Source organism: Actinocorallia herbida (assembly GCF_003751225.1).
GTDB classification, from domain to species: Bacteria; Actinomycetota; Actinomycetes; order Streptosporangiales; family Streptosporangiaceae; genus Actinocorallia; species Actinocorallia herbida.
In genome coordinates this window covers 842,670-955,268 of sequence record NZ_RJKE01000001.1, presented here as the reverse complement: position 1 = coordinate 955,268, position 112,599 = coordinate 842,670, and the positions used below count along the sequence as shown (strand labels likewise).

The window sequence follows — 112,599 nt, the reverse complement described above, 5'->3', positions numbered from 1 at the left end:
TCGAGGTTCCCCCGGTGCCTTACCGGGACCCCGCCGAGGCCGTCCTGGAGAACCCGATGGTGGCCGAGCGGCGGCGCTTCTGCCGCTGCAGCGAACCCGTCGGGCGCGGCAAGGGGGGCAGGCCAGGCCGGACCGAGGGCTTCTGCCCCAGGTGCGGCGCGGCCTACTCGTTCCTGCCGAAGCTGCGGGCCGGCGAACTCGTCGGCGGCCAGTACGAGGTGCTCGGCTGCCTCGCGCACGGCGGGCTCGGCTGGGTCTACCTCGCCCGCGACCGCAACGTCAACGACCGCTGGGTCGTGCTCAAGGGGCTGCTGGACACCGACGACCCCGCCGCGGGCGCGGTGGCCGCGGCGGAGAAGGCGTTCCTCGCCGAGGTCGAGCACCCCAACATCGTCCGGATCTACAACTTCGTCCAGCATCCGGAACCGCGCACGTTCGCGCCCGTCGGCTACATCGTCATGGAGTACGTCGGAGGGCGGTCGCTCAAGGACGTCCTGCTGGAGCACCGCGACAAGCACGGCCAGGACACCGCGCTGCCTCTCGGACAGGCCATCGCCTACGCCCTCGAGGTCCTGCGGGCCATGGGCTACCTGCACGCGCTCGGCCTGCTGTACTGCGACCTCAAGCCCGACAACGCCATCCAGGCCGAGGAGCAGCTGAAGCTCATCGACCTCGGCGGCGTCCGCAGGATGGAGGACTTCACCTCCGCGATCTACGGCACCGTCGGCTACCAGGCGCCGGAGATCGCCGGGCTCGGCCCCTCGGTCTCCTCCGACCTGTTCACCGTCGGCCGGACCCTCGCCGTCCTCAGCTTCCCCTTCCGGCACTTCACGACCACCTACGTCGCCGACCTCCCGCCGCGCGACCAGATCGAGGTGCTGCGCGAGCACGAGTCCTACGACAGGTTCCTGCGCCGCGCCACCGCGCGCGACCCGTTCGCGAGGTTCACCGACGCGGGCGAGATGGCCGAGCAGCTCACCGGCGTCCTGCGCGAGGTCCTGTCGGCCGAGGACGGCGAGGCGAGGCCCGCCCCCTCCGCCCTGTTCGGGCCGGAGCGGCGGACCGTCACCGAGGAACTGACGCCCCGCCGGGCGGTGCGCGCCCTGCCCGTCCCCGTCCTCGCCCCGACCGGTGGCGGCGGGGTGCCCGCGCCCGCGCCCGGCGACGACGACCCGGTGGCCGTCCTCGCCGCGCTCGCCACCGCGGCGGGCCCCGACGCGCCGCCCGAACTGCTGCTGCGCAAGGCGGTCGCGCACATCGAGCTGAGCGGCCGCGACGAGGCCCGGCAGGTGCTCGCCGGGCTGCCGCCGGACGACTGGCGCGCCGACTGGTGCCACGCCATGGCCGCGCTGTCGGCGGGCGAGGCGGCCGAGGCACGGGTCAGGTTCGACGCCCTGTACTCGCGGTTCCCCGGCGAGCTCGGGCCCAAGCTGGCCCTGGCCTTCTGCTGCGAGCTCCTCGGCGACCTGCCCGCGGCCCAGCGCTACTACGAGGCGGTGTGGCGGACCGGCCGCTCCCACGTCAGCGCCGCCTTCGGCCTGTCGCGGGTGCGCCTGGCGGCCGATGACCGGCCCGGCGCCGTCGGCGCGCTCGACTCGGTCCCGCCGGTCTCCAGCCAGCGCCAGGCCGCCGGGATGTCGGCGGTCCGCGCGCTCGTCCTCGGCCGCTCGCCCGCCCACCTGGCCGAGGAGGACCTCCTCGACGCCGGGCGCCGCCTCGACCGGCTGCGGCTCGACGCCGAGCGGCACGGGCGGCTCGCCGCCGACGTCCTCGGCGCCGCGCTCGGCTGGATCCTCGCCGGGCGCTCCTCGACCTCCGTCCTGCTCGGCTACCCCCTCACCGAGCGCGGGCTGCGGAGCGGGCTGGAACGGACCTATCGGACCCTGGCCCGCCTCTGCGACGACACACCGGAACGCCACCGGCTGATCACCCGTGCCAACGCGGTACGACCCAGAACACTCCTGTGACCAGGAACCCTGACGTGACCAGCCCGCCAGCTCCCAGCGAACGGAACGACATGCACTGCCCGATCTGCTCCGCACCGGTCCTGCCGGGTGACGTGTTCTGTGAGGCCTGCGGCCACCGCCTGGACGGACTGGACGGCACCGAGGCCGGCGGGCCCTCCCGGCGCGTCCCGGCCGACCACGTGGAGATCGACCTGGGCCATGACGTGGCGGCGGTGAGCGACCGGGGGCTGCGGCACGCCACCAACCAGGACGGCATGGCGGTCGCCGTCACCCCCGCGGGCGTCCTCGCGGTGGTCGCCGACGGCGTGTCGGCCTCGCCGCGCCCCGAGGAGGCCTCGCGCGCCGCCGCGGACACCGGCCTCGCCGTCCTCGCCGCGGAACTCGAGGCGGGCGCCGACCCGCGCGACGCCACCCGCACCGCCGCGCTGGCCGCCGCGAAGGCCGTCGCCTCCCTCACCGACGACAAGACCTCGGCGCCCGCGTGCACCTACATCTCCGCCGTCGCCGGACGGTACGGCGACCGCGACGTCATCACCCTCGGCTGGATCGGCGACAGCCGCGCCTACTGGGTGGGCGCCACCGGCGACGAGCTGCTCACCGAGGACGACTCCTGGGCCGAATGGGTGGTCGCCCACGGGATGATGTCCGAGGAGGAGGCCTACGCCGACCGGCGCGCGCACATGCTCGTCGGCTGGATGGGCGCCGACGCCCGCGAGATCGACGTGCACGTGCGGGTCTACGAACCCGAGGTCCCCGGCGTCCTCATCGTCTGCACCGACGGCCTGTGGAACTACCTGGCCTCGCCCATCGCCATGGCCGCCGCGGTCGCCGACCCGCTCGCCGACCCCGTCTCCGGACCGCTGACCGGACCGCGCGGCAAGCGGCGCACCCCGCTCTCGGTCGCCCGCGAGCTCGTCAGGACCGCCCTGCACGCCGGCGGCCACGACAACATCACCGTCGCGGTCGTCCCCGTCGAGGCCGACGGGCTCGATCTGTGAACGCGCCGAAGACCGCGCCCAGCGCCGGAGGAGCACCCCCGTGACGGACACGACCGCCGCGCCCGCCGCCGCGCCCCGGCGCGCCAGGTCCGCCAGGTCCGCGGGACGCCGCAGGGCGCTTCCCCGGGGGCGCGGGCCGCTGCGCGCCCCCCGCACCGTCCCGGCCCGCCTGTACCTGTGGACGGCCGCCGTGGCCGTCGGGATCGCCGGACTGTTCGGCGCGGTCCACGCGGGCGTCGCCGAGGCCCGCGACGGCCTCCAGGTCGTCGGCCGGGCCGCGGGGCCCCAGGCCGTCAACACCGGCGGGCTGTACCTCGCGCTCAGCGGCATGGACGCCCAGCTCGCCGGGGTCCTGCTCATCGGCCGCGAGCACTCGCTCGGCCAGGGCCGCGACGTGTCCATGGCCATGTACGAGCAGCGCCGCAGCGAGGCGGGCCGGGCCATCCTGGAGACCTTCGACATCACCCGGCAGAACGAGCAGGGCAGGACCACCGTCCAGTCCGTGCTCGACGGGCTCGGGGAGTACGAACGGCTCGCCGCCCGCGCGATCGTGCTCGCCGAGCAGACCCGGTACAGCGCGGGCCCCCCGCCCCGCGAGGTCCTCGCGGTCTACCGGCGGGCCACCGACCTCATGCACACCGAGCTCCTGCCGCAGGCCTACAACCTGACGCTGGAGAGCGCCGCGATCGTCCGGCGCACCTACGTCTCGGAGACCGACCGGGCGACCAACGCCCTCATCCGGGTGGGCGTCGCCGCGGTGGTCCTGCTGGCCGTGCTCGCGGCGTTCCAGCTGGGCATCTCCCGCCGGTTCCGGCGGACCCTGAACCCGCCGCTCGCCCTGGCCACCCTCGCCGTCGTCGTGCTGTCCGGGCTCGCCCTCACCTCGCTGGCCCGCTCCTCGGCGCATCTGCGCGAGGCCAAGGAGGAGGGCTTCGACACCGCCCTCACCTACACCCGGGCGCGCGCGATCAGCAGCACCGCGGCGGCCGACCAGCTCCGCTGGCTGCTCGACCCCGACCGGGCCGAGACCTACGAGCAGGTCTACTTCGACACCTCCCAGACCATCGCCTACGTCCCCGCCGGCAACCTCGCCGACTACTACGCGGCCATCGCCCAGGCCCCGCTCAAGGGCGGCTTCCTCCAGGACGCGGACGCCGCCGACCCCGTCCTCGTGCGCTACCGCGCGTTCCAGAAGACCGACCGGAGCCTGCGCGAACTCGTCGGCGACGGCCGGACCAGGCAGGCGATCGTGCTGCGCACCGGCACCGCCGTCGGCACCTACGACGCCTACGACCTCGAGCTCTCCAAACTCGTCGGCGCGGGCAAGGCCGCCTTCAACGGCGGGATCGAGCAGGCCGAGACCGACCTCGAGGACTGGGACACCGGCCTGCCCGCCGGCGCGCTCGCCGTCCTCGCCCTCGTGCTGCTCGGCGTCCGGCCCCGCCTCGCGGAGTTCCGATGAGCACACCCCGCGAGACCGAGATCCGGCGCCGCCGGAAGAGAGGACGGACCATGGGGGGCGGGCTGCGCCGCCTGCTCGCGCCGGTGCTGGCGGGCGCTCTCGCGCTCGCGCTCGCGGGCTGCGCCGAGGAGGAGCCCAAGGGCATCGAGGGCAGGAAGACCCTGCGGATCGGGGTGAAGTTCGACCAGCCGGGCATCGGACAGCAGACCGAGGACGGTGAGTTCGAGGGCTTCGACGTGGACGTCGCCCGGTATGTCGCGGCGTATCTCGGCGCGGCGCCCGACTTCGTGTCGATCACCTCCGGCGACCGCGAGCGGCTGCTGCGCGAACGGAAGGTCGACCTCGTGGTGGCGTCGTACTCCATCACGCCCGACCGGCGCCTTCAGGTCAACTTCGCCGGGCCGTACATCATCGGCCACCAGGACATCATGGTCCGCGAGGACGACGCCGACATCCACAGCGTGCACGACCTGCGCGGCAAGCGGCTGTGCAAGGCGGGCGGCTCCATCTCCTGGAAGCGCGTCACCGTGGAGCTGGGGATCAGGGCGAAGCTCGTGCCCGCGACCACCTACGGCGAGTGCGTGGAGATGCTGGAGGCGGGGATGCTCGACGCGCTCACCACCGACGACGTCATCCTCGCCGGGTTCGCGCTGCGCAGGCCCGAGGCGTTCCGCCTGGTCAAGGCCAAGTTCACCGACGAGAAGTACGGCATCGGCCTGCACAAGGACGACATCGGCGGATGCGAGGCGGTCAACCGCGCCCTGATCGCGATGTACCAGGACGGGACCGCAGAAAAACTACTGGCCCGATGGTTCCAGCCTGCGGGGCTGGAGACCACCGGGCACGTGCCGCAGTTCGAAGGCTGCAGCTAGCGGGCCGCGCGCTGGCGCATCGCGTGCTGCACCAGCGTGATGAGGACCTCCTTGGAGGACTCCTTGGAGCGGGCGTCACAGAGCAGCACCGGGATCTCCGGCGGGATCTGGAGCGCCTGCCTGACGTCGGTCACCTCGTAGCGCTGCGCGCCCTCGAAGCAGTTCACCGCGACGATGAACGGGGTGCCGCGGCGCTCGAAGTAGTCGATCGCCGGGAAGCAGTCGGCGAGCCGCCGGGTGTCGGCCAGCACGACCGCGCCCAGCGCGCCGAGCGCGACCTCGTCCCACATGAACCAGAACCGCTCCTGTCCGGGGGTGCCGAACAGGTAGAGCACGAACTCCTCGCCGAAGGTGATCCGGCCGAAGTCCATCGCGACGGTCGTCGTCTTCTTGGTCTCGACGCCGTCCAGATGGTCGACGCCGACGCCGCGGTCGGTCAGGATCTCCTCGGTGCGCAGGGGCTTGGTCTCCGAGACCGTGCCGACGAGGGTCGTCTTGCCCGCGCCGAAGCCGCCCGCGACGAGGATCTTGATCGCGGTCGGCATCCGGCGGCGCGTACCCGGAGCGCTAGAGGGCGCGGAGGCCATCGATCACCGCCTGGTACATCCTGAGGTCCTGCATGTCGATCTCCGGTGTGGGTTCCTGGACGGTGACGTGACCCTTGTCGAGCAGGTCGCCCAGCAGCACCCGGACCGTTCCCGAAGGAAGGTCCAGGTGCGCGGTGAGCTCCGCCACCGACATCATCGTCTGAGCGAGGCGGAGGATCGCCAGATGCTCGGGGCCGAGCCCGATCACATGCGCCGGGACGGGTCCCGTCGCCTCCACCAGGGTGATCAGGTCGAAGGTGCCGCGGACGGGCTGAAGCCGTCCGCCGGTCATCACATACGGCCTGACGAGGGGACCGGCGCCATCATCGGTCCAGCGAGCGTCGGGATCCGGCTCCTGCGGCGGGTAGCTCACGCCGACTCCGTCACCCGCGCCGGGGTGGAGAGATGGTGGCCGAGCTTGGTGACCATCATCGCCATCTCGTAGGCGATGAGGCCGACGTCGGCGTCCTCCGTGCTCAGCACGGCAAGGCAGGCGCCCTGCCCAGCCACGGTGACGAGGAGGAACGCCGAGCGCATCTCGACGATGGTCTGGCGCACCGCGCCGCCGCCGAACCTCTCGCCCGCGCCTTTGGCCAGGCTCTGGATACCCGCCGAGACCGCCGAAAGATGCTCGGCGTCGTCCCGGCTGATCGCGTGCGACTGGGCCATCAGCAGGCCGTCGGCCGAAAGCACGATCGCGTGCTCGGCCTCGTTGACCCGCTTGACCAGGTCGTCCAACAGCCACGCCAGATCGGCGCCGGCTCCGGTCTTCTGCATCACTCGGTCTCACTCTCAACGGAGGCGGCCCTGCCGCGCAGTGTGCCGCTCTGGAAGGCGCCCACGATCCTGCGGATCTCCTCGGGCGAGCGGCCTGGATCGTCTTCGACAGGTGCCTCAAGGGGTTCCTCCCGCAGCTGGGAGGCGAGGCTTGCCTGCGGTACCCGTACCGGCAGACCCGACGGTGTCGTCGAGGACTGCGACGGATCATCGGCTGCCGACGGTGCGTTGACCGGCGGCGCCTCAGCGGGCGCGGGCGGGGGAACCAGGGCGGGGACGGTGAACAGCTCCCCGTTCCGGCTCGGCGAGTCGGTGCTCTCCGGCATGGACGCCCCGACGACCGTCAGAGGCTTCGACGGCGCGCCGGACTCTCCTTCCTCGATGAGTTCCCGCGGGATGATGACCACCGCGGTCGTGCCCTTGTAGGGCGAACGCTTGAGCATCACCTGGATGCCGTACCGCTCGGCGAGCTTGCCGACCACGTAGAGGCCGAGCTGGACCGAGCTGGAGAGGTTGAACTCCGGCGGGTCGGCGATGCGCTGGTTGATCAGCTCGAGGTTCTCGTCCGACATGCCGAGGCCGCGGTCCTCCACCTCGATCGCGTAGCCCGACGCCACCATGTGGCCGGAGATCTGCGCGTAGGTGTAGGGCGGCGAGAACGACACCGCGTTCTCGATGAGCTCGGCGAGGAGGTGCGCGATGTCGGCGACGGCCCGGCCGACGAGGTGGACCTCGTCGATCGGCATCACGGTGACGCGGGTGTAGTCCTCGACCTCGGACACCGCGGAGCGGACCACGTCGACCATCGGCACCGGACGGCGCCAACCGCGCGCGGGGGTCGCGCCGGACAGGATGATCAGGTTCTCCGCGTTGCGCCGCATACGGGTCGCGAGGTGGTCGATCTTGAAGAGGTCTTCGAGCTCTTCGGTGTCGATCTCGCGGCGCTCCATGACGTCCAGCAGGGTCAGCTGCCGGTGCACGAGGGCCTGGGTGCGGCGGGCCAGCGACAGGAGGATGTCGCGGATGCCGCGGCGCAGTTCGGCCTGCTCGACCGCGGTGCGGATCGCCGTCTCCTGGACCGCGTTGAACGCCTGGCCCACCTGGCCGATGTCGTCGTCACCGAACTCCAGCGGCGGCGCCTCGGTCTTGACGTCCAGGGTCTCGCCGTGGCCCAGCCGCTCGACCACGTTCGGCAGCCGGACGTCGGCCAGTTCGTTGGCCGCCTCCTTGAGCCGCTCGAGCTGCTGCACCAGGTGCCGCGCGGTGGTGACCGACAGCACGACGGACGCGACGACCGCGAAGAAGCCCAGACCACCGGCGAGGATCAGGCGGATGATGACACCCGTCGCGATCGGCACGGAGTCGTCGACGAGCGTGTCGCCGGAGTCGCGCATGATGTCGTAGGTGTCGTCGAACCACGCCTTGGACGCCGCGCTCCACTCCGGAAGGGTGATCACGCGGATCGGCTTCTTCGGGTTGGGCAGGTCGATCAGCATGTTCTCGAGGTTGGTGGCCTTCTCCCGCACCTCGTTCTTGTTGATCCGCGCGGCGGCCTCGGGGAACGACTCCTCCAGGTTCTGCGCGACCTCCTTGTAGGCGTGCTGCTGGGCGCCGACGAGCTGCATGAAGTCGTTGTAGGTCTCCGTGGAGAACCTGCCGTTCGCCAGCACGCCGGACACCAGGGCGTCCTCCTGGGAGAACAGCTCACGGGCCCGGTTGATGCTCACCAGCGTCCGGGTGTCGTTGGCGAACTTGTCGTCGTCGAGGGTCGCCATGCCGTCGTACACCCGGAACATCGCGGTGACGGCCTCGGTGTACATCGTGCTGGCGTGCTCGACGTACTGGGAGTTGGGGCTGTCGAACCAGGCACGGGCTTGATCCAGGTCGGTCAGCGCGCTGAACGAGGAGTCGATCCTGAGCTCGAGGGTGTCGTCGGCCGCCATCCGCACCGTGGTCGAGTCGGCGAGGCGCTTGTACTCGGCACTCGCCGCGTCGGTCTCCGCCCGCTTGTCGAGCAGGGCCTGGCGGTTCTCCGGCGATCGCTGGCCGGCGAGGATCATCGACAGCCTGCGCTCCTCCTGGAGCTTGATGACGAGCACGTCACCGGGCGTCGAGATCCGCTGGTCCATCTGCTGGACCCAGAGCAGGTTGACGCCCTCACGCAGGGTGACCCACGCGGCGAACACCCACAGCGCGGCGAGCGAGAGCAGGAGTGCCGTGATTTTGGTCCGCACCCGAGAATTGCGGAGGCGCATATTACAGCCGCTCCATCGCACATAGACGGGGGATCGTCGAGCTCGGCCCGGCGTCCCGTTAACAAAGTCGAATCACACGGCCCTGGAAGTGCGGTACCGATTCCGATCGACGGTCAGACACGATAGCAACCCCGGTCGGTGAGCATCGCAGTAAACGACAACATCACAGCATCTTCCAGATAAGTCTGAGAAATGCGTTCCGGAGTATGAGGATGCTTCTACGTGACCAACACGTCGTCCAGGCGTCGGCGGTGCCCCAGGGCGCCCTCGGTGAGGTGCAGCGCGGCGAGCACGGTCGCCTCGACGATCGCCGCGGGAAGGTACAGATCCTTGTCGTGCCAGAGGGCCGGGTGGTCGTTCCCCGCCCGCTTCAAGAAGGCGGCTCCGGCGCGCACGTCGGCGTCGGCGGGACCCGTCGCGGGGTCGGCGAGGAGCAGGACGTGCAGGGCCATCGCGGTCTCTTCCGCGGTCGCGCCCCAGATTCCCCAGCCTCCGTCGGCGCCGCGGGTCGCGCGGACCCAGGCGACGGCCCTGGAGACGGTCTGCGCGCTCTCCGGACCTCCGTACTCGGCGAGCGCGAGGGCCGCCGACATGGTCGCGTAATACGGCGAGACATGCCAGCGGTCGTCCCAGAACCCTTCGGGCCGCTGGGTGTCGCGCAGGAACGCGGCGGCCTTGGCGGCCGCCTCGGCGTACCGGGGGTCGGCGCGGCGCGCGAGCGCGTGGCCGAACGCCTCGAGCACGTGCGCGTTGGTCGTCACCGACCTGCCCTGCTCGTTGGGCCAGGTGCAGAAGTGCGTCTCGGTGGCGTAGCCGAGCAGCGGGTCCGGCGGGATCGCGCTGCCGACGAGGGCGAGCGCGTACAGCGCCCCGGAGGTCGTGTCGGCGTCCGTCGGGAGACCGGCGGCGCAGGCCGCGCCGTGCTCGCCCATCGGGTCGGCGAGGCTGAGCAGCAGCTCGGGATGGACCGCGAAGGACAGGCCCGCGCGGGCGAGCGCGACGAGCACCCAGCCGCGCTCGAAGACGGTGATGGGCAGCCCCGGCGCGACGGGCCCGCCGTACTGGCGGGCCGCGGTCTCCAGGAACCTGCGCGCCGGGTCGTGCGCGGGCGGCGCGACCGGGCCGAGCCAGGCCGCGGTCGCCGCGGGCGCGGCCCCGACGGTGCCGGTCTGCTCCACCGGGGCGGCGGCGAGCCCGACCGCGCCGGGGCCGAGGACCTCCAGCGCGTGCAGCAGCTTCACCGGCAGCGGGTCCCCGCTCGCGGCGAGGCCGCGCACGAGGTCGAGCGTCCCGTCGTCCAGCGCCGCCGGGGCGGGCAGCGCGCCCGGCCGCCGGTCGTTGACCGCGCGGATCAGCGACGCCGAGATCAGCTCGATCGCCGGCATGTCGGGCAGCGGCGGCAGATCGGTGAGCAGCCCGCGCGCGAACGCGAGACCCCGCTCGGCCGCCTCGGCCGAACGGGGGTCGGCGACGGACAGGAGCGCGTCCACGGCGCTGAGCGTCTGCACGATCCGGTAGCCGGGCCCTTGCGGCGGTCCCCATCCGCCGTCGGGCCGCTGGGCGTCCACGAGCCATCTGACGCGCGCCTCGTGCCCGATGAGCCAGGGGGTCAGCGCCACGAGCCTGCCGGTCTCGTAGACCGACGGGGACGACCGCCCCCACGGCTGGCCGAGCAGGCCGTCCACGATCTCCTGGGCGCGGGCGTCCAGGGGGCTCACAGCTCGGCTCCCCAGTAGTCGGTGATGCCGTAGAACCCGGAGCAGAACTCCATCTGGCGGCGCATGTAGCCGCCGTGCTCGGGCGGCAGCGGCGCGAGCAGCCGCCGCGCGTCGGCCATCAGCTCCTCGATGCGCGCCTCGACGGCGTCCTTGCCGGTGCCCGGCAGCAGGAGCGCGTTGAGGTCGCCCCACTTGAGGTCGCGCTCGTAGGTGCCGAGGTCGTTGAGCAGCCGGATGACGCGCTGGACGACCCGGCTCGCGTCGCGCAGCGCGGGGAGGTCCCCGGCGGCTCCGTTGGCGATCCAGTGCGCGAAGAAGACGAAGGAGAAGCCGAGGTTGTCGGCGTTGGCGAGGTAGCCGTCGAGGTCCGGACGGGGCCCCTCGGACTTCCACCGCCACTCCAGCGCCATCCCGTCGAGCATGACGCCCAGCTCGTCCCGCCAGAGGGCGCGCAGGGCCGGGTCCTGCGGGAGGTCCTCGCGCAGCTCGGCGAGGAACGCGGTCAGCTCGTCGTCGGGCTCGGCCTCGGCTGCGGCGACCGCCTTGACCCGCGCGATCAGCGCCGTGACCTCGTCCTCGGACTTGGCCTGGTAGTCCACCAGCCAGTCGAGGCCGAACGCCCACAGGCAGGTCTTGTTGGCCGCGTCGAGCTGGTCGGCGCCGTACCAGGGGCCGGCGAACGCGGCGGCCTGGGCGAGCGTGCCGTAGAGGGCAGGGTCGAATTCGGGCTTGTCGTACAGGCCCGGGTACTTCGCGGCCCAGCCGCGCATCCGCCGCTGGGCCTGGCCGGAGACCGCGGCGGCGATGCCGCAGGCCCGGGCGTCGAGCAGGTCGTTCACCGCACGTCCTCGTGCTTCGTGGCGCGTCCGCTGGTCAGCGGGCCGGCCTGACGGTCATCATCACGCGTTCCAACGGCCGAAGGGTCGCGCCGACCACCGGGGTCGGCTTCTCCGGCGTCACCGAGGTGAGCCGGAAGCGGCTGACGAACCCGGCGAGCAGCGCCAGCGCCTCCACGGCGAACAGGTGGTTGCCGATGCAGATGTGTGCTCCCCCGCCGAACGGGAAATAGGCGTACCGGTGCGGAATCGGGGCGCCGGGCGCGAACCGCTCGGGGTCGAACTCCTCGGGCCGGTCCCAGAACAGCGGGCTGCGGTGGGTGAGGTACGGGCTGATCAGGATGTCGGCGCCCTTGGGGATGCGGGTGCCGTCGATGACGTCCTCGCCGAGGGCGACCCGGCTGAACAGCCAGCCGACGGGCATGTACCGCAGCAGTTCGTCGATGACCTGCTTGGTGTAGACGAGCTTCGGCAGGTGCTCGGGCGAGACCGGGTCGGATCCGACGACCTCGTCCACCTCGGCGCACAGCTTGGCGTAGACCTCGGGGTTCTCCCACAGGATCGGCATCGCCCAGACCATGGCCGAGACCGTGGTCTCGCTGGCCGCGCCGTACACGCCGGAGAAGTTGTCGCGCAGCCACTTGGGCGAGGCGGGCAGGCCGTGCGGGTCGGGGGCGCCGAGCAGGAGGCTCAGGAGGTCGTCGTCGCCCTCTTGCGGGGTCGCCTCCGCGACGGCGTACATGTGCTTGTCGAACGTCTTGATCGCGTCATTGAACTCTTTGTCCTTCGGCCGCGGGATCCAGCGGGGAAGGAACGGGGTGACGACGCGCGGAATCATGGAAGGGATGATCGCGTTGGTGGCCTCGGCGAGGTCGTCGACCTGCTCGCGGGTGATCCGCTGGCCGAAGATCACGCCGACGATGGCCTTGGTGACGATCGACGCCATGAGGTCGAGGGTGTCTACGGGGGCGCCGGTGCGGGCCGCCTTCTCGACGGGGTCGAGTCCCTCGTTGATGAATCCCGTGATGTCGGACTGGATCTGCTTGATGTGCCGGGCGGCGAACATCGGCTGGATGATGCGGCGGCTGTGCATCCAGGCGTCCTCGTTCTGGCCGAGGATGCCGTCGCCGAAGAGGCGGTCCAGGGGCGCGTAGAACATGCCACCGCGGGCGTAGTTGCCCTGGTTGGCCCGCAGGATGTGCTGGAGGTGCTCGGGCTTGGTCACGAGGTAGGGACTGAGGACCTTGGCGTCCAGCCGGACGATGTCGCCGTCGGCCTGCCTGCCCAATTCCTCGAATGTACCCAGAGGGTCACGGAGAAAGCTCGGAATGTCGCGGTAGACGGGCAACTTCCGTGCGTCCCGCGCTGGTCTCACACCTGTGTCCAGAGCCATTTTGCGGTGCCTCTTTCCCGAGCGGCGGCCGACCCTCCCCGGAGCAGACCAGACCAGGATGAATCCGACAAGTCCGGAGTGTTTCATGATCCATTGGGCGGATCAAGCCACCTTCAACATGACAAGTCGGACATGTTCATGTGACCTCCCACACACATAAATACACCGCGTGAGGCATGATCAACTCTCTGCAACGAACATTTATAGAAATGACTCTCCGCGACCACCCGATCATCGAAAGATACTTACAACAATGAAACCGAGAAATGGTTTCATTCGATGATCCTTCTTTGGCACCCTTGAATATCGGCGCCATCGCAGTCGTGAGAGAGGGCCGCATGATGACCCAGCAGACACTGATTCCCGGAGTCGCCGGGATACTCGACGAAACCAGACGCTGGATGCGCCCGGCCATGCAGGACGCCGCCGATCGGCTGCACCCCGGACCACGTCAGATCTCCGGATTCACCTTCGGATGGCGCGAGGCCGACGGCACACCGCGTGACGGCGACGGCGGCAAGGGCGTGCGGCCCGCGCTCGCCGGGCTCGCCGCCGCGGCGGCGGGCGGCCGCCCCGAGGACGCCGCGCCCGGTGCCGTCGCGGTCGAGTTCGTGCACGCCTTCTCGCTCGTGCACGACGACATCATGGACGGCGACGAGCTGCGCAGGCACCGGCAGACCGCGTGGAAGGCCTACGGCATCGGGGCCGCCGTGCTCGCCGGGGACGGCCTCCTCGCGCTGGCCCTCGACACCCTCGCCCGGAGCGGCAACGCCGAAGCCGTCACTCGGCTCACCGGGGTCCTCGTCGAACTGGTCAACGGGCAGGCCGCCGACAGCGCCTTCGAGGACCGCGCCTGGTCAGGGCCCCAGGCCGTCACCGTCGACGAGTACATCGCGATGGCCGTCGGCAAGACCGCGTCCCTGCTCGGCTGCGCCGCCTCCGTCGGCTGGATCCTGGGCGGGGGCGACGCGGCGGGCGCCGGGCTGATGGACCGGATGGGCCGCCACCTGGGGCTGGCCTTCCAGGCGGTGGACGACGTGCTGGGCATCTGGGGCGACCCGGCCGTCACGGGCAAGGCCGTGCACAACGACCTGCGGCAGGGCAAGAAGAGCCTCCCGGTCGTCGCGGCACTGAGCGCGGGGACCGCGGGCCTCGCCGACCTGCTCGCGGGCCGGCCGGACGACCCGGCCAGGGCGCTGCGCGCCGCGGACCTCATCGAGAAGGCCGGCGGCCGCCGCTTCACCGCGGACCTCGCCGAGCAGGAGCTCGCCGCGGCACTGGCGATCATCGACGAGATCGGGGGCGGCGCGACGCCGGGGCTGCGGGCGGTCGCCGAGTACGTCGTGCGCCGCCTGGCCTGATCCCCGCCTGGCCTGATCCCGCCGGGAACCGGCCGGTCATAGCGCGCGCAGCCCGTCGAGGACGCTCTGCAGCAGTGCGCGGTCGGTGTGCGGCCGGACCGGACCGGGCCGCCGCGCCACCTCGAGGAGCCCGAGGTGGATGAGCTCCCCCGCGAGCACCTTCACCACGCCGAGCGGCAGACCGAGGTCGGAGGCCAGGTCCGCCAGTACCGAGGACGCCCGGCAGAGCCGGAGCAGCCGGGTGTCCTCCCGGGACAGCCGGGTGCCCCAGGGCGGCTCCCGCCCCGTCGCCCGCAGGAGGGTCACCACGTCCAGGGTCGCCCCCCGGGGCCGTGTGCGGCCCCGGGTGAACGCGTAGGACCGCACCACGGGCCCCGCGTCGTCGTCGACCCACCGTTCGTCAAACCTCGCCATCGCCCGCCTCCGGTCCGCCCTGGCCGAACCGCTTGCGGCGCACCCGCCGCGGCAGGTCACCCCCGCGCGACGGGCGGGGCGGCACGATGTGGCCGTTGGTCGTCGGCTCCGCGGGCGGCGGCTCGGGGAAGAGGCCGCGGCCGAACTCCTGCGCCCGCCCGGCGGACGCCTCGGGGGCCGCGGGGGGCGCGGGGCGCTGCGGCGGCACGCCCTCCGGGGTGAACTCGGCGGTGAACCTGCCCGGCGCGTACCTGCCGTTCGGGCCCGTGCGGGGCGCCTCACCAGGGGTCGCGGCCTGCTCCAGCGCGGGCATCTGGCCCGCGGGCAGCCGCTCGGAGATCTGCGACTCGGGCACCACGAGGCGGTGCGGGATGAGCACGATCGCGGTGACGCCCCCGTAGGCCGACGGCTGGAGCGTCACCCGGATCCCGTGCCGGGCGGCGAGCCGGGAGACGACGAACAGGCCGAGCCTGTCGCTGTCGGCGAGGTCGAAGTCGGGCACCTCGATCAGGCGCCGGTTGAGCTCGGCGAACTCCTCCGGGGACAGGCCGACGCCCCGGTCGACGATCTCCACGGCGAACCCGTTGCCGACCGCCTCGCCGTGCACGAACACCTCGGTGGGCGGCGGCGAGTAGGCGGTGCCGTTCTCGACGAGTTCGGCCAGCAGGTGGATGACGTCGGTGACCGCGGCCCCGGCGAGCGCGACCGGCGCGTTGCAGGAGACCTCGACGCGCGTGTAGTCCTCGACCTCGGCGACGGCGCCGCGCAGGACGTCGGCGAAGTGGACGGGACGGCTCCACGCCCGCGCGGGCGCGGCCCCGGACAGGATGATCAGTCCCTCGGCGTGCCGCCGCATGCGGGTGGTGAGGTGGTCGAGCTGGAACAGGTCGTTCAGGGTGTCGGGGTCGGGCGCGCGCCGCTCCAGCGCGTCGAGCATCCGCAGCTGGCGGTGCAGCAGGGACTGGCTGCGCCAGGCGAGGTTGAGGAAGACCCGGCTGATGCCGTCGCGCAGGTGGGCCTCGCCGATCGCGGCCTCCAGGGCGGTGCGGCGGACCATGCCGAGCGCGTCGCCGACCGCGGCGACCTCGGTCGTGCGGCTCTCGACGCCGGGCGGCGGCAGCTCGGCCGACAGGTCGACCTTCTCGCCGCGGCGCAGCCTGCTGACGACCCAGGGCAGCCGGTGCTCGGCGAGTTCGCGGGCGGCGGTCTGGAGGTCCTTGATGTCGCGGGCCAGGCCGCGGCTGAGCCAGGCGCTCAGCACGATCGACAGGATGACGGCGAGGAGTCCGAGGCCGCCTGCGAGCCACAGACGGAAGTAGACGTCCTCGGTGATCTCGTCGGCCTCCGCGCGCAGCTTGCCGGCCGCGGCCTCCATCTGCGGGTCCCAGACGGCCATCAGGGCGGTCACCGTGGGCTCCCAGCCCTCCAGGACCGCCTTGGGCAGCCTGGGGGCCCCGACGGACTTCTGGACGGTGATCTCGAGGCCCATGAGCTGCTTGAAGCTCGGGTCGTTCATGATGGCCATGCCGTGCGGCTGGAGGTCGGCGCCGAGCCTCCCGATGGACATCTGGGTCATCTGGGTGTGGCCCATGAACCAGATGCCGAACTGCTGGTACTGCGGCACCGTCATCCGGCCGGCCCCGCCCGCCGCGATCGGCGCGACCAGGGCGTCCTCGCGAAGGATGAACTCGCGCGCCCAGGAGAAGGAGACCAGCGCCTCGGACTTCTCGTAGACCCGCACGGTGTCGGAGATGAGGAGGTCGTTCACCGCGGTGAGGCCCGCGAGGATGATCGGGCTGATCCCGGCCACCGCGTCGGCGGGCTTGAGCGCGCCGGAGTCGACCCCCGCGCGCACCTCGGGCAGCGCGTCGAGCGCCTCGGTGAAGGCGGCGAGCAGCTTCTGGGCGTCGGCGTCGGAGGCGTCGGCGACGTCACCGGTGAGCGCCTTGGCGCGGAAGTCCTCCTCGGCGTCGTCGACCGCGGCGCGCGCGGCGTTCAGCCGCTGGAAGGACGGGCCTCCCATGCCCTGGCCGCCCGCGAGGTGCAGGCCGCTCTGGCGGCGCTCGTCCTGGAGCGCGGCGACGAGGGCCCTGCCAGGGTCTCCCACCCCGTCATAGACGGTCTGGAGGCGGTAGGTGTCGACCGCGTCGGACAGGGTGACCCGCGCGGTGAACGCCCAGAGCACGATGAGCGAGAGCACGGGAATGACCAGGAGCAGTGCGATCCTGCTGCGGACGCCGAACGTCCGGGGCTTGGGCTTGGGCGAAGCCATGACACCTACGCAATCTTTCGATAGCCGTCATCTCACCGCCCCCTTGGGAGATCATCGTGCCCGTGCACGTGCAGCCGGGTCAACATTGATTCCTGTTAACATTTGAGGCTCTTGTTAACTGTGATGGCCGATAGCGGCCCGCACCTTTCAGACTCGGACTTCACGCACGAAAACTCCGCGTCATCGCCCGACCGAAACTCGGTGGGCAGGGAAATGGAAGGCGCGAGCGCACCCGTCGCCCTCATCCCGCGCGCGCACCCGGGGCCCACCCGGCCGCCGGCCCGCGCGGAGCACTCTTAACGCATACCGGAACGCCCTCGCGGCGCGTCAGCGGCGCGTGTACATGTAACCCAGGCGGCGCACGGTGACGATCCGGTCGCGGTACGGGCCGAGCTTTCCGCGCAGCCGGTGGATGTGCACGTCGACCGTGCGCACCGAGCCGGCCTCGGAGTAACCCCACACCGCGCGCAGCAACTGGACCCGCGAGTGCACCCGGCCGGGACTGGCCGTGAGGTGCGCGAGCAGCTCGAACTCCTGGTAGGTGAGGGGGATCTTCCGACCGTCCACGTGGGCGGACCGGGAAACCTCGTCCACGGTCAGGCCGTCGTGCACGATCCTTGTGTCGTCGGGGAGAACGGGCGCTACGGACACTTCGCCCTCCCTGCTCAGAGGCACGATGTGACCGACTATGACGAGGGCGCTGTCGGTGCCCTCCATGGGGACCACCCCGAGCAGCTGACCCTGGTCGGCGGGGATGCCCTCCACTTTCGCGGCGGCTGTCATGGCGTCCATGAACCGATATTACACACTAACTTGGTCGAGTATATAGAGTTACAGCGGCTTTCCCATGTGGAATCCTGGACCCGTGGGCTTCAACGACGTGATGGTCGTACGCGACAAGTCAAGGTCCAGGACGATCCGGCACTACCTCATGGCCGACGAGGAGCAGGTCATCGCGGTGCGCCGGCACCCCGCGGCGCTGCTGCGGCCGGTGGCCGAGGTGTTCGGCGGGCTCATCCTCGCCGGGGTGCTCAGCCGCTACTTCGGCGGCGGCATCCTCACCCTCATCGTGTGGTTCGGCTGGCTCTACCTCGTGGGCAGGCTCATCTGGCGGGTGCTGACCTGGTCGGTGGAGTTCTTCATCGTCACCGAGCGGCGGCTGATGTACATCCAGGGGCTCATCGCCCGGCGGGTCGGCATGATCCCGCTCAAGAAGGTGACCGACATCAAACTGGAGCGCCCGATCCAGGGCCAGTTCCTCGACTACGGCACCTTCATCATGGAGAGCGCCGGAGACGACCAGGCCTTCCGCGAGGTCACCTTCATGCCCTACCCCGAGCAGCTGTACTTCGACATCTCCTCGATGATCTTCCCCTCGCTCGACGAGGCGGGCGACTGACCCCGCGGACCCCGGGGGCGCGCGGGCGCCCCTCTACCCGCGCCTTACCCCGGCGGTATCCCCCTTTACCTAGACTGGCGCGCGACCAGAGCCCCCGATCCCTGGAGTTCCGACGTGCTTCGCGCCCGCGCCCTCCTCCCCGTCCTCGCGCTGACCCTCGCCGCAGTCACCGCCTGCGGCGCCGAGACGGACCCCGCCCCCGCCGAGACCGCCCCTTCGGCCGTCTCCCCCTCCACCGCGGGCACCGCCACGCCGGACGCCACCGGAACCACGGCTCCCGCGTTCGACGGCGAGGAGATCACGGTCACCGTCACCGGGAGCAAGGTCGCGCCCCGCCCGGCCGTCCGCGAGGTGGCCAAGGGCACGAAGATCCGGCTCACGGTCACCTCCGACGCCGCCGACGAGCTGCACGTCCACGGCTTCGACAAGGAACTCGAGCTCAAGGCCGGAGAGCCCGGCGTGCTGGAGTTCACCGCGGACCTGACCGGCAGGTTCGAGGTCGAGACCCACGGTTCCCACCTGCTGCTGTTCACGCTCCAGGTGTCCTGATGGTCCTCGCCCACGGCATCGGCGGGCGGCAGGACCTCCCGATCCCGCTGGAGTTCCTCATGGTCGGCGCCGCCCTCGCCGTCCTGGTCTCCTTCGCCGCGCTCGGGCTCACCTGGCAGAGGTCGAAGTTCCGCCCCGAGGCCGGCCGCCCGGTGCCGGAACGGTTCCAGTCCTTCGCCGACGCCCGCGCCACCCGGGTCGTGCTGAGGCTGGTCGGCGTGGTCGGCGCGGCCGCCACCGCGATCGCCGCGGCGTTCGGACCGTCGGGCAACGCCAACCCGGCCCCCTGGACGATCTACGTGATCTTCTGGGTCGGCCTGATCCCGCTCTCGCTGGCCTTCGGCCCGGTGTGGAGGCTGCTGAACCCGCTGCGCGCCGTGCACACCGGGATCGCCCTGCTCAGCGGCGGCAGGCCGCTGGCGAAACTCCCCGCGTGGCTCGGCTACTGGCCCGCGGCCTTCGGCCTGCTCGCCTTCACCTGGCTGGAACTCGTCGCCCCCGACCGGGTCGAGGGCTGGGCGCTGCTCACCTGGTTCGCGGTCTACGCCTCGATCATGATCATCGGATCGACGGTGTTCGGCGCGGAGTTCTTCGACAGGTCCGACCCGTTCGAGGTGTACTCCGCCTTCCTCGGCCGGATGGCCCCCCTCGGCCGCCGCTCCGACGGACGGCTGGTGTTCCGCAACCCGTTCGACGGCCTGGCCGGGCTCACCGCCGCGCCCGGGATCGTCGCGGTGCTGTGCGTCATGCTCGGCTCGACCGCCTACGACGGGTTCACCCGCTCGCCCTGGTGGGTCGGACAGGTCCAGGACGGGCCGCTGCCGCCGACCCTGATGAGCTCCCTCGGCCTCGCGGGCCTGATCCTCATCGTCGCGGCGACGTACTGGCTGTGCACCCGCCCGATCGGCCCGGGAGCCCCCGGTGCCCTCGCCCACTCCCTGATCCCGATCGCCGTCGGCTACCTCATCGCGCACTACTTCTCGCTGCTGTTCTACAGCGGGCAGAGCGCGGTGCTGCTGTGGTCCGACCCCTTCGGGACCAACGCCGACTACCTCGGTGTCGGGGACTACGCGGTGGACTTCGAACTGCTGCCGGTCTGGCTGCTCGCGGTGATCCGCGCGGCCGGCGTCGTCCTCGGGCATGTCCTCGGCGTGTTCGCCGCGCACGACAAGGCCGTCGCGCTGCTTCCGACCCGCCGCGCGCTGACCGGGCAGCTCCCGCTGCTGCTGCTCATGGTCGTCTACACCGTCGGCGGACTCTTCCTCCTCTTCGCAGCGTGACTCTGGGGCCCAGGGGCCGGGCGCTCGAGAACCCGGCTTCGCCGGGGCGCCCGACCCCTGGGCCAGCGACTCTTGGGCCCAGGGGCCGGGCGCTCGAGAACCCGGCTCCGCCGGGGCGCCCGGCCCCTGGGCCCGTGGCCCTTCGGGTCAGGAGTCGAAGCCGAGACCGATCTTGTCCAGGGTGCGCAGCCAGAGGTTGCGCCTGCCCTGGTTGGCGTCGGCCCGCGCGATCGACCAGCGGGTGAGCTGGATCGCGCCGAACCGGAACGGCTCGGGCGGGAACGGGAGCGGCTTGCTGCGGACCATGTCCAGCCGCGTCCGCGCGGTCCGCTCCCCCGGTCGGAGGCCGACCCCGAGGTGGTCGAGGATCACGTCGGCGCCGAACCTGGTCGCGCCGACGCCGAGGCCGGTGTAGCCCGTCGCGTAAGCGAGGCGGCCGCCCATCGCGGTGCCGTAGAAGGCGCAGAAGCGGCTGCACGTGTCGATCACCCCGCCCCAGGCGTGGGTGAAGCCGATCCCCTCCAGCTGCGGGTAGGTGCGGAAGAAGTGCGACGACAGCCGCGCGAACGTCTCGGGCCGGGACTCGAGCTCGTGCCGCAGGCCGTTGCGGAAGTGGTAGATCGCGTCGTAGCCGCCCCACAGGATGCGGTTGTCCGCCGTCAGCCGGTAGTAGTGGAACTGGTTGGCCGAGTCGCCGATGCCCTGCCTGTTCCGCCAGCCGAGCGAGTCGAGCTGGGCGTCGGTCAGCGGCTCGGTCATCAGGGCGTAGTCGTAGACGGGGACGACGTAGTGCTTGAGCCGCTTGAGGAGCGGCGGGAAGACGCCGGTGCCGAGCGCGACCCTACCCGCGCGGATCGCGCCGTAGGGCGTCCGCAGCACGATGCCCTCGCGCGTCTCGGAGAGGGCGGTGACGGGGGTGCGCTCGTAGATCCGGACGCCGAGGGCCGCGCAGGCGTCCCGCAGACCCCAGGCGAGCTTCGCCGGGTGCAGCATCGCCGCGCCGTCGACGTCCCAGAGGCCGCCGAGGTAGGTGGGCGAGTCGATCTCCGCGCGGACCTCGTCCCGGTCGAGCAGCCGCAGGTCGTGGCCGAGGCGGGTGCCGTGCTCGGCCTCCTCGGCGAGGTCGGCGAGCTGCCATTCCTCGGTGGCGACGTGCAGTTCCCCGGTGAACTCGAAGTCGCAGTCGATGCCGTACCGGGTGACGGCGTCGGCGATGCCCTGGAGGTTCTCCTTGCCGAGCCGCTCCAGCTCGCCGATCTGGCCGGGCCAGCGCGCCATGCCGTTCCACAGGCCGTGGGTGAGGGACGCGGCGCAGAATCCGCCGTTGCGCCCTGAGGCCGCGCCGCCCACGAGTTCGGCCTCGACGAGGACCACGTCCAGGGACGGGTCGCGCTCCTTGGCCATGAGGGCGGTCCACAGTCCTGTGTATCCGCCGCCGATCACGGCGAGGTCGCAGGTGGTCGTCTCCACCAGCGACGGGAGGGGCTCGGGACGAGCCGGGTCTTCGAGCCAGTAGGAGGTCGGCTCGGCTTGCGCCAGTGCCTTCAGCGCATTCACATTTCCCTTCTCCTGTGTCCCCTGGGCCGCCGGCCGGGGCCCGCCCTCTTCAGGCGGGGCTTCCCCGGCGGCGACTAGGGTCACTTCTCAGGTTGTTCTGCGTCGACGTGCCGCGACGAGGTTGTAGAGCGCGACCAGCACGCCGACCGCGAAGATCAACGTGCCCATGACGTTGACCTGGGGCGGAGTCCCCGTTCTCGTGGAACTCCATACCCACAGCGGGAACGTTACCGTCGACCCGCTGGTGAAATTGGTGATCACGAAGTCGTCGACGGACAGGGCGAAGGCGAGCATCGCCCCGGCCATGACGCCCGGCATGATCATCGGGAGGGTCACCAGCCGGAACGTGGTCCAGCCGGAGGCCCCGAGGTCGGCCGCGGCCTCCTCCAGGGAGGGGTCGAGGCCGACGACCCGCGCCCGGACCGTCACCGCGACGAACGCGATGGAGAACATCACGTGAGCCAGCAGGATGGTGACGAACCCGCGGGGGGTGTTGAACTGCACGAACATCGCCAGGAGCGAGGAGCCCATGACGAGTTCGGGCGTCGAGATGGCGGCGAAGAGCACGAGGTTGGAAACGCCCTGGCCCTTGAACCTGAACCTGCCGAGCGCGAGCCCGGCCATGGTGCCGATCACCGTCGTGATCACCGTGCTGAGCAGCGCGATGAGCAGCGAGTTGACCAGTGCCTGGGTGAGGTCCTCCTTGTCGAACAGCTGGGCGTACCACTTGACCGTGAAGCCCTCCCAGACGAAGTTCTGCTTGGAGGTCGTGTCGTTGAAGCCGAACGCGATCATGACCGTGATGGGCAGGATCAGCCAGCCGACGAGCACCAGCGTGTAGAGGTGGAGGAAGCGTCCCTTGAGGAGTCTCATCGTCCCGCCGCCTCCAGGACGTCCTTGGTGCCGAGCAGCCGCGCGTACAGGAAGATCCCGACGAGCAGGGCTCCCATGAGGGTGAACGACAGCGCCGAGGCCATCGGGTAGTCGCTGTTGTTGAAGTACTCGAGGTAGATGACGTTGCCGATCATGACGTTGCCGCTGCCGCCCAGCACGTCGGCGTTGACGTAGTCGGCGGAGATCGGGATGAAGGTCATCACGACCCCGGCGAACACGCCGGGCAGCGACAGCGGCAGGACCACCCGCAGGAACGTCTGGACGCGCGAGGCGTACAGGTCCTGGGCCGCTTCGAGGAGCCGGTGGTCGATCTTCTCCAGCGCGACGTAGATCGGCAGCACCATGAACGGCAGGAAGTTGTAGGTCAGGCCGCAGATCACCGCGAACGTGGTGCCGAGGACGTGGAAGTCCTGCGCCAGCAGTCCCCAGTCCTTGAGCGTGCCGAGCACGATGCCGTTGTCGGCGAGCACGAACTTCCAGGAGACCGTGCGCAGGATGAACGACACGAAGAACGGCAGCAGCATGAGGAACAGGTACGTCGACTTGTTCCGGCCCGCCTTGAACGCGATCCAGTAGGCCGCCGGGTAGGCGAGCGCGATGCACGCCGCCGTCGCCAGCAGGCCGTACCAGAGCGACCTGGCGAACTTGTCGCCGTAGGTGGACAGCCCCTCGGTGTAGTTCTGCCAGTGGAACGTGAAGGCGAACCCGTCGATCAGGTTGCCCTCCATCAGGGAGAAGGAGAGCATCATGATGATCGGCACCGCGAAGAACACGGTGAGCCAGAGTCCTCCCGGCAGGATCAGGAGGTAGGGGGTAAGACGCCGCCGCACCTTACGAACCCTGCGGGATCGGGGTGAAGACGCTCTGGTACTGCTCCTTCTCCGCCTGGGTGAGGGTCCGGTAGCGGCGCAGCTTCGCCAGGTCGGCGTCGGTCGGGTACACCAGCGGGCTCTCGATGAGGGCCTCCAGCGTCTCCTTGTCCTCGCCGGACGCGGCGTCGGCGTCCTGCCGGATGAACTCCTTGGTGCCGGGCACCGGCGTGATGTAGTTGATGTACTCCGTCAGCGTGGCGTTGGCCCGCGGGTCGTACAGCCAGTTCATCAGCTCCAGCGCGTCCACCGGGCTCTCGGCGGTGGACGGGATGCACAGGTTGTCCGTCCAGATCGTGCCGCCCTCTTCGGGGATCACGAACTTCACCTCGGGACCGGCGAGGCTGTAGGCGTCACCGGACCAGGCCATGGTGATCCACACGTCACCCTTGGTGACGGCCTCGATGTAGTCCTGGGTGTAGTACTTGCGCACCAGCGGGCGCTGCTCGCGCAGCTTGGCGGCCGCCTTCGCCCAGTCGTCGGGGGTGGACTTCTCGGGGTCGACGCCGGTCAGGAACATGCCGACGTTGCCGAGCTCCTGGGAGTCGCCCATCATGCCGATCTTGCCCTCGTACTTGGGGTCGAGGAGGTCGGCCCACTTGGTGATGGGCTCCTTCACGTACTTGGTGTTGTACGCGATGCCCGTGATGCCCGAGGTGTAGGGGATCGTAAAGGTGTTGTCCGGGTCGTACGACGGGTTCTTGAACGAGGCGCCCGCGTTCGCCGCGAAGTTCGGCAGCTTGGCGTGGTCCAGGGGCACGAGGTAGCCGAGCTGGCGGCACTGCTCCAGCTGGATGCCGTTCGACATGACCATCAGGTCGAAGCCGATCGACTGCTTGGCGCGCAGCGGGGCGTCGATCTTGCCGAACCACTCGGCGTTCTCGTTGATGACCTCCTTGTAGGTCACCTCGATGCCGGTGGCCTTGGTGAACGCCTTGAGCGTCGCCCGGTCGTCCTCCATGTAGCCGACCCAGTTCGCCCAGTTGAGCTTGCCGGTCCTGGTCTTGCCGGCCCAGTACTTCTCGACCTCGGACCGGGTGACGTTCTGCTTGCCGCCCTGGCCCTCGACACCGCACGCGGCCGCGGCCATGCCGACGGCGCCGATGCCCATGAGGCGCAGGAAGTCGCGGCGGTGGGTCAGGCCGCGGCGCAGGAGGGGGTTGATCTCGTTCATGTGCTTCAGGCTCCGATCGCGTAGGAGTGCCGCGGTTCCCACGACAGCCAGACGCTGTCCCCCCGAACGGCGATGTCATCGGCGTCCGAGGCGTTCTGGGTGAACACCGTGATGGTGGTCCCGAGGGACGTCCGGACGTTGTAGTTGGTGCTGGTGCCGAGGTAGACGACCTCGGTGACGGTGCCGCGCAGCCTGCTGCGGTCGGCCCCCGGCTCTTCGACGCGCATGTCGATCTTCTCGGGCCGGACCGTCAGCTCCAGGTCCGCGCCCATCACGGCGTCCCCTGCGGGGACCACGATGCGCTCGGCGTCACCGAGCCCGATCACCGCGACGCCGTCGCGCAGCTCGGTGACGGTGCCGGACAACAGGTTGGAGGTGCCGATGAACCCTGCGACGAACTTCGACCCGGGGTGCTCGTAGATCTCGCGCGGGCTGCCGAGCTGCTCGACCCGCCCGTCGTTCATGACCGCGATCCGGTCCGACATCGTCAGCGCCTCGCCCTGGTCGTGGGTGACGAAGACGAAGGTGATGCCGACCTCGCGCTGGATGCGCTTCAGCTCGACCTGCATGCTCTGGCGCAGCTTGAGGTCGAGGGCGGCGAGCGGCTCGTCGAGCAGGAGCGCGCGCGGGTCGTTGACGAGCGCGCGGGCGAGCGCGACGCGCTGCTGCTGGCCGCCGGAAAGTTCGGCGGGGCGGCGCTTCTCCCGCCCGGCCAGGCCCACGATCTCCAGCATCTCGCCGACCCTGCCCGCGGCCTCGGCCTTGGCCACGCCCTTGCGGCGCAGCCCGAACGCGACGTTGTCGGCGACCGTCATGTGCGGGAAGAGGGCGTACGACTGGAACACCATGTTCACGTCGCGTTTGTTCGGCGGCACACCCGTCACGTCCTTGCCGTGCAGGCGCACCTCGCCCGACGTCGGCTCGTCGAAACCGGCGATCATCCGCATCGTCGTCGTCTTGCCGCAACCGGACGGCCCGAGAAGGGAGAAGAACTCCCCCTCCTCGATCCGCATGTCAACGCCCTTGACCGCCCGGACCGTCTCACCGTTGCCGGTGAACTCCTTGACGAGGCCGACCAGTTCGATGGCGGGGAGAACGGACTGGGTCTCCGTCATTACCACTTGTCCTTCGGGGGGTCGTGCGCGGGGAGGGGGCGCGGGGGCCCGCCGCCTCCGTGGTGCGGATCTTTCCTGGGGGACCGACCCGGGCTCGGGGGGAGCCCGGGGTGTCCGCGGCGCCGGGAGACGGCGCGGACGAATGGTTTTATATCCGACTTTTGTTACCGGCCGATGTAGTGCATGACGTGCTTGATCCGGGTGTAGTCCTCGAAGCCGTACATCGAGAGGTCCTTGCCGTACCCGGAGTGCTTGAAGCCGCCGTGCGGCATCTCGGAGACGAAGGGGATGTGGGTGTTCACCCAGACGACCCCGAAGTCGAGCCGCTTCGTCATCCGCATCGCCCTGCCGTGGTCCTTCGTCCACACGCTGGACGACAGGCCGTACTGGACGCCGTTGGCCCAGCGGACCGCCTCGTCCTCGTCGGAGAACGACTGCACGGTCATCACGGGGCCGAAGATCTCCTCCTGGACGTGCTCGTCGTCCTGGCGCAGGCCCGAGATGACCGTCGGGGCGAAGAAGTAACCGCGGTCGCCCACCTGGGCGCCACCGGTCTCGACCGTCGCGTGGCCGGGCACCCGGTCGAGGAAGCCCTGCACGCGCGCGAGCTGGCCGGCGTTGTTGACGGGGCCGAAATAGGCGTCCGGGTCGTCCGGGCCCGCAGTCTTGAGCGCCGCCGCGGCCTCGGCCAGCGCCGCGGTGAAGTCGGCGGCGATGCGCTCGGACACCAGGACGCGGGTGGCCGCGGTGCAGTCCTGGCCCGCGTTGAACAGGCCGGACCCGGCGATGCCCTCGGCCGCCGAGGCGATGTCGGCGTCGTCGAAGACCACGACCGGGGCCTTGCCGCCCAGCTCCAGGTGCACCCGCTTGAGGTCGCGCGCCGCCGAGGCGGCCACCTCCTTGCCCGCGCGGACCGAGCCGGTGATCGACACCATCTGCGGGGTCGGGTGCTCCACCAGCGCGCGGCCGGTCTCCCGGTCGCCGGTGACGACGTTGAGCACGCCCGGCGGCAGGAACTCGGCGGCGATCTCGGCGAGCAGCAGCGTGGAGACCGGCGTCGTGTCCGACGGCTTGAGCACCACCGTGTTGCCCGCCGCGATCGCCGGGGCGAACTTCCACACCGCCATCATCATCGGGTAGTTCCACGGGGCGACCTGCCCGACGACGCCGATCGGCTCGCGCCGGATCGAGGAGGTGTGGTCGGCCAGGTACTCCCCTGACGACCTGCCCTCCAGCACGCGGGCGGCGCCGGCGAAGAACCGGATGTTGTCGACCATCGGGCCGATCTCCTCGTCCACCGTCAGCTGGTAGGGCTTGCCGGTGTTCTTCACCTCCGCCCTGGCGATCTCCTCGCCGCGCGCCTCGACCGCGTCCGCGAACCTGAGGAGCGCGAGGCCGCGCTCCTTGGGAGTGGCGTCCCGCCAGCCCTCGAACGCCGTGGACGCCGCCGCGTAGGCCGCGTCGAGATCGGCCTTGCCGGAGACCGGCGCCTGGGCGTACACCTCACCCGTGCTCGGGTCGATGACGTCGGAGACCGCGCCACCCGCCGCCTCGACGTACTCGCCGTTCACGAAGTTGCGCAGTTGCGCCTTGCCGGTCATCTTCGACCTCCGCAGGTGGTCCCGTAATCGCTTGACTTTCGCAGAGCATAACGGCGGGGACAAGTGATTCCGTTGTTACAATCGCATTTCTCGACGGATTCAATCGGCAAGACCGCGATTCGTTGCCGTAATGTGCTGCCGCCTGCCCTGACATGGGAGGGCTTCCCTCCCGTCCGCACGGCCGCGCCGCGCACGTCACCCCTGGCCAGACGGGAGGATGGACCCATGAGCGAGCCCCCGCGCCCAGCCCGTGTCCAGCTCGACGCGATCTCCAAGCAGATCATCGAGCAGCTCCAGCAGGACGGGCGGCGCTCCTACGCGGCGATCGGCAAGGCCGTGGGCCTGTCCGAGGCCGCCGTCCGCCAGCGCGTCCAGCGACTGCTGGACACGGGCGTCATGCAGATCGTCGCGGTCACCGACCCGCTCATGCTCGGCTTCAGCCGGCAGGTGATGATCGGCGTGCGGTGCGAGGGCGACCTCACCCGGGTCGCCGACGACCTCGCGGCCATGCCCGAGATCGACTACGTCGTCATCACCGCGGGCTCCTTCGACCTCATGGTCGAACTCGTCGCCGAGACCGACGAGCAGCTCCTGGAGATCCTCGGCCGTATCCGCGCCGTGCCGTCCGTGGTCGGCACCGAGAGCTTCGTCTACCTCAAGCTCCGCAAGCAGACCTACAGCTGGGGCACCCGTTAACGGCCCTGAGCGGGCTCCAGGGCCTTGGCGAGGCGCCGGGCGTAGTCGGCCTGCTCGGCGTCGGACTCGTACCGCTGACGGGGCCAGAAGAAGCCGCGCAGGCCGTCCTTGCGGTTGCGGGGGACCACGTGCGCGTGCAGGTGGGGCACGCTCTGGCTGACGCGGTTGTTCATCGCCACGAACGTGCCCGCCGCGTCAAGGCCCGACTCGACGGCGCCGGCGATCCGCTGGACGACGGCGAAGAAGGGGCCGATCTCGGCGGGGGGCAGGTCGGTCAGGGTCTCGTGGTGGGCGCGCGGCACGACCAGCGTGTGGCCCTTGAACACCGGCCGGGCGTCGAGGAACGCCACGGCCTCCGGGACGTCGAGGACGACGTGCGCCGCGACCTCTCCGGCGATGATCCGGCAGAACACGCAGTCGCTCATGCCGCCCCACCCTAACCGGGAGGCCGCGTCCCGCCCCGGACCGGGCCTGGACGTCCGTCAGGACCGCGCGGAGCCGCCCTCGGCACCGCCGGCGCCCGCGAACACGTCGGGCTCTTCGGCGGGCTCCTCGTCGGCCACAGGCTCCGCGTCGGCTTCCGTGTCCGTGTCCGCGTTTGCGGTCTCTCCGTCGGCTTCCGCCGCGAGAGGGGACTCGCCGTCCGCGCCGTCCGCTCCTTCGCCGGGTGAAACCGTCTCGGCGGTCTCCCCCGCCGTCATGGAGTCGTCGCCTTCGGCGGACTCGGCCACGGGATGCTCGCCCGCCTCGCCCGGCCCGTCCGCGGGCGCGGCCCCGTCCCGGCCGTCGGGCCCCGCGGGGACCTGCTGAAGGTGGTCCAGTGCGGCGGCGAGCTCGTTGAGGAAGCGGTCGACCGCGGGCTCGGCGTAGCCCGCCCGCCAGAAGACCCCGCCGAAGACGGCCTCGCGCACCGCGCGGCCCGAGACCGCGGGCCCCTCGCCGCGCAGGCCCGCGAGGACCCGGTCGAGGAAGGCGTCGACGTCGCGCTCGCGGTAGGCGGCGCGGACCCTGGTGACCGGGAACTCCGCTTCGGACACCCACCGCACCAGCCACGGCACCTGGCCGGACACCGTCTCGGTGTAGGGGTCGGCGTCGCCGCGCTCGCGGTGCTCCAGCTGCCGCACGTACTCCAGCAGCGCGGCGTCCACCGCGAGCCGGTCGTAGCCGTGCAGGACCACGCCCAGCCTGGTCTCGCGCAGCTCGGCCGCGGTGATCGGCGGCACCGGCTCCTCGTGGACGCCCAGCGCCCCCTCGATCCGGACGATCAGCGCGTCGACCTCGCTGGCGAAGTAACCGCGCAGCGCGCGGGGAAACCTGGCCACCGGTGGAACTCCTTCGGACGTCAGCTCTGGGTCGCCGCGGCGAGCTGGCCACAGGCGCCGTCGATCTCCCGGCCACGGGTGTCGCGGACGGTCACGGCGACGCCGTGCGCCTCGAGGCGACGGACGAACTCACGCTCGTCCTCCGGCCGCGAAGCCGTCCACTTCGACCCGGGTGTCGGGTTCAACGGGATCAGATTGACGTGAACGAGCTTGCCTTTCAAGAGCTTCCCGAGCAGATCGGCCCGCCACGCGTGGTCGTTGACGTCCTTGATCAGGGCGTACTCGATCGACACCCTTCGTCCGGATTTCCTGGCGTATCCGAACGCGGCGTCCAGGACCTCGCGCACCTTGAACCGGGTGTTGATCGGGACCAGGGTGTCGCGCAGCTCGTCGTCGGGGGCGTGCAGCGAGACCGCCAGCCGCACCGAGAGGCCCTCTTCGGTGAGCTTGTGGATCGCGGGCACCAGGCCGACCGTCGAGACCGTCACGCCACGCTGGGAGATGCCCAGGCCCGACGGGGACGGCTCGGTGATCCGCCGCACGGCGCCGAGCACCGCCTTGTAGTTGGCCAGGGGCTCGCCCATGCCCATGAAGACGATGTTGCTCACGCGTCCGGGGCCGCCCGCGATGTCCCCGCGGTTCAGCGCCCGCTGGCCCCCCGCGACCTGCTCGACGATCTCCCCGGTCGACAGGTTGCGGGTCAGCCCGGCCTGCCCGGTGGCGCAGAACGGGCAGTTCATCCCGCATCCGGCCTGTGAGGAGACGCACATGGTCACCCGCTCGGGGTACCGCATGAGCACCGACTCGAACAGCACCCCGTCGAAGGCCTTCCAGACCGTCTTGTGGGTCTTGCCGCCGTCGCAGGCCAGATCGCGCACCGAGGTGAGCAGCCGGGGCAGCAGCTCGGGGCCGAGCTTGTCGCGCAGCTTCTGCGACAGGTCGGGCATCTCCGCGGGATCGCTGATCAGCCTCTCGAAGTAGTGCCGGGACAGCTGGTCGGCCCGGAAAGGCTTCTCCCCCAGGGCCGCGACCGCCTCGCGCCGCTCGGCGACCGTGAGGTCGGCGAGATGGCGCGGCGGCTTGGCGCGGCGCGGCCCCGCGAAGATCAGCTGACCGGGACGGCGCGGCGCCACGGCCTGGCGCTGCGCCTCCGGGTCGGTGTTCTCCGGCTGCTGCGGCTCCGCCTGCTCGGGCGCTACCTGGGAAGACATGCTTTCAGTGTCGCTCATCGCAGGAACGCCTCGAACAGGATCCAGGCCACCGGGACCGTGATCAGCAGCGAGTCGAGCCGGTCCATCACCCCGCCGTGGCCGGGCAGCAGCGTGCCGAGGTCCTTGATGCCCAGATCCCGCTTGATCATCGACTCGACGAGGTCGCCGAGCGTCGCCGTCAGCACCACGCAGGCGCCGAGGATCACGCCCTGCCACCACTGGCCGTCGAGCCGCCAGGTCAGCAGCCACGCGCCCACCGCCATGCAGGTGATCGCCGAGCCCGCGAAACCCTCCCAGGTCTTCTTCGGGCTGATCTTGGGGGCGATCTTGTGCTTGCCGAGGTAGGCGCCGACGAAGAAGCCGCCGATGTCGCTGGCCACGGTGACCGCGATGAACACGGTGATCCGGTCCGCGCCGTCGGGATGGGCCAGCATGAGCATGGCGAACCCGACGAGGAACGGCAGGTACACCACGGTGAAGACCGCCGCGGTGACATCGCGCACATAACCCGCCGCGCCGTCCTTCATCCGCCAGATCAGCGTGACGAGGACGGTCATCGCCAGGGTGACGGCCATGCCGCCGGTGCCCTGGTAGAACGCCGCCGGCAGCATCGCCGCGCTGCCCAGGGCGACCGGGAGCATCGGCACGGCGATGTCGCGCGTCGCGAAGGCGCCCGTGAGCTCGCGCAGCGCGACCGCGCCGAACACGAGCAGGACGACCATGAAGGATTCACGGACGGTGTAGAGCGAGACCAGCACGAGGGTGCCGAGCCCCGCTCCCACACCGACGGCCACCGGGACGTTGCGCCCCGGGTTGCGCTTGGTTGTGGGCTCCACTGCCTGCGTCATCAGACTTCGAGGAGTTCGGCCTTCTTGTGCTCAAGAAGGGCGTCGATCGAGGCCACGTACCGCTTCGTCGCCTCGTCCAGTTCCTTCTCCGCACGCCGGACCTCGTCCTCACCCGCCTCGCCGTCCTTGACGAGCTTGTTGAGCGTGTCGTTGGCCTTGCGGCGGATGTTGCGGATCGAGACCTTGGCGTCCTCGGCCTTGCCGCCCGCGATCTTGATGTACTCCCTGCGGCGCTCCTCCGAGAGCTCCGGGAAGACCACCCTGATGACCACGCCGTCGTTGCCCGGGTTCACCCCGAGGTCGCTGTTGCGGATCGCCTTCTCGATCGCCGACATGGAACCCTTGTCGAACGGCTGGATGACGACCATGCGGGGCTCGGGGAGATGGAAGGACGCGAGCTGGTTCACCGGGGTGAGGGCACCGTAGTACTCCACCAGGATCTTGTTGAACATCGCGGGGGTGACCCGGCCCGTGCGGATGCCGGCGAAGTCGTCCTTGGCGACCGAGACCGCCTTGTCCATCTTCTCCTCGGCTTCGAAGAGGATCTCGTCGATCACTGCGTTGGCTCCCGTCTTAGTTCTGTGCCGGGCTGACGAGGGTGCCGATCTTGTCACCCCGGACCGCCCGCACGATGTTGCCCTTGCCCATCAGGTCGAAGACCACGATGGGAAGGCCATTGTCCATGCACAGGCTGATCGCCGTCGCGTCCATCACCTTGAGACCCCGCTGGAGGACCTCGCCGTAATCAAGGCTGTCGAAGCGGACGGCGTCCGGGTTCGTCCGGGGATCGGCGTCGTAGACCCCGTCCACCTGCGTGCCCTTGAGGACGGCGTCGGCGCCGATCTCCAGCGCGCGCTGGGCGGCACAGGTGTCGGTGGAGAAGAAGGGCTGGCCGAGGCCCGCACCGAAGATGACCACGCGGCCCTTCTCCAGATGGCGGACGGCCCGGCGGGGGATGTAGGCCTCGGCGACCTGCGCCATGGTGATCGCCGTCTGGACCCGGGTCTCGACCCCGAGCCGCTCCAGGAAGTCCTGGAGGGCGAGGCAGTTGATCACGGTGGACAGCATGCCCATGTAGTCGCCGCGGTTGCGGTCCATGCCCCGGGCGGACAGTTCCGCGCCGCGGAACATGTTGCCGCCGCCGCAGACGATGGCCACCTCGATGCCGTCGTCGACCGTGGTCTTGATCGACTCGGCGATCGTCTGCACGACGGTGGCGTCGATGCCGAGCGGCTGGCCGCCCGCGAACGCCTCGCCGGACAGCTTCAGCAGCACCCTGCGGGTGCGGACATGCGGGGAGGCCGTCGCTGCGTCGGTCTCAGGGTTCTCGGGCACGGCGACGGCCTCCTAGGCATTGCTCACGTACTGTGTTCAGTTTCTCCCATTGACGGCCCGCACCCTCCGTTGGGGGGTGCGGACCGTCATGGGGGCGGTACCGCCGGTGGCGGGAGGATCAGGCCTGGCCGACCTTGAACCGCACGAAACGCTCGACCGTCACGCCGGCCTCTTCGAGGAGCTTGGCGACGGTCTTCTTGTTGTCCTTGACGAACGCCTGCTTGAGCAGGACGAAGTCCGCCAGGTAGGAGTTGACCCGACCCTCGACGATCTTGGCGATCGCGGCCTCGGGCTTGCCCTCCTCGCGGGTCTTGGTCTCAGCCAGGGCCCGCTCCTTCTCGATCACGTCGGCCGGGATCTCGTCGAAGGTGATGTACTTCGGCGACATGGCCGCGATCTGCTGCGCGATGTCCTTGGCCACGTCGGCGTTGGGGGCCGACAGCTGGACCAGCACACCGGTGGTCGGCGGGAGCTGCGGGTCCGACTTGTGCAGGTAGCTGGCCACGTACGCGCCGGTGAAGTGCGCGAAGCGGCGCAGCTCGAGCTTCTCGCCGATGGTGGCCGAGTTCTCCTCGATGAGGAGCTGCACGGTCTTGCCCGGCTCGATCTCCGCGCCCAGCAGGGCCGGGACGTCGACGGCGCCGGACTCGGCCGCGAACTTCGTGATCTTGTCGGCCAGGGCCACGAAGGACTCCAGCTTGGCCACGAAGTCGGTCTCGCAGTTGAGCTCCAGCAGGGTGCCGTCGCCGTCGCCCTTGAAATACTCGGCCACGAGGCCGTTGCCCGCGGTGCGCTCGGCGCGCTTGCCGACATCCTTGGCGCCCTTGAGGCGCAGGATCTCGACGGCCTTCTCGAAGTCGCCCTCGGCCTCGGTGAGCGCGTTCTTGCAGTCCATCATTCCGGAGCCGGTGAGCTCACGGAGCCGCTTGACGTCGGCGGCGGTGAAGTTCGCCATGGTTCGCGTTCTTTCTTCGTCGTCGGGGAGAAGGACTTACTCGGCGGCCGGAGCCTCGGGCGCGGCCTCGGCCTCGGGGGCCTCGACGGCCGGAGCCTCGGCGGCTTCCGGAGCGGCCTCGACGGCGGCTTCGGCGGCAGGGGCCTCGGGGGCCTCCGGAGCGGCCTCGGCGGCCGGCGCGGCGGCGGCGGACTCGTCGTCCTTCTTGCCCTCGAGCAGCTCGCGCTCCCACTCGGCCAGCGGCTCGACGACCTCGGCGGCCTTGTCGGAGCCACCGCCGGAGCGGGCCAGCAGGCCGTCGGCGGCGGCGTCGGCGACGACGCGGGTCAGGATGCTGACGGCGCGGATGGCGTCGTCGTTACCCGGGATCGGGTAGTCGACCTCGTCGGGGTCGCAGTTGGTGTCGAGGATCGCGACGACGGGGATGTTGAGCTTCTTCGCCTCGTTGATCGCGATGTGCTCCTTCTTGGTGTCCACGATCCACACGGCGGAGGGGACCTTCGCCATGTCGCGGATACCGCCAAGGGTCTTCTCGAGCTTCTCCTTCTCGCGCTTGAGACCGAGCAGCTCCTTCTTCGTCATGCCGGAGCCGGCCACGTCGTCGAAGTCGAGGAGCTCGAGCTCCTTGAGGCGCTGGAGGCGCTTGTGCACGGTGGAGAAGTTGGTGAGCATGCCGCCCAGCCAGCGCTGGTTCACGTAGGGCATGCCGACGCGGGTCGCCTGCTCGGCGATGGCCTCCTGGGCCTGCTTCTTGGTGCCGACGAACAGGATCGTGCCGCCGTGCGCGACGGTCGCCTTGATGAACTCGAAGGCGCGGTCGATGTGGGCGAGCGACTGCTGCAGGTCGATGATGTAGATGCCGTTGCGCTCCGTGAGGATGAAGCGCTTCATCTTCGGGTTCCACCGACGCGTCTGGTGGCCGAAGTGGACGCCGCTTTCCAGCAGCTGTCGCATCGTGACGACGGGAGCCATACCCGTACTCCTTCTTCGTTTCGGTTGCCTGTCACGCCCGGACGCGCCCCGCTACGACCCTGCCGGGTTGCAGACCTGGGAGACGCGCCCCGCCCAAAAGCGGCGAGCGGACGCTGAGAATTCGGCCGGGATCGCGCATGCGCAGGGCAGAGTTCACCCGTCCGTTCCCCCAGTTTAGGGGAACGAGCGCCCCTACTCGAATCGGAGCGGTCGGCGGAGGCCGGAACGGTCGTCCACAGAACGCGATTCGGTGCCCTTTCGGAGGGTGGATCGAGCGCAGAGTGGTCACATGATCACGCCGTCCGCCGTACTCGTCGCCGTCCTCAGCGCGGCGCCGCCCCTTCCGTCGCCCGCCGGGTGGCCGCTGGAACCGCCGTTCTCCGTGGTGCGGGGGTTCGATCCTCCGGCCCGGGACTGGCTGGCCGGGCATCGGGGGGTCGATCTCCTGGCCGGCGCCCCGGGCGGCGCCCCGGGCGGCGCCGTCCTGGCGGGGGCCGAGGGGATCGTCACCTTTGCCGGGCCCGTCTTCACCCGGGGAGTGGTCACGATCTCCCATGGGGCTTACCGGACCACCTATGAGCCTGTTCTTCCGCTGGTGAGGCCGGGCGCCCGGGTCGTCGCCGGGCAGCGGATCGGGACTCTCGCGGCCGGGCCGTCCCACTGCGCTCCCGCGACCTGCCTCCACTGGGGGCTCCGGCACGGGGCGGCCTACCTGGATCCGCTCGGCCTGCCCGCGCCGCCCCCGATCATCCTGCTTCCGCTCGGTCCCTGAGCGGCGGAGCGCCTGGCCACGGGCCCCGTTCCGCGGCCTCGAAAAAATCTCTAAGAAAAGTCGCGGGAGCCGTCTGTCCGGGGCCGGGCTCTTCGTAGCACTGGTACGGCCGGAGAGACCGTGCCGGGAAACGGAGGAGAAGCCATGGACACCACGATCGACACGGCCTGCACCGCCGAGAGCCGCGTCACCCGTTCCCTGCTGGGCTACGGCGTCATCGCCGGGCCCGTGTACGTCACGGTCTCGGTGGCGCAGGGGCTGACGAAGGAGGGCTTCGACTTCGGACGGCACGCGTGGAGCATGCTCGCCAACGGCCCCTACGGCTGGATCCAGTCGGCGAACCTGCTCCTCACCGGCCTCATGGCGGCGGCCTTCGCCGTCGGGCTCGCGCGCGGCGGCGCGGGCCGGGGCGCCACGGTCCTCGTCGGCCTGTTCGCGGCGGGCATGGCCGGGGCCGGTCTCTTCCCCGCGGACCCCGGCTTCGGATTCCCCGCCGGCACCCCTGACGGGCCGGGCGCCCCCACCCTGAACGGCGCCCTGCACCTGGCGCTCTCCGGTGCCGGCCTCCTGTGCCTGGCCGGCGCCGCCGCGTTCCCGCTCGCACGCCGGTTCGCGCCCGTCGCGAGCCGCGTCGCCGGGGGCGCCCTGGCCGTCGGGTTCTGCTGCGTCGCGGCGGGGGCGGGCGCGGTTTGGGCGAATCTCGCCTTCACCGCCGCCGTGGTCGGCATCATGGGGTGGATGAGCGCGCTGGCCCTCCACGAGTACCGGCGCTGACCCCCCGCGAGCTCAGGCAGGAGACCCGATGCGCTATCTCGTCACCTTGAAGAGCGGGCCGATGGACGCGCCCCCGCCGCAGGCCCTGATGGACGCCATCCTCGCGCTCGGCGCGGAGGCGACGGCCTCCGGCGCGCTGCTGGACACCGCCGGGCTGGCCCCCAGCGCCATGGGCGGCGCCCGGGTTGCGCTCGCCGACGGCGAGATCACCGTCACCGACGGACCGTTCGCCGAGACCAAAGAGATGATCAGCTACGCGCTCTACCAGGTGCGCGACCGGGCCGAAGCGGTCGAGTGGGCCGCCAGGTTCCTCCGGCTGCACCGCGACCTGTGGCCCGACTGGGAAGGGGAGGCGGACGTCCTCTCCGTGTTCACCGCGCCGTGACCGCGCCAGGATCGGCCGGCGGCCCGCCGGCCGATCCTTCGCGTGCCGTCGAGGCGGTGTGGCGGCTGGAGGCGGGCCGCATCATCGCCGGGCTCGTCCGCCTCACCGGGGACGTCGGCCTCGCGGAGGAACTCGCCCAGGACGCGCTCCTCGCCGCGCTCGAGCGCTGGCCCCGCGACGGCGTCCCGGCCAACCCCGGCGGCTGGCTCGCGCTCACCGCGCGCAACCGGGCCCTGGACCTGCTGCGCCGCCGCCGCGTCCACGAGCGCAAGGTCGCCGAGCTCGGCAGGGATCTCTCCGACGCCCCCGGACCCGACCTCGACGCCGCGCTCGACGACCCCGTCGGCGACGACCTCCTGCGGCTGATCTTCATCGCGTGCCATCCCGTCCTGCGGCCCGAGGGCAGGGCCGCGCTCACGCTCCGCCTCCTCGGCGGCCTGACCACCGAGGAGGTGGCCAGGGCGTTCCTGATCTCCGAGGCCGCCGCCTCCCAGCGCATCGTCCGGGCCAAGCGGACCCTCGCGGAGCGGGGCGTGCCCTACGAGCTCCCGACGGCCGCCGACCTCCCCGAGCGCCTCACCTCCGTCCTCGGCGTGGTCTACCTGATCTTCAACGAGGGCTACTCGGCGACCGCCGGGACCGACTGGACCCGTCCGTCCCTGTGCGAGGAGGCGATGCGCCTGGCGCGCCTGCTCGCCGGGCTGCTGCCCGACGAGCCGGAGACCCACGGCCTCCAGGCCCTCACCGAGCTGCACGGCTCCCGCCTGCCCGCCCGCGCCGCGCCCGACGGCTCCCCCGTCCTCCTCCCCGACCAGGACCGCCGCCGCTGGGACCGCCTCCTCATCCGCAGGGGCATGGCCGCCCTGGAGCGCGCCGCCGCGTCCGGCCCTCCCGGCCGCTACACCCTCCAGGCCGCCATCGCCGCCTGCCACGCGACCTCGCCCTCCTTCCCCGAAACCGACTGGCCCCGCATCACCGCCCTCTACGCCCAGCTCTCCGCCCGCTGGCCCTCCCCCGTGGTCACCCTGAACCACGCCATGGCCGTCTCCATGTCCGAAGGCCCGGAACAAGCCCTCGCCATGCTCGCCCCCCTCACCACGACCCTCCCCGACTCCCCCCATCTCTCCGCCGCCCGCGCCGACCTCCTGGCCCGTCTGGGCCGCACCTCCGAAGCCCGCACCGCCTACCTCCAAGCCGCCCGGAAGACCCAGAACCCCCAAGAGAAATCCCTCTACCTCCAAAAATCCCGATCCCCCTGACCCCCACCCCACCCGACCCCGGAGTTCCGCCTCCAACGGCACCCCACCCCGGCCCCAGGACCACGACCGTCCGGCCCACCGCCCCCGGCTTCGCGCTCACCCCTTCCCCGGAATCACGCGACCCTTCCCGGATCCGCGCGAAGGGCACAGCAGAGCAGGGCGGGACCGGAATCACGCGACCCTTCCCAGATCCGCGCGAAGGGCGCGGCAGAGCAGGGCGGGAAAGGCCGGGGGCCGGGCAGGTGCGGGTGGAGGTCAGAGGGGTGGGGTGTGGGGGGTGCGGAGGCGCCAGCCGGACCGGGTGCGGTCAATGAAGCCGGTGGCGGCCAGGAGGGCCAGGCGGCTTCGGGTGGTGGGGAGGTCGAGGGAGGCGGCGACGGCTATGGCGTGGGTGGGGGCGCCTCGGGAGCCTGCGGGGACCGCCTCCAGGACCGCCCTGGTGTCGGGGTCCAGGTGGTCGCGGGGGAGGACGGGGCGGCCGTCGGGGCGGTCCAGTCCCTCGCCGATGGGGCCGACCTCCTCCAGCACGTCGGCGGCGCAGGTGACGAGCCTGGTGTGCGGCGGGGTCGCGCGGAGCAGCTCGTGGCAGCCGCGGGACATCAGCGAGGTGACCGGCCCCGGATAGGCCATGAGGTGCCTGCCCAGCGAGCGGGCGTGGTGGGCCGTGTTGAGCGCGCCGCTGCGCAGGTCCGCCTCGACCACCACGGTCCCCTTGGTGAGCGCGGCGATGACCCGGTTGCGGACGAGGAACCTCGGCCGCGTCGGATGGACCGTCGGCGGCCACTCGCTCACCAGCAGCCCCGCCGCGGCGATCTCGCCGAACATCGCCTCGTGCCGGGGCGGGTAGGCCACGTCGACGCCGCTGGCCAGGACGGCGACCGTGGTGCCGTCGGCCGCGAGCACGCCCCGGTGGGCGGCCCCGTCGACGCCGAGGGCGCCGCCGCTCACCACGGTCCAGCCGCGGTCGGCGAGCTCGGCCCCGAGGTCCGCGGCGGCGCGCAGCCCGTAGGGGCTCGCCGCCCGCGCCCCGACGACCGCGACGGATCTCAGGCACACCGCCCGCAGGTCGACGGAGCCCCGCACCCACAGCAGCAGCGGCGCCGCCTCACCGAGCTGGTCGAGGGTGGAGGGCCACTCCGCGTCTCCCGGGCACACGACCCGCCCGCCGAACTGCGCGCAGATGAACAGCGCCCCTTCCAGATCGAACGCCCCCGCCCGCATCCCCCACCCCACCACCTTCTTCTCCGTGGCCCCGCTCCCCCGGGGCACCCTCCCCCGCTGAATCGCCGCGACGGCCTCCGCCGCCCCGACCTCCCGCACCAACCGCCACACGCTCGCGTCCCCCGGCTCGCACACCCCACTGAGCCAGACCCGCGCCACCCTCTCGTCCTCCATCACCTTCCCCCTCCCAAAACCCACCCAGAACCACACAAACCCCCCACCCACCTCACCCGCACCCACCAACCGACCGATCCGCCGTCACGCCTTCCTCCTCCGCCCCGCCACCGCGGCCCTGCCCGCCCGGCCGCATCGCACATGTCCCCGCCCCGCACCCCACGCTCCTCCCTCACCCGCAGGACACGCACGGACCCCGTCCCACCGAACCTCCGCTCATTTCCCGTCCGAGCACACCCGACCGGCACGCTCCCGCCCTCCGCCTCCTCCCCTCAGCCCGCCGGACACACGCCCCACCCCGCGGCCACCGTCCCCACGCCCGGCTCACCGCCCGTCCCACCTCCCTCCGTTGGACCCGCCGAACGCGTGCCCCGCCCCGCGGCCGCGCTCCCCGCGATCGTCTCGCCTCCTTCCCTTCGACCCGCTGAATGCGTGCCCCGCCCCGCGGCGACGCTTCGCGTGATCGGTTCGGGGTGGTCGTGCGTTCTTCGGCTGGTGCGGTCAGGAGGTGTGGCCCTGCCAGAAGGAGAGGGCTTCGGCGGTGTCCCAGGGGGCCGGGGTCTCGCGGCCGGCCAGGTCGGCGATGGTCCAGGCGGCGCGCAGGGCGCGGTCCATGCCTCGGGCGCTGAGCGAGCCGTCCTGGAGGGCCAGTTCCAGGGGGAGGAGGGCTTCGGGGGGTGGGGCGAAGCGGCGGCGGAGTTCGGGGCCGGGGACTTCGCTGTTGGTGCGCCAGGGCAGGCCCGCCATGCGTTTCAGGGCGCGTTCGCGGGCCTCCAGGACGCGTGCGGACACGGTCGCGCTGGACTCGGCGGCCTCCAGGTCGTAGCGGAGTTCGGCGCGGGTGGCCGGGCTCAGCTCCAGCTTGAGGTCGACGCGGTCCAGGAGCGGGCCGGAGATGCGGGACAGGTACCGGGAACGGATCGCGGGCGTGCAGCGGCATTGCAGGACCTTCGCGGCGGCGCAGGGACACGGGTTGGCGGCCATCACCAGCGTGAACAGGGCGGGGAAGCGGACGGTGAACGCGGTGCGGTCGATCCGCACCTCGCCCTGCTCCATCGGCTGGCGCATCGAATCGAGCACCCCGCCGGAGAACTCGGGAGCCTCGTCTATGAAGAGGACCCCCGCGTGGGCGAGGCTGATCGCGCCCGGACGGACGCGGCGGCCGGAGCCGCCGCCGATCATCGCCGTGCGGGACGCGGTGTGGTGCGGCGCCTGGAAGGGCGGATCGCCGATGAGCGGCTGCCCTGGCGGGAGCGTGCCGGCCACGGAGTGGATCGCGGTGACCTCCAGCGCGGTCTGCCGTTCCAGCGGGGGAAGCAGGCTGGGCAGCCGCTCGGCGAGCATGGTCTTGCCGCATCCGGGCGGCCCGAGCAGGAACAGGTGGTGCCCGCCCGCCGCGCTGATCTCCAGTGCCCGTCTGCCCGCGGCCTGGCCCCGCACGTCGGCGAGGTCGAGCATCCCGCGACGCGACGGGCGCGCCTCCAGCACGGAGTACGCCTCGGGCCCCTGGGGCTCGGGCTCTTCGGGAGGGGGATCGCCGCGCAGTTCGCACAGCAGCCCCCGCAGCGACGCCACGGCCAGGACCCGCAGGCCCGGGACGAGTTCCGCCTCCTCCCGGTTGGCCCGGGGCACCACCACGCTCCGGAACCCCGCCTCGGCCGCGGCCATGACGGCCGGGAGCGCCCCCTGGACGGGCCTGAGCCTGCCGTCCAGGCCGAGTTCCCCGATCATGACGGGCTCCGCGCAGGCCGTGAGGGGCAGTACCCCCGCCGCGGCGAGCACCGCCACCGCGATGGCCAGGTCGAATCCCGCGCCGCCCTTGGGCAGGTCGGCGGGGCCGAGCGCGACGGTCACATGCCGGCTCGGCCAGTCCTCCCCCGAGTGCAGGATCGCCGCCCGGACCCGGCCTCTGGCCTCGCTGAGCGCCGTGTCGGGCAGCCCGAACAGGTGCAGGCCCGGCGTCCCGTTGGTGATCGCGGCCTCGACGTCGACGAGGTGGCCGCGGACCCCGACCAGGCCGACGGACCGGGTGCGGGCGAGCGCCATCACGCCACCTCCCGCAGGTGCTCGACGGTGAAGCCCGCGGGCCCGCCGCCGATGAGGCCGATCAGGTCGATGCGGATTCCCGCGGCGCGCACCCCGTGTTCGCGGGACCAGCGCAGGGCGAGTCCTCTTAAACGACGGGCTTTCGCGGGGGTCACCGCTTCGGCGGGGTGGCCGAAGGCGAGGGTGCGGCGGGTCTTGACCTCGCAGAAGACGTGGGTGCGCCCTTCCAGGGCGACTATGTCGAGTTCACCCTCGGGGCAGCGCCAGTTGCGGTCCAGCACCCGCCAGCCGAGTTCGCGCAGGTAGGCGGCCGCGGCTTCCTCACCGCGCCGGCCGAGTTCGTGGTTGGCGTTCATCGCCGATCACCTCCACCCCCGACCCTGCATCCACCCGCCCGGACGAACCGGACCCGAATCGCATTCTGTGGATAACTTCTGCGGAGACGGCGTGAAAAACGGCCGACAAAGACCGACCGACCAGGCGATAACGGAGAAGAAGAAAATCGGCCTAGTTCGGCAGTTGAAGATCGGGCTTGGCCAGCTCCTCGACGTTCACATCATGGAACGTGACGACCCGCACATTCTTCACAAACCTCGCAGGACGGTACATATCCCAGACCCAGGCGTCCTGCATGGTGACCTCGAAGTACACCTCACCGCCCTCGAGTGCCCGCACCTGGAGATCGACCGTGTTGGTCAGGTAGAACCTGCGCTCGGTCTCCACCACATAGGTGAACAGGCCCACGACGTCACGGTATTCACGATAGAGCTGGAGCTCCATCTCGGTCTCGTACTTCTCCAGGTCCTCAGCGCTCATCTTCTCCTCCCATCTGCTCATTGTTCACCATGCCCGGGAGCGCGACCACTCCCGAGCCGTCCGCGACCCTCGCCCGGACGTTGACGAAGGAGAAACGGTGCTCCGGGCAGGGTCCGTGGCTCGCCAGGGCGGCCATGTGCTCCGGCGTGCTGTAACCCTTGTGCACGGCGAAACCGTACTGCGGATACACCCCGTGCAGGTCCGCCATGATCCGGTCCCTGGTGACCTTGGCGACCACCGAGGCCGCGGCGATGCAGGCCACCGCCCGGTCGCCCTTGATCACCCGGAGGCTGGGCACCTCCAGGCCCGGCACGCCGAACCCGTCCGTCAGCACGTAGGACGGCTCGACCGACAGCGTCCGCAGGACCCGCCGCATTCCCGTGACGTTGCTGGCGTGCAGCCCCACCCGGTCCAGTTCGGCGCTCGGCACCACGAGGACCGACCAGACGGCCCGCGCGGTGATCTCCGCGTACAGGGCCTCACGCCTGGCCGCGGTCAGCAGCTTGGAGTCGGCGAGGCCGGGCACCTTCAGGCCGTCGAGGATCACCGCGGCCACCACCAGCGGCCCCGCGCAGGCTCCGCGCCCCGCCTCGTCGACCCCTGCGACGCGGGCGAAGCCGCCGTGCGCCAGAGCGCGCTCATAGCCGTACATCCCGGCGTCCCGCCGCGGGGTGAACCGCACCGGGCGCCGTGTGCCTGTGATCACGGGAGGAGCCCGATCGAGCGGCTGTACATACCCGGAACTTTACGCCCACCGACGGACGACCACCCAATGCCCGACGAGATCCCCCGTCATGGACGGGTGTGGATCCGGTCACCGTCAATCGCGGCGCGCCAGGACCTGCGGGGCCGCCACGGCGCCACCCGGGGCGCTCCCCGCCCCGCCCGCCCCGAGGGACGGCTGCGAGAACGTCGCGGGGATGTCCAGGATCTGCCAGTGCCGAAGCGGCCACACCACCACGAACGCCCTCCCGATCACGCTGCCGACCGGGATGGTGCCGGCGCCGGGGTCGGCCTGGTGCCCCCGGGAGTCCCACGACACCTCGCGGTGGTCGCCCATGACCCACAGCCTTCCGGGCGGCACGACGACGTCGAACTTCTGGGTGGACGGCACGTTCTGCTTGCCGGTGATCGGATCGGTGTACAGGTAGGCGGTCTCGTCCAGCGGGACGTCGTTGACGGTGATCCTGCCGGTCGACGCCTCGCAGCAGACCACGTGGTCGCCGGGCACGCCCACGACCCGCTTGATGTAGTCCTTCTCCCCCGCGACGACCCCGAACGCCGTCCCCACGGCCCGCAGGACGCGCTGGACGGGATTGGTCGGCTCGGCCACGTCGACCTCGGGGTCCCAGCTCTCCAGCCCGCTGAAGACGACGACGTCGCCGCGCTCGATGTCCCGGATCTTGTAGACCAGCTTGTTGACCAGGACGCGGTCGCCGATCTGGAGCGTCTCCTCCATCGAGGAGGACGGGATGTAGAACGCCTGCACGACAAAGGTCTTGATCACCAGGGCCAGGACCAGCGCCACCGCGATCAGCAGGGGCAGTTCCTTCCAGAAGGAGCCCTGCTTCTTTCCGTCGGAAACCTCTTCCGGGCTTTCGGGGCCTTCTGGGCCCTCGGGGCCGTCTGTCCCCTCGCCCTCGTCGGCGCTGACGCCGTCGATGTCGGAACGCACCGGTCTCCGATCCTCCCCGGACGCGCTGGGCCCTGGTTCTTCGTCACTCATCAGAGAGCGAGCCTAGCGCTGCCCCGCCCGGCGCCCCCGCGGGCCAAGGCCATGCGGCGGCCAAGAACGCCGAACGCCCGGCCCCGTAAGAGGCCAGGCGTTCGGAAAGTCCCGTGGGGAGTGACGACTAGAAGTCGCGCTTCTCCTTGATGCGGGCGGCCTTGCCGCGCAGGTTGCGCAGGTAGTAGAGCTTGGCGCGGCGCACGTCACCGCGGATGGTGACCTCGAGCTTCTCGATGGCCGGGAGGTTGAGCGGGAAGGTCCGCTCGACGCCGTAGCCGCCCTTGCTGACCTTGCGGACGGTGAAGGTCTCGCGCGCGCCGCCGCCCTGACGGCGGATCACGACGCCCTCGAAGAGCTGGATACGGCTGACCTTGCCCTCGGTGATCCGCACGTGCACCTTGACGGTGTCACCGGGGCGGAAGCTCGGGAGGTCCGACCGCAGCGCGGCCTTCTCGATCTCCTGGATCAGGGTGTGCATGGAGTGTCCTTGCTTGCTGGCCCGGACCGGAGAGGCCCCAGAGTGGAGATGGGGGCGTCAGGTGCGGGGACGTATGAGCGCGCGCGAAAGCACGCGACGCTCTAGTTTGCCATACCTTCGGGGTGCTCCTCCAAATCGGAGCGCACTCACCCGATCACCGGCGGCCCGCGGGCGATCAGCCGTCCAGCGCGTGCCGGCCGGGCACCGCGAGGTCGCCCAGCCCGAGCTCCGCCAGGAGCCTGCGGTCGTGCTTGTCCAGCGCCTTGGGGTCCAGCCGCGCCAGGAGGTCGGGCCGCAGCGCGGCGGTCCGGCGGAACGCCTCGTCGCGCCGCCAGCGCGCGATCTTCCCGTGGTGGCCCGACTTCAGGACCGCGGGCACCTCCCGATCGCGCCAGACGGGCGGCTTGGTGTAGACGGGCCCTTCGACGAGGGTCTCCATCCGGCCGGGCGCGAAGGAGTCGTCGGAGACGGACTCGGCGTTGCCGAGGACGCCGGGCACGAGCCGGGAGACCGCCTCGACCATCACCAGGACCGCGACCTCTCCCCCGGCGAGCACGTAGTCGCCGATGCTGAGCTCGTGGACCTCTACGACGTCCCGGTAGTGCGCCATGACGCGCGAGTCGATGCCCTCGTAGCGCCCGCACGCGAAGACGAGGTGGGGCGCGGAGGCGAGTTCTCCCGCGACGGCCTGAGTGAACGGCCTGCCTGACGGGGTGGGGACGACGAGCCGGCTTTCCGGCGTCAGCACGTCGTCCAGGGCCTCACCCCAAGGGGCGGGCTTCATGACCATGCCGGGACCGCCGCCGTACGGCGTGTCGTCCACGGTGCGGTGCCTGTCGTAGGCCCAGTCGCGCAGGTCGTGCACGCCGAACGACAGAAGCCCCTTGTCGGCGGCCTTGCCCAGCAGGGAGGCCGACAGGGGCGAGAAGTACTCGGGGAAGATCGTGATGACGTCGAAGCGCACGTGAGGATCCGGGAGGGTCGCTAGTCGAAGAGCCCGCCGGGCGGATCGACGACCAGCCGGCCGCCTTCGAGGTCGACCTCCGGGACGATCGCCGCGACGAAAGGCACATAACGGTCACCGGCGGGGGTGTCCACCACGATGAGCTCCTGCGCGTGATGCAGGATCTCCGAGACCGTCCCGATCTCCTCGCCGGAAGTGGTGACGACCCTCAGCCCGATGAGCTGCTGGTCGTGGAACTCGTCCGGATCGGACGAGGGCAGGATCTCCGCGGAATCGATCACCAGCCAGATGCCGCGCAGCCCCTCGGCGCCGTTGCGATCGGCGACCCCCTCGAAGCGCACCACGAGACGCCCGCTGTGCCAGCGGGCCGACGCGACCGTCAGCGGACCGGCCGACACGGGATCCGTGGCGAGCGCCTCACCCGGTGCGAACCGGGTGTCGGCGTCGTCAGTACGGACGTCGACGGTGACGTCGCCACGGATACCGTGCGGTTTGCCGATGCGGCCCACTACCAATTGCACTGGTCAGCGGACCTCGTTGACGTCGAGCAGGTCCACACGGACATAACGGCCGCCCGAGAGGGCGCCCATGACCGTGCGGAGGGCCTTCGCGGTACGACCGCTCCGGCCGATGACCTTGCCGAGGTCCTCGGCGTGCACACGCACCTCGAGGACTCGGCCACCGCGGATCCGCTTGGCGTTGACCTGCACCTCGTCGGGGTGATCGACGATGCCACGGACCAGGTGCTCGAGCGCTTCTTCGAGCACTTAGGCCTCGCTCGGGGCTTCGGTCTCGGCGGACTCTTCCTTGGGCTCGGCCTTCTTCTTGGCCGCCTTCGGCGTGGTGGCGGCGCCACCGTCGAGGTTCGCGGCCTCCTTGGAGGCGGCGGCGAACAGCGCGCCCTTGTCGGCCTTGGGCTCGGCGGTCTTCAGCGTGCCCTCGGCGCCGGGAAGGCCCTTGAACTTCTGCCAGTCGCCGGTGATCTTGAGCAGCTTCTCGACGGACTCGGTCGGCTGCGCGCCGACGCCCAGCCAGTACTGCACCCGCTCGGACTCGACCTCGATCAGCGAGGGCTCCTCCTTCGGGTGGTACTTGCCGATCTCCTCGATCGCGCGACCGTCCCGCTTGGTGCGGGCGTCGGCGATGACGATGCGGTACTGGGCGCCGCGGATCTTACCGAGACGCTTGAGCTTGATCTTGACAGCCACGGGTGTGGTAACTCCGGTTTCAGTAACAGGAGAACGACGACCGCAAGGGTGGGGACCAGAGCGGAGCCGTTCAGATGGACTCCGGGCGCTAGGGCGATGAGAGGGCGCCTCACGTACCGGGTTTCCAGCATCCCATTCTGCCAGATCCGAGTGACTGCTCGCCCACGCCACTCCGAAACCGCCCCCGCACCCTGCGTTTCCCGCAGAGCGCCGGGGCGGTCGGGGTCAGTCCTTCTTGCCGAAGTCGCCCAGGTCGGGCATCTGGAAGCCCGGGGGGAGCTGCTGGGGCAGGCCGCCGCCGAAGGCCGGGGGCAGGCCGCCCTGCTGCTCCTCGGGCTTCGCACCGGGGCCCAGGGCCCGCTTGCGGGGGTCGCCGGACTGGCGCTTGCCCTTCTTGGGCTTGACCTGCTTGGCGGGCTTGCCACGGCGGGTGCCCGGCATTCCGGGGATCCCCATGCCGCCGGCCATGGCCTTCATCATCTTCTGGGCCTGGAAGAACCGGGTGACGAGCGAGCTGACCTCGCCGACCGTGGTGCCGGAGCCCTTGGCGATGCGGGCGCGGCGCGAGCCGTTGATCATCTTCGGTTCGGCGCGCTCGCCGGGCGTCATGGACCGGATGATCGCGGCGACCCGGTCGAGGTCGCGATCGTCGATCTGGTCGATCTGCTGCCGCATCTGGCCCATGCCGGGCAGCATGCCCAGCAGGTTCCCGATCGGGCCCATCTTCTGGATCATCATCATCTGCTGGAGGAAGTCGTCCAGCGTGAAGTCCTCGCCCGAGGCGAGCTTCCCGGCCATCTTGGCCGCCTCTTCCTCGTCGAACTGGCGCTGGGCCTGCTCGATGAGGGTGAGGATGTCGCCCATGTCCAGGATCCGGCCGGCCATCCGGTCGGGGTGGAAGACGTCGAAGTCCTCGAGCTTCTCGCCCGTGGAGGCGAACATGATCGGCCGGCCGGTGATCTGCCGGATGGACAGCGCCGCGCCGCCGCGGGCGTCGCCGTCGAGCTTGGTGAGCACGACGCCGTCGAAGCCGACGCCGTCCATGAACGCCTGGGCGGTGTTGACCGCGTCCTGGCCGACCATGGCGTCGACGACGAACAGGACCTCGTCCGGCTGGGTGCTCTGCCGGATGTCGATGGCCTGCTGCATCATCTCGGTGTCGATGCCGAGCCGGCCCGCGGTGTCGATGATCACCACGTCGTGCTGGGCGCGCTTGGCCTCGATGATCGACGACTGCGCGACCCGGACGGGGTCGCCGACGCCGTTGCCCGGCTCGGGCGCGAAGACCGGGACCCCGGCCCGCTCGCCCATCACCTGGAGCTGCTGGACGGCGTTGGGGCGCTGGAGGTCGCAGGCCACCAGGAGGGGCGTGTGGCCCTCCTCCTTGAGCCAGCGGGCCAGTTTGCCCGCCAGGGTGGTCTTACCGGCGCCCTGGAGGCCCGCGAGCATGATGACCGTCGGGGCGGTCTTGGCGAACCGGACGCGCCGGGTCTCACCGCCCAGGATCTCGATCAGCTCGTCGTTGACGATCTTGACGACCTGCTGCGCGGGGTTCAGCGCCTTGGAGACGTCGACGCCGCGCGCCCGCTCCTTGACGTTCTCGATGAACCCCTTGACCACCGGCAGCGCGACGTCCGCCTCGAGGAGCGCGACCCGGATCTCCCGCGCGGTGGCATTGATGTCGGACTCCGACAACCTGCCCTTGCTGCGCAGGTTGGTGAAGACCGAAGTCAGCCGATCGGAGAGATTCTCGAACACGACCCGTCCTAGCGTGACGCGGAAAATGGGAAACGCAGACAGCCTACCTATCCGAAGCGCCCGTTGACGTAGTCGGCGGTCCTGGGGTCGGCGGGATTGTCGAAGATCTCCGATGTGGGACCGGATTCCACGATACGGCCGGGGGTGTCCTGCTCGGCGAGGAAGAACGCGCAGGTGTCGGACACGCGGTGCGCCTGCTGCATGTTGTGGGTGACGATGACGATGGTCACCTCGGCGGCGAGCTCCCCTATCGTCTCCTCGATCCGCCTGGTCGAGGTGGGGTCGAGGGCCGAGCACGGCTCGTCCATGAGCAGCACCTCGGGCGAGACGGCCAGCGACCTCGCGATGCACAGGCGCTGCTGCTGCCCGCCCGACAGGGCGCCGCCGGGGGCGCGCAGCCGCTTCTCGACCTCGTTCCACAGCCCGGCGCGGCGCAGGCACTGCTCCACGAGCGCGTCCTTGTCGGGGGTCTTCAGGCCGGAGAGCTTCAGCCCGGAGGTGACGTTGTCGTAGATCGACATGGTGGGGAAGGGGTTGGGCTTCTGGAACACCATGCCGATGCGGCGGCGCACCTCGGTGATACGGCGTCCCGGCGCGTAGATGTCCTCGCCGTCGAGGGCCACCTCCCCCGCGAGCGACGCCGACGGGATCAGCTCGTGCATCCGGTTGAGGATCCGCAGGAAGGTCGACTTGCCGCAGCCCGACGGGCCGATCAGGGCGGTCACCCGGCCCGGCTCCATGGCCAGGCCCACCCGGTCGAGCACCTTGCGCTCGCCGAACCAGGCGGAGACGTCGGTGGCCACGAGACCACCTCCGGGGCGGCGCGTGAGACCGTCCAGGACGGCCGTCCGGTCGATCGGGGTCAGGTCGGTCAGGGTCTTGTCGTGCGAGGTCATGTCGGGCCCGTCTTGTCTCAGAGCGTGTTGGGGAGGAGCCGGGCGAGGCTCTCGTAGATGTTCCAGAGCACCGCCAGCAGGACGGGCGAGGAGACGACGTAGGTGGGCCACCTCGACCAGCGCAGGTAGGAGAAGGTCGTCAGCCCGGCGGCCAGGAGGAGCGCCTCCGCCCAGAGGAGCAGCGGGAGCAGCGCGCCGGGGTCGGCGCTGAGGCCGACCTCGGACCGGCCGATGCGCGGCGGCTCCGCGGAGTTCCCGGCCACCGGACGGCTCGTGAGCCTGGCCGTCACCAGCGCCTCGCCGTGCGGGGCGACACCGCTGTCGGCGGTCACCAGCACGAGGGTCGAGGAGCCCGACTCCGGCGGCAGGATCGACGGCCCGCCGCCGCTGACGGTGTAGGAGGCGAGTCCCTGGCCGGTGATCACCGTGATGACGTCACCCGTGTGCAGCTTGCCGAGCGCGCCGAACGGGCCGCCGTAGGTGCCCGCGCGTCCGAGGATCACGCTGATGCCCGGCTGCCCGGGCAGCGGGGTGTCGCGGCGGTGGCCGGGCCCGTGCACCAGTTCGGCGGACGTCGTCCCTTCCACGACGACCTCGCGCAGCCCGAGCCGGGGGATCTCCAGGACGGCCACCGATGCCCCGGCGGAGATCGGCGGGGCGACGGGCGCGACGCCCTCGGCGAGTTCCTTCCTGAAGTCGGCGTAGCGGACCTCCTGGTCCCGGTCGTGCTGGAGCGGGGAGAGCACCGCGAGGTAGGCGAGGAACCCGAGCACGAACACGCCGAGCAGCCCGAGGCTCACCCCTGCGATCCGCAGCGGCGGATCGGCGGAGCGCGGCCGCGCCGGCGGCTCGGGCGCTTCGGGCGCCTCCGCCCGCACGGGGAGTTCTTCGACGGCGGTCACGGCTTTCGCCTCCTTCCCACGCCCCGGAAGGAGCGCGGACTCACGCGCGGCAGCGGCGGGACGAACGTGCCGAACCTGCCCGCGCCGTAAAGGACGGTCCCGGCCAGCGCGGCCGCGAGGCCGGTGCCGAGCAGGGCGGGCAGCAGCCAGCCGAGCAGCGCCGCCGCGTCGGCCGACAGGCGCCCGCCCATGGGTGCGGGCGCGCCCGCGCCGATCGCCGGGAGCGAGACCGGCTGGGACGTCTCGACGGCCTCCGGCACGTCCGGCGCGGCGGCGCCGGGCGGCTCGGGGATCGTGCCCTTCTGGGCGATGACGTCCTTCGCCGCCTTCTTCGTCTGCGCCTTCATCGCGGCGGTCAGCGGCACATAGCCGACGGGCCGCGTGCCGGGCCGGACACCGGGTTTCTGCCCGGGGCCCGCCGCGTGCCGGAGGAACGCGGCGATCTTCTTCGCCTTGGCCGCGGCGACCCCGTTCGTGGGCACCTCGGCGTACTGGACGTGGGTCAGCGGGTAGGCCTTGGCGTCCTCGGCCGCGTAGTCGGGCAGCTGTGTCACGCCGTCGGCGTTGGTCTTCAGGTGCTTCAGCATCGCGGCCATGGACGCGTCGGTGGGCGCCACGTACTTGCCCGCCGCGTTGCGCAGCCGCGCCGAGGAGAACCGCAGCGCCTGCGCGTCGGAGGTGGCGACGATCGCGAACAGCCCGCGGTTGCCGACGGCGTACGGCGGGGTCTTCACGTAGTTGCCGTACTGGTCCTTGACGTAGTTCTCGCTGTTGTCCCGGTTCGTCACCAGGAAGCGGGCGACCTCGGAGAGCCCGAGCACCGGGATGAACCCGTGGATGAACCGCTTGTCCGGGTCCCGGGAGACGAACGCGCTCGCGGGGAACTCCGCGCCCTTGAAGTTCTTGTTCACCGTCATCCCGCCGGGGGCCTTGGCGCCGTTGAGGAAGGCCGCGGCGGTGGGGTCGGCGGCCAGCCAGCGGGTCAGCTCGTAGGTGAGGTCGTTGTCGCCGGACACGACGGTCGGCCAGCCCATGCTCGGCCAGGAGCGGTCCTCGCCGTTGAGCTTGAGGAACTCCGGGTCCTGGAAGATGTCCTGCGGGTTGTCCTCGGTCGCCTTGTTGCAGTCCTTCACACCGGGTCCGCACGCGGCGCTCATCGAGTAGGACTCGGTGAGGATCTTGGCGACGAGGCGGGGTGTCAGCTTGATGTCGGTGATCGGCTTGCCGGTGTCGGCGTCGTCGATCCGGTAGGCGATCGAGATGCCGGAGATGCCGACCGGCGCGTAGTCGAACGCGCGCGACGCGGCGGCGTCCTCGGGCCGGGTCGTCAGCGCGACGTCGGTGCCGTTGGTCTGGAAGCTGGAGCGGGCCAGCGGCTCGCCGAGCGAGGTGTAGTCGACGTCCACGTCCGCCTTGGACGTGCACAGCCCCGGCTGCCAGCGCTCGATGAGCCGCTTGGCCTGGGGTGATCCGCTGACGCGGAAGTCGGCGTCCTCCAGCGCGCAGGTGGCCGCCGACGGCGAGAAGCCGATCGGCACGACGACCCGGTTGGCCCAGGCCCAGGCGGAGTCGAGGTACGCCTGGGTGGCGAGCTGGCCGTCCAGGGCGGGCCTGGCCGGGTCGCCGTCGTTGGGGATCACCGCGATCGAGCAGTCGCCGGCGGTGTCGCACCCGAGGCTCGCCGACTCGGCGATGGTGCGCACCTCGACGTCGGCGTAGCCCTTGCCGTTCTTCGCGGTCAGGGCGGTGACGGCGTTGGTCGGCCCGTCGGGCAGCACGCCGCCGTCCTTGGGCTTGTCGGGGTAGGTGAAGGAGCCCGAGCCGTAGCAGTCGGCGATGGACTCGGGTTCCTGACCGCGGCACTGGTAGACCCGGACGACGTGGGTGGTGCTGTCGCTGAGGAACGCGTCGGAGCTCGGTTCGAACCCTTGCCAGCTCACCCGGATGACCTGGTTGACCAGGTCGGTGGACTGGTCGAGCGTCACCTTGCCCTTGGTGTTCGCCGGGTACTCGGGGTCGTCGGTCGCGGGCGTGCTCGGGCTCGGGTCGACCGTCGGGGTCTCTCCCGGGGTCTCGCTCGCGGTGGCCTCGGGCGTCGCCGACGGGGTGGTGGGGGGCTGCGGCGAGGCGGCCGCCGCGGTGCAGAACGCCACGGCGACGGCGGTGACGGCGGCCCAGATCGTGCGACGGGTCATCGCTGTCCTCCCGCGCGGCGGCGGCGGGTGTAGGCGGTGAGGACCGGGGGCAGCACGAGCGCCCCCAGCAGCACCGCGGCGGAGACCGCCCCGGCGACCAGCCCCACCCCGCTCTGCGCCGCGACCTCGACCGGCTCGGCGAAGGCGGTGCTGTCCGCCGCGACCACCGGCCCGTCCGCGGCGACGGCCGCCGTGGTGGCGCCCGCGGTCGGCGCGGCGCTCGCGTCCGGCGCGTCGCCGGTGGCGGTGGTGCCCGCGCCGGGCTCGCCGCAGGGGATCTTGCCCTCCTGGTCGCACGCCTCGGGTTGCGGGGCGGTCTTGAGCAGCACGTTCTCGCCGCCCTCGAAGGTGGGGTTGTGGCAGGTGGACAGGTCCGCCCCCGCCGAGATGTGACCGGGTATCCGGTTCATCTGCGTGTAGGCGGCCTCGACCAGGTTCTTCGGCAGCGGCGAGTAGCCGAGTTCCGGCGCCTTCTGCTGGCCGGAGCACAGGAAGTAGTCGATGAACGTCGAGAGCGTCTGGCCCTTCTCCTTGGTGAAGGGCGCCTGCGTGGACGTCGGGATGATCATGTACGAATAGCTCGACAGCGGATAAGCGCGCTTGTCGGCGCTGTCGTAGACGCCCTCGAGCTTCTGGGTCAGGTCGGAGTTGATCTCGGCCTTGGTGAGCGCGACCGCGACGTTGGACGCGGTCGGCAGCGTGAAGTAGCCGGACTTGTTCTTCACTTTGACGGCCGGGTAGCCCGCGTTCCGCGCGTAGGCGTACTCGACGTAGGTGATGGCGCCCTCTCCGTAGCTGGCCGACACGTAGGCGGCCACGCCGTTGGAGCCGTTCTGCTGCTTGCCTCCGGGCAGCGTCGGATAGTACGAGGTCAGGCCCTTCTTCTTGAAGAAGGGCCGCCACAGGTCGGGGTACTGGGTGTCCATCCACAGGGAGAACTGCGCGGTGGTGCCCGAGCCGTCCGAGCGCGTCACCGGAGTGATCTTCCGGTTCGGCATCGCCACGCCGTTCATGTCCTTGGTGATCGCCGGGTCGCTCCAGTTGGTGATCTTCCCGGTGAAGATCTTGGTGAGCGTGTCGCCCGACAGCCGCAGGTTCTCCACCCGCTTGCCGTTCTTGGTGAGGTGGTACATGAACGACGTGCCGCCCGCGACGATCGGCATGTAGGCGTAGGCGCGCTTGCTCACCTCGGCCGGGCTGCCGTCCTCGGGGTGCAGCTGGAAGGGGATCTCCGAGACGGCGAAGTCGACCTGGGAGCTGCGGAAGTCGGTGCGCCCCGCGGTCGAGCCCGACCCGGTGTAGTTGACGGTGATGCCGTTCTTCTTGACCGCGGCCGCCCACTGGTCCAGCGCCACCTGGCTCCAGGTCGAGCCGCTGCCCGTCACGGGCACGAAATCGGCCGCCGCGGCGGGGCGGACGGGCAGGAGTGCGATCAGGGACGCCAGTGCGAGCGCCCCCAGACGTCGAGCGCTCATGCGGACGTCTCCTTCTCGGATGGGAGGGGTGACTTCACCGGCAGCGGGGCGGGGGCCGGGGCGGAGGCGCGCTCGGCCGCCGCGAGCCTGCGGCGGGCGCGGCGCGTCATCTGCCCGGGCGCCGCACCCCCCAGGAGGCGCGCGACGGTGAAGAGCACGAGGACGACGAGCGCCAGCACCAGGGCCGCCCCGAACGCCCGCGAGACCATGTCCGGCTGCGGGAACTTCACGTAGGTGTAGATGTAGAGGGGGAGGTTCGTCATGTTCCCCTCGAAGGGGTCGGCGTTCATGCCGCGCGCGAACCCCGCCGTCAGCAGCACCGGGGCGGTCTCGCCCACTCCGCGCGCCATCGCCAGCACGATGCCGGTCGCCAGGCCGGAGCGCGCCGTCGGCAGCACCACGTGCCGCACGACCTGCCACTGCCCGGCGCCGAGCGCGTAGGCGGCCTCGCGCAGCCCGCCCGGCACCAGCCGCAGGACGACCTCGGACGCCCGGGTGACGATCGGCACCATCATGATCGCGATGGCCAGGGCGGCGGCGAGACCGGACTTCTGGAACCCGAAGGTCAGGATGAAGGCGGCGAGCACGAACAGCCCCGCCAGGACGGACGGCAGCGCGCTCATCGTGTCGACGATGAGCCGCACCGGACGGGTCAGCCGCCCGCCGACCTCGACCAGGAACAGCGCGGTGGCGATCCCCAGCGGCATCGCGATGGCCACCCCGATGCCGAGCTGAATCAGCGAGCCGACGACGGCGTGGAGCACGCCGCCGCTGGTGAGCGGGTCGAGCGCGCCGGTGTCGGACATCGTCTGGGTGAAGAAGTTGGCGTGCGCGAACGCCTGCGCCCCGCGCAGCACGGTGAACCCGAGGATCGCCGCGATGACGGTGACGGTGAGCAGCCCCGCGCTGTGCACGAGCACGCTCACCAGGCGGTCGGCCGCGGCGAGCCGCCCGTGCTCGTGCGTCACGATGACCGCGTACAGGAGAAGGAAGGCCACGTACCAGCACGCGGCGAAGCCGAGCGCGCCGGTGAAGGGCAGCAGCCTGGTGAACAGGATCCACACCAGGGTCAGGCTCGCCACGGCGGCCCCGGCCAGGGCGAAGCGGTCCTCGCGGACGGCGCCACCGGGGCGGAAGCGGCCGCGCGGCGCCGGCCGGGGCTCCGCCGCCCGGTCGGTCGCGGCGGGCGGGTCGGTGCGCGGATCGGCGATGGTCATGGCTCAGGCCTCGGTCGACGCGCCGGAACGGCTGCGGTTGATGATCATGGCGGCGAAGAAGTTGATGACGAGCGTCACCGCGAACAGCACGAGTCCCGCGGCCATGAGGGCCGACAGGCCGAACTCGCTGGAGTCGGAGTAGCGCAGCGCGATGAGCGCGGAGATGGAGTTGCCCGCGCCCTCCAGCACGTGGAGGGTGGCGCGGAAGTCCGGGGAGATGATGAGGACGACCGCGATGGTCTCCCCCAGCGCGCGGCCCAGCGAGAGCATCGCCGCGCCGATGACGCCGCCGCGCCCGAACGGCAGCACCACGGTGCGGATCATGCCCCAGCGGGTCGAGCCGAGCGCGTAGGCCGCCTCCCGCTCCGCCTGCGGGGCCTGGGAGAACACCTCCCGCGACAGCGAGCAGCAGATCGGGATCACCATCATGCCGACGACGAGGCCGGCGATGAAGTGCGAGGAGGTGAAGGAACCGGGGTCCGCGTGGTCGGTGTCGACCCGGAAGAAGGGGAGGAAGGACGCGTGGTCCGACAGCCAGCGCGAGACTCCGATCAGGCGCGGCTGGAGGAACGTCACCCCCCAGAGCCCGTAGAGGATCGAGGGGATCGCGGCCATGAGGTCGATGAGCGCGATCAGCGCGCGGCGCATGCCCGGCGCCGCGTACTCGCTGATGTACAGCGCGGCGAACACCGCGATCGGCACGCCGACCACCAGCGCGGTCAGCGCGATCTCGACGGTGCCCGGCAGCACCGAGGCGATGCCGAAGTCGTGCAGCTCCGGGTCCCAGGTCTGCGTGGTGAAGAAGCGGTGCCCGGCGGTGTCGAGCGCCGAGAAGCCGCGGAGGGCCAGGAAGAGGCCGATGAAGCCGAGGATGACCAGGAGCGTCAAGCCCGAGCCGCGTACCGCCGTGCGGAAGGCGACGTCCACCGGGAGGAGGCGCGCGGTGGTCCGCCGCTTCTGCTCCGCGACGGGCTCGGCATGGGGAGGCGCCGGAGAGGCGATGCTCATCGTGCTGACCGTTCTTACGAGGACAAGGGCCGAAGGCGACCGGACGGCGCCGGTCGCCTTCGGCTCGGGTGCTTCAGTCGCGTGCCGCGGCTAGGACAGCGCGCCGCAGCCGCCACCGATCGGCTCGAAGCCGTAGGAGCGGATGAGCGCGGTCTGGTCGCACACGTAGCCGGTCGGGCCGAAGACCGGCTCGAACTCGGCGGCGTCGCCGGTGCGGACGACGTTGTAGACCAGCCGCAGGAACTGGTGCGGGAAGTCGGCGGCGTTCAGGCGGATGTTCTTGCCCTTGACGCCGCCCTTCTTGGTGACGGTGATCTTGCCGGTGGTCGGCGAGACGCCCGAGATCTTGCCGAGGACGAGCTTGCCGTGGCGATCGCTCTTGTGGTTGATCGCCTGGGCGACCCACTGCGCGATGGAGAACGGCGCGATGGCGGCGCGGCCCGCGCCGACCTTGGTGCCGTCGTTCTCGATGTTGGTGGCCTTCTGGTTCACGCAGGAGCCGACCTGGGCGTCGGTCAGGCCGATCGCGCCGAGGAAGAAGGAGCGGGTGCCGGAGCCGGCCTGCGGCAGCCACGGCTTGATGGCGACGCGCTTCTTGCCGTTCTTCTTGCCGCCGACCTGGTCCCAGTAGCGGGCCGCGCCGGAGCACTTGTAGATGTTGGCGAGCTGGGACTTCTTCAGGCTCTTGGGCGCGAAGCTGTTGTAGTTCACCGCCCAGGTGACGCCGTCCTGCGCGAAGGCGTAGAAGCTCAGCGTGGCCTCGCTGCCGTCGGTCTTCTTCGCGCGCGAGGAACGGGCGAAGTCGTAAGCGCCCTCGGTGTCGGCCAGCAGCGCCTTGATGCCGTTGCTGGAGCCGACCACGCGGGCCCGCTTGGGCAGGCCCTTCTTCGGCACGAAGGTGGCCGAGCCGGTCGCGTTGAAGCTGGCGAGCTTGTTGGCCGGCTTCGTCTTGTTGTACGCGGCGGCGAGCGCGTTCACGACGTCCTGCGTCGTGTCCGAACCGACCCCGACGAAGTCGGTCTTGGCCGGCGTGAAGCCCGGGTCGGCGTTCGCCGGAACCTGGACGGCGCAGACGGCCAGCGCGACTGCCGCCGCGCTGAGGACCATCTTCTTGAGCATTCTTCCTCCGCGAAGATGCTTCGGCGGCATGACCGCCGCCGGCGAGCCACTCAGCTCGCGGAGGCTTACCTTGGGCCCACCAGACGAACGCACGACGCCGGTTCAGATGTCCGATCTCACCTCAATAGGCGAATTGCTAACAAACAACACAAAAGACAGCGAACATCACACGCGGTCACCGCGTCCCAGGGCCGGAACGCGACGGCACCCCGCCGGAACCGTGTCCGGTGGGGTGCCGTGCGCCGACGTCAGCCGAGCGCGCTGAGAATGTCCTCTTCGATCTCGCCGCGCAGCACGTCGTCGGTCACCGGGCCGCCGTCGTGCCCGACGACGTAGAACACGTCGACGGCCTCCGAGCCCAGCGTGTCGATCTTCGCGGCGCGGATGTGCAGGCCGCAGTCGCCCAGGACCCGGCCGATCCGCCACAGCAGGCCCGGCCTGTCGTGCGCGCGGACCTCCACCACGGTGGCGGTGCTCGACGCCTCCTCCACGAAGGTGACCCTGGGCGGCGCGACCGGCACGCCGGGCCTGGTCCGGACGGCCTTGGCGCGCCGCTCCAGCCGGTCGGCCACGTCGAGCCGCCCGGCGAGGGCGCGGCGCAGGTCCGCCTCGATCGACGCGGGCTCCGGCGGGCTGCCGAACTCGGGCTGCGCGGTGAACTCGATGACGGCGTTGCCGCCGCCGACGTCGCCGTGCGAGAACGTCCGTGCGGTGCGCAGGACCAGCCTGTGCAGGGCGAGCACGCCCGCGGCCTGCCAGAGCAGCCCGGGACGGTCCCAGGCGACCACGGTGATGCTCAGCGACCCGCCCGTGTGCCGCGCCCAGGTGCCGCGGACCGCGGAGCTGCTGACCCGGACGGCGACGCCGTCGTGCCTGGCCAGCGCGAGCTGGGCGGAGGTCGGCGCGGGCGTGCGCGGCGGCTCGTCGCCGCGCAGGGCGGCCCCGGTGCGCCGGACGAGCTCGTCGATGAGCCTGGCCTTCCAGGAACCCCACGCGGCGGGGCCCGTCGCGCCCGCGTCGGCGGCGGCGAGCGCGTGCAGCAGTTCGAGGACGAGCGGCGTCCCGACGGCCTCGGCGACGGTCTCGATGGTGCGCGGATCGTCGAGATCTCGGCGGGTCGCGGTGTCGGGCAGCAGCAGGTGGTGCAGGACGACGGCCTCCAGGACCTCGACGTCCTCCTTGGGGAAGCCGAGGTAGGCGGCGATCACCCGGGTGTGCTCGGCGCCCGCGATCGAGTGGTCGCGGCCCGAGCCGTCCTTGCCGATGTCGTGCAGGAAGGCGCCCACGAGCAGCAGGTCGGGGCGGGAGGAGTCGCGGATGCGGGCCGCGACGCCCGCGGCGGCCTCCATGAGGTGCCGGTCGACGGTCCACTTGTGGACGGCGTTGCGCTGCGGCCGGTTCCTGACCCGGGTCCAGTCCGGGATCATCCGCACCACGAGGCCCACCTGGTCCAGCCCCTCCCAGACGGGGATCGCCGCGGGGCCCGCGCCCAGCAGCGAGACCAGGGCGGTGCGGGCGGACTCCGGCCACGGGACGGGCAGGGCGGTGAAGGACTTGGCGAGCTGGTCGAGCGTCGCGGGGGCGAGCGGGAGGCCCGCGTTGGCCGAGGCGGCGGCCGCGCGCAGCGGCATCGACGGGTCCGCGAGGTTCGCGCCGCGCGCCAGGACCACCTCTCCCTGGTACTCGACGAGGCCGTCGGCGATGGGCGTGCGCTCGGCGCGCGCGGGCGGGGCGCAGAAGCGCTCGACGTTCCGCCAGACGGTGTCGGCCGCGTAGGAGATCGTCCGGGCGGCCTCGGCGACGGCCCCGAGCAGCGCGATGCCGTCGGCCAGGCCGAGTTCCTCGGCGACGCCGTCCTGTTCCTGCAGCAGGAGGCGGTCGGCGGAGCGGCCCGTGCGCTTGTGCAGCGCGTGACGGATGTCGAGGAGGGTGTCGTAGGCGGCCCTGACCCTTGAGGACGGCTCGGGCACCGCCCAGGTCGCGACCACGGCCTGCATCACGTGCACGTCGCGCAGTCCGCCCTTGGCGTCCTTGACGTCGCCTTCCAGGAGGAAGGCGAGCTCGCCCAGCCGTTCCCACCTTTCCGCGGTCATCTCCCGCAGTTCCGGCAGCCGGGTCCGCGCCGAGGCGCGCCAGTCGGCCAGCACCTTGGAGCGCACGTCCTCGGCGAGCCGGCGGTCCCCCGCGACGCACCTGCCGTGCAGCAGCCCCATCAGGGCCTTGAGGTCCTCCCCCGCGACGGCCCTGGCCTCGGCGACCGTGCGCACCGAATGGTCGAGCTGGAGGCCGCGATCCCAGACGGGGTACCAGATCTTCTCGGCGAGCTCGGCGATGTCCGCCCGTCCCTCGTGCAGCAGGACGAGGTCGAGATCCCCTCCCGGGGTGAGGTCTCTTCGGCCGAGGCTGCCGACCGCCACGAGCGCGACGCCCTCGGCGTCCGCCACCAACTCCGCAAGCCACTCGTCAAGCTCGGCCACCCGGGTGGCCCGTTCCGTCGCGAAACTCAAGCCCTTCACCTCTCCGCACAGAGTAAGGGGCGCTCCGGAATGTACTCCGGAACGCCCCTCGCGCTCTCCCCCGAACCCGACAGCCGCCTAGAGGGCCTCGGCTCCGGTCTCGCCGGTCCGCACGCGGACCACCGTGTCGACCGAGGTCGACCAGACCTTGCCGTCGCCGATCTTGCCGGTCTGCGCGGCCTTCACGACCACGTCGATGACCTCTTCGGCGTCCTCGTCCTCGACGAGGACCTCGAGGCGGATCTTCGGCACGACGTCGACCTTGTACTCGGCGCCTCGGTAGACCTCGGTGTGGCCCTTCTGACGGCCGAAGCCGCTGGCCTCACTGACGGTCATGCCCTTGACCCCGAAGGTCTCCAGGGCGGCCTTCACGTCGTCCAGTTTGAACGGCTTGATGATGGCGGTGATCAGCTTCACGCGTCAGCCTCAACCTTCTTGATGTCGGAGACCGGGGCCGAGATCGAGGAGGCGGTGCCCGAGTGGGAGGGGGCCAGGTCGTAGGCGCTCTCGGCGTGGGCCGCGATGTCGATGCCGTTGACCTCGTCCTCTTCGGAGATCCGGAAGCCCATGGTCATGTCGATGACCTTACCGAGGATGTAGGAGACCACGAAGGAGTAGAGACCCACGACCACCGGGCCGAGCACCTGGAGGCCGAGCTGGCGCCAGCCGTGCTCGCCGTACAGGACACCCTGCTCCTGGCCGTCGAGGAACGGGTAGCGGGCGAGGAAGCCCAGGGCCACGGCGCCGATGACACCGCCGACCAGGTGCACGCCGACCACGTCGAGCGAGTCGTCGTAGCCGAACTTGTACTTGAGGCCGACCGCGTAGGCGCAGGCCGCACCGGCGAGGACGCCCAGGAGGACCGCGGCCCAGGGGTCGACGAAACCACAGGCCGGCGTGATCGCGACGAGACCGGCGACCGCGCCGGAGGCGGCGCCCAGCGAGGTGGCGTGGCCGTCGCGGAGCTTCTCGACCAGCAGCCAGGCGCCGGCGGCGACGGCCGCGGCGATCTGGGTGTTGATGAAGGCCAGCGCGGCGGTGCCGTCGACGGCGAGCTCAGAGCCGGCGTTGAAGCCGAACCAGCCGAACCACAGGAGCGCGGCGCCGAGCAGGACGTACGGCAGGTTGTGCGGGCGCATGGGCTCCTTCGGCCAGCCCTTGCGCTTGCCGAGCACCAGGGCGAGCGCGAGAGCGGCCGCACCGGCGTTGATGTGGACGACCGTGCCGCCCGCGAAGTCCTCGATGCCCAGCTCGGTGAGCCAGCCGCCGCCCCAGACCCAGTGCGCGACCGGGAAGTAGACCAGCGTGGCCCACAGCCCGCCGAACACGACCCAGGCGCCGAACTTGGCGCGGTCCGCGATGGCGCCCGAGATCAGGGCGACGGTGATGATCGCGAAGGTCAGCTGGAAGGCCGAGAAGGTGAGGGACGGCATGCCGCCCTCATCCGAGGTGGCCGTGGTGATCAGGCTCTGCAGGCCCCAGGCGTCGAGGCCGCCGACGAACTTGTTGACCGTCTCGTTGCCGGCCGCGTCGAAGGCGAGCGAGTGGCCGAAGAGAACCCAGAGAACGGTGACCGTGATCATGCTGACGAACGACATCATCATCATGTTCAGGACAGACTTGGCCCGGGTCATGCCGCCGTAGAAGAAGGCGAGGCCTGGGGTCATCAGCAGAACGAGCGCGGTGGCCGCGATCATCCAGGCTGTACTGCCGGTGTCGATCTTATCCATGAGGAAGAGCGCCCCTCCAAGTGCGGATTTGCCTTTCGCCCAGAAGACTCTTCCTCGGCGGTTTCACCCTCGCGGCACAGATGTTTCCGACGTGTGAAACATGCAGAACCGATGTTTCACAAGTGTTTCCCCTCTCGCATCGTTCCAACCCGCGTCAAGCGATCATCGAATACAGCGTCCGAACCGTGACTTTCCCGAAATCTCGGGACGCAAAGGGGGACCGGCCCGCGTGGGCCGGTCCCCCTTGCCTGGCAGGGTCAGGGCTGACGGTGGGTGCCGCTGGTGTGCGCGCCTCCCGCCGTGTGGGTGCCGCCGGGCGCACCCGGGTCGACCCACTCCATGCCCGGTACCTGGGCCGTCTGCTTGTGCGCCATCGCGCCCCACAGGGCGAAGCCGGTGAGCGCGATGCTCGCGGCGATCGACAGGTACCAGCCGGCGTCCAGGCCGATGCCCGCGTCGGCCAGCGCCACCGCCTCGCTGCCGCCCAGGACGGGCGGGATGTCCAGCGCGTTACCGAAGCGGAACGCGAAGACCACGCAGGCGATGAACGCGAGGACGCCGCAGATGGCCGAGCCCATGAGCATGCCGCGGCGGTTGCCGTCGGTCACCAGCGCGGCCAGGGCCATCGCACCGGCGAGGAAGGCGAGGACCAACGCGATCTTGCCCTCCCACAACCGGACGCCGCTCATCGTCGCGGCGCTGAAGAAGGTCACGCTTATCCACGGCAGCAGAGTGCCGATGATCAGCACTCCCGCGGAGATCGCCGACGCCTTCGACGCCGTCGAGGTGATGCGTTGCTCGGCGGAAAGCAGCGGGGGCATACCGCGTTCTGCGGCCATCTCCCCGTGCATTCCCCCGGTCGTCTGGGCGGGCGAACCGCTCGGCGCGCCCCCAGGAGCGGCCTCTCCCCCCGCGGATGTCGCGCCGTGCGGGCGCCTGGTCGGTGTTGACACTTCGATCCCCCCGATCTGTACGGGTTCGTGCCTATCTCCTCACGTAAGCACAGATCGAGGGGGAACGTTCCAAGCCCGGTTATCCGCAGCGGCTAGATTCCGTCAAACCGATCTTTCTTCCTGGTCTCCGGCCCGATCTTCCGCGGGCCTTTCCGGGAAATCAGCCGAGGATGGCGTCGACGAAGGCGCCGGGCTCGAACGGGGCGAGGTCGTCGGGGCCCTCGCCCAGGCCGACGAGCTTCACCGGGACGCCGAGCTCGCGCTGGACGGCGATGACGATGCCGCCCTTGGCGGTGCCGTCCATCTTGGTCAGCGCGATCCCGGTGATGTTCACCGCCTCGGCGAACACGCGGGCCTGGGTGAGGCCGTTCTGGCCCGTCGTGGCGTCCAGGACCAGCAGCACCTCGTCCACCGCGGCCTGCTTCTCGATCACCCGCTTGACCTTGCCGAGCTCGTCCATGAGGCCGACCTTGGTGTGCAGCCGGCCCGCGGTGTCGATGATGACGGTGTCGACGCCCTCGGCGATGCCCTCCTTGACCGCCTCGAACGCGACGCTGGCCGGGTCGCCCGCCTCCGGGCCGCGCACGGTCCTGGCGCCCACGCGCTCGCCCCAGGTGACGAGCTGGTCGGCTGCGGCGGCGCGGAAGGTGTCCGCGGCGCCCAGCACGACGGACTTGCCGTCGCCGACCAGGACGCGGGCCAGCTTGCCCGTGGTCGTGGTCTTGCCGGTGCCGTTGACGCCGACGACCATGACGACCGCCGGGTTGCCCCCGTGCTTGTCCACCTTGAGGCCGCGCGGGAGATCCGGGCCGATCTGCGCGATGAGCTGCTCGCGCAGCATCGCCTTGACCTCGTCCGGGCCCCGCTTGCCGTCGACCCGGACCCGGGTGCGCAGCTCGTCGACGATCATCCGGGACGGGGTGACGCCGACGTCGGCGGTGATGAGGATGTCCTCGATCTCGTCCCAGTCGTCGTCGGTCAGGGAATCCCGGGACAGCAGGGCGAGCAGCCCCTGTCCGAGGGTGCTCTGGGAGCGGGCGAGGCGCGCGCGCAGCCGCTGGAGCCGGCCCGCGCTCGGCGGCGGCACCTCGATCTCGGGCGCGGGCGGCGCCTGGGCGGAGGGTGGCGCCGGGGCCGTGGCGACCCCGCCCTCCCCGAGATCCGCACCGGTGCCCTTCGGTTCGGTGATCTGCGGCGCCTCTGGCGGCGCCTCGATGGTCGGGGCGCCCGAGCGGGACCGCAGCAGCGCGACAGTCCCGCCGACCGCGATGATCACGAGCAGCGCGATACCGAGAATCAGATATTCCATAGCCCGTCCAGTCTCGCAGACTCCGGGCGCTCAGGCCGGTTCGGCCTCGCGGAGCCGCTGGCTGATCACCTGGGAGACGCCGTCGCCGCGCATGCTGACGCCGTACAGCGCGTCCGCGCCCTCCATCGTCCGCTTCTGGTGGGTGATGACGATGAGCTGGGACGTGTCGCGCAGTTCCTCGAAGACGCCGATGAGCCGCTGGGTGTTGGTGTCGTCCAGCGCGGCCTCGACCTCGTCGAGCACGTAGAACGGGCTCGGCCGCGCCTTGAACACCGCGACGAGGAAGGCGATCGCCACCAGCGAGCGCTCCCCGCCGGACAGCAGCGACAGCCGCTTCACCTTCTTGCCGGGCGGACGGGCGGCGACCTCGATGCCGGTGGCGAGCATGTCGTCGGGGTCGGTGAGGGACAGCGAGCCCTCGCCGCCGGGGAACAGCCTGCCGAAGATCCCGGCGAAGTGCTCGGCGGTCTCGGCGTAGGCCGCGGCGAACACCTCCTGTACCCGTTGGTCGACGTCCTTCACGATGTCGAAAAGATCCCTGCGGGTCTTCTTCAGGTCCTCCAGCTGCGAGGTGAGGAAGGCGTGCCGCTCCTCCAGCGCCGCGAACTCCTCGAGGGCGAGCGGGTTGACCTTGCCGAGCTGGGCCATCTGCCGCTCGGCGGCCTTGGCCCGCTTCTCCTGGACGGCCCGGTCGAACGGCTCGGGCGACGCCTCGGGGTCCTGCGGCGGGACGAGCTGGTCCGGGCCGTACTCGGCGACCAGCCCTTCCACCTCCATGCCGTACTCCTCCAGCGCCTTCTCCTGGAGCCGCTCCAGCCGCAGCCGCTGCTCGGCCCGCGCCACCTCACTGCCGTGCACCACGTTCACCAGGCGCTCGAGCTGGGTGGCGTACTCGCGGACCTGCCCGCGGACGATCTTCAGTTCCTCCTCGCGGGCGGCACGGCGGCGCTCGGCGTCCTCCCGCTCGGCGACCGCGACCTCCAGGGACCGCGCGATCCGGGCCAGCGCGATCTGCGCGCCGTCCTGGACGGCCCGCGCGATGCGCGCCTGCTCCTCGCGGCGGCGGCGCCGCTCGACCGCGAGCGCCCGGTTGCGGCGCTCGGCCTCGGCCTGCCGGTCCAGCGCGTCGGCGCGGCCGGCGAGGGCGCCCGCGCGCTCCTCGGCGGTGCGGACGGCGAGGCGCGCCTCCATCTCGGTGCCGCGCAGCTCGCCGACGCGTTCGGCGAGCTCCTCGCGGATCTCGGTGTCGGGCTCCTCCTCGGGCTCGGCCTCCGCGTCGGCCTCGTAGCGCTCCTCCATCTCGGCGAGGCGCTCGGCGGTGGTGTCCCGGTGGTCTTCGGCGTCGCGGACGTTGCCCGCCAGCCGCTCGGCCTCCTGCCCGGCCGCGTGTGCGGCGGCCTGGAGGCGGGCCTCCTGCTTGGCCTCCTGGGCGGCAGCGGCGTCGGCCTCGCGGAGCCTGGCGCGGACCCCGTCGAGCTCGGACTGGGCCTGGCCGACACCGGCCTGCGCGGCGGCCGACAGCGCCTGGGCCTCCTCGACCGCGAGCTGCGCCTCGGCCTCTGCCTCGGCGGCCTCCTCAAGACTCGCGGCACTCAGTTCCGCGGCCTCGTGCGCCCGGCCGAGCGCGGCCACCGCCTCGTCCAGCGAGGCGCGCATCTGGAGCGGGCCCTGCCCGCTGGAGGAGCCGACGCGCGCCCAGTGGGCGCCCAGCAGCCTGCCGTCGCGGGTGACCGCGCGCAGCCGGGGCTCGCCGGCGACGATCTCCCGCGCCCGCGCCGGGTCGTCCACCACGACGACGCCTTCTAGCAGCCGGTCCAGCGCGGGGCGCAGTGGCTCGGGCACGGTCACCAGCTCCGCCGCCCAGACACCTCCGGACGGGCAGGGATCGCCCGTGCCCGGCACCTTCGGCGCCGCGCCGATGACGAGTCCGGCGGCCGCGCCGCGCTCGCCCAGGAACGCGAGGGCCTCGGCCGCGGTGTCCAGCGACGCCACCGCGACGGCCTCGGTCAGCGCACCGAGGACCGCGGCGATCGCGGCCTCCGCGCCGGGACGGACTGCCAGCGCCGACGCGAGAGTGCCCTCCACCCCGGCGAGGCCGGACGACAGCAGTGCCTCACCGCCGTCGGGGGCGGACCCGAGGCCCAGTTCGAGCGCCTCGATCCTGGCCTGGAGGGCGGTGGTCTCCTTCTGGGCGCGCTGGTCGGCGGTGCGGGCCGCGGTGATCTGCTCGCGGGCCGCCTTGAGCGCCCGCTGCGGCCCCTCGACCGCCGTGCGCGCGGCCGCGGCGCTCTCCTTGGCCGCGGCGAGGGCGGCCTCGGCCAGCTCCAGGTCGGCGGCGAGCCGCGGGTCGACCTCGTTCTCGGACTGGAAGGCCGCGGCTTCGGCCAGCGCGGCCACCGCGCGGTCCTCGGCGGCCAGGCGGGCCTCGGTGAGCCTGCCGATCTCGGCGCCCGCCGCCTGGAGGCGGGAGCGCAGCGCGTCGAGGGCGGCGCGCTGCCGGGCCAGGGACTCGCGGCGCTCGGCGGCGGCCCTGGCGAGCTGCTGGATCCGCCGGTCCTCGGCGGCCAGGGCCGACTCGGCCCCCGCGCGCTCGCCGACGGCCTGCTCCAGCGTGCCCTGGGCCTCTTCGAGGCGCTCGGCCAGGACCTCCTCCTGCGCGCGGACCTCCTCGGCCTCGCGCTCCAGGTCCTCGGGGTCGCGGCCGAACCGCTCCTCGCCGGAGAATCCCGTCGCGCCCCGGTGCCGCTCCGCGGCGAGGTCGGCGACGCCGCGCAGCCGCTCCTGGAGCGACGACAGCCGGAACCAGGTCTCCTGGACCGCGGCCAGCACGGGCGCGGCCTCGGCCGACTCGGCGTCCAGGTGCTCCTCGCGGGCCTGGGCGGTGGCCAGCGCGGCCTCCACCTCGGCCCTGCGCCTGCGCACCGAGTCCTCGTCCGCGGTCTCGCGCTCGATCTTGGCGGCGAGGGTGACGAGATCGTCGGCGAGCAGCCGCAGCTTGGCGTCGCGCAGCTCGGCCTGGATCATCGCGGCGCGGCGCGCGATCTCGGCCTGCTTGCCGAGCGGCTTGAGCTGGCGGCGCAGTTCGGTGGTGAGGTCCTGCACGCGGGTGAGGTTGGCCTGCATCGCGTCGAGCTTCCGCAGCGCCTTCTCCTTGCGCTTGCGGTGCTTCAGGACGCCCGCGGCCTCCTCGACGATCGCGCGGCGGCCCTCGGGACCTGCGTTGAGCACCTGGTCGAGCTGGCCCTGGCCGATGATCACGTGCATCTCGCGGCCGATGCCGGAGTCCGACAGCAGCTCCTGGACGTCCAGCAGCCGGCAGCCGTCGCCGTTGATCGAGTACTCGCTGGAGCCCGACCGGAACATCAGCCGGCTGATCGTGACCTCGGAGTAGTCGATCGGCAGGGCGCCGTCGGAGTTGTCGATGGTCAGCACGACCTCGGCGCGGCCCAGGGGCGCGCGGTTGGCCGTGCCGGCGAAGATGACGTCCTCCATCTTGCCGCCGCGCAGCGACTTGGCGCCCTGCTCGCCCATGACCCAGGCGAGGGCGTCGACGACGTTGGACTTGCCCGAGCCGTTCGGACCGACCACGCAGGTGATGCCGGGCTCGAACCGCAGCGTCGTGGAGGACGCGAAGGACTTGAACCCGCGCAGGGTCAGGCTCTTGAGATACACGCGCGGACTGTCCCCCTCACGGATGCGGCCCCCGGCGGCGGGCCTTCGAGTGACCGGTGGTGGCCGGGAGTGAAGGAAAGCAGCTTAACCCCGGTGCCGGGCCTCCCCATCGTCCCATCGTCGGGAAGCGCACACCGAGGTTTTCCACAGCCGTGACGAAAACCTGTGAAATGACAAAAGGGACGCGATTGTCATCGACGTCCCTGTCTGTCGGTACCCGGGATTGACCGCGTGTGGACTTGGTCTGTACTGATATACCCGGATACAGCCGCGCGTCAGGTGAGCGCGGGCTCTCGGTCGACGGAGTGCACGACCTCAGACGTACTGAGGGCGTCCTTCTCCTCCTGGAGCCGAACGAGTTCGGCTTCCAGATCCCGTACCCGCCGCTGGAGACGTCGCATCTCCGCGACCATCCGGGGGTCGGGACCGCCGACGTGGCCGAGTAGAGCCTTCGCCATGATTGAGGGTCCTCCACGCTGAGTAACCAGCAGAGATCACACTGCACTCATGATAGGGCAGCGGTTATCAACTCAACTAGAGTCGCACTGGCCGGGACGCCGGTCAAGTCGCACGTCACAGACCCGTAACAACCCTGTCCTAAAGAGTTTAGCAGGTCTGTCGCGGATTGCCAGTCGGTCATCTTTCCACGAAACCCTCAACATTACCGCGGGCCGCATCCCACCGCTCAGTAACACCATCAACACGCCCCGGCGTGTTGCCCGATCCGAGCAGTTCCAGCAGGCTTTCACAGGCCGTTCTCGACCCCTCGGCGACGACCTCGACCCGGCCGTCGCGCAGGTTGTTCGCCGAGCCGACGAGGCCCAGTTCCAGCGCCCGTGACCTGGTCCACCAACGGAAACCCACGCCCTGGACCTTTCCGCGCACCCACGCGGTCAGCCGGACCTCCGCCGCGGCCCCTTCCGGGCCTCCCCCGGCCGTCATCAGGACGCCTTCACGCCGCGCGGCCGCGGCTGGCACTTGGGGCAGCTGTAGGACGAGCGGTTCATGAAGACCTCCCGGCGGATCGGCGTACCGCAGCGCGGGCAGGGCTCGTCGCGGCGGCCGTAGGCGTTCAGGGAGCGCGCGAAGTAGCCGCTCTCCCCGTTGACGTTGACGTAGAGGCTGTCGAAGGAGGTCCCGCCCGCGGTCAGCGCGGCCCCCATGACCTCCCTGACGGACGCCAGCAGCTCCGCGGCCTTCGGCCTGGTCAGCGTGGAGGTGAGGCGCTCTCCGTGCAGTTTGGCCAGCCACAGGGCCTCGTCCGCGTAGATGTTCCCCACCCCGCTGATCAGGGACTGGTCGAGCAGCGCCCGCTTCACCCCGGTCTGCTTGCGTTTCAGGGCGACGAAGAACGCCGCGTCGTCGAAGGCGGCCTCGAACGGGTCGGGCGCGATGTGCGCGATCACGTCCGGGACGGGGTCCGCGCCGCCCGCCCGGTCCGGGACGAGCGGGCAGACCATGAGGTGGCCGAACGTCCGCTGGTCCACGAACCGCAGATCGGTGCCGTCGGGCGTCCCGGTGTCGGTGAAGGTGAAGCGGACCCGCAGGTGCTTCTGCGGGGCGGCGGAGGCCGCGCCGACGAGGAGCTGCCCGCTCATCCCCAGATGGGCGAGCACGGCTCCGCCGCCGCCGGCGTCGTCCTCGCCGTAAGGCAGCCACAGATACTTGCCGCGCCGCTTCGGCCCGGCAAGGGTGACCCCGGCCAGGCGGGCGGAGAACTCCGACTCCCCCGGCAGGTACCTGCGGATGGCCCTCGGGTGCAGCACCTCGACGGTCGAGATCGTCCGGCCCGCGACCCAGTCCGCCAGCCCTCGGCGGACGACCTCGACCTCTGGCAGTTCAGGCATCGCCGCCCTTGCCCGCCTTGGCCGACTTGGCCGCGGCGTCGAGCCCCGCGCGGATCTCCGTCCAGGCGGCCTCCGCGGCCTTCTGCTCGGCGTCCTTCTTACTGCGGCCCTCACCCAGCCCGTAGGCCTTGCCGCCGACCCGCACCGAGGCGCGGAACGTCTTCTGGTGGTCGGGGCCGCTCTCGTCCACGTGGTACTCCGGGACGCCCAGGCCCTCGTCGGCGGTGAGCTCCTGGAGCGAGGTCTTCCAGTCGAGGCCGGCGCCGAGCTTCGACGAGCTGGCGATCAGGCCGTCGAACAGCCGGTGCACGAGCGCGGACGCCTCACCGAGACCCTGGTCGAGGTAGACGCAGCCGATCAGCGCCTCCAGGGTGTCGGCGAGGATCGAGGACTTGTCGCGGCCCCCGGTCCCCTCCTCGCCCCTGCCGAGCCGGATGTGCGCGCCGAGGTCGAGGCCACGGGCGACGCCCGCGAGCGCCTTCATGTTGACCACCGCCGCGCGCAGCTTGGCGAGCTGCCCCTCGGGCAGGTCGGGGTGGCCGCGGTACAGGGTGTCGGTGACGACGAGGCCGAGCACGGAGTCCCCGAGGAACTCCAGCCGCTCGTTGGTGGGCAGGCCGCCGTTCTCATAGGCGTACGACCTGTGCGTCAGCGCCCGCTCCAGCAGGGCCGGATCAAGGCTGAGGCCGATCCGCTCCTCCAGCGCTGCGGTGGGGACGGTCATTCCAGCTCCTCACATGACGAGGCCCGCGGGCCGGGATGAGGGCGGATCCGTCACTCGGTGGGACCGCGTCCGGAGGGCGAGGTGCGCGCCGGCAGGATTCCGGCGTGCACCACGGCCTCAGGTGGCCGCACGGGTGAGGACTGCCCCTATGACGAAACCGGGGGACGGCCCGCACGCGAAAAGCGTGCGGCACCGGCCCCCGGGGGTAGGTCTCGCGGCAGCGACTAGGCCGTCTCGATGACCTGCCGCTTGTTGTAGGTACCGCAGTTGGAGCAGGCCACGTGGGGCAGCTTCTGGTCACGGCACTGCGGGCACTCCACCAGCGCGATGCGCGGAGCCTTCCACTGCGACCGGCGGTGGCGGGTGTTGCTGCGGGACTTCTTCCGCTTCGGGACGGCCACTTTGTCAGCCCTCCTGGCTTTCTTCTCGTTGTTCGGCAAGGCCCTGCAATGCCGCCCACCGGGGGTCGGCGACGTCGTGCGTGTGCTCGGGGCCGACATCGGCCAACCGCTCACCGCATTCCGCGCAGAGGCCGGGACAATCGTCCTGGCACAGGGGGGACAGCGGCAGTGCCAGCACCACCGCGTCCCGGAGCACCGGCTCCAGATCGAGGAGATCCCCGTCAAGACGGCGTTCGTCGTCGTCGGCACCCGCTCCAGATCGGGTGTCGTCGTAGACGAACAGTTCCTGGAAATCCACCTCCAGGGTGAAGGAGATGTCGTCCAGGCAGCGCGCGCACTCGCCCTGGATGGGCAAGAACGCCGTGCCCGAAACGAGCACGCCCTCCATCACCGATTCGAGCCGAAGGTCGACCTCGATCTCGGCGTTCGTGGGAACGCCGACCATTTCGACGCCCAGACCCTCCGGTGCGGGAGGGGTGATCCGCTGTTCCTTCATCGATCCCGGGCGTCGGCCGAGCGTCCTCGTGTCGATGACGAGCGGCGCCTTGGGATCGAGGCTGGACAGGGCTCCCCCTTCAGGGCTCGACTCTGGACCGGCGTTTCGCCGGTCCGAGTGAACACGTTTGCACGGTTGGATCGCCACGTCAGGCATGGCCGATAGACAAGGGTACCGGTGTCTGGGGGCTCACCCCAACTCAACCCAGGTCCTGCGCCCGATTCCGCCAGAATCAGCCCGATTCCCGGGCTGCGGCAGGCGTCGTTCAGGCGTCCTTCAAGCGCTCGATCAGCCGCTCGTGCACCAGCTCCGGCACGAGCCCCGACGCGTCCCCGCCCCACCGGACGACCTCTTTCATGAGGCTGGACGACAGGAAGGCGTACTCGGGGCTGGTCGCCATGAACAGCGTCTCCACCCCCGACATCCTGTTGTTCATCTGGGCGATCTGGAGCTCGTAGTCGTAGTCGGTGACGGCGCGCAGACCACGGACGATCACGGGGATGTCGTGCTGCTTGCAGTAGTCGACGGTCAGGCCCCGGAAGGAGTCGACCTTGACGTTGCCGAGGTCCCGCGTGACCTCGCGGATCATGTCGAGCCGCTCCTCGACGGAGAAGAGGCTCTTCTTGGCCAGGTTGATCGACACCATGACCACGACCTCGTCGTAGAGCCGGGAGGCACGGCTGATGATGTCCAGATGACCATTTGTCACCGGGTCGAAAGAGCCCGGACAGACGACTCGGCGCACGACCATCAAATCCTTTCGGTGCAGACGGCGCGAAGGTACCAAATGGCCCTTCCCCGGGCGGAAGCCGGGGCAAGGATGGTCAGGTGAGCGCGGCCGCGATGGCCGCCATGATCGGCCCCGCGACGCTCCCCCCGTAGCCTGCCCCCTGCGTCATCACCGCGATCGCGTGCGGTCCGGAGACGGTGTACCCGACGAACCAGCGGTCGTTGTAGGCCGCGCCGTCCACGTCGGCGGTGCCGGTCTTGCCCGCCACGCCGTCGCCCTGGAGGTTGGTGGCCGTCCCCTCGCTGACCACCGCCTCCATCATCTGCCGCAGTTCCGCGGCGCGTCCCGCGGTGACCGCCCTGCCGAAGACGACCGGGTCGGTCGTGTCGATCGTCGCGTTCCGCACGGTGATCTTCTCGACGAGGTGGGGGCGCATCAGCACGCCGTCGTTCTCCACCGCGGCGGCGACCAGGGCCATCTGGAGCACCGTGGCGACGTTCGCGCCCTGCCCGTAGGAGGCCAGGGCCGTCTGCGCCGCGTCGGTGTCGGGAAAGTCACTGGCCACGGCGTTGAGTCCCGGCGCGTACTCGAAGCGCGTGCCGTAGCCGAAGGACTCGGACTGCTCCCTCATCCCCGCGTTGCCGACCTCCTCGGCGCCGATCTCTGCGAACGTGGTGTTGCAGGACTGGGCGAAAGCGTTGATGAGGGTCGTCCGCGCCTCGCTGCACGGCCCCGAGTCGTGGCTGTTGGAGATGCTCGTCGTCGTCCCCGGGAGCCGGTACGACGCGCCCGCGGGCACCGTCCCGTCCTCGGCGATACCGTGCGCGAGCGCCGCCGCGGCCGTCACGATCTTGAAGGACGAGCCGGGCGGGTACAGCTCGCGGGTCGCCTTGTTGAGCAGGGGGTCGCCCGCGGCGCCCTCCAGCTTCTTGAGCGCGCCGCTCGCGGCGGACGCGTCGCGCACGGAGACGGTCGCCGGGTCGTAGGACGGGTAGGACGCCATGGCCTCGATCGCGCCCGTCTCGGCGTTGACGGCCACGGCCGCGGCCTGGAGGGAAGTGCTGGCCTTCAACTGCCGGTACGCGACCCGCTGGGCACGGGGCACGATCGTGGTGTGCACGTCGCCGCCCTTCGGCAGCTTGCCCGTGATCCAGTCCACGAGGCCGCGTACCGAGACCGTGCTGTCGGTCCCGTCCAGCACGGCGTTCATACCCTGCTCCAGGCCGGTCTTGCTGAACGCGCCGAAGTAGCCCGTCACCGGAGAGAAGACCTCGCCTTCCCGGTACCGGCGGTCGTAGGTCTTGCCGTCCTCGTTCTTCACGGAGTACGCCACCTGGACGTCCCCGGCGAGGATCGCGCCCCGGTCGCGCTCGTACTGCCGGTTGAACTGCCGGGCGTTGCGGCTGTCCTGCCGCAGCCGGTCCGACTGGAACGCCATGATCAGGGTGATGTTGACCATGATGGCGATGATCATGGCGAGCGCGACCACCGCGGTACGCCTGAGCTGGACGTTCACACCCGCCGACGCTAACGAGCGGCGGGAAAAGCGAAGGAAAAGCCCCGCCTACGCGGGGTGCTCGGAGGGCTCCGGGAGCTCGTAGGACGCGTAGTGGATGACCGCCTCGCCGTAGCGCCTCTCGCGTTCGGGGAGGTAGCCCTCGGGCCACTTCGGCGCCGGGCTCCTCTTGGCCCGCTCTATCGCGATGAGGGCGCCGTCGGCGAGCCAGCCGTTGTCGCGCAGCCCTTCGAGGATCTCGGCGATCGTCTCGTCGGAGACCGCGTAGGGCGGGTCGGCGAACACGAAGTCGTAGCGCTCGTCCGGCGCCGTCCGCACGAGCCGCTCCACCTTGTCGGTGACGAGCACCGCCCCCGGCAGCCGGAGCGTCTCGATGTTCTCCCGGATCACCTTGGCGGCCTTCGGATGCGCCTCCACGAGCAGCGCATGGCCCGCCCCCCGAGACAGCGCCTCAAGACCGACCGCCCCCGATCCCGCGAAGAGATCAGCCGCCCGGATCCCCGAGAGGTCCCCCAGCAGCGCCTGCACCGTGGAGAACAGCCCTTCCCGAGCCCGATCGGCCGTGGGCCGCGTCTCCCGCCCCTCCAACGTGGCCAGCCTCCGGCCCCCCGCCACCCCGGCGATCACCCTTGTCATAAGACCCATTCTCCCGCCCCCGCGACGCCCCCCGCCCATGCCCTTCCAGCCCCCGCCTCCCCAGAAGCCCCCAGCCCGACCACGAGCCACGGCCCATGACAAGGAACCCCCTCAAAGAAGGGTTCCACCCGGCCAACGGCCGCGGGCCCTGACAAGAAGCCCCCTCAACAGGAACTCCAGCCCGGCCAACGGCCACCGGCCTTGACAAGAAGCCCCCTCGACAGGAATTCCAGCCCGGCCAACGGCCAGGGGCCCTGACGAGGAACCACACCGGTGTGATCGGGCGCCCCGGGGCCTGCCCCGGAGTCCTGCGAGCCGCCAGGCGAGCAGGACGCAGGGGCAGGCCCCGGGATCTCAAGCGCCGATCACCGCCACGCCGAAGGCGGGGCGATCAAGCAAGAGCCCACCGGACCTGGGTGCGGACGCCCGGGTCGGGGTCGGCGAGGGATTCGGTGAGGGCGGCGAGGACGCCGGGGTCGCTGGAGGCCCACTGTTCGAGGGACTTGACGGCTTCCCGGCGGACGTCGACGACGGGATCGCGAAGGGCCGTGGTGAGGGGCGAGGCGGCGGAGGTGGCGGGGGCGGAGGCGAGGGTGCGGGCCGCGCGCTTGCGCACCTGCCAGCCCGGGTGGGCGAGGGAGCGGAGGACGGGCGGGACGAGCCCGTCGGGGAGGCCGAGGGTCTCGGCGGCGTCGAGGGCGGCGAGGCGGACCACGGGGTCGTGGTCGCCGAGGAGCTGGTCGAGGCCGTCGGCGCTGCCGAGGCGGGCGAGCCCGTCGGCGACCGCCACCCGGACGTCGCGGGACGGGTCGTCGGCGGCTTCGCGGACGGCGCCGGCGTCCCGGAGCCAGGTGAGGGCGAAGACGGCCTGAGCGCGGATCTGGGGCTCTCCGTCGGCGAGTCCCTGGGCGTACAGCGCGCGGTGCGCTTCGGCGAGCAGCCGCAGGTGCGCGCGGGCGGTGCCGCGGACGAGGGGGTCTCCTCCGCCGGAGGCGGCGAGGCGGAGCGCGTCGATGCCGTCCTCGCCGACGGGCGGGCGCAGCGTGGTGAGGACGAGCGCGGCGGCCGCGCGCACTTCGGCGTCGGCGTCGGCGAGCGCCCAGGCGAGGGCGTCGCCCGCGCCGCTCGGCGCGATCTCGCCGAGCAGTTCGACGGCGGCGCGGCGCACGCGGGGGTCGGGGTCGCGGAGGTGTTCTTCGAAGATGGTCAGGTCGGACATGTGGGGCTCCTTCCGGGTCGGCCGAGTACGTGGATCAGCGGCGGCGACACAGGCAGCTCGCCTGGCGTCGCAGATCGACGTGCGGGCGGCCGACCAGCAGGAGTGAGGTCATGGGACGATCGTCGCCCAGAAAACCTTCAATGTCAACCTGTTTAGTAGGCAATACCTCGTAGAGGCACGATCATCTGGTCCGTGCCCCGAGCCAGGGCCCGTTCTCAGGTCTTGTCGAGGTAGTCGGCGCGCTCGTCGGTGAGCAGTTCCGCGAGGGCCGCGGAGAGCTCGGGATGGGCCGCCAGCCCCGGATCCTCGGCGACGACCCGGGCCGCCTCCTTGCGCGCGGCCGTGATCACCTTCTCGTCGAACTGGAGGGTGAGCAGCCGCAGCGCCGAGCGGTTGCCGGACTGGGCGGCCCCCAGGATGTCGCCCTCCTTGCGCTGCTCCAGGTCCAGCCGGGACAGCTCGAAGCCGTCCGTGGTCGAGGCGACGGCGTCGAGGCGGCGGCGCGCGGGGGCGTCCGGGGGCGTGTCGGTGACCAGCAGGCAGAGGCCCGGCAGCCCGCCGCGGCCCACCCGGCCGCGCAGCTGGTGCAGCTGGGAGACGCCGAAGCGGTCCGCGTCCATGATCATCATCAGGGTGGCGTTCGGCACGTCGACGCCGACCTCGATGACGGTCGTGGCCAGCAGCACGTCCGTCTCTCCGGAGGAGAACCGCCGCATCGCCGCCTCCTTGTCGTCCGGGTGCATCCGCCCGTGCAGGACGTCGATGCGCAGCCCCCTCAGCAGCTCGCCTTCCAGCATCGGGAGCAGTTCCATGACGGCCAGCGGAGGCCGCTCGCCCGGCTGCTGCGCCTCGCCCTCCTCGCGCGAAGGCGCGTCTTCCTCGCCGATCCGGGGGCACACGATGTACGCCTGACGGCCCTGCCCTGCCTCCTCGCGGATCCGATCCCAGGCACGGGCGAGGAACGCGGGCTTCTCCGGGGGGACCACGTGGGTGGCGATCGGAGAGCGGCCCGCCGGGAGCTGGGCGAGGACCGAGGTGTCCAGGTCACCGAAGACGGTCATCGCCACCGTGCGCGGAATCGGCGTCGCCGTCATGACCAGGACGTGCGGCCTGCCTCCGGCGACCTTCTCCCGCAGCGCGTCGCGCTGCTCCACGCCGAACCTGTGCTGCTCGTCCACCACGATCAGGCCGAGGTCGGCGAACTGCACGTGCTCCTGGATGAGCGCGTGGGTGCCGACGACGATCCCGGCGCCGCCCGAGGCGGCCTCCAGGAGCGCCGCGCGCTTGACCTTCGCGCCTTGGGAGCCGGTGAGGAGGGCCACCCTTGTGGCGCCCTCGGCTCCGTCGATCTGCCCCGCGCGGCCGAGGGGGCCGAGCAGCGCCTGGATCGAGCGGAAGTGCTGCTGGGCGAGGACCTCGGTGGGGGCGAGCAGGGCCGCCTGGCCGCCACCGTCGACGACCTGGAGCATCGCGCGGAGCGCGATGACGGTCTTGCCCGCGCCGACGTCGCCCTGGAGCAGCCGGTGCATGGGATGCTCCCGGGCCAGGTCCGCCGCGATCTCCTCGCCGACCTGCACCTGCCCCTCGGTCAGGGTGAAGGGCAGCGCGGCGTCGAAGGCGGCGCGCAACCCTCCGGCGCGGTCCGGGCGCGGGGTCGCGGGCAGGTCCGCGGCGGCCGCGCGGCGCAGCGCCAGCGCGAGCTGCACATAGAACGCCTCGTCCCATTTCAGCCGTTTGCGCGCGGCCTTCAGCTCGTCGTCGTCCTTCGGCCGGTGGATGCCCTCGATGGCGGCGCTCAGCGAGACGAGGCCGCGCCTGGCGAGCAGTTCGGACGGCATCGGGTCGGGAAGGTCGAGGCCGGGCCCGAGCGCGTATTCGACCGCCTTCTTCACCTTCCAGGACGGCAGGTCCTTGGTGGCCGGATAAAGCGGGATGGGCTTCGCCGCGTACTCCTCGACGGTCTCGGCCGTGGCCCTTCCCGGGATGACCTCGTAGTCGGGGTGGTTGAGCTGGACCTTGTTGCGGAACAGCCCGACTCGGCCGGCGATCATCGCCAGGACGTCCGGCTGGAGGTCGGCGCCCGCCTTGTGCACCCCGGTGCCGAAGAAGGTGAGCCCGATGCGGCGGCCCGTGGCGTCCTCGACGGTGACCTCGAGCAGCAGATAGGGCCGTTTGGTGATCTTGCGCTGGCGGGACTCGACGACCCGTCCGACGACGGTCACGTCCTCCCCTTCGGCCAGCGAGGCGAGGTCGGTGAGTTCCCCGTGGCGCACGTACCTGCGCGGATAGTGCCGCAGCAGGTCGCCGACCGTCTCCATGTCCCACTTGCTCTTGAGGACCTTGGCGGTCTTGTCGCCGACGGTCTTCCTCAGGTCGTCTGCGAGAGTCACGCGGTCCATTACATCCGATAGCGGTGACATCGGCCGACCCGTCGATCACGAAGGCGCGCCGGCCCGGCTGCGACAAGGTAAAGATCAGGGGAAACGGCTTGCCCCAAACGGTAAAAAAGGACACCCTGGTAAGGTGTGTTAGATCACCCACAATGAAGTGGAGCATCACCATCATGGTCGCTTTGGCCACCACCCCCAGTATCCACAAGAGGCACCTCGGCCTCCTGGATTCCTTGGCGGAACGGCTCGCCCCGCACGGACTGCGCGCAAGGCTCGAGCAGCCCATCGGACGCCCGCCCGCCCTCCACGTCAGCAACCCCGCGGCCCCCGGCGTCGCCGAAGAGATCGTGCTCGAAGACGAGTCGCTCTGGTGGCCCTGGGGAGACCGGATCTCCGCCGCAGGAGACCTCGACGCGGCCGCAGCCAGTGTCTGCCGCGTCCTCGGCGTCGCTTCTCATTCGACCCCGAAGAGCACCGGATACAGGACCTGGCCGCCGTCATAGGCCGTCATCTCCACGTCGGGCCGCTGCGCCCGCAGTCCTTCGGCGATCCCGGCGGCGAAACCCGCCGGGATCCCTGCGCCGGTGACCACGGTCACCAGCTCGCCGCCGCCGGAGAGCATGCGGGCCAGCACCTGCCTCGCCACCTCCGCCGGCGAGGACCCGATCATCACCACGTCGCCCTCGATCAGGCCGAGCACGTCGCCCGCGCGGCAGACCCCGACGGTCGTCATCGCCTCGCCCGTCGCGATCTGGAGGCCGCCGAAGCGGGTCGCCAGCGCCGTGCCCGTCATCGCGATCACGTCGTCGCGGAAGTGCCGGACCGGATCGTGCACCGCGAGCGCCGCGAGCCCCTGCACCGACGCCTTCGTCGGGATCACCGAGACGCGCACGCCGCTTTCGCGGGCGCGCACCGCCGCCGCCTCCGCGAGCGCCAGGACCTCGGGCTCGTTCGGCAGGACGGCCACTTCGTCTCCCGCGCCGAGGACCGCCTGCACCAGGGCGTCCAAAGGCGGCATCCCGCCTGAGGGGCGGCGTACGACGACGGCCCCCGCCTCCTCGAAGAGCGCGGCCAGACCGTCGGCCGCGGTCACCGCCACCACGCCACGGCCCTTGCAGGGCGCCTTGGGACGGCTCGAACCGCCCAGATAGGTGACGCGGATCCTCCGGGTGCGCCCCGCCGCGAGGCCCGCCTCGATGGCGGCGCCCGCGTCGTCCACGTGCACATGGACGTTCCACAGGCCGTCCCCCCCGACGACGACGAGCGAGTCGCCCAGGCCGTCGAGCGCCTTGCGCAGCTCCGGGACCCGGGAGTCCTCGGCCTCCAGCAGGTACATCACCTCGTACCCGGCCCCTTCGGCCTCTCCTGGCCGACGCCCCTGCGCCGGGACCACGACGGTCGGCTCGGTCCGCGCGGGGACCTCGTAGCGCTCGGGGTACTCCTCGGTGACGACGGCCGCCAGGGCGTCCAGGACGACGCACAGGCCGGCCGCCCCCGCGTCCACGACGCCGTGCTCCGCGAGGAGGGGCAGCCCCTCAGGAGTGGCGCGCAAGGCCGTGCGCGCGCCGCGCGCCGCCGCCGCCAGCGTCTCGGCCAGCCGGGACGCGGGCGCCGCGTCGCGCGGTGGGAAGAGCGCCTCCGGGGCCGCCGCCGCGGCCGCCGCGGCGTCGAGCACGGTGAGGATCGTGCCGTCGGCGGGCCGCGACACCGACGCGCGGGCGAGCCGGGCGGCGTGCGCCAGGCCGTCGGCGAGGTCGGGGCCGGTCGCCGGGGGCCGCGGGCCGAGGGTGTCGGCGAGGCCGCACAGCACCTGGCTGACGATCACCCCGGAGTTGCCGCGCGCGCCGACGAGCGCGCCCCTGCCGAGCGCCCGCCAGACCTCCGCCGGCGGCGCGTCCCGCGGCAGCGCCTCGACGGCCTCGGCGCCGGCCAGGAGGGTCAGGTGCAGGTTGGTCCCGGTGTCCCGGTCGGGGACGGGGAAGACGTTGAGCGCGTCGATCTCGGTCCGGGCGCGGCCCAGCGCGTCGGCCGCCAGGCGCGCCCAGCGGCGTACCGCGGGCCCGTCCAGGGTGTCGGGCACGAGATCCCTTTCCCGAGCAGGCACAGGGCGCCGCCGGCGCAGCGCGTCTCCGGAAAAGCCTATGCCGAACCGGCTTTCCCGGCATTCCGGACACACGTCCGCGGGGAGATCGGGGTTCGATTCGCCTAGTCACGGCGGCTTCGGCTACCCTGGTCCGAGCGTCCCCCTGCGCGGGGACCTTTTCCGTGTAGCGCCCCGGCCGCAAACCGCCCGGGGTGCGCTGATTTCTCAACTGTTTGGAGTTACCGTGGCTGCCAACTGCGAAGTGTGCGGCAAGGGCCCCGGCTTCGGTATGAGCGTGTCCCACTCGCACCGTCGCACCCCGCGCCGCTGGAACCCCAACATCCAGCGCATCCGCGCCGTGGTCGCGGGCACGACCAAGCGCGTGAACGTCTGCACCTCCTGCCTCAAGGCCGGCAAGGTCCAGCGTCCGCTGGCCCGCTAGTCGCAAAGCCTGAGAAGGCCCGGTGAGCCACGGCTCACCGGGCCTTCTCCATGCCCTGACCCCCGGCCGGAGGAGGGGGCGGCGATGTCAGGCGGGCCGGGCGCGGGTGCGCCAGGCGTGGTCCACGGGGCCGATGCCGGAGCCCAGGGGGAAGCCCGCGCGGATGGCGCCGGAGATGTAGGTCTTGGCGGCGGCCACCGCGTCGGGGACGGACAGGCCCAGGGCGAGGTGGGAGGCGATGGCGGAAGCCAGGGTGCAGCCTGTGCCGTGGGTGTGGCGGTTGTCGTAGCGCTCGTCGGAGAACAGGTGGGTCTCCGAGCCGTTGTAGAGGAGGTCCACCGGACGGGTGGGCAAGTGGCCGCCCTTGATGAGGACCCATTCGGGGCCGTGCTCCTTGACGGCTTCGGCGGCTCGCATGAGGTCGTCCTCGGACTCGACCTTGACGCCCGTGAGCAGCTCCACCTCCCACAGGTTGGGGGTGACGACCGTGGCGAGCGGCAGCAGCGTCGTGCGGACCGCGTCGACGGCGTCGGCCGCCAGGAGCGTGTCCCCGTGCTTGCTGACGCCGACGGGGTCGACCACGAGCGGCGCGTCATAGCCGCACAGGTGATCGGCGACGGTCTCCACCAGGGCGGTCGAGGCCAGCATCCCCGTCTTCACCGCCTGTGCGCCGATGTCGGAGAGCACCGAGTCGAGCTGGGCGGCGACCGCCTCCGGGGGCAGCTCCCAGTAGCCCTGGACGCCGAGGGAGTTCTGCGCCGTCACCGCGCAGATCACGCTCATCCCGTGGACGCCGAGCGCGAGCATCGTCTTCAGGTCGGCCTGGATGCCGGCACCGCCCCCGGAGTCGGAGCCGGCGACGGTCAGGACACGGGGAGGAGCGGTAACCATAGCGGGAAGCCTAATAGACGCCCGATAAGTCCCGGCTCAGCGGCATTTGAGCCCGTTGACGCGGCAGCTCGTCGGGTTGGACCAGGCGCCCTCTCCGGTGAACGGGACGCGCAGGGTGCCGCCCGGCGCGATCGACGCGGTCCCGTCCAGGACGGTCACCCCGCCGTTGGCGGTGAGCATCTGCACCGTGGCGCCGTCCGCGCCTTGCACCACCGCGTTGGGGAGGCGGAACCGCAGCTTCCACCCGGTGACCGCCTTGTCGCCGGTGTTGCGGAGGGTCAGCACCGCGGTGAAGCCGCTGCCCGTCGTCTTGTCCAGCTTGAAACTCGCCCGCAGGCCCGGTGGTGTCACCGGTGCCGCAGAGCGCTCGGCGTCGGGGGCCGCGGTCTCCACCGGGGCGCCCGCCGCGGGCATTTCCGCCTTCATGGAGTCGCATCCGGCGCACGACGCGGACTCCGGGCGCTCAGCGCCCGGGGACGCGAAGTCCAGGGGGATCTCCTGTGTCAGGAACGCTGCCGTTATCACGCCGAGGGCAGCTACCCCGGCGAGCGTCGGCATCAGGGGGGTCCGTCCGATCCAGGCCATCCGTACCTTCTCGACAGGGGAGGGCACCGGTGGGCGGTCGGCGAACACCGGCCGGTCCCAGAACTTGGTGTGTCGTCCCATCCCATCCTCTTCGTTCCTGGGATGTATACCAAAAGCGCACCAAGCGCGCCTACCGGATGACCAAGACGACACCTACCAAGTCTCTTCTTTTTACAAAACTCTTAGATTCACGGAATACCGCTCACGCACCGAAATGGTCCCATCCGCCCCTGTCGACCACCTGGTCGTCGACGGTGACCGAGCCCGGCCTCCCCGCGCCGACCTCGCCGATCACCCGCCACTCCGGCGGCAGCGCGGCGTCCGCCGGGAACGTTCCCGCGAAGGCGTGGTCGTCGCCGCCCGTCAGGGCGTCCTCCAGCGTGACGCCCGGGTCGAGCGGCACCCGCTCCGCCGCGAGGTCGAGCCGGACCGCGCTGGCCCTGGCGATGTGCCCGAGGTCCTGGACGAGCCCGTCGGAGATGTCCACGAGCGAGGTGGCGCCGAGCGCGCGGGCCTCCCCGCCCGCGGTGTACGGCGGCTCCGGTCTGCGGTGGGCTTCCACGAACGGCCCTGAGGCGGCCGAGGAGGCCAGCAGCGCCGCGAGCCCTGTGGCGGCCCACCCGATGCGCCCGCGCACCGCGACGACGTCTCCAGGGCGCGCGCCGGACCGGGTCAGCGGCGGCGCGCCGCCGAGATCACCGAGCGCGGTCACCGCGACGGTGAGGGTCGGGCTCCGCACCGTGTCGCCACCGACGATCGAGGCGCCGAGGAGCGCGCACTCGTCGCGCAGGCCGTCGCTGAGGCCGTCGGCCCACGCCACGTCGAGCCCGGCGGGCGCGCCGAACCCGATCAGCAGGGCGGTCGGCCTGGCGCCCATCGCGACGACGTCGGCGAGGTTCTGCGCCGCGGCCTTGCGCCCCACGTCGTAGGCCGACGACCAGTCCGTGCGGAAGTGCCTGCCTTCGACGAGCATGTCGGCGGTCGCCACCACCCGCCCGTCCGGGGCGCGCAGCACCGCGGCGTCGTCTCCGGGGCCGAGTTCCACCAGCGGACCCTGCGGGTACCTCGCGGTCACCCTCTGGATCAACCCGAACTCGCCCATCTCACCGATCTCTATGACGACCCTCCCTCTCAGCTTCCGGCCACGACCAAGGTACGGTGAACCGCTGGACGCTCTTTCTCCCACCCCACAGCCCGGGGAGACGCGATGGTGCAGGCGTACATCCTGATCCAGACCGAGGTCGGCAGGGCCGCAGAAGTGGCCCGCACGGTCTCGGGGCTCGAGGGCGCCGTCGAGGCCGACGACGTGACAGGTCCCTACGACGTGATCGTGAAGGCGGAGGCGCCGAACATGGACGACCTGGGCAGGCTCGTGGTGGCCCGCATCCAGGGGGTACCCGGAATCACCCGGACTTTGACCTGCCCTATCGTGCATCTGTGATTCCCGCCAGATCCGCTGTGCCGCTCGGCGCGGCCCTCGGGCTCGCCCTGCTCGTCTCGGGCTGCTCCGGCGGTCCCGTCCAGGTCCCGGTCCCGACGCCCGACGCGACGGCCGCGGCCGCCTGCGAGGCGTTGTCCTACCCGGTGAAGGTCGACGGCAAGGAGCGCCGCGAGACCGATCCGGCGTCCCCGTACGTCGCGGCGTGGGGCAGTCCGGCGATCGCGGTGCGCTGCGGGGTGGCCCGGCCTGCCGACCCCGACTCCGGGCTGATCGAGCGCGTGGTGACCGTCGACGGGCTCGACTGGCTGCCCGTCGAAGGCGACCGGCCGTCCACCTGGACGCTGGTCGGCCGCACCGCCTACGTCGAGGTGACGATCCCGCAGGAGTACACGCCCGCCGGGAGCCCTCCGGGCGAGCTGCTCACCGAGTTCACCTCGGCGCTGGACGCCCTTCCCAAGAAGCCCGAGGGCCAGTTCTAGCGCGGGCTCCCGGTCCGGGCGGGCGCGTTCAGGCGGGCATCAGCAGCGGGCCCGTCACGTGGAACCGCTCGACGCCGCGCTTGGTGAGGTTCACGCGCAGGTCGATCCAGCCGTCCAGGGCGGTGCAGCCGTCGCCGAAGTGAAGGTCGCCCGCCGAGAGCTTCGCGCCGCGCACGTGCACCGGCAGGACGATGCGCGAGCCCGCGGTGAGGCGGGCGTCGGCGCAGGAGCCGACGATCTGGCCCGCCAGCGCCGCCGAGCGCAGAGCCCGCGCGGCGACCGGCTGGTAGTCGGCGAGGCCGGGCCGCACCCGGCCGAGCAGGGGGCCGTCGGGCTCGACCTCGACGGGCAGGGCGTCGTCGCCGGGCGCGCAGCCGACCACTCCGGGATGGGCGCCGAGCGCGGGGCCCCCGTCGGCTCTGCCGATGCCGAGGACGTCGACCACGATGACGTCGCCGGGTTCGGCGCCGACGACGGCGATCGGCCCGCACAGCAGGGCCTCGCGGGCGCCCCAGAAGCCGCGGCACTCCATCCGCACCGATCCGCCCGAGATCACCTCCGCGACGGCGGGGATCTCGGGGTGCCACCGGGTGTGCCCGGGGACGGTCTGGGCGCCGTACGACAGGAGCGGCACGAAGCCCCCTTCACGCTGACTGAAGAAATATCTAGCCAAGGAGATAGTGCACCGTGCGCTGTTTCGGACCCGTTTCCCGGCTTTTACAGCGCGGTAAGGGTCATCTCACTCTCTGTGTCCGAATGGCCACCTCGCCCGTGCGGGGCACCGAGCAACGCTGGAAGCGCCGTCATCCGTCTGGACGGGTATGCGACGTACCCTCCCCCTGGCCGCGCTCCTCCTGGTGCCGGGCCTCGTCCTCGCCGCCCTCGCGGCGAGCCCTCCGCCCCCGGACGAGGCCCCCGTGGAGCTCCCCGAGATCGGCCTCGTCTCCTATTCGGGCTGCGACGACCTGCTCGACTCCCTGCGGGCCGCCGCCACTCCCCTCGTGGACGCCTACGGCACGCTGTCCAACGGCGACGGCGTCCACCTGGACGGCTCCCTCGTCCGACGGAACGGCTTCTTCGACATGCTGGCCGGCGGTACCGCCGAGCTCCAGTCCGACGTCGCGATGTCCGCCCCGGCACCGGCGGCGGACAACGCGTACTCCACGACCAACGTGCACGTCGCGGGCGTGGACGAGCCCGACGAGGTCAAGACCGACGGGACCCGCGTGCTGCTCGTCGCCGGGGGCGCGCTGCGCGTCCTCGACGCCCGCACCGGCGCGACCACCGCCGAGATCGACCTCCCCGAGGGCTTCGAGAGGGGCACGAGGCTCCTCCTGAACGGCGACACGGCCCTCGTCCTCGGCACCACGGTGGACCCGCGGATCGCCTTCGACGACTTCGCGGGCCCCTACCCCGGCATGTACGGGAGCCTCCACGCCGTCCAGGTCGACCTGCAGATGCGGAAGATCGTCTCGGAGCTGGAGGTCCCAGGGAACCTCGTCGACGCCCGTCAGGTCGGCTCGACCGTCCGCCTCGTCCTCGGCAGTGTGCCGCGGCTCGACCTCCCCAGGCCGAAGAAGCGGGACCTCCGCCGCTGGGAGGAGGCCGAGCCCCGCCTCCTGAAGCACAACCGCGAACTCGTCCAGAACGCGCCTCTTGCGGCTTTCCAGCCGTCCTACACCGTCACCGGGCCCGAGGGCTCCCCCGTGACCCACCAGGTCCCCTGCGACCGGATCAGCCACCCCGCGAAGGCCGACGGCGTCTCCATGACGACGATCCTGGCGTTCGACCTCACCCGGCCCCTCGGCGAGACCAGTCCCGCGACCGTGGTGAGCGGCGGAGGCGAGACCGTGTACGGGACCGCCGACAGCCTGTACGTCACGGAGACCGTGGGCGCCGACGTCTTCTACGCCGAGCCCGCGCAGCTCTCCCGCCCGGAGTCTTCCGAGGTCGCGAGCACTCGCGTCCACCGCTTCGCCTTCACCGGGCAGGAACCGCGCTACACGGGCTCCGGAGAGGTTCCCGGGCTGCTCCTCAACCAGTACTCGCTGTCAGAGCACGAGGGGAACCTTCGCGTCGCCGTCACCGACGCCATGCAGGAAGAGAGCAGCGTCCACATCCTGTCCACGCAAGGCACCGAGCTGAAGGAGCTCGGTGCGATCGGCGGGCTCGGGAAGGACGAGCGCATCTACTCGGTCCGCTTCATCGGGGACCGGGGCTACGTCGTCACCTTCCGGCAGGTCGACCCGCTCTACACCCTCGACCTCTCCGACCCGGCCGCGCCGCGCGCCCTCGGTGAGCTGAAGATCACCGGGTTCTCCGCCTACCTGCACCCGACGGCCGACGGACGGCTCCTCGGCATCGGGCAGGAGGCCGACCGCCAAGGACGGATCCAAGGCTTCCAGGCGTCCCTGTTCGACGTGTCCGGCGACTCCCCCACCCGGCTGTCCCAGCTCCACGTGAAGAACGTCCAGACCGTCGTGGAGCACGACGCGCACGGCTTCCTGTTCCTGCCGGAGACGGGCCTGACGGTCCTGCCGGCGTTCGAGAAGACCCTCGTGCTGTCCGTCACTTCCGAGAAGATCGCCCTGCTGGGCGAGATCACCCACCCGCGGAAGCACGAGATGGTCGGCCGCGCCGTCTACCTCGGCGGGTCCGTGTGGACCTTCTCGGAGTCCGGAATCAAGATCACCGACGCCGCCACCCTGCAGTCCAAGGCCTGGATCCGGCTGCCGCAGCGGTGAGGCGGCACGCCGCCCGGGCGCTCACGCGGCGTCCGGGCGGTGGCCCGTCCCTCAGCGCAGGCCGAGGGGACGGGCGAGCGCCGTCTGGATGAGCCGGTCCACCAGCTCGGAGTACTCGAGGCCGGTCGCCGCCCACATCTGCGGGAACGCCGAGGTCGGGGTGAACCCGGGCATCGTGTTGATCTCGTTCAGCACCAGGTCGTGCTCGGGGGTGACGAAGAAGTCGACCCGGGCCAGGCCCTCGCAGCCGAGCGCGTCGAAGGCCCGCACCGCGGTGGCGCGCAGCCGCTCGACGACCTCGCCGGGCAGGCCCGCGGGGATCTCCAGCCGCGAGGTGCCGTCGAGGTACTTGGTCTCGAAGTCGTAGAAGTCGTGCTCGCCGAGCATGACGATCTCGGCCGGGAGGCTCGCCTCGTTGGGTCCGTCGCCGACGCCCTCCAGGACGCCGCACTCGACCTCGACGCCCTCGATGCCCGACTCGATGATCAGCTTGGGGTCGTGCTCGCGGGCCGCCTCGATCGCCGGGACGAGGTCCTCGGCGCGGCTCACCTTGGAGATGCCCATGCTGGATCCGGCGCGGGCGGGCTTGACGAACACGGGCCAGCCGAGCTGCTTGACCTCGTCCAGCTTGCGCTCGCGCTCCAGCCGCCACTCGCGGTCGGTGATGATCACGTACGGGCCGACCGGCAGGCCCTGGGCCTGCCAGACCAGCTTCATGAACGCCTTGTCCATGCCGACGGCGCTGGCCAGCACGCCCGCGCCGACGTAGCGCAGGTTCGCCAGCTCCAGCATCCCCTGGATGGTGCCGTCCTCGCCGTACGGGCCGTGCAGCAGCGGCAGGACGACGTCGACCTTGCCCAGCGCGCGCGGGATCTCGTGCGGTTCGATGGTGACGAGCCCCGCGGCGTCCGGGTCGAACGGCAGCGCGAGCGCGGGGCCGTCGCCGGAGACCTCGGGCAGGGCGCCGTCGCTGATCGCCAACCGCTCATCGCGCGCGAGGACCCACCGGCCGTCGCGGGCGATGCCGATGGGCAGCACCTCGTAGCGGTCGGGGTCGATGGCGGCCATGACGCTGCCCGCGGTGACGCAGGAGATGGCGTGCTCTGAGCTTCGGCCGCCGAACACCACGGCGACTGTGATCTTTTCCGGCATGATGGCTCCGACTCTATCGCCCTCGGCGGTCGGTCAGCCGGACACGGCCTCCTCGCTGAGACGTCCGGCCCCCGCCGTCGCACTCCCAGAGTGGTCCACGACCGGCAGCGTGTCGAGGGCCTCCGCCGCGTCCCTGATCAGATCCTCGGCGTCCTCCAGGCCGATGGAGAACCGCACGGCGGCCGGCGCGACCCCGCCGCCCGCGAGCAGCGCGTCGTCCCGGCCGGTCAGCGCGGTGGTCCCGAGGTGGGCGACCGTGGTGCGGGTCCCGCCGAAGGACGTCGCGGGCCTGGCGAGGCGCAGGGCGTCGCACAGCGCGATCCCGGCCTCCCGGCCGCCGTGCGGCGTCACCGTCACCAGGGCGCCGAAGCGGGTGCCCTCGGGGCCGCGATCGAACAGCCGCCGCGCCAGGGTGTGCCCGGGATGTTCGGGCAGGCCCGGGTAGTCCACGGCCGCCACCGCGGGATGCCGGGCCAGCGCCGCGGCGAACTGGGAGGCGGTGTCGCACTGGCGGCGCACCCGCAGCGGCAGCGTCTCCAGCCCGCGGCGCAGCAGGAACGCGTCGTCCGGGCCGAGCACCGCGCCGGTGGCGACCCGGACGCGCCGCAGCTCCCCGACGAGGTCCGCGCGCCCGGCCACGACCCCGCCGACGGCGTCGCCGTGCCCGCCCAGGTACTTGGTCGCCGAGTGGACGACGAGGTCGGCGCCGTACTCCAGCGGACGGCACAGGACCGGGGTGGCGACGGTCGAGTCCACCGCGAACAGGGCGCCCCCGCCGTGCGCGACGGCGGCCAGCGCGGGCAGGTCGGCGACCTCCATCGCGGGGGTCGACAGCGCCTCGGCCCACACCAGCCGGGTCGTCGGGCGCAGCGCGGCCCTGACCCGCGCGGGGTCGGTGAAGTCGACGAAGTCGGCGGTCACCCCGAATCGGGACATCAGCCCGGCGAGCACCTCGTAGACGCCCCCGTACAGCGCGCGCGGGGCGACGACATGACTTCCGGACCGGGTGAAGGCGAGCAGCACGGCGCTGACGGCGGCCATCCCCGAGGCGAACGCCTGCGCCCGCACACCTTCGACGGCCACCCCTTCGAGCGCCGCCACGGCGTCGGCGAACGCGTCGCAGGTGGGGTTGTCGACGCGACCGTAGAGGTAGCCGCCGCCCTCGTGGACGAGGTCGGCGTGCTCCGCCGCGCTCGCGAACGCGAAGGAGCTCGTGCGGTAGACGGGCGGCGCGGACGGCCGCTGCGCGGGCACGGGCGGTTCGGGAAGCTGGACGGCCCGGGTGTTCTCACCCCTCGTTCTCTTACGCATCGCGACCATGTTGTCACGACACGTGAGCGGGTGGTGGGATTTCGCGGCTAGACGCCGTAGCGCTCGGGTTTGGGCGAGCGCGTCATGAGCTTGAGGTACGCCTCCTCGATCGGCACCCCGTCGTGCATGACCGCGGCGACGATCTCGGTGATCGGCATCTCCACCGCGTGCTCGCGCGCGAGCGAGAGGATCGGCAGCGCGGACTTGACGCCCTCGGCGGTCTGCCGCGTCACCGCGATGACCTCCTCCAGTGTCATGCCCCGGCCCAGGTTCTCGCCGAAGGTCCGGTTGCGGGAGAACGGTGAGCTGCACGTGCCGACGAGGTCGCCCAGCCCGGCGAGGCCCGCGAAGGTCGGCTCCTGCGCGCCGAGCGTCACGCCGAGGCGGATGATCTCGGCGAGCCCGCGGGTCATGAGCAGCGCCTTGGTGCTGTCGCCGAAGCCGAGGCCGGTGGCTATGCCGACGCACAGCGCGATCACGTTCTTCACCGCGCCGCCGACCTCGCAGCCGATGACGTCGGTGCTGGTGTAGACGCGGAAGTAGGGGTTCATGCACGCGCCCTGGAGCCGCAGCGCGGTCTCCTCGTCGGCGCAGGCGGCGACCGCCGCGCCCGGCTCCTCGCGGGCGATCTCCGGCGCGAGGTTCGGCCCGCAGACCACGCCGACGCGCTCGGGCCCGACGCCAAGCACCTCGGTGATCACCTCGGACATCCGCAGGCTGGTGCCGGACTCGATGCCCTTCATCAGGCTGACCATGACCGCGCCGTCGGGGATCCGCGGCGCCCACGCCGCGAGGTTCTCCCGCAGCGTCTGCGCCGGGACGGCGAGGCACACGAACTCCGCGCCCTCCAGCGCCTCGGCCACGTCGGTGGTGGCGCGCAGCCGCTCGGGCAGGGTCACCCCGGGCAGGTACTCGGTGTTCTCGTGCCGCTCGTTGATCTCACGGGTGACCTCGGACCGCCGCCCCCAGAGCACCACGTCGCTCCCGGCGTCCACCAGGACCTTCGCGAAGACGGTCCCCCAGGACCCGGCTCCCATCACCGCAACGCGCGTCACGTCTGTCTACGCTCCTCATGGACGTACGGCCTTTCGGGCGGCGCCTGATCCCGCAGCTCGCCCGGCGACACCGTGATCTTCCGCATGATCTCACCGGTCGCCGCTCTGAGGGTATCGGCGTCAGGGGTCGAGTCGGCATAAGCGGTCAGGTCGACCGGTTCGCCTGCCGCCGCCCCCGTCGTCTCGCGCGGCGGCGCGTGGCGCCCGCCAAGCCGGTGGGGAGGCAGCTCATGCGCGCCCCGCCTGGCCGCCGGGACCGCCGGGACGCCGGTCTCCGGGGCGGGCGGGGCCGCGCCTGTCTTGGCGCGCATCGGCCACCGCGTCCGGTCGCGGGCGCGGGCGCCCTCGGGAAAGAACGCGACGGCCCGGCCCGCTCGGCGCGGGGGCAGCGGGACGGCCGGAGCGCACGGCCTCCGGCCGCGCGAGAAGCGGCGGGCGGAGGCGGAGCCGGAGAGCATGACCGCGTCCTTCCTGGCGGGCTGGCGGCGGGGCCGCGATCGGAACACCTTAATGTCGTCCTTGTCATGTCGAACACCGTCGTCGCCGGATGGACGCTGATCGTCCCGGTGAAACCGCCGACGCTCGGCAAGTCCCGCCTGGCCGGGGCCGCCGGAGCGCACCGCGCCGCGCTCGCGCTCGCGGTGGCGCTGGACACCGTCGCGGCGGCGCTGCGCTGCCCTGCCGTCGCCGAGGTGCTCGTGGTCACCGGCGACCCCTCGGCCGCCGCCGAGTTCGCCGCCCTGGGCGCCCGTACGCTGCCCGAGGGGACTCCTCAGGGGCTCAACGAGGCACTGCGGCGCGGCGCCGAGTCCATAGGCTCAGCGGTTCCCCGAGCGGCACTCCAAGCCGACCTTCCCGCGCTGCGTCCTGATGATCTGGCTTCCGCGCTCTCCTGCGCGTCGGCCTACCCCCAGGGGTTCCTCGCCGACAGCGCGCGCACGGGGACCGTCCTGTACACCGCGTCGCCCGGGGCGTCCTTCTCCCCGGCCTTCGGCGGCGCCTCGCGGGCGCGCCACCTGGCCCTGGGAGCCGCCGAGCTGCCTTGCCCGGAACTGGCGAGCCTCAGAACCGACGTGGACACCCTCGACGACCTGCGCGCCGCCCTCGGGCTCGGCGTCGGACCGCGTACCGCGGAGGTCGCCTCCCTGATCCTGGCGTGCTCCCCCGGCTAGGGTGGCTGCCATGCAGGGCACAGTGAAGGACTTCGACACCGCGACCGCCTCCGGCAGCGTGCTGCTGGACGACGGGAGCGAGCTGCCCTTCGACGCCGAGGCGTTCGCCGCCGGGGGGCTGCGCTTGCTCCGCTTCGGGCAGCGCGTCAACCTCGCCCACGACGGCGCCCGCGTCACCGCGATCACGCTGTCGACGCTCCCCCTGCCCTGAGCCGGGCCGGTGAGCGCGAGCCCGGTGGCGGACTCCCGGCGAAACCGGGCCCCAAGAGCCCGCTACCAGGCCCCCGGTAAGCACGGCCCGGAGGGAGGCTCCCCGGCGAAGCCGGGCTCCCCAAGAGCCGTCACCGGGCCCCGATGAGCACAGCCCGGAGGGCGGTTCCGCCGGGCAACACGAAGACGCCCGCACAATGAGCATGCGGGCGTCTCGCGTCAGACGGTTACTGCCTGCGACTCACTTGCCTGCGACCAGGTTCTTGAAGTCGGCGCCGGCCTTGAATTTGGGCACCGACGTCTCAGCCACCTCGATCGTCTTGCCCGTGGCGGGGTTCCGCGCGGTACGGGCGGGGCGGTGCGCCTTCTCGAACGAACCGAACCCGGTGATGGCGACCTTCTCACCCTTCGCCACCGTCGTCTGGATCGTGTCGAGGAACGCCTCGACGGCTTCGGCGGCGTCCTTCTTGCTGCCGTTCAGCCGTTCGGCGATCGCGTCGACCAGCTCACGCTTGTTCATAGGGTTTACTCCTCCGGCTTCCCCCGTTGCGCCCCCGAAACTAAGGGCATCACACGAACCACACAATCACCTTGTCGCGAGTTTTCCCATGTCATGGGCGAATCCAAAGGCAGATATCGCCCTGCTTATGGGGATTCGTTGGGAGTAGCCGCTCCGGTCGTCAGGCGTGCGACGGGTCGGCGTCCATGTCGTCGAGGAACGTGGTCAGCCGGCGCGCGGCGAGCTCGTGGTCCCGTTTGGCGAGGTCGGTGATCGCCAGGAGCTGCCGGTGCAGCCGCCGCCGCGTGTCCCGCGGCAGGGGGGCGATCCGCTGGTGCGCGGTGCGCAGCCGATCGGCGAGCAGCATCAGGACCGGGTCGTCCCAGGCCGGTCCAGACCGGTCATCCTCAGCACCCATGCGGCAATTGTCGCAGCCGTCCGCCGGAGCCCGCCCGCGCGGGACCCCCGAAGCGGGGACCGCCGGAGGCCGGGCGCGCCGGGGCCCGCCGGAAAGACGGACGCGCGCCCCTCGGAACTGTGTGTTCGAGGGGCGCGCGCTCGGACGAACGGCGGCCGCGCGTGGTGGGCGGCCGCCCATCTCCTGGCCTTGGTGCGGGCCGGGGTCTCTTCGGCGGCAGGGCCTACAGGGTGACCGGCAGCCAGGACGGACGGGACGCCTCGAAGGAGGTGATGTCGTCGGCGTGCCGGAGGGTCAGGCCGATGTCGTCCAGGCCCTCGATGAGGCGCCAGCGGGTGTAGTCGTCCAGGTCGAAGGAGGCGGTAAGGTCGCCGCAGCGGACCTCGCGGGCCTCCAGGTCGACCGTGATCTCGGTCTGCGGGTCGGCCTCGGCGGCGGACTGCAGCTCCTCGACGATCTTCTCGTCCAGGATGACGGGCAGCAGGCCCATCTTCGTGGAGTTGTTGCGGAAGATGTCGCCGAAGCGGGGGGCGATGACGACCCGGAAGCCGTACTGCTGGAGCGCCCACACCGCGTGCTCGCGGGACGAGCCGGTGCCGAAGTCGGGGCCCGCGACCAGGATCGAGGCGCCCTCGTAGACCGGGTTGTTCAGGACGAAGGACGGGTCCTCGCGCCAGACCGAGAACAGGCCCTTGTCGAAGCCGGTCCGCGAGACCATCTTCAGCCAGACGGCCGGGATGATCTGGTCGGTGTCGACATTGCTGCGCCGCAGCGGCACCGCGCGGCCCGTGTGGACGGTGAACTTCTCCATCGTGGATCTCCTTCTCAGACCAGTCAGGCCGGGCGGCTACAGGTCGGCGGGGGCGGCCAGGCGGCCCTTGACGGCGGTGGCGGCGGCGACCTCCGGGGAGACCAGGTGGGTGCGCCCGCCCTTGCCCTGCCGGCCCTCGAAGTTGCGGTTCGAGGTGGACGCGCTGCGCTCACCCGCGACCAGCTTGTCCGGGTTCATCGCGAGGCACATCGAGCAGCCCGCCTCGCGCCACTCCGCGCCGGCCTCGGTGAAGACCTTGTCGAGGCCCTCCTGCTCGGCCTGGATCTTGACCAGGACCGAGCCCGGGACGATCAGCGCGCGCATGCCCTCGGCGACCTTGCGGCCCTTGAGGACCCCGGCGACCGCGCGCAGGTCCTCGATGCGGCCGTTGGTGCAGGAGCCGACGAAGACGGTGTCGACCTTGACGTCGCGCAGCGGGGTGCCGGCCTCCAGGCCCATGTACTCCAGCGCGCGCTCGGCGGCCTGGCGCTCGATCGGGTCGGTGAACTCCTCCGGCGACGGCACCGAGGCGCCCAGCGGGAGGCCCTGGCCCGGGTTGGTGCCCCAGGTGACGAACGGGGTCAGCGTGGAGGCGTCGATGACGACCTCCTTGTCGAAGACCGCGTCGTCGTCGGTCTTCAGGGTCTTCCAGTAAGCGACGGCGGTGTCCCAGTCCGCTCCCTTGGGCGCGGACTCGCGGCCCTCCAGGTAGGCGAAGGTGGTCTCGTCGGGGGCGATCATGCCGGCGCGGGCGCCCGCCTCGATGGACATGTTGCAGACCGTCATGCGGCCTTCCATCGACAGGTCGCGGATCGCCTGGCCGCGGTACTCGATGATGTAGCCCTGGCCGCCGCCGGTGCCGATCTCGGCGATGATCGCCAGGACCAGGTCCTTGGCGGTGACGCCGGCGGGCAGCGCGCCCTCGACGGTGACGGCCATCATCTTCGGCTTGATCTGCGGCAGCGTCTGGGTGGCCAGGACATGCTCGACCTCGGAGGTGCCGATGCCGTGCGCGAGGGCGCCGAACGCGCCGTGCGTGGAGGTGTGGGAGTCGCCGCAGACCACGGTCATGCCGGGCTGGGTCAGGCCCAGCTGCGGGCCGATGACGTGCACGATGCCCTGGCCGCGGTCGCCCATCGGGTGCAGCCGCAGGCCGAACTCCGAGGCGTTCTTGCGCAGCGTCTCGACCTGGGTGCGCGACACCGGGTCGGCGATCGGCTGGTCGATGTTCTGGGTGGGGACGTTGTGGTCCTCGGTCGAGATCGTCAGGTCGGGGCGGCGGACCTGGCGACCGGACATCCGCAGGCCGTCGAAGGCCTGCGGCGACGTGACCTCATGGACGAGGTGCAGGTCGATGTAGAGGAGGTCGGGCTCGCCCTCGACCCGACGCACGACGTGCGCGTCGTAAACCTTGTCGGCCAGTGTGCGGCCCATCGGTGCACCTCTCTCCGTTGAGATCTTCATCATCTTCCGTCGAGTTGCGTCTCATCTATCGAGACGGCAATATCGAGGTATGGACAACTCTAGCGGAGTCGGCGTACTGGACAAAGCAGTTCTCGTCCTCAACGCCCTCGAAGCCGGCCCCGCGTCGCTGGCCCAGCTCGTCACCGCCACCGGTCTGGCCCGCCCCACGGCCCACCGGCTGGCCGTGGCGCTGGAGCACCACCGGATCGTGCACCGCGACACCCAGGGCCGGTTCATCCTCGGCCCGCGCCTCGCCGAACTCGCGGTCGCCGCGGGCGAGGACCGCCTGCTGGCGATCGCCCAGCCGATCCTCACCCAGCTGCGCGACCTGACCGGCGAGTCCGCCCAGCTCTACCGGCGGCAGGGCGACGTGCGGGTGTGCGTCGCGGCCGCGGAACGGTCCAGCGGCCTCCGTGACACGGTACCCGTGGGCGCGTCCCTGCCCATGACGGCCGGATCCGCCGCCCAGGTCCTGCTCGCCTGGGAGGAGCCCGACCGGCTCCACCGGGGACTGCGCGGCGCCAAGTTCACCGCCGCCACCCTCGCCTCGGTGCGCCGCCGCAACTGGGCCCAGTCCATCGGAGAGCGCGAGCCCGGCGTCGGCTCGGTCTCCGCCCCCATCCGCGGCAACGGCGGCCGCGTCATCGCCGCGATCTCCGTCTCCGGCCCCCTGGAGCGCCTCACCCGCTCCCCCGGCCGCGTCCACGCCGGCCCCGTCGTCGCGGCGGCGGAGAAGATCTCGGAGTCGATGCGCCGCTCTTCTTAGCGCCGCCTCCGGCGTCGCGGTGATCGGCCGCGCCCGGCGGTGCTCCCTGGAAAGCGCGTGTCTAGGACGTCCTGGTCAGCCGGAGCTTGCTGTGGGGGGACGGGCCCGCCTCCCAGTCGTCCATGAAGCGGGCCGTGAGGCCGTGGGCCGTCGCGAGGCCGACGAGGGTGTCGGTGCGGTAGTAGAAGTCCTCCTGGAGAACCTGGTGGTCGGCGCGCTCGGTGCGGTCGAAGGTCAGGTCGAAGAACGCGTCCCGGCGCATGATCCGGCCCACGTGCGCGAAGCACTCGTCGATCACCTCGATCGGCGTGTGGTTGAACACACTGTGCGCGTGGACGACGTCGAAGTGATCGTCGGGAAGGCTGGAGAACGTCAGATCACCGACCAGCGTCAGGTGCGGCAGCTTGTCCTGGAGGCCGTACTGGACCAGGGTGTCGGACGCCGCGAGCAGGATGTCGGGCGAGATGTCGATCCCGTGGTAGCGGCCGGAGTCCAGATACCGGATGAGCCGCCAGCCCGCGCGCAGGTTCCCGCACCCGATCTCCAGCACCGCGTGGCCCGGCCGCAGGCCGTGCGCGCACAGGTAGTCGAACTGGCGCCGCCCGTTGCGCAGCCAGTGCCCGTGGCTCGGGCTGCCGACCGCGTCGAACGGGCTCTTGTCGGCCACCTCGGCGCGCATGACCTCGCGGTAATAGGCGACGTGGTCCGGCGCGCCCGCGCGCAGCACGAGATCGCGGGCGTACCGGCTCAGGTAGGGCCGGATGCGCGACGGATGGCGCATCGCGTGCCCCACCTGGAACAGAAGACTCGAACGCTGACGCTGCGTGAAGGCCATGGCACGATTCGTACACCCTCAGTAACGAACGTGCCACTCGAACGTCACGTGTACAGGCCCTCGATCTCCTCGGCGTACTTGCTGTGGATGGGCTTGCGGCGCAACTTCATCGTCGGGGTCAGCTCGTCGCCGCCCGGCTCCCAGTAGCCGCCCACGATCGCGAACTTCTTGATCTGCTCCACCCGGGACAGCTTCGCGTTGGCCTGGTCCACGCCCTCTTGCACCACCGCGAGGATCGCCGGCTCCTTGGCCAGGACGGCCGGGTCGGCGGGCAGCGCGTTCGCCGCGGCGTAGCCCGCGACCGCGTCGGGGTCGAGCGAGAACACCGCGACGTTGTAGGGCCGCCCCTCGCCGACCACGATGATCCCGCCGAGCATCGGGTTGTGCGCCCGGATGGTGTTCTCGATGTTGCTCGGCGACATGTTCTTGCCCGCCGCGTTGATGATCAGTTCCTTCTTGCGGTCGACCAGGGTGATGTAGCCGTCGGCGTCGATCGTGGCGACGTCCCCGGTGTGCAGCCAGCCCTCGGCGTCGATCGCCTCCGCGGTCTTCTCCGGGTCGCCCCGGTAGCCCTTCATCACCCAGGAGCCGCGCACCAGCAGCTCGCCGTCGTCGGCGATCCTGGCCTCCATGCCCGGCATGACCTTGCCGACGGTGCCGATCTTCGGCGCGTCGATCGGGTTGGAGATCGCCACCGAGGTCACCTCGGTCATGCCCCAGGCCTCGACGACGCGCAGGCCCATCGCGAGCAGGAACTCCAAGGTCTCCTTCGGGGCCGCCGCGGCCCCGGAGAAGGCGTAGCGCATCTCGTCGAGGCCGAGGAGCTGGCGGATGGTGGCGAAGACGAGCTGGTCGGCCAGCTCGTACTCCTTCGCCAGTTCCTCCGGGACGGGCTGGCCGGACTGCTCCAGCCGCACCTTGCGCAGACCGACGTCGAAGGCCCATTCGGCGGCCTTGCGCTTCTCCTCGTCGGCCCCGGCCAGCAGCGCCTGGATGCCGTTCTTCATCTTCTCCCACACGCGCGGGACCGCGGCCCAGACCGTCGGGCGGACCTCGCCGAGCGCGCCGAGGATCTGGGTGATGTCGGCGACCGAGGTGACGACCGTGCCGTGCAGCATGTGCAGCCAGTGCGAGGCCATCCGGTCCACCGCGTGGGCGGAGGGCAGGTAGGAGGTGACGCGGTCGCCGCGCCGGACCTCGAAGCCCGCGGCGAGCCCTGCGGCGTTGGCCAGGGCCGCCCGGTGGGTGGTCTCCACGCCCTTGGGCGGGCCGGTCGTGCCCGAGGTGTAGATGAGGGTGATGACGGCGTCGGGGTCGACGGACTTCCAGGTGGAAGCGAAGTCGAACTCTTCGTCCGGTACCAGGGCGTCGAGGTCGGCGACGTTGATGAGGTGGTCGAGGGACGCCGCGCCGCCTTCGGTGAGCCGCGCGACGAACTGGTCCTCGGCGACCGCGATCTTCGGTCCGGCGTGCCCGATGATGTAGGCGATCTGCTCGGGCGAGCTGGTGTTGTAGATCGAGAACGGGATCGCGCCCAGGTGCAGCGCCGCGGTGTCGACGAAGTTGAACTCCGGACGGTTGGTGAGCATCAGCGCGACCCTGTCGCCGCGCCTGATGCCGAGCTTGTGCAGCGCGCGCGCGAGGTGCTCCACCTTGGCGGCGTACTGAGCCCACGTGTAGCTCTGGGCGCCGCCCGGAGTGCGCAGGGCCACCTCGTCGGGTATCTCGGCGACCGTGTTCTGGAACGCCTCTACGAGGGTCTTGGGGTGGGACATGGGCGAGCTCCCGGGGAGGTAGGAGGGGCTGCGTGCGGGGCCTTACTTGGTGAGCGAACGCGCCGTGCCGTAGTCCGCCTTGCCGTTGGGCAGGCGGAGGTCGCGGTCGGTACGGACGAACGTCTTGGGGATCTTGTAGCGGGCGAGGCGGGCCGCGCAGGCGTCGCGCAGCTCATCGTCGGAGAGTTCGGCGGTGAGCCTGACCACCGCGACGATCTCGGTGCCCCAGCGCTCGGACGGGCGGCCGAGCACCAGCGCCTCGGCGACGCCGGGCACCGCCCGCACGACCGCCTCGACCTCCTCGGCGAAGACCTTCTCGCCGCCGGTGTTGATGGTCATCGAGTCACGGCCGTGCATCTCGATCGTGCCGTTCGCCAGGTGCCGCGACCGGTCGCCGGGCAGGACCCAGCGGCGTCCCGCGATCTCCAGGAACGTCGCCGCGGTCTTGGCGCCGTCGCCGAGGTAGCCGAGCGGAATCGATCCGCCCTTGGCGAGCCAGCCCATCTCCTCGTCGCCGGGAGCGAGCAGGCGGGTGCGGTCCTCGCTGACGACGGCCGCGCCGGGCGTCGCCTGGAAGGCGGTGTCGGCGGCGCCGTACCGGGTGATGTGCAGCCCGCTCTCGGACGAGCCCACCACGTCGAAGATCTTGGTGTGCGGCATCAGCTCGGCGAGGCGGGCCTTGGTGGCCGGGTTGATCGCCGCGCCGGAGTTGATGAGGTGGCGGATGCGCGAGGTGTCGCGGGGCGCGCGCTCCAGCTCGGCGACGAGCGGGCGCACGAACGCGTCGCCGACCACCGGGATCCGGGTCGCGCCCTCGCGCTCCATCAGGTCGAGCGTGGCGACGGGGTCGAACCTGTCGACGGCGTCGGGGATGAGCACGGTCGCGCCGCCGAGCCAGCCGCCGAGGGCCGTCCAGGTGCCGGAGCCGTGCATCATCGGCGGCAGCACGAGCACCTTCGCGCTCGCGCGGGCCGCGGCGATCGCGACGATCTCGGCGGGGCCCTCGTAGCGGGTGCCGTCCTTGCGGAGCATGCCGAGCGGGCCCTCGACGAGGTCCTCGATCCGCCACAGGACGCCCTTCGGCATCCCGGTGGTGCCGCCGGTGTAGAGGATGTGGAGGTCGTCGGCGTCCGGGACCGCCGTAGGAGCGCCGTCGGGGGCGGCGGCCAGGGCGTCGTCGTAGTCAAGGGCGCCGGGCAGGAGCGGGTTGCCCGAGTCGTCGGCGACCTGGAGGAGCAGCGGCTCGGTCGTCAGCGAGGGCAGGACGCGCTCGAGGACCGGCGCGAAGGCCGCGTGGAAGAGGATCGCCTTCGGGCGCGCGTCGTTGAACAGGTAGACGAGCTCGTCGTCGACGTACCGGTAGTTGACGTTGAAGGGCGCGACCCTGGCGCGGTGGGCGCCGACGAGTCCCTCGAGGTAGGCGGGCCCGTTGTGGAGGTAGAGCGCCAGATGGTCGTGGTTGGACGTCCAGGGCTCGCCGCGCTCACCGGTGCGCCCCAGCCCGTGCGCGCCGAGGACGCGGGCCAGCCGGCGCACCCGGTCCGCGGTCTCGCCGAACGTGCGGCGGGTGCCGCGCCAGACCACCGCCTCGCGTTCCGGGATCGCGGCCGCGATCGCTTCGAACAAGTTCGCCAGATCCAACCCAGACATATGGCGCCGTCCCCTGCAGAGTCATGTGCCCGGTAGTAAATCATCGCTTACCGGTCATTTTGAAGGCGGGTCTCACCCTAGGGTGACCAGGGCCACTCCCGTCAATGCCATCCCGAGGCCGAGGCGCTGCGCCGCCTGGAGCGTCTCGCCGTGCACGACCCGCGCGAGCAGGACGGTGACCGCCGGATACAGCGACGTCAGCACCGCGACGACGGAGAGCATCCCCGCGGTGCTCGCCAGGAAGTAGGAGACGTTGGCGGCCACGTCGACGCAGGCCGCCGCGAGGGCCAGGGCGAGGGTGCGAGGGTCGCGCAGGACCGCGCCCGGCGCGTTCCCCCGGCGGGCGAGGACGAGCCCGAGGAGGACCGCGGTGAGCACTCCCGCGCGGGAGGCGACCAGCGGCCACAGCCCGCCGCCGTCCCCCGCCTGGTGCAGCAGCACGAAGAACACCCCGAAGCCCAGCCCCGCGACCAGCGCCAGGCCCGGACCCTCCGTCGGCCGCCACGACACCCGGCCGCCGCCCCGCTCCCTGCTGACGAAACCGATGGCCCCCACACAGAGGGCGACCCCCGCCAGCACCCGTCCCTCCGCGCGCTCTCCCAGGCAGAGGCCCACCGCGACCGGGACGACGGTCCCGGCCAGCGCCTCCACCGGAGCCACCACGCTCATCGGGCCGATCGCCAGCGCGCGGTAGAACGCCAGGAACCCGACGCCGCTGGCCAGGCCCGACGCGAAGCCCCATCCCAGGCCCGCCGCCGTCGGCGCCCCGCCCGCGACGGCCGCGACGGCCGCCGTGCACCCGAGGCCCACCGGAATGCCCACCAGCAGCACCGCGAGCACGCCGGCCCGCCGAGCCGCGACCCCGCCCACGAAATCCCCGACCCCGTACAAGCACGCCGCCGTCAGCGCCAGAAACGTCACCACAAATCCCACACCGTAGAGCAGCCCGGCGGGCCCGCCTCCACGCCACCGGGCCCGACTCCGCCCGCCTGCGAGCCGCGGGCTTCGACCTGTCGCCGATCTTCCGTCCTCGTCGAGCCGCTCCCGTCACGGGTGCGCCCGAGCGCGCCGGATACCGCAGGGCCGACGACCCTAGCGCCGTCGCGCACACGGCGCGGACCTCCGGGCGTCGCCTCAGGCCGCCGGGTCCCGGAGGACCGGCGACGTCGCCCGCGTCTCCGCTCCCGAGCGGGCCGTGGACGGCGGCGGCCGCGCGTGCACCGTCGGCCCCGGCGAGACCGCCCGGCTCTGGGACGTGTGCGCCGCCGCGGCCGGCGCCACGCCGATTCCCCGGTGGACCCGCGCCCGAAGGAGTCGGCCACGGGAAAGCGGGGGCGGTGGTCAAAGGAGGGCGGCGAGGGTGGTGCAGGCGCGGCGGAGGTCGGCGGTGGAGGGAGTGGCGTAGCCGAGGACCAGGCCGTGATGGGAGTGCGGGGCCCGGGTGTAGCGGCGGGTGTCGTCGAGGAGGACGCCGTGGGCGCGGGCGGCCCGGCGCACGGGTTCGAGGCGGTCCTCGGGCAGCGGGAGCATCACGTGGAGGCCCGCGGTGTCACCGGTGACGCGGTCGCCGAGGATGTCCACGACCAGGGCGCGCCGCCGCGCGTACTCCAGGCGCATCCTGCGCAGGTGGCGGTCCAGGTCGCCGCGGTCCAGCAGTTCGGCCATCGCGTGCTGGACGGGCACGCTGGTGCGGTCGGCGAGGTCGCGGCGCAGGGCGGCGATCCGGTCGGCGGTCTCCGGCGCGGCGACGATCCAGCCGAGGCCCGGGTCGGGGCTGAGCGTCTTGGACAGCGTGCCGAGAAGGATGACCTGGGAGGGGTCGAGCCCGTAGAGGGCGGGCAGGGGCGCGACGTCGTAGCGGAACTCGGCGTCGTAGTCGTCCTCGACGACGCGCGCGCCGGTGCGCCGCGCCCACTCCAGCAGGCGCTCCCGGCGGGCGATCGGCAGCCTGCCGCCGAGCGGGTACTGGTGCGCCGGCGTCGTGTAGAGCAGCGCGAGGTCGTCGGGCAGCCCGTCCACGACGATCCCGTCCCGGTCCACCGGGCAGGCGACGGGCACGGCGCCGCGGGCCGCGAGGATCGACCGGGCGCTGCCGTACCCGGGGTCCTCCACGCCCGCGCGGCGCCCCGCCGCGAAGAGCGCGCCGACGAGGTCGAGCCCGTTGCCCGTCCCCCGGGTGACGATGAGGTTCTCCGGTCCCGCCGCGACCCCGCGGGCCCGTCGCAGGTGGTCGCAGAGCAGCGCCCGCAGGCGCGGCAGCCCGCGCGGGTCGGGGTCGTCACCCGGCGGGTGCTCGGCGGCGGCACGCCAGGCGCGCTTCCAGGCCGCCGCCGCGTGCCCGCCCGTCCACGGCCCTCCCGGCCGCAGGTCGACGAGCCCCAGCGCCCGCGCCTCGTCGCGGCTGAGCTCCGCCGGTTCCCCGGCCACCGCCGGACCGGCGACGGGTCCGGGCGGGCGGGGGTCGCCGACGTCGGCGACGTAGGTGCCGGAGCCGTGCCGTCCTTCGAGCCAGCCTTCGGCGTAGAGCTGCTGGTAGGACTCGGTGACGACGGTGCGGCTCACGCCGAGGGCGGCGGCGAAGGCCCGGCTGGACGGCAGCCGCTCCCCCGCCGGGAGGTCGCCGGCCCGAATCCTGGCGCGCAGCGTCTCGGCGAGCTGGACGTGCAGGGGGTCGCCCGACGTCCGGTCGAGCAGGACGGGCAGGTCGGCGTGGGTGCGGGCCATGGGCGGCGCTCCGGGGCGAGGTGCGGTCTCAACGAGAAGTGGTCTTCGATTATCGGGCAGAAGTGGCCATGTTCCGCCGGTCCACTCGGCCGAAGGATAGGGGCATGCTCTCGACGACCGAACGCACCAGGCTGGGCCGCGCCGCCGACCGCGCGGGCACCGAAACCGCCGACCTCTACGCGATCCTCGACGCCGGACTCGTCTGCCATCTCGGGGTGGTCCGCCCGGACGGCGCCCCGATGGTCGTGCCGACCGGCTACGGCCGCATCGGCGACACCCTCTACCTCCACGGCTCCACGGGCGCGCGGTCGCTGCGGCTGGACGGAGAGGTCTGCGTCACGGTGACCCATCTCGACGGGATCGTGCTCGCCAGGTCGGCCTTCCACCACTCGCTCAACTACCGCTCGGCGATGGTCTATGGCGCCCCGCGCAAGGTGACCGACCCCGATGAGCGGCTCGCCGGGCTGCGCGCGATCACCGAGCAGCTCGCCCCCGGCCAGTGGGACGCCGTGCGCGCCCCCGACCGCAAGGAGCTCGCCGCGACCCTCGTCCTCGCGCTCCCCCTCACCGAGGCGTCCGTCAAGGTCCGCACGGGCCCGCCCGTCGACGACGAGGACGACTACGCCCTCCCCCTCTGGGCAGGCGTCCTCCCTCTGCGCACCTCCTACGGGGCTCCCCGGCCCGACCCCCTTCTCGCCGCGCCTTACCCCGTCCCGTCGCACATCGCCGACCGGGTCCACCCTTCCGTCCCGACCGGCGACTGACCCGCCCGGCAAGGCGCACCGGCTCATCCGGCACCGCGAGTTGTGGTGGCTTTTTTTCGGATGTGTGGCGTATGAGGGTGGTTTCTGCGAGATTGGGCGGATGGTTCCGGAGGGGCTGACCGAGGCGGAGCGGCGGCTCTGGGCGTGCTATCCGGACGGGGCGACGGTCGATCTGACCCGGCAGGACGGCGACCGCGAGATCCGCGCGCGGGTGATCTCCGCGCTGCTGCTCGGGGCCTGCGAAGCCGAGCCAGGCCGCTCGCCCGGGGTGCGGCTGCGCGGCGCCCGGATCACCGGACGGCTCGAACTGCGCGCCGCGACGGCCGGCTGCCCCCTCGTCCTCAGCGAGTGCGTGCTCGACGAGGCGCCGCAGTTCATGGAGTCCACGACCCGGACCGTCCGGTTCGTCCGCTGCCGGATGCCCGGTCTCGGCCTGGCCAGGCTGCACCTCGACGGCCTGCTGTCGCTGCGCGGCTCGATCATCGACGGCGAGGTCAGGCTCGACCACGCGCGGATCGAGGGCGAGATCCACATGTCGGGCGCGGTGCTCGGCGGCGGCCCGGAGAAGACCGCCCTGTACGGCGAGGGCCTGCGGGTGAGCGGGATGGCCAACTTCGACCGGGGGTTCGCCGCCAAGGGCAGCGTCCGGCTGACCCACGCGCGGTTCGGCGGCCGGCTGAACTTCACCGACGCCTCGGTGGAGGCGGCCGGCCAGTGGGCCGCGCTGCTGGTCGACAACTCCCAGATCGAGGGGCCGTTCACGCTCTCGGGCGCGGAGATGCGCAACCCGGGCGGGGTGGCGGTCAGCGCGGGCGGGATCACCGCGCACGGATCGGTCTGGATGAACAACGGCTTCCGGGCCGAGGGCGAGGTCCGCTTCATCGGCGCGACCCTGCGCGGCCACCTCACCCTCAACAACGCGAGGCTGGACCGGGCCTCGCTGAACCTCGAAGGCGCGGTGATGTCGGGGCTGGAAGGCCGCGGCCTCGTCGTCGACGGCGGCCAGGTCCGGCTGGTCAACGCCCAGCTCATCAGCGACGTGGTGCTGCCCGGCGCGCGCGTCACCGCGGCGGCCGACGGGGTCGCGTTCGCCGCCGACGGGATGACCGCGGCGACCGTCAAGCTCGACGGGCTGCACGCGACGGGCCGGGTGTCCCTGCGCAACGCGCGGATCGGCGAGGCCGGCCTCGACCAGGCCGTGCTCGTCGCGGGGCAGGACGGGTACGCGCTGCGCGTCGACCGGGCGCACGCGGGCGCGCTGTCGGCCGAAGGGCTCACCGCGGAAGGCAGGGTGACGCTGCGCGGCGCGACCTTCGCCGGGGACGTCCGCTTCGGCGACGCCAGGCTCACCGCGGGCGAGGACGACCTCGCGTTCGTCGCCGACGGCATGGACGCCGCCCACCTCGCCCTGGGCGGCGCGCACGCCGTGGGCCTGGTCTCCCTGGACGACGCGCGCGTCACCGGCGAACTCGACCTGCGCCTCGCGGTCCTCGCGGGAGGTGCCGAGGGCACCGCGCTCAGCGCCGCGGGCCTGCACGCGGGCGGCGTGCGGGCGGCGCGTCTGCGCGCGGAGGGCCTGCTCGTCTTCGACGACGCCCAGGTCATCCGGGAGGTCGACTTCTCCTCCGGGTCCCTGGCCGCCGACGAGACCGGCCTGTCCCTTTCCGCCGACGGCCTCGCCGCGGGCGGCCTCACCCTGGAGTCCGCCAAGGCCGCGGGCCGGATCTCGCTGCGCGCCGCGGAGATCTCCGGGGACGTCAACCTCGTCTCCGCCGAGGTCGGCCGCGACCTCGAAGGCCGCGCGCTCTCCGCCGACGGCCTCCAGGCCGTGCACGTCCTCGGCTGGGACGCCGGGATCGCGGGCCGGATCTCGCTGCGCGGCGCCCAGGTCGTCGGCGACCTCGACCTGCGCCAGGCGCGGATCGCGGCCGGGCTGCGCGGGGTCTCCCTGGTCGCCGGGGGGATGAGCGCGGCCCGGATCAACCTCGACGACGTGCGCGCCGAAGGGCGCGTCTCCATGCGCGGCACCCAGATAGCGCGCGACATCTCCGCGAGGAACGCCCGCGCGACGGCCGACGAGAAGGGCTACGCCTTCACCGTCGAGGGGTCCACCGCCGTCAACATCTACCTTTCCGGGCTCGAGGCCGACGGGGTGGTCTCGGTCCGCGGCACGACCGTGACCAGCGTCATCGACCTCGCCGAGGCGGTGCTGCGGAATCCGGGCGGCATCGCGCTCGGCGCGGACTGGCTGACGACCGGGGGCATCTGGGCGCCCGGCCTGACCGCCGAGGGCCGGATCATGCTGCGCGGCTCCCAGGTGAGCGGCGAGGTCCGGATGGAGGGCTCCAGGCTGGAGGGCGACGGCGCCAAGGCGATCGTCGGCGACGGGCTCAGCGCGGGCTCGCTGCGGATGAACCGGGCCAGGATCACCGGGGAGGTGGCGCTGCGCGGCGCCCGGATCGTCGACATGGTCGACGGCAGGGACGCGGTGTTCGCCCATCCGGGGAACGTGGCGCTGCGGCTCTCGCTCGCCGACGTGACCGGCGACGTGTTCCTCGGCCGCTCCCGCATCGACGGAGTGCTGCGCGTCGCCGAGGCGAAGATCGGCCGCATCCTCCAGCTCACCGACGCGGACCTGGAGAACCCCGGCGGGTACGCGGTCGAAGCGCGCGGCCTCCAGGCGGGCCGCCTGACGCTGCGGCCGGACAAGCTCGTCGGCGCGGTCGACCTCGAGCACGCCAGGCTCGGCGTCCTGTGCGACGACGCCACGTCGTGGCCGGAGGTCATCGGCCTGAACGGCCTCACCTACGAGGCGCTGGAGCCGCGGATGCCCGCCGAGAAGCGGCTGGAGTGGCTGCGCCGCGACGAGGACGGCTTCCAGCCGCAGCCGTACGAGCAGCTCGCCGCGCACTACACCCAGACCGGGCAGGAACGGGAGGCGCAGGCGGTCCTCCTGGCCCGGGAGCGGCGCCAGAGCGACGGCGCGGACTGGACGGGCCGGGTGTGGGGCAGGCTCCAGGACGCCACGGTCGGGTTCGGCTACCAGCCGCTGCGCGCCGCCACCTGGCTGGCCCTCCTCGTCGCGCTGGGATCCATCGTCTTCGCCGTCTCACCGCCGCAGCCCATCAAGGCCGACGAGCACCCGCACTTCAACGCGATCATCTACACCCTCGACCTCCTCCTGCCCATCGTCGACCTGGGACAGGAGCGCGCCTTCAACCCGGCGGGCGCCGACCAGTGGTTCTCCTTCCTCCTGGTCGCCGCGGGCTGGATCCTCGCCTCCACCATCGCCGCGGCCGCCGCCCGCACCATCGGCCGCCGCTGACCCGCGCCCCGCGAAGACGCCGGCGCCCCGCGAGCCGAAGGGGGCTCGCGGGGCGCGGGGAAGGTGGATCAGCGGCGGGAGAAGGCGAAGCCCAGCCCTAGGAGGGCGACGAGGAGCGGGCCGGGGAAACCCGCCATGTACTGGAGCGGGGAGACGCCGGTGAGGAGGGTCAGGCCGCCGAGGACGACACCGGTCCAGCCGAGCCAGGCCGGGACGGCGCGGTGCCGGAGGGACGCGACGGCGACGGTCACGCCGGTGAGTCCGGAGCCGACCCACAGCCAAGGGATCGTGCCGACCCAGTGGGAGCCGACGGTCAGGAACTCGTCGGACAGGGTGCCGTCCTCGCCGAAGCCGAAGATCAGCTCGGTGTCGAGGCCGGTGCCGAGGAGCGTCGCCGCCGCCGTCAGGAGCAGGCCCGCCGCGGCGACCGCGGGGAGCAGGCTCTCGGCGGGCAGGGCGCGGCGCAGGCGCCGGTGCAGGCCCGCGGCGAACACCGGTAGGAGCACGGTCGCGGCCATCATCGCCGTGTGCATCACCAGGAGCGCGGTGGTGTGCTCACCGAGGCCCGCGGCGACCTGCGCGGGGTCGTGGACGGTGGCCGGGTCGTACGCCGCGCTGATGGCCATGCTGGCCTGGATGCCGGTGACGCCCGCGACGCCCGCCGCCGCGCCCGCCCAGGCCCAGAGCGATCCCCCCGCCGCGCGTCCGGACTGCTGTGCTTGTCGGGCCCCTGCCGTGTTCGTCATGACTTCCGCCTGTGTCCGAGGTGCACCGCCGCTCGGCGGTAGGTCCCAAGGTCCCCGGCGGTCGGTCCCGCGGGACAGAGGCAGGTGTCGCCACGTGCGGAGCGTGCCCGGACGGACCGGCGTCCCGGCCATGTCCCGGCCGCGCCCGGGACGGATCGCGGGACACCGCGCGAAATCCCGGAAGAAACCGCGTCATGGTCGACGAGTTCGGGCGTCTGTCAGGAGAATCCCGAGGAAGGAGCCTCAATGTACGCCCGATCGCGTACCTGGAATCTCGACGACGTGCCCGCCCCCGTGCGGCACGCGCGCAGCGCGGCGGTGAGCACGCTGGCCGAGTGGGGCCTGGCGGCGCTCGCCGACACGGCGGCGCTCCTCGTCTCCGAACTGGTGACGAACGCCGTCCGGCACGGCAAGCCGCCCGTGCGGCTCACCCTGTCGGTGCGGGACGGGATGCTGAACGTCGGCGTCCGCGACGCACTGCGCGAACCGCCGGCGCCCAGGCCCGGCGACGAGACCGGCGGCTTCGGCCTCACCGTGCTCAGCGCGCTCGCCGAGCTCACCACGACCCCGCTGCCGACCGGCAAGGTCGTGGAGGCGAGGCTGCGGCTCGCGCACTGAACCGCATGGGGGGTTGGTCCCGCTTCGCCCGTGCGACGATGAACCCATGGACCACTCCCCCGGCGCCCTCGTCGCGGAGCGCTACCGGCTCACCCGGATCCTCGGCCGCGGCGGCATGGGCGTCGTCTGGCAGGCGGCCGACGAACGGCTGCGGCGCGACGTCGCCCTGAAGCAGCTCGTCCTGCCGCCGGGGCTGAGCGACCAGACCCGCGACCAGCTCGTGGCGCGGGTCGAGCGCGAGGCCCTGGCGGCGGCGATGCTCAAGCACCCCGGCATCGTCACCGTGCACGACCGGGTGACCGACGGCGAGGGCATCCCCTGGATCGTCATGGAGCTGGTCCGGGGGCGCTCGCTCGCCGACGCCGTCAAGGCCGACGGACCGCTCCGCCCGCGTGAGGCGGCCCGGATCGGCAGGGCGGTCCTCGCGGCGCTGGAGACCGCGCACGCCCACGGGGTGGTGCACCGCGACATCAAGCCCGCGAACATCCTCCTCGAGGACGAGCGGGTCGTCCTCACCGACTTCGGGATCGCCGCCGTCGAGGGCGAAGGGCATCTCACCCAGACGGGGTCGGTCCTCGGCACGCCGAGCTTCATGGCTCCGGAGCAGGTCGCCGCCCAGCCCGTCGGGCCCGCCGCCGACCTCTGGTCGCTCGGCGCGACCCTCTACTACGCCGTCGAGGGACGCTCCCCGTTCGCCGCGCCCTCTCCGAGCGCCGTCTTCGTGGCCATCCTCCAGCAGGAGCTTTCACCGTCGGCCAACGCCGGACCCCTCGCACCCGTGCTGCACGCCCTCCTCCGCAAGGACCCCGCCGCCCGTCCCACCGCCGCCGAGACGACGGCCATGCTCGACCGCGCGAGCCAGGTCCCGCCCGCGGCGTCCCTCCCGTCCGCGGAACCCTCCGTGCCCGCCTTCGCCGGGCCCGCGACCGGACCTATCACGCCCCTCCCCACCGTGCCGGTGCCCGAGGTGCCCGGCACCGCATACGGGGCGCCCGGTCCTGACGTCGAGCCCGCGACCACGCGGGTGCCGCCGCCCCCGCCCGGCTCGGACGGCGGCGAAAAGCGGCCCGGCAAGGGCAAGGCGATCGCCGTGGCGGTGGCCGTGCTCGCGGTCGCGCTCGGCGCGTTCGTGTTCCGGCCGCAGGGATCGCCCGGCACGGGCGAGCGCGAGACCGCCGGAACCGGGTCCACCGGGTCCTCGTCCGCCGCGCCCTCGCCCGGTGCGACGCTTCCCGCGGTGCCCCCGGCGTTCGTCGGGACCTGGGAGGAGGAGACCGACGTGTTCTCCCTCCGGGTCGACATCGAGGAGGGATCGGTGGGCGCGCACATCGCCGAGATCCAGCTGGAGCGCGGCGAGAACCGGTGCAAGACGCTCGGCAGCCTCACCTGGGCGAGCTCCGAGAAGATCGTCATCAGGATGGACGACGTCTGCGAGGACGACTCCCGGATGACCCTCACCCTCCTCGGCGACGGGCAGGCCCGGTACGTCTCCGGGACCACCGACGTCACCCTCGGGCACCAGGACTGAACCGCCACGGGACACCGGCCGGGCCGCGCCCTCAGCCCTCGAGGCGGCGCAGGAGGTCCGGGAGGGGGCCGGTGTGCGCGATCGCCAGGCGGCGGGTGGCCCGGGTCACCGCCACGTAGAGGTCGTGCCCGCCTGAGGCCGACTCGGTGAGGATGCCGACGGGGTCGGCGATGACGACGGCGTCGAACTCCAGGCCCTTGGACTCGCCGGCGGTGAGGATGACGACGGGCTCGTCCAGCGACTCGGGGGTGATCCCCGTGGGCACGCCGGAAAGGGCCGCGGTGACGGCGGGGTGCCAGGCCGCGGACGTGATGACGGCCACCCGTCCGTCGCCGATGCGCGCGCGCTCGGCCGCGATGAGGGCGGGCAGTTCGGCGGGCGAGTCAAGGGGGACCGCGATGGGCGGGTCGCCTTCCTCACGCACCGAGGCGGGCGCCTCCGCCTCCGGGTCCACCTCCGCGAGGACGTCTTCGGCCAGCCGCATGATGCCCGCGGGGGTGCGGTAGTTGACCAGGAGCCTCAGCTCCCGCCAGCGCTCGCGCACGAAGGGCGCCAGCATCTCCCCCCAGGACCGCGCGCCCGCCGGGCTGCCCGTCTGGGCGAGGTCCCCGACGATCGTCACGGACCGGGTGGGCACCCGCCGCATGACGGCCCGCCAGGCCATCGCCGACAGCTCCTGCGCCTCGTCCACGATGATGTGGCCATAGGCCCAGTCCCGGTCCGCGAGCCGCTCCGCCGCGGTGACGGGGCCGCGCTCCTCGCGCTGCCGCTCGGCGAGGTCGGCCGCGGTGATCCCCTCGATGCCGGTCACCTGGAGGACGCCGAGCGCGTAGCGGACCTCCTCCTCGCGCAGGGCCTCCCCCTGCCGCTCCCGCGCCCGCCCCTCCCGGTCGTCGACGCCGAGCAGCTCGGCCGCCTCGTCCAGCAGGGGCACGTCCCCGACGGTCCAGGCCGCGCCGGGCGCCCGGTGCAGTGCGCCGAAGCCGGCGACCTCCAGGAACTCCCGGTCGGCGTACAGGTCGGCGAGGAACTCCTGCGGGGTCAGCTCGGGCCACAGGCCGTCGATGAGCGCGCGCACGGCGGGATCCTGCCAGAGCTGCTCCTTGGCGTACTCCGCGTCGTGCTCGTCCCGCAGCAGGGAGGACGGGTCCTCCAGGATCTCCCGAAGCTCGGCGCTGAGGCCGCCCTCTTCGAGCAGCTTCAGCAAAGGCTCGTCGGTGGCCTTCTCCAGCCGCTCCAGCTGGTCCTCGGCGAGGGCCGCGAGCACGTCGTGCACGTAGATCCGGCGCTGGAGGTTGTGCGGCGCGCGCAGGGCGCGCGCGTGCTCGTGCGCGCGCCGGGCGGCGCCGGCGCTGAGCGTGACGGGCATCCCGTCGGCCTCGATCGTCAGGTCCTCGTCCGGCACCGGCCTGCGGCGGGCGAGCGCGGCGGTCAGGAGATCGGCCATCTCCGGGCTCCCCTTCACCACCGCGGTCTCCGGAGGGTCGACCGCGGTCGCGTGGACGCCGGGGAACAGCTCGCCGAGGGTGGCGAGGCCCACGTCGGTCTCGCCGAGGCCGGGCAGGACCCGCTCGATGTAGCGCAGGAACGTGGGGTTCGGGCCGATGATGAGGACGCCGCGGCGGCTGAGCGCGTCGCGGTGCGTGTAGAGCAGGTAGGCGGCCCGGTGCAGGGCCGCGACGGTCTTGCCGGTGCCCGGCCCGCCCTGGACCACCAGGACGCCTTGGAAGGCCGCGCGGACCACCTCGTCCTGCTCGGCCTGGATGGTGGCGACCACGTCGCTCATCCGCCCCGTGCGGCCCTTGCGCAGGGTCGCCAGCAGCGCCGCCTCGCCGACGAGCCCGGCCCGGTCGGCGGGGCGCATCCCGGCGAGGTCGAACACCTCGTCGTCGAGGTCGACGACCCGGCGGCCCCGGGTGTGGATGTGCCGGCGGCGGGTGAGCGGTCCGGGGTCGAAGGACGTGGCGGTGTAGAACGGCCGGGCCGCGGGCGCCCGCCAGTCGATGAGGACGGGTTCGCCCTCCTCGTCGCGCAGGCCCATCCGCCCGACGTACAGGGTGTCTCCGTCGCGGCCGTCGATCCTGCCGAAGCACAGGCCGTGCTCGACGGCGGCGAACTGGGCGAGCCTGCGGTACCGCTCGTTCTCGGCGGTGTCCCGGTCGACCCGCTGCTGGAATCCGCCGCCGCCCCCCGCCTGGGCGCGCGCGGAGCCCTCGGTCCGCTCGCGCGCCGCGTCCAGCAGCCCGTAGAGCCAGCTGACCTTCCGCTGCTCCTGCCCGATCGCGTCCTCGCCCAAGACCGCTCTGCCCCCTTCGCCCGAACGCCGAAGAAGCCCCGATCCCATGACTGGGATCGGGGCTCTTGCGTACGTACCTCCGAGCGGATTCGAACCGCCGCTACCGCCTTGAGAGGGCGGCGTCCTGGGCCACTAGACGACGGAGGCAAGCCTCATATGCAATTGTTGCGCACTTCACAGGAAGTGGTACCTCCGAGCGGATTCGAACCGCCGCTACCGCCTTGAGAGGGCGGCGTCCTAGGCCACTAGACGACGGAGGCAAGGGGAGTCGATCCCCGATGGGCTCAGGGAACTCGACCGGATCACCGGGTCTCACGAACCCCGGCGCTCCAGCGAGGTAAACAATACCGGCTTCCCAGCCCAACGCAAAACGCGTTTCCCCAGAGGCCCTCCCGGCCCCCGACGAGCGGTGATCAGCGCCTGCGGCGGAAGCGCATCCCGGTGCCGCCCGCGGCGGCGCCCTGCGCGTCGGGGGCGAGGCGGTCCAGCAGCGCCGCGCGCCGGGCGGGCGGCAGGTCGAGGCGGTCGACAAGCGGGCGGCCGAAGTGCTCGGCGAGCAGGGCGCGGGCGTCGCCCTCGCAGCGGTCGAGCGCCGCGGCCAGCAGGGCGGGTGGCGGCAGCGGCCCCTCCGGCACGGCGACCGCGGCGAACTCCGCGGGGCCGAGCCCGCCCGGGTGCGCGGCCCGCAGCACCCGGTCGAAGAGCTGGAACTGCCGGGCGCCGTCGGCCGGGAAGCGCCGCATGACCGCGTCGCCGAGGTACCGGTGGGCGGCGAACGCGGCCACCGCCGCGGCCTCGGCCTCCGGATCGGCGCCCGGCCGCGGCTCGCGCCTCCGCTCCTCGACGAGATCGAGGATCTCCAGGAACAGCTCGGCGTCCGTGTCCCGCCGCGTCGCGAAGTCCAGCAGGTCGGCGAGCGGAAGCCACGCCAGGAGCGACCGGCGCTCTTCGGGGCGCAGCAGCGCGTCGAACGCGGCCTCGCCGTCCGGCGCCTTCCCGCGCATGACGCGGACCAGCGGACCGTGCAGCGTCCCGGCCATGCGCCGGGCCTCCTCGACGGCGTCCGCGGTCATCCTGGTCCCGACCGACAGGGCGAGCAGGACCTCGTAGAGCTCGTCCAGGGTCCGGTCCGGCAGGGTCCGCCCGATGCCGGCGCCCAGCAGCCCGTAGGAGCCGATGATCTCGCGCCGCTCGGCCCGGTGGTCGACCGGCTGCGGGAGGCCGGAAAGCGCCTTGAGGTCGGCGAGGCACGCCGCGAGGTCCCCGGGCGCGCGGGTGCGCAGCGCGGCCGCCAGCCGGTCCAGGCCGGGCCGCACCGGCGACGTGCCGGCGGCCCGCCGCGCGCCCGAGTCCTCGGGCGGGCGGACCGCGCCGTCCAGGGCGTGCAGCACCGCCTCGGGACGCTTGAACGACATCGGGCCGGTGATCGCCGCGAGCGTCCGCACGAGCACGTCCCTGCGGCTGTGCGCGGCGAGCAGGTCGAGATAAGCCTGCGGCGTCTCTGGGCTCTCCGGCACGTCCGGGTGCCGCCCCCACACCACGGCGTGGCCGACGCTCCGGGCCGTCCGTGCGAACGACAGCCGGATGCCGT

At 71.9% G+C, this 112,599-nt stretch carries 107 protein-coding genes and 2 tRNA genes (2 of these 109 running past the window's edge); 25 read left to right on the top strand and 84 right to left on the bottom strand.

The window, feature by feature from the left end; translation table 11 throughout:
- The 4 genes in view from EDD29_RS04660 to EDD29_RS04645 are tightly spaced (at most 40 nt apart) and all read left to right on the top strand, a layout consistent with a single transcriptional unit that may run on beyond the window.
- Window positions 1-1,967, top strand: partial view of a serine/threonine-protein kinase gene (locus EDD29_RS04660; RefSeq protein WP_246052515.1) — the 3' portion only. Its footprint begins 139 nt before the window's first position; 1,967 of the gene's 2,106 nt are visible here — the last part of the coding sequence; its start codon lies beyond the left edge, outside the window; its stop codon occupies window positions 1,965-1,967.
- 14 nt (window positions 1,968-1,981) lie between these two features.
- Window positions 1,982-2,965 carry a PP2C family protein-serine/threonine phosphatase gene (locus EDD29_RS04655; protein ID WP_246052514.1) on the top strand — a complete coding sequence of 328 codons (984 nt, stop codon included), beginning with the start codon at window positions 1,982-1,984 and terminating at the stop codon, window positions 2,963-2,965.
- Window positions 2,966-3,005: 40 nt separating this feature from the next.
- Window positions 3,006-4,427, top strand: a complete 1,422-nt coding sequence (locus EDD29_RS04650) for a hypothetical protein (RefSeq protein ID WP_123662620.1) — start codon at window positions 3,006-3,008, stop codon at window positions 4,425-4,427.
- Window positions 4,424-5,299: a glutamate ABC transporter substrate-binding protein gene (locus EDD29_RS04645; protein WP_246052513.1), complete on the top strand. Its 876-nt coding sequence runs from the start codon at window positions 4,424-4,426 to the stop codon at window positions 5,297-5,299. Before EDD29_RS04650 ends, EDD29_RS04645 begins: the two co-directional genes overlap by 4 nt.
- Here EDD29_RS04645 and EDD29_RS04640 read toward each other — a convergent pair.
- The 7 genes from EDD29_RS04640 to EDD29_RS04610 all read right to left on the bottom strand — a co-directional run bounded on the left by EDD29_RS04640 (window position 5,296) and on the right by EDD29_RS04610 (window position 12,760).
- Window positions 5,296-5,886: a GTP-binding protein gene (locus EDD29_RS04640; protein ID WP_123662618.1), complete on the bottom strand. Its 591-nt coding sequence runs from the start codon at window positions 5,884-5,886 to the stop codon at window positions 5,296-5,298. The genes EDD29_RS04645 and EDD29_RS04640 overlap by 4 nt on opposite strands.
- The gene (locus EDD29_RS04635) at window positions 5,867-6,259 is read right to left on the bottom strand and encodes a DUF742 domain-containing protein (protein ID WP_246052512.1); all 393 of its coding nucleotides are present in this window, start codon (window positions 6,257-6,259) and stop codon (window positions 5,867-5,869) included. Before EDD29_RS04635 ends, EDD29_RS04640 begins: the two co-directional genes overlap by 20 nt.
- Window positions 6,256-6,663: a roadblock/LC7 domain-containing protein gene (locus EDD29_RS04630; RefSeq protein WP_123662616.1), complete on the bottom strand. Its 408-nt coding sequence runs from the start codon at window positions 6,661-6,663 to the stop codon at window positions 6,256-6,258. Before EDD29_RS04630 ends, EDD29_RS04635 begins: the two co-directional genes overlap by 4 nt.
- Window positions 6,663-8,897 carry a sensor histidine kinase gene (locus tag EDD29_RS04625; protein WP_246052511.1) on the bottom strand — a complete coding sequence of 745 codons (2,235 nt, stop codon included), beginning with the start codon at window positions 8,895-8,897 and terminating at the stop codon, window positions 6,663-6,665. Before EDD29_RS04625 ends, EDD29_RS04630 begins: the two co-directional genes overlap by 1 nt.
- A 239-nt stretch (window positions 8,898-9,136) precedes the next feature.
- Window positions 9,137-10,636, bottom strand: a complete 1,500-nt coding sequence (locus EDD29_RS04620) for a prenyltransferase/squalene oxidase repeat-containing protein (protein ID WP_246052510.1) — start codon at window positions 10,634-10,636, stop codon at window positions 9,137-9,139.
- Window positions 10,633-11,475 (bottom strand): terpene synthase family protein, encoded by an 843-nt coding sequence (locus tag EDD29_RS04615; RefSeq protein ID WP_123662612.1) that lies wholly within the window; start codon window positions 11,473-11,475, stop codon window positions 10,633-10,635. Before EDD29_RS04615 ends, EDD29_RS04620 begins: the two co-directional genes overlap by 4 nt.
- 34 nt (window positions 11,476-11,509) lie before the next feature.
- A complete protein-coding gene (locus EDD29_RS04610; RefSeq protein ID WP_170201287.1) occupies window positions 11,510-12,760 on the bottom strand; it encodes a cytochrome P450 in 1,251 nt (416 codons plus the stop codon).
- Window positions 12,761-13,203: 443 nt separating this feature from the next.
- Between EDD29_RS04610 and EDD29_RS04605 the strand changes: the two genes are divergently transcribed.
- The gene (locus EDD29_RS04605; protein WP_123662608.1) at window positions 13,204-14,226 is read left to right on the top strand and encodes a polyprenyl synthetase family protein; all 1,023 of its coding nucleotides are present in this window, start codon (window positions 13,204-13,206) and stop codon (window positions 14,224-14,226) included.
- Between the two features lie 36 nt (window positions 14,227-14,262).
- On the opposite strand, the gene EDD29_RS04600 is transcribed toward EDD29_RS04605, so the two are convergent.
- From EDD29_RS04600 to EDD29_RS04590, 3 genes are all read right to left on the bottom strand, one after another.
- The gene (locus tag EDD29_RS04600) at window positions 14,263-14,640 is read right to left on the bottom strand and encodes a DUF742 domain-containing protein (protein WP_123662606.1); all 378 of its coding nucleotides are present in this window, start codon (window positions 14,638-14,640) and stop codon (window positions 14,263-14,265) included.
- On the bottom strand, window positions 14,627-16,912 hold the full coding sequence (locus EDD29_RS04595) for a sensor histidine kinase (RefSeq protein ID WP_123662604.1): 2,286 nt from the start codon (window positions 16,910-16,912) through the stop codon (window positions 14,627-14,629). The genes EDD29_RS04600 and EDD29_RS04595 overlap by 14 nt, the downstream gene beginning before the upstream one ends.
- Before the next feature lie 327 nt (window positions 16,913-17,239).
- A complete protein-coding gene (locus EDD29_RS04590) occupies window positions 17,240-17,704 on the bottom strand; it encodes a winged helix-turn-helix domain-containing protein (RefSeq protein WP_123662602.1) in 465 nt (154 codons plus the stop codon).
- Window positions 17,705-17,777: 73 nt separating this feature from the next.
- Here EDD29_RS04590 and EDD29_RS04585 point away from each other — a divergent pair, with 73 nt between their 5' ends.
- The 3 genes from EDD29_RS04585 (at window position 17,778) to EDD29_RS04575 (ending at window position 20,140) form a co-directional block, all read left to right on the top strand.
- On the top strand, window positions 17,778-18,311 hold the full coding sequence (locus EDD29_RS04585; RefSeq protein WP_246052509.1) for a PH domain-containing protein: 534 nt from the start codon (window positions 17,778-17,780) through the stop codon (window positions 18,309-18,311).
- Window positions 18,312-18,425: 114 nt separating this feature from the next.
- Window positions 18,426-18,860 (top strand): cupredoxin domain-containing protein, encoded by a 435-nt coding sequence (locus EDD29_RS04580; protein WP_123662599.1) that lies wholly within the window; start codon window positions 18,426-18,428, stop codon window positions 18,858-18,860.
- Window positions 18,860-20,140: a hypothetical protein gene (locus EDD29_RS04575; protein ID WP_123662598.1), complete on the top strand. Its 1,281-nt coding sequence runs from the start codon at window positions 18,860-18,862 to the stop codon at window positions 20,138-20,140. The genes EDD29_RS04580 and EDD29_RS04575 overlap by 1 nt, the downstream gene beginning before the upstream one ends.
- Window positions 20,141-20,287: 147 nt before the next feature.
- Here EDD29_RS04575 and EDD29_RS04570 read toward each other — a convergent pair whose 3' ends face one another.
- From EDD29_RS04570 to EDD29_RS04545, 6 genes are all read right to left on the bottom strand, one after another.
- Window positions 20,288-21,697, bottom strand: a complete 1,410-nt coding sequence (locus EDD29_RS04570; protein ID WP_123662596.1) for an NAD(P)/FAD-dependent oxidoreductase — start codon at window positions 21,695-21,697, stop codon at window positions 20,288-20,290.
- Window positions 21,698-21,784: 87 nt separating this feature from the next.
- Window positions 21,785-22,570, bottom strand: a complete 786-nt coding sequence (locus tag EDD29_RS04565) for an ABC transporter permease (RefSeq protein ID WP_123662593.1) — start codon at window positions 22,568-22,570, stop codon at window positions 21,785-21,787.
- A complete protein-coding gene (locus EDD29_RS04560) occupies window positions 22,567-23,421 on the bottom strand; it encodes an ABC transporter permease (protein ID WP_246052508.1) in 855 nt (284 codons plus the stop codon). The genes EDD29_RS04565 and EDD29_RS04560 overlap by 4 nt, the downstream gene beginning before the upstream one ends.
- Before the next feature lies 1 nt (window position 23,422).
- Complete coding sequence (locus EDD29_RS04555; RefSeq protein WP_170201286.1) at window positions 23,423-24,634, bottom strand: ABC transporter substrate-binding protein; 1,212 nt, start codon at window positions 24,632-24,634, stop codon at window positions 23,423-23,425.
- A gap of 5 nt (window positions 24,635-24,639) precedes the next feature.
- The gene (locus EDD29_RS04550; RefSeq protein ID WP_123662591.1) at window positions 24,640-25,749 is read right to left on the bottom strand and encodes an ABC transporter ATP-binding protein; all 1,110 of its coding nucleotides are present in this window, start codon (window positions 25,747-25,749) and stop codon (window positions 24,640-24,642) included.
- A gap of 164 nt (window positions 25,750-25,913) precedes the next feature.
- Window positions 25,914-27,350 (bottom strand): gamma-aminobutyraldehyde dehydrogenase, encoded by a 1,437-nt coding sequence (locus tag EDD29_RS04545; protein WP_123662588.1) that lies wholly within the window; start codon window positions 27,348-27,350, stop codon window positions 25,914-25,916.
- Between the two features lie 225 nt (window positions 27,351-27,575).
- On the opposite strand from EDD29_RS04545, the gene EDD29_RS04540 reads away from it, so the two are divergent.
- Window positions 27,576-28,046: an Lrp/AsnC family transcriptional regulator gene (locus tag EDD29_RS04540; protein ID WP_123662586.1), complete on the top strand. Its 471-nt coding sequence runs from the start codon at window positions 27,576-27,578 to the stop codon at window positions 28,044-28,046.
- On the opposite strand, the gene EDD29_RS04535 is transcribed toward EDD29_RS04540, so the two are convergent.
- The 8 genes from EDD29_RS04535 to rpsB all read right to left on the bottom strand — a co-directional run bounded on the left by EDD29_RS04535 (window position 28,043) and on the right by rpsB (window position 34,689).
- Complete coding sequence (locus EDD29_RS04535; protein ID WP_123662584.1) at window positions 28,043-28,471, bottom strand: HIT family protein; 429 nt, start codon at window positions 28,469-28,471, stop codon at window positions 28,043-28,045. The two genes, EDD29_RS04540 and EDD29_RS04535, sit on opposite strands and share 4 nt — an antisense overlap.
- Window positions 28,472-28,528: 57 nt before the next feature.
- Window positions 28,529-29,368 carry a hypothetical protein gene (locus EDD29_RS04530; RefSeq protein ID WP_123662582.1) on the bottom strand — a complete coding sequence of 280 codons (840 nt, stop codon included), beginning with the start codon at window positions 29,366-29,368 and terminating at the stop codon, window positions 28,529-28,531.
- A gap of 20 nt (window positions 29,369-29,388) precedes the next feature.
- Window positions 29,389-30,579, bottom strand: a complete 1,191-nt coding sequence (gene rlmN / locus EDD29_RS04525) for a dual-specificity RNA methyltransferase RlmN (RefSeq protein WP_123662580.1) — start codon at window positions 30,577-30,579, stop codon at window positions 29,389-29,391.
- A 14-nt stretch (window positions 30,580-30,593) separates the two neighbouring features.
- The gene (locus EDD29_RS04520) at window positions 30,594-31,415 is read right to left on the bottom strand and encodes a phosphatidate cytidylyltransferase (RefSeq protein ID WP_246052507.1); all 822 of its coding nucleotides are present in this window, start codon (window positions 31,413-31,415) and stop codon (window positions 30,594-30,596) included.
- A gap of 11 nt (window positions 31,416-31,426) precedes the next feature.
- Window positions 31,427-31,984, bottom strand: a complete 558-nt coding sequence (frr, locus tag EDD29_RS04515; RefSeq protein ID WP_123662576.1) for a ribosome recycling factor — start codon at window positions 31,982-31,984, stop codon at window positions 31,427-31,429.
- 16 nt (window positions 31,985-32,000) lie between these two features.
- On the bottom strand, window positions 32,001-32,762 hold the full coding sequence (gene pyrH / locus EDD29_RS04510; protein ID WP_123662574.1) for a UMP kinase: 762 nt from the start codon (window positions 32,760-32,762) through the stop codon (window positions 32,001-32,003).
- 118 nt (window positions 32,763-32,880) lie between these two features.
- Window positions 32,881-33,717, bottom strand: coding sequence for a translation elongation factor Ts (tsf, locus tag EDD29_RS04505; protein ID WP_123662572.1), 837 nt, complete (start codon window positions 33,715-33,717; stop codon window positions 32,881-32,883).
- A gap of 36 nt (window positions 33,718-33,753) precedes the next feature.
- Window positions 33,754-34,689 (bottom strand): 30S ribosomal protein S2, encoded by a 936-nt coding sequence (gene rpsB / locus EDD29_RS04500; protein ID WP_123662570.1) that lies wholly within the window; start codon window positions 34,687-34,689, stop codon window positions 33,754-33,756.
- A 289-nt stretch (window positions 34,690-34,978) separates the two neighbouring features.
- On the opposite strand from rpsB, the gene EDD29_RS04495 reads away from it, so the two are divergent.
- The 4 genes from EDD29_RS04495 to EDD29_RS04480 all read left to right on the top strand — a co-directional run bounded on the left by EDD29_RS04495 (window position 34,979) and on the right by EDD29_RS04480 (window position 37,879).
- Window positions 34,979-35,461 (top strand): M23 family metallopeptidase, encoded by a 483-nt coding sequence (locus EDD29_RS04495; protein WP_123662568.1) that lies wholly within the window; start codon window positions 34,979-34,981, stop codon window positions 35,459-35,461.
- Window positions 35,462-35,605: 144 nt separating this feature from the next.
- Window positions 35,606-36,235, top strand: coding sequence for a DUF998 domain-containing protein (locus tag EDD29_RS04490; RefSeq protein ID WP_123662566.1), 630 nt, complete (start codon window positions 35,606-35,608; stop codon window positions 36,233-36,235).
- 28 nt (window positions 36,236-36,263) lie between these two features.
- On the top strand, window positions 36,264-36,620 hold the full coding sequence (locus EDD29_RS04485; protein WP_123662565.1) for a YciI family protein: 357 nt from the start codon (window positions 36,264-36,266) through the stop codon (window positions 36,618-36,620).
- Window positions 36,617-37,879 (top strand): RNA polymerase sigma factor, encoded by a 1,263-nt coding sequence (locus EDD29_RS04480; protein WP_123662564.1) that lies wholly within the window; start codon window positions 36,617-36,619, stop codon window positions 37,877-37,879. Before EDD29_RS04485 ends, EDD29_RS04480 begins: the two co-directional genes overlap by 4 nt.
- A gap of 255 nt (window positions 37,880-38,134) precedes the next feature.
- On the opposite strand, the gene dprA is transcribed toward EDD29_RS04480, so the two are convergent.
- The 37 genes from dprA to recG all read right to left on the bottom strand — a co-directional run bounded on the left by dprA (window position 38,135) and on the right by recG (window position 77,233).
- Complete coding sequence (dprA, locus tag EDD29_RS04475) at window positions 38,135-39,274, bottom strand: DNA-processing protein DprA (protein ID WP_123662563.1); 1,140 nt, start codon at window positions 39,272-39,274, stop codon at window positions 38,135-38,137.
- A 501-nt stretch (window positions 39,275-39,775) separates the two neighbouring features.
- A complete protein-coding gene (locus tag EDD29_RS04470; RefSeq protein WP_123662562.1) occupies window positions 39,776-41,320 on the bottom strand; it encodes a YifB family Mg chelatase-like AAA ATPase in 1,545 nt (514 codons plus the stop codon).
- Window positions 41,320-41,676 carry a YraN family protein gene (locus tag EDD29_RS04465; RefSeq protein WP_123662561.1) on the bottom strand — a complete coding sequence of 119 codons (357 nt, stop codon included), beginning with the start codon at window positions 41,674-41,676 and terminating at the stop codon, window positions 41,320-41,322. The genes EDD29_RS04470 and EDD29_RS04465 overlap by 1 nt, the downstream gene beginning before the upstream one ends.
- Before the next feature lie 151 nt (window positions 41,677-41,827).
- A complete protein-coding gene (locus EDD29_RS04460; protein ID WP_123662559.1) occupies window positions 41,828-42,136 on the bottom strand; it encodes a DUF2469 domain-containing protein in 309 nt (102 codons plus the stop codon).
- Entirely contained in the window at window positions 42,126-42,818 is a 693-nt protein-coding gene (locus tag EDD29_RS04455; RefSeq protein WP_246052506.1) for a ribonuclease HII, read from the bottom strand. Before EDD29_RS04455 ends, EDD29_RS04460 begins: the two co-directional genes overlap by 11 nt.
- A 138-nt stretch (window positions 42,819-42,956) precedes the next feature.
- Window positions 42,957-43,811 carry a signal peptidase I gene (gene lepB / locus EDD29_RS04450; protein ID WP_246052505.1) on the bottom strand — a complete coding sequence of 285 codons (855 nt, stop codon included), beginning with the start codon at window positions 43,809-43,811 and terminating at the stop codon, window positions 42,957-42,959.
- 178 nt (window positions 43,812-43,989) lie between these two features.
- Entirely contained in the window at window positions 43,990-44,343 is a 354-nt protein-coding gene (gene rplS / locus EDD29_RS04445; RefSeq protein ID WP_123662555.1) for a 50S ribosomal protein L19, read from the bottom strand.
- A gap of 175 nt (window positions 44,344-44,518) precedes the next feature.
- Window positions 44,519-45,307, bottom strand: a complete 789-nt coding sequence (gene trmD / locus EDD29_RS04440) for a tRNA (guanosine(37)-N1)-methyltransferase TrmD (protein WP_123662553.1) — start codon at window positions 45,305-45,307, stop codon at window positions 44,519-44,521.
- Between the two features lie 20 nt (window positions 45,308-45,327).
- On the bottom strand, window positions 45,328-45,828 hold the full coding sequence (gene rimM, locus EDD29_RS04435; RefSeq protein WP_123662552.1) for a ribosome maturation factor RimM: 501 nt from the start codon (window positions 45,826-45,828) through the stop codon (window positions 45,328-45,330).
- A 3-nt stretch (window positions 45,829-45,831) separates the two neighbouring features.
- Window positions 45,832-46,074 (bottom strand): RNA-binding protein, encoded by a 243-nt coding sequence (locus tag EDD29_RS04430; RefSeq protein ID WP_123662550.1) that lies wholly within the window; start codon window positions 46,072-46,074, stop codon window positions 45,832-45,834.
- Entirely contained in the window at window positions 46,075-46,515 is a 441-nt protein-coding gene (gene rpsP / locus EDD29_RS04425) for a 30S ribosomal protein S16 (RefSeq protein ID WP_123662548.1), read from the bottom strand. It abuts the gene before it with no gap.
- A 225-nt stretch (window positions 46,516-46,740) separates the two neighbouring features.
- A complete protein-coding gene (gene ffh / locus EDD29_RS04420; RefSeq protein ID WP_123662546.1) occupies window positions 46,741-48,273 on the bottom strand; it encodes a signal recognition particle protein in 1,533 nt (510 codons plus the stop codon).
- Window positions 48,274-48,320: 47 nt separating this feature from the next.
- Window positions 48,321-49,169 carry a phosphate ABC transporter ATP-binding protein gene (locus EDD29_RS04415; protein WP_123662544.1) on the bottom strand — a complete coding sequence of 283 codons (849 nt, stop codon included), beginning with the start codon at window positions 49,167-49,169 and terminating at the stop codon, window positions 48,321-48,323.
- A 17-nt stretch (window positions 49,170-49,186) separates the two neighbouring features.
- Window positions 49,187-50,071: a sortase gene (locus EDD29_RS04410; protein WP_123662542.1), complete on the bottom strand. Its 885-nt coding sequence runs from the start codon at window positions 50,069-50,071 to the stop codon at window positions 49,187-49,189.
- A complete protein-coding gene (locus EDD29_RS04405) occupies window positions 50,068-52,266 on the bottom strand; it encodes a substrate-binding domain-containing protein (protein WP_123662540.1) in 2,199 nt (732 codons plus the stop codon). Before EDD29_RS04405 ends, EDD29_RS04410 begins: the two co-directional genes overlap by 4 nt.
- The gene (pstS, locus tag EDD29_RS04400; protein WP_123662538.1) at window positions 52,263-53,741 is read right to left on the bottom strand and encodes a phosphate ABC transporter substrate-binding protein PstS; all 1,479 of its coding nucleotides are present in this window, start codon (window positions 53,739-53,741) and stop codon (window positions 52,263-52,265) included. Before pstS ends, EDD29_RS04405 begins: the two co-directional genes overlap by 4 nt.
- Window positions 53,738-54,958, bottom strand: coding sequence for a phosphate ABC transporter permease PstA (pstA, locus tag EDD29_RS04395; protein WP_123662536.1), 1,221 nt, complete (start codon window positions 54,956-54,958; stop codon window positions 53,738-53,740). Before pstA ends, pstS begins: the two co-directional genes overlap by 4 nt.
- Window positions 54,959-54,961: 3 nt before the next feature.
- Window positions 54,962-55,966, bottom strand: coding sequence for a phosphate ABC transporter permease subunit PstC (gene pstC, locus EDD29_RS04390; RefSeq protein ID WP_123662534.1), 1,005 nt, complete (start codon window positions 55,964-55,966; stop codon window positions 54,962-54,964).
- 90 nt (window positions 55,967-56,056) lie between these two features.
- Window positions 56,057-57,085, bottom strand: a complete 1,029-nt coding sequence (locus EDD29_RS04385; protein WP_123662532.1) for a PstS family phosphate ABC transporter substrate-binding protein — start codon at window positions 57,083-57,085, stop codon at window positions 56,057-56,059.
- Between the two features lie 248 nt (window positions 57,086-57,333).
- The gene (locus EDD29_RS04380) at window positions 57,334-59,601 is read right to left on the bottom strand and encodes a [protein-PII] uridylyltransferase (protein ID WP_246052504.1); all 2,268 of its coding nucleotides are present in this window, start codon (window positions 59,599-59,601) and stop codon (window positions 57,334-57,336) included.
- Window positions 59,602-59,679: 78 nt separating this feature from the next.
- The gene (locus tag EDD29_RS04375; RefSeq protein WP_123662527.1) at window positions 59,680-60,018 is read right to left on the bottom strand and encodes a P-II family nitrogen regulator; all 339 of its coding nucleotides are present in this window, start codon (window positions 60,016-60,018) and stop codon (window positions 59,680-59,682) included.
- Window positions 60,015-61,331, bottom strand: coding sequence for an ammonium transporter (locus EDD29_RS04370; protein WP_123662525.1), 1,317 nt, complete (start codon window positions 61,329-61,331; stop codon window positions 60,015-60,017). The genes EDD29_RS04375 and EDD29_RS04370 overlap by 4 nt, the downstream gene beginning before the upstream one ends.
- Window positions 61,332-61,588: 257 nt before the next feature.
- Window positions 61,589-62,170: a hypothetical protein gene (locus tag EDD29_RS04365; protein WP_148085873.1), complete on the bottom strand. Its 582-nt coding sequence runs from the start codon at window positions 62,168-62,170 to the stop codon at window positions 61,589-61,591.
- A 274-nt stretch (window positions 62,171-62,444) separates the two neighbouring features.
- On the bottom strand, window positions 62,445-63,593 hold the full coding sequence (gene ftsY / locus EDD29_RS04360) for a signal recognition particle-docking protein FtsY (protein ID WP_123662521.1): 1,149 nt from the start codon (window positions 63,591-63,593) through the stop codon (window positions 62,445-62,447).
- A gap of 30 nt (window positions 63,594-63,623) precedes the next feature.
- Window positions 63,624-67,265, bottom strand: coding sequence for a chromosome segregation protein SMC (smc, locus tag EDD29_RS04355; protein ID WP_123662519.1), 3,642 nt, complete (start codon window positions 67,263-67,265; stop codon window positions 63,624-63,626).
- 275 nt (window positions 67,266-67,540) lie between these two features.
- Window positions 67,541-67,723 carry a hypothetical protein gene (locus EDD29_RS04350; RefSeq protein ID WP_123662518.1) on the bottom strand — a complete coding sequence of 61 codons (183 nt, stop codon included), beginning with the start codon at window positions 67,721-67,723 and terminating at the stop codon, window positions 67,541-67,543.
- A 178-nt stretch (window positions 67,724-67,901) separates the two neighbouring features.
- On the bottom strand, window positions 67,902-68,207 hold the full coding sequence (locus tag EDD29_RS04345) for an acylphosphatase (protein WP_123670259.1): 306 nt from the start codon (window positions 68,205-68,207) through the stop codon (window positions 67,902-67,904).
- On the bottom strand, window positions 68,207-69,112 hold the full coding sequence (gene mutM, locus EDD29_RS04340; RefSeq protein WP_123662516.1) for a bifunctional DNA-formamidopyrimidine glycosylase/DNA-(apurinic or apyrimidinic site) lyase: 906 nt from the start codon (window positions 69,110-69,112) through the stop codon (window positions 68,207-68,209). The genes EDD29_RS04345 and mutM overlap by 1 nt, the downstream gene beginning before the upstream one ends.
- A complete protein-coding gene (rnc, locus tag EDD29_RS04335; protein ID WP_123662514.1) occupies window positions 69,105-69,836 on the bottom strand; it encodes a ribonuclease III in 732 nt (243 codons plus the stop codon). Before rnc ends, mutM begins: the two co-directional genes overlap by 8 nt.
- Window positions 69,837-70,060: 224 nt before the next feature.
- Entirely contained in the window at window positions 70,061-70,237 is a 177-nt protein-coding gene (gene rpmF / locus EDD29_RS04330; RefSeq protein ID WP_123662512.1) for a 50S ribosomal protein L32, read from the bottom strand.
- 4 nt (window positions 70,238-70,241) lie between these two features.
- Window positions 70,242-70,889: a YceD family protein gene (locus EDD29_RS04325; RefSeq protein ID WP_123662511.1), complete on the bottom strand. Its 648-nt coding sequence runs from the start codon at window positions 70,887-70,889 to the stop codon at window positions 70,242-70,244.
- Between the two features lie 109 nt (window positions 70,890-70,998).
- A complete protein-coding gene (gene coaD / locus EDD29_RS04320) occupies window positions 70,999-71,478 on the bottom strand; it encodes a pantetheine-phosphate adenylyltransferase (protein WP_211359553.1) in 480 nt (159 codons plus the stop codon).
- A gap of 79 nt (window positions 71,479-71,557) precedes the next feature.
- The gene (locus tag EDD29_RS04315; RefSeq protein ID WP_148085872.1) at window positions 71,558-72,979 is read right to left on the bottom strand and encodes a penicillin-binding transpeptidase domain-containing protein; all 1,422 of its coding nucleotides are present in this window, start codon (window positions 72,977-72,979) and stop codon (window positions 71,558-71,560) included.
- A gap of 48 nt (window positions 72,980-73,027) precedes the next feature.
- Window positions 73,028-73,615, bottom strand: a complete 588-nt coding sequence (gene rsmD, locus EDD29_RS04310; RefSeq protein ID WP_123662506.1) for a 16S rRNA (guanine(966)-N(2))-methyltransferase RsmD — start codon at window positions 73,613-73,615, stop codon at window positions 73,028-73,030.
- Window positions 73,616-74,006: 391 nt separating this feature from the next.
- Window positions 74,007-74,834: a HEAT repeat domain-containing protein gene (locus tag EDD29_RS04305; RefSeq protein ID WP_170201285.1), complete on the bottom strand. Its 828-nt coding sequence runs from the start codon at window positions 74,832-74,834 to the stop codon at window positions 74,007-74,009.
- Window positions 74,835-74,868: 34 nt separating this feature from the next.
- On the bottom strand, window positions 74,869-74,946 hold the full coding sequence (locus tag EDD29_RS48055; protein ID WP_425455008.1) for a putative leader peptide: 78 nt from the start codon (window positions 74,944-74,946) through the stop codon (window positions 74,869-74,871).
- Between the two features lie 103 nt (window positions 74,947-75,049).
- Entirely contained in the window at window positions 75,050-77,233 is a 2,184-nt protein-coding gene (recG, locus tag EDD29_RS04300; protein ID WP_123662502.1) for an ATP-dependent DNA helicase RecG, read from the bottom strand.
- 143 nt (window positions 77,234-77,376) lie between these two features.
- Between recG and EDD29_RS04295 the strand changes: the two genes are divergently transcribed.
- Window positions 77,377-77,727, top strand: a complete 351-nt coding sequence (locus EDD29_RS04295; protein WP_123662500.1) for a hypothetical protein — start codon at window positions 77,377-77,379, stop codon at window positions 77,725-77,727.
- Here the strand turns inward: EDD29_RS04295 and EDD29_RS04290 are convergent.
- The gene (locus tag EDD29_RS04290) at window positions 77,679-79,304 is read right to left on the bottom strand and encodes a DAK2 domain-containing protein (protein WP_123662497.1); all 1,626 of its coding nucleotides are present in this window, start codon (window positions 79,302-79,304) and stop codon (window positions 77,679-77,681) included. The genes EDD29_RS04295 and EDD29_RS04290 overlap by 49 nt on opposite strands.
- Before the next feature lie 247 nt (window positions 79,305-79,551).
- Between EDD29_RS04290 and rpmB the strand changes: the two genes are divergently transcribed.
- Window positions 79,552-79,749 (top strand): 50S ribosomal protein L28, encoded by a 198-nt coding sequence (rpmB, locus tag EDD29_RS04285; protein ID WP_123662495.1) that lies wholly within the window; start codon window positions 79,552-79,554, stop codon window positions 79,747-79,749.
- 87 nt (window positions 79,750-79,836) lie between these two features.
- Here rpmB and thiD read toward each other — a convergent pair whose 3' ends face one another.
- The 3 genes from thiD to EDD29_RS04270 all read right to left on the bottom strand — a co-directional run bounded on the left by thiD (window position 79,837) and on the right by EDD29_RS04270 (window position 82,327).
- Entirely contained in the window at window positions 79,837-80,640 is an 804-nt protein-coding gene (gene thiD, locus EDD29_RS04280; RefSeq protein ID WP_123662493.1) for a bifunctional hydroxymethylpyrimidine kinase/phosphomethylpyrimidine kinase, read from the bottom strand.
- A 36-nt stretch (window positions 80,641-80,676) separates the two neighbouring features.
- Window positions 80,677-81,306: a cellulose binding domain-containing protein gene (locus EDD29_RS04275; protein ID WP_123662491.1), complete on the bottom strand. Its 630-nt coding sequence runs from the start codon at window positions 81,304-81,306 to the stop codon at window positions 80,677-80,679.
- Window positions 81,307-81,427: 121 nt separating this feature from the next.
- Window positions 81,428-82,327 (bottom strand): thiamine-phosphate kinase, encoded by a 900-nt coding sequence (locus EDD29_RS04270; protein ID WP_123662489.1) that lies wholly within the window; start codon window positions 82,325-82,327, stop codon window positions 81,428-81,430.
- A 105-nt stretch (window positions 82,328-82,432) separates the two neighbouring features.
- Here EDD29_RS04270 and EDD29_RS04265 point away from each other — a divergent pair, with 105 nt between their 5' ends.
- Window positions 82,433-82,666: an Lrp/AsnC family transcriptional regulator gene (locus EDD29_RS04265; protein WP_123662487.1), complete on the top strand. Its 234-nt coding sequence runs from the start codon at window positions 82,433-82,435 to the stop codon at window positions 82,664-82,666.
- Window positions 82,663-83,145, top strand: coding sequence for a DUF3515 domain-containing protein (locus tag EDD29_RS04260; protein WP_246052503.1), 483 nt, complete (start codon window positions 82,663-82,665; stop codon window positions 83,143-83,145). Before EDD29_RS04265 ends, EDD29_RS04260 begins: the two co-directional genes overlap by 4 nt.
- 28 nt (window positions 83,146-83,173) lie before the next feature.
- On the opposite strand, the gene EDD29_RS04255 is transcribed toward EDD29_RS04260, so the two are convergent.
- Window positions 83,174-83,779, bottom strand: coding sequence for an acetamidase/formamidase family protein (locus EDD29_RS04255; protein ID WP_246052502.1), 606 nt, complete (start codon window positions 83,777-83,779; stop codon window positions 83,174-83,176).
- Window positions 83,780-83,966: 187 nt separating this feature from the next.
- Here EDD29_RS04255 and EDD29_RS04250 point away from each other — a divergent pair, with 187 nt between their 5' ends.
- Window positions 83,967-85,889: a beta-propeller domain-containing protein gene (locus EDD29_RS04250; RefSeq protein ID WP_123662483.1), complete on the top strand. Its 1,923-nt coding sequence runs from the start codon at window positions 83,967-83,969 to the stop codon at window positions 85,887-85,889.
- 51 nt (window positions 85,890-85,940) lie between these two features.
- Here the strand turns inward: EDD29_RS04250 and EDD29_RS04245 are convergent, their stop codons facing one another.
- Genes EDD29_RS04245 through EDD29_RS04230 form a run of 4 tightly spaced genes read right to left on the bottom strand, consistent with a single transcriptional unit; the run spans window position 85,941 to window position 89,913 of the window.
- Complete coding sequence (locus EDD29_RS04245; RefSeq protein ID WP_123662481.1) at window positions 85,941-87,041, bottom strand: D-alanine--D-alanine ligase family protein; 1,101 nt, start codon at window positions 87,039-87,041, stop codon at window positions 85,941-85,943.
- Window positions 87,042-87,074: 33 nt separating this feature from the next.
- The gene (locus EDD29_RS04240) at window positions 87,075-88,352 is read right to left on the bottom strand and encodes a trans-sulfuration enzyme family protein (RefSeq protein WP_246052501.1); all 1,278 of its coding nucleotides are present in this window, start codon (window positions 88,350-88,352) and stop codon (window positions 87,075-87,077) included.
- A 47-nt stretch (window positions 88,353-88,399) separates the two neighbouring features.
- Complete coding sequence (locus tag EDD29_RS04235) at window positions 88,400-89,407, bottom strand: NAD(P)H-dependent glycerol-3-phosphate dehydrogenase (RefSeq protein ID WP_123662477.1); 1,008 nt, start codon at window positions 89,405-89,407, stop codon at window positions 88,400-88,402.
- The gene (locus EDD29_RS04230; protein ID WP_170201284.1) at window positions 89,404-89,913 is read right to left on the bottom strand and encodes a lysophospholipid acyltransferase family protein; all 510 of its coding nucleotides are present in this window, start codon (window positions 89,911-89,913) and stop codon (window positions 89,404-89,406) included. The genes EDD29_RS04235 and EDD29_RS04230 overlap by 4 nt, the downstream gene beginning before the upstream one ends.
- Window positions 89,914-89,931: 18 nt before the next feature.
- On the opposite strand from EDD29_RS04230, the gene cofC reads away from it, so the two are divergent.
- Together cofC and EDD29_RS04220 are read left to right on the top strand one after the other, a co-directional pair.
- Window positions 89,932-90,579, top strand: coding sequence for a 2-phospho-L-lactate guanylyltransferase (gene cofC, locus EDD29_RS04225; RefSeq protein WP_123662473.1), 648 nt, complete (start codon window positions 89,932-89,934; stop codon window positions 90,577-90,579).
- Between the two features lie 10 nt (window positions 90,580-90,589).
- The gene (locus EDD29_RS04220; protein WP_123662471.1) at window positions 90,590-90,790 is read left to right on the top strand and encodes a cold-shock protein; all 201 of its coding nucleotides are present in this window, start codon (window positions 90,590-90,592) and stop codon (window positions 90,788-90,790) included.
- Between the two features lie 240 nt (window positions 90,791-91,030).
- Here EDD29_RS04220 and EDD29_RS04215 read toward each other — a convergent pair whose 3' ends face one another.
- The 4 genes from EDD29_RS04215 to leuC all read right to left on the bottom strand — a co-directional run bounded on the left by EDD29_RS04215 (window position 91,031) and on the right by leuC (window position 93,951).
- A complete protein-coding gene (locus EDD29_RS04215; protein WP_123662469.1) occupies window positions 91,031-91,309 on the bottom strand; it encodes an HU family DNA-binding protein in 279 nt (92 codons plus the stop codon).
- A gap of 160 nt (window positions 91,310-91,469) precedes the next feature.
- The gene (locus tag EDD29_RS04210) at window positions 91,470-91,706 is read right to left on the bottom strand and encodes an SCO5555 family protein (protein WP_211359552.1); all 237 of its coding nucleotides are present in this window, start codon (window positions 91,704-91,706) and stop codon (window positions 91,470-91,472) included.
- A 223-nt stretch (window positions 91,707-91,929) separates the two neighbouring features.
- A complete protein-coding gene (leuD, locus tag EDD29_RS04205; RefSeq protein ID WP_123662465.1) occupies window positions 91,930-92,517 on the bottom strand; it encodes a 3-isopropylmalate dehydratase small subunit in 588 nt (195 codons plus the stop codon).
- 36 nt (window positions 92,518-92,553) lie between these two features.
- On the bottom strand, window positions 92,554-93,951 hold the full coding sequence (gene leuC, locus EDD29_RS04200; protein ID WP_123662463.1) for a 3-isopropylmalate dehydratase large subunit: 1,398 nt from the start codon (window positions 93,949-93,951) through the stop codon (window positions 92,554-92,556).
- Between the two features lie 79 nt (window positions 93,952-94,030).
- Between leuC and EDD29_RS04195 the strand changes: the two genes are divergently transcribed.
- A complete protein-coding gene (locus tag EDD29_RS04195) occupies window positions 94,031-94,747 on the top strand; it encodes an IclR family transcriptional regulator (RefSeq protein ID WP_123662461.1) in 717 nt (238 codons plus the stop codon).
- 61 nt (window positions 94,748-94,808) lie between these two features.
- Here the strand turns inward: EDD29_RS04195 and EDD29_RS04190 are convergent, their stop codons facing one another.
- The 5 genes from EDD29_RS04190 to pdxR all read right to left on the bottom strand — a co-directional run bounded on the left by EDD29_RS04190 (window position 94,809) and on the right by pdxR (window position 101,731).
- Window positions 94,809-95,582 carry a class I SAM-dependent methyltransferase gene (locus tag EDD29_RS04190; protein WP_123662459.1) on the bottom strand — a complete coding sequence of 258 codons (774 nt, stop codon included), beginning with the start codon at window positions 95,580-95,582 and terminating at the stop codon, window positions 94,809-94,811.
- Window positions 95,583-95,626: 44 nt separating this feature from the next.
- Complete coding sequence (locus EDD29_RS04185) at window positions 95,627-97,357, bottom strand: AMP-dependent synthetase/ligase (RefSeq protein WP_123662457.1); 1,731 nt, start codon at window positions 97,355-97,357, stop codon at window positions 95,627-95,629.
- 42 nt (window positions 97,358-97,399) lie between these two features.
- Window positions 97,400-99,007, bottom strand: coding sequence for an AMP-binding protein (locus tag EDD29_RS04180; RefSeq protein ID WP_123662455.1), 1,608 nt, complete (start codon window positions 99,005-99,007; stop codon window positions 97,400-97,402).
- Between the two features lie 72 nt (window positions 99,008-99,079).
- Window positions 99,080-99,928: a DMT family transporter gene (locus EDD29_RS04175; RefSeq protein ID WP_246052499.1), complete on the bottom strand. Its 849-nt coding sequence runs from the start codon at window positions 99,926-99,928 to the stop codon at window positions 99,080-99,082.
- 420 nt (window positions 99,929-100,348) lie between these two features.
- Window positions 100,349-101,731 carry a MocR-like pyridoxine biosynthesis transcription factor PdxR gene (gene pdxR / locus EDD29_RS04170; protein ID WP_123662450.1) on the bottom strand — a complete coding sequence of 461 codons (1,383 nt, stop codon included), beginning with the start codon at window positions 101,729-101,731 and terminating at the stop codon, window positions 100,349-100,351.
- Window positions 101,732-101,835: 104 nt separating this feature from the next.
- Here pdxR and EDD29_RS04165 point away from each other — a divergent pair, with 104 nt between their 5' ends.
- Window positions 101,836-102,495, top strand: coding sequence for a pyridoxamine 5'-phosphate oxidase family protein (locus EDD29_RS04165; protein ID WP_123662448.1), 660 nt, complete (start codon window positions 101,836-101,838; stop codon window positions 102,493-102,495).
- A 100-nt stretch (window positions 102,496-102,595) separates the two neighbouring features.
- A complete protein-coding gene (locus EDD29_RS04160) occupies window positions 102,596-105,820 on the top strand; it encodes a translocation/assembly module TamB domain-containing protein (protein WP_123662446.1) in 3,225 nt (1,074 codons plus the stop codon).
- Between the two features lie 68 nt (window positions 105,821-105,888).
- On the opposite strand, the gene EDD29_RS04155 is transcribed toward EDD29_RS04160, so the two are convergent.
- On the bottom strand, window positions 105,889-106,566 hold the full coding sequence (locus EDD29_RS04155; protein WP_123662444.1) for a hypothetical protein: 678 nt from the start codon (window positions 106,564-106,566) through the stop codon (window positions 105,889-105,891).
- Window positions 106,567-106,812: 246 nt separating this feature from the next.
- Here EDD29_RS04155 and EDD29_RS04150 point away from each other — a divergent pair, with 246 nt between their 5' ends.
- Both EDD29_RS04150 and EDD29_RS46185 read left to right on the top strand, forming a co-directional pair.
- Complete coding sequence (locus EDD29_RS04150) at window positions 106,813-107,184, top strand: ATP-binding protein (RefSeq protein WP_123662442.1); 372 nt, start codon at window positions 106,813-106,815, stop codon at window positions 107,182-107,184.
- 46 nt (window positions 107,185-107,230) lie between these two features.
- The gene (locus tag EDD29_RS46185) at window positions 107,231-108,712 is read left to right on the top strand and encodes a serine/threonine-protein kinase (RefSeq protein ID WP_211359551.1); all 1,482 of its coding nucleotides are present in this window, start codon (window positions 107,231-107,233) and stop codon (window positions 108,710-108,712) included.
- Window positions 108,713-108,743: 31 nt separating this feature from the next.
- Here the strand turns inward: EDD29_RS46185 and EDD29_RS04140 are convergent, their stop codons facing one another.
- From EDD29_RS04140 to EDD29_RS04125, 4 genes are all read right to left on the bottom strand, one after another.
- On the bottom strand, window positions 108,744-111,008 hold the full coding sequence (locus EDD29_RS04140; protein WP_246052498.1) for a HelD family protein: 2,265 nt from the start codon (window positions 111,006-111,008) through the stop codon (window positions 108,744-108,746).
- Window positions 111,009-111,082: 74 nt separating this feature from the next.
- A tRNA-Glu gene (locus EDD29_RS04135) sits at window positions 111,083-111,155 on the bottom strand.
- 37 nt (window positions 111,156-111,192) lie between these two features.
- A tRNA-Glu gene (locus EDD29_RS04130) sits at window positions 111,193-111,268 on the bottom strand.
- Window positions 111,269-111,421: 153 nt separating this feature from the next.
- Window positions 111,422-112,599 carry the 3' portion of a hypothetical protein gene (locus tag EDD29_RS04125; RefSeq protein ID WP_123662437.1) on the bottom strand. Its footprint extends 586 nt past the window's final position, so the window shows 1,178 of its 1,764 coding nt (coding positions 587-1,764); its start codon lies off the right edge, out of view; it ends in the stop codon at window positions 111,422-111,424.

Excerpts from the sequence above, each read along its gene's own strand:
- EDD29_RS04645 (WP_246052513.1), top strand. The coding sequence starts at position 4,424 with ATGAGCACACCCCGCGAGACCGAGATCCGGCGCCGCCGGAAGAGAGGA.
- EDD29_RS04640 (WP_123662618.1), bottom strand. The coding sequence starts at position 5,886 with ATGGCCTCCGCGCCCTCTAGCGCTCCGGGTACGCGCCGCCGGATGCCG.
- EDD29_RS04630 (WP_123662616.1), bottom strand. The coding sequence starts at position 6,663 with ATGCAGAAGACCGGAGCCGGCGCCGATCTGGCGTGGCTGTTGGACGAC.
- EDD29_RS04605 (WP_123662608.1), top strand. The coding sequence starts at position 13,204 with ATGATGACCCAGCAGACACTGATTCCCGGAGTCGCCGGGATACTCGAC.
- EDD29_RS04600 (WP_123662606.1), bottom strand. The coding sequence starts at position 14,640 with ATGGCGAGGTTTGACGAACGGTGGGTCGACGACGACGCGGGGCCCGTG.
- EDD29_RS04595 (WP_123662604.1), bottom strand. The coding sequence starts at position 16,912 with ATGGCTTCGCCCAAGCCCAAGCCCCGGACGTTCGGCGTCCGCAGCAGG.
- EDD29_RS04590 (WP_123662602.1), bottom strand. The coding sequence starts at position 17,704 with ATGGACGCCATGACAGCCGCCGCGAAAGTGGAGGGCATCCCCGCCGAC.
- EDD29_RS04575 (WP_123662598.1), top strand. The coding sequence starts at position 18,860 with ATGGTCCTCGCCCACGGCATCGGCGGGCGGCAGGACCTCCCGATCCCG.
- EDD29_RS04565 (WP_123662593.1), bottom strand. The coding sequence starts at position 22,570 with ATGAGACTCCTCAAGGGACGCTTCCTCCACCTCTACACGCTGGTGCTC.
- EDD29_RS04555 (WP_170201286.1), bottom strand. The coding sequence starts at position 24,634 with ATGAACGAGATCAACCCCCTCCTGCGCCGCGGCCTGACCCACCGCCGC.
- EDD29_RS04550 (WP_123662591.1), bottom strand. The coding sequence starts at position 25,749 with ATGACGGAGACCCAGTCCGTTCTCCCCGCCATCGAACTGGTCGGCCTC.
- EDD29_RS04545 (WP_123662588.1), bottom strand. The coding sequence starts at position 27,350 with ATGACCGGCAAGGCGCAACTGCGCAACTTCGTGAACGGCGAGTACGTC.
- EDD29_RS04540 (WP_123662586.1), top strand. The coding sequence starts at position 27,576 with ATGAGCGAGCCCCCGCGCCCAGCCCGTGTCCAGCTCGACGCGATCTCC.
- EDD29_RS04535 (WP_123662584.1), bottom strand. The coding sequence starts at position 28,471 with ATGAGCGACTGCGTGTTCTGCCGGATCATCGCCGGAGAGGTCGCGGCG.
- rlmN (WP_123662580.1), bottom strand. The coding sequence starts at position 30,579 with ATGTCTTCCCAGGTAGCGCCCGAGCAGGCGGAGCCGCAGCAGCCGGAG.
- tsf (WP_123662572.1), bottom strand. The coding sequence starts at position 33,717 with ATGGCGAACTTCACCGCCGCCGACGTCAAGCGGCTCCGTGAGCTCACC.
- rpsB (WP_123662570.1), bottom strand. The coding sequence starts at position 34,689 with ATGGCTCCCGTCGTCACGATGCGACAGCTGCTGGAAAGCGGCGTCCAC.
- EDD29_RS04495 (WP_123662568.1), top strand. The coding sequence starts at position 34,979 with ATGATCACGCCGTCCGCCGTACTCGTCGCCGTCCTCAGCGCGGCGCCG.
- EDD29_RS04490 (WP_123662566.1), top strand. The coding sequence starts at position 35,606 with ATGGACACCACGATCGACACGGCCTGCACCGCCGAGAGCCGCGTCACC.
- EDD29_RS04485 (WP_123662565.1), top strand. The coding sequence starts at position 36,264 with ATGCGCTATCTCGTCACCTTGAAGAGCGGGCCGATGGACGCGCCCCCG.
- dprA (WP_123662563.1), bottom strand. The coding sequence starts at position 39,274 with ATGGAGGACGAGAGGGTGGCGCGGGTCTGGCTCAGTGGGGTGTGCGAG.
- EDD29_RS04470 (WP_123662562.1), bottom strand. The coding sequence starts at position 41,320 with ATGGCGCTCGCCCGCACCCGGTCCGTCGGCCTGGTCGGGGTCCGCGGC.
- EDD29_RS04465 (WP_123662561.1), bottom strand. The coding sequence starts at position 41,676 with ATGAACGCCAACCACGAACTCGGCCGGCGCGGTGAGGAAGCCGCGGCC.
- EDD29_RS04460 (WP_123662559.1), bottom strand. The coding sequence starts at position 42,136 with ATGAGCGCTGAGGACCTGGAGAAGTACGAGACCGAGATGGAGCTCCAG.
- rplS (WP_123662555.1), bottom strand. The coding sequence starts at position 44,343 with ATGCACACCCTGATCCAGGAGATCGAGAAGGCCGCGCTGCGGTCGGAC.
- EDD29_RS04415 (WP_123662544.1), bottom strand. The coding sequence starts at position 49,169 with ATGACCTCGCACGACAAGACCCTGACCGACCTGACCCCGATCGACCGG.
- EDD29_RS04405 (WP_123662540.1), bottom strand. The coding sequence starts at position 52,266 with ATGACCCGTCGCACGATCTGGGCCGCCGTCACCGCCGTCGCCGTGGCG.
- pstS (WP_123662538.1), bottom strand. The coding sequence starts at position 53,741 with ATGAGCGCTCGACGTCTGGGGGCGCTCGCACTGGCGTCCCTGATCGCA.
- pstA (WP_123662536.1), bottom strand. The coding sequence starts at position 54,958 with ATGACCATCGCCGATCCGCGCACCGACCCGCCCGCCGCGACCGACCGG.
- pstC (WP_123662534.1), bottom strand. The coding sequence starts at position 55,966 with ATGAGCATCGCCTCTCCGGCGCCTCCCCATGCCGAGCCCGTCGCGGAG.
- EDD29_RS04385 (WP_123662532.1), bottom strand. The coding sequence starts at position 57,085 with ATGCTCAAGAAGATGGTCCTCAGCGCGGCGGCAGTCGCGCTGGCCGTC.
- EDD29_RS04370 (WP_123662525.1), bottom strand. The coding sequence starts at position 61,331 with ATGGATAAGATCGACACCGGCAGTACAGCCTGGATGATCGCGGCCACC.
- EDD29_RS04365 (WP_148085873.1), bottom strand. The coding sequence starts at position 62,170 with ATGGCCGCAGAACGCGGTATGCCCCCGCTGCTTTCCGCCGAGCAACGC.
- ftsY (WP_123662521.1), bottom strand. The coding sequence starts at position 63,593 with ATGGAATATCTGATTCTCGGTATCGCGCTGCTCGTGATCATCGCGGTC.
- EDD29_RS04350 (WP_123662518.1), bottom strand. The coding sequence starts at position 67,723 with ATGGCGAAGGCTCTACTCGGCCACGTCGGCGGTCCCGACCCCCGGATG.
- EDD29_RS04345 (WP_123670259.1), bottom strand. The coding sequence starts at position 68,207 with ATGACGGCCGGGGGAGGCCCGGAAGGGGCCGCGGCGGAGGTCCGGCTG.
- mutM (WP_123662516.1), bottom strand. The coding sequence starts at position 69,112 with ATGCCTGAACTGCCAGAGGTCGAGGTCGTCCGCCGAGGGCTGGCGGAC.
- rnc (WP_123662514.1), bottom strand. The coding sequence starts at position 69,836 with ATGACCGTCCCCACCGCAGCGCTGGAGGAGCGGATCGGCCTCAGCCTT.
- EDD29_RS04325 (WP_123662511.1), bottom strand. The coding sequence starts at position 70,889 with ATGCCTGACGTGGCGATCCAACCGTGCAAACGTGTTCACTCGGACCGG.
- rsmD (WP_123662506.1), bottom strand. The coding sequence starts at position 73,615 with ATGACAAGGGTGATCGCCGGGGTGGCGGGGGGCCGGAGGCTGGCCACG.
- EDD29_RS04305 (WP_170201285.1), bottom strand. The coding sequence starts at position 74,834 with ATGTCCGACCTGACCATCTTCGAAGAACACCTCCGCGACCCCGACCCC.
- EDD29_RS48055 (WP_425455008.1), bottom strand. The coding sequence starts at position 74,946 with ATGACCTCACTCCTGCTGGTCGGCCGCCCGCACGTCGATCTGCGACGC.
- recG (WP_123662502.1), bottom strand. The coding sequence starts at position 77,233 with ATGGACCGCGTGACTCTCGCAGACGACCTGAGGAAGACCGTCGGCGAC.
- EDD29_RS04295 (WP_123662500.1), top strand. The coding sequence starts at position 77,377 with ATGAAGTGGAGCATCACCATCATGGTCGCTTTGGCCACCACCCCCAGT.
- thiD (WP_123662493.1), bottom strand. The coding sequence starts at position 80,640 with ATGGTTACCGCTCCTCCCCGTGTCCTGACCGTCGCCGGCTCCGACTCC.
- EDD29_RS04275 (WP_123662491.1), bottom strand. The coding sequence starts at position 81,306 with ATGGGACGACACACCAAGTTCTGGGACCGGCCGGTGTTCGCCGACCGC.
- EDD29_RS04270 (WP_123662489.1), bottom strand. The coding sequence starts at position 82,327 with ATGGGCGAGTTCGGGTTGATCCAGAGGGTGACCGCGAGGTACCCGCAG.
- EDD29_RS04265 (WP_123662487.1), top strand. The coding sequence starts at position 82,433 with ATGGTGCAGGCGTACATCCTGATCCAGACCGAGGTCGGCAGGGCCGCA.
- EDD29_RS04250 (WP_123662483.1), top strand. The coding sequence starts at position 83,967 with ATGCGACGTACCCTCCCCCTGGCCGCGCTCCTCCTGGTGCCGGGCCTC.
- EDD29_RS04245 (WP_123662481.1), bottom strand. The coding sequence starts at position 87,041 with ATGCCGGAAAAGATCACAGTCGCCGTGGTGTTCGGCGGCCGAAGCTCA.
- EDD29_RS04240 (WP_246052501.1), bottom strand. The coding sequence starts at position 88,352 with ATGCGTAAGAGAACGAGGGGTGAGAACACCCGGGCCGTCCAGCTTCCC.
- cofC (WP_123662473.1), top strand. The coding sequence starts at position 89,932 with ATGTCGAACACCGTCGTCGCCGGATGGACGCTGATCGTCCCGGTGAAA.
- EDD29_RS04220 (WP_123662471.1), top strand. The coding sequence starts at position 90,590 with ATGCAGGGCACAGTGAAGGACTTCGACACCGCGACCGCCTCCGGCAGC.
- EDD29_RS04215 (WP_123662469.1), bottom strand. The coding sequence starts at position 91,309 with ATGAACAAGCGTGAGCTGGTCGACGCGATCGCCGAACGGCTGAACGGC.
- EDD29_RS04210 (WP_211359552.1), bottom strand. The coding sequence starts at position 91,706 with ATGGGTGCTGAGGATGACCGGTCTGGACCGGCCTGGGACGACCCGGTC.
- leuD (WP_123662465.1), bottom strand. The coding sequence starts at position 92,517 with ATGGAGAAGTTCACCGTCCACACGGGCCGCGCGGTGCCGCTGCGGCGC.
- leuC (WP_123662463.1), bottom strand. The coding sequence starts at position 93,951 with ATGGGCCGCACACTGGCCGACAAGGTTTACGACGCGCACGTCGTGCGT.
- EDD29_RS04195 (WP_123662461.1), top strand. The coding sequence starts at position 94,031 with ATGGACAACTCTAGCGGAGTCGGCGTACTGGACAAAGCAGTTCTCGTC.
- EDD29_RS04190 (WP_123662459.1), bottom strand. The coding sequence starts at position 95,582 with ATGGCCTTCACGCAGCGTCAGCGTTCGAGTCTTCTGTTCCAGGTGGGG.
- EDD29_RS04185 (WP_123662457.1), bottom strand. The coding sequence starts at position 97,357 with ATGTCCCACCCCAAGACCCTCGTAGAGGCGTTCCAGAACACGGTCGCC.
- EDD29_RS04180 (WP_123662455.1), bottom strand. The coding sequence starts at position 99,007 with ATGTCTGGGTTGGATCTGGCGAACTTGTTCGAAGCGATCGCGGCCGCG.
- pdxR (WP_123662450.1), bottom strand. The coding sequence starts at position 101,731 with ATGGCCCGCACCCACGCCGACCTGCCCGTCCTGCTCGACCGGACGTCG.
- EDD29_RS04165 (WP_123662448.1), top strand. The coding sequence starts at position 101,836 with ATGCTCTCGACGACCGAACGCACCAGGCTGGGCCGCGCCGCCGACCGC.
- EDD29_RS04160 (WP_123662446.1), top strand. The coding sequence starts at position 102,596 with ATGGTTCCGGAGGGGCTGACCGAGGCGGAGCGGCGGCTCTGGGCGTGC.
- EDD29_RS04155 (WP_123662444.1), bottom strand. The coding sequence starts at position 106,566 with ATGACGAACACGGCAGGGGCCCGACAAGCACAGCAGTCCGGACGCGCG.
- EDD29_RS04150 (WP_123662442.1), top strand. The coding sequence starts at position 106,813 with ATGTACGCCCGATCGCGTACCTGGAATCTCGACGACGTGCCCGCCCCC.
- EDD29_RS46185 (WP_211359551.1), top strand. The coding sequence starts at position 107,231 with ATGGACCACTCCCCCGGCGCCCTCGTCGCGGAGCGCTACCGGCTCACC.